At 56.0% G+C, this 115,343-nt stretch carries 86 protein-coding genes, 1 tRNA gene and 1 riboswitch; of the genes, 51 read left to right on the top strand and 36 right to left on the bottom strand.

Going from position 1 to position 115,343, the window contains the following annotated elements; translation table 11 throughout:
* Nucleotides 1-441: 441 nt before the first annotated feature.
* Nucleotides 442-798, top strand: a complete 357-nt coding sequence (locus AC5S26_RS20240) for a hypothetical protein (RefSeq protein ID WP_494186751.1) — start codon at nucleotides 442-444, stop codon at nucleotides 796-798.
* Between the two features lie 1,376 nt (nucleotides 799-2,174).
* Here AC5S26_RS20240 and AC5S26_RS20235 read toward each other — a convergent pair.
* The 6 genes from AC5S26_RS20235 to AC5S26_RS20210 all read right to left on the bottom strand — a co-directional run bounded on the left by AC5S26_RS20235 (nucleotide 2,175) and on the right by AC5S26_RS20210 (nucleotide 5,684).
* On the bottom strand, nucleotides 2,175-2,312 hold the full coding sequence (locus AC5S26_RS20235; protein ID WP_494186750.1) for a hypothetical protein: 138 nt from the start codon (nucleotides 2,310-2,312) through the stop codon (nucleotides 2,175-2,177).
* Between the two features lie 16 nt (nucleotides 2,313-2,328).
* Nucleotides 2,329-3,060 carry a cytochrome c biogenesis protein CcsA gene (ccsA, locus tag AC5S26_RS20230; protein ID WP_494186749.1) on the bottom strand — a complete coding sequence of 244 codons (732 nt, stop codon included), beginning with the start codon at nucleotides 3,058-3,060 and terminating at the stop codon, nucleotides 2,329-2,331.
* A 212-nt stretch (nucleotides 3,061-3,272) separates the two neighbouring features.
* Complete coding sequence (locus AC5S26_RS20225) at nucleotides 3,273-3,962, bottom strand: heme exporter protein CcmB (protein WP_494186748.1); 690 nt, start codon at nucleotides 3,960-3,962, stop codon at nucleotides 3,273-3,275.
* Nucleotides 3,959-4,465 (bottom strand): Cys-tRNA(Pro) deacylase, encoded by a 507-nt coding sequence (ybaK, locus tag AC5S26_RS20220; RefSeq protein WP_494186747.1) that lies wholly within the window; start codon nucleotides 4,463-4,465, stop codon nucleotides 3,959-3,961. Before ybaK ends, AC5S26_RS20225 begins: the two co-directional genes overlap by 4 nt.
* Nucleotides 4,462-5,175 (bottom strand): ABC transporter ATP-binding protein, encoded by a 714-nt coding sequence (locus AC5S26_RS20215; RefSeq protein ID WP_494186746.1) that lies wholly within the window; start codon nucleotides 5,173-5,175, stop codon nucleotides 4,462-4,464. Before AC5S26_RS20215 ends, ybaK begins: the two co-directional genes overlap by 4 nt.
* Before the next feature lie 59 nt (nucleotides 5,176-5,234).
* A complete protein-coding gene (locus tag AC5S26_RS20210) occupies nucleotides 5,235-5,684 on the bottom strand; it encodes a cytochrome c maturation protein CcmE (RefSeq protein ID WP_494186745.1) in 450 nt (149 codons plus the stop codon).
* A gap of 155 nt (nucleotides 5,685-5,839) precedes the next feature.
* On the opposite strand from AC5S26_RS20210, the gene AC5S26_RS20205 reads away from it, so the two are divergent.
* Both AC5S26_RS20205 and AC5S26_RS20200 read left to right on the top strand, forming a co-directional pair.
* Complete coding sequence (locus AC5S26_RS20205) at nucleotides 5,840-6,193, top strand: PadR family transcriptional regulator (RefSeq protein ID WP_494186744.1); 354 nt, start codon at nucleotides 5,840-5,842, stop codon at nucleotides 6,191-6,193.
* Nucleotides 6,190-8,868 (top strand): ABC transporter permease, encoded by a 2,679-nt coding sequence (locus tag AC5S26_RS20200; RefSeq protein WP_494186743.1) that lies wholly within the window; start codon nucleotides 6,190-6,192, stop codon nucleotides 8,866-8,868. Before AC5S26_RS20205 ends, AC5S26_RS20200 begins: the two co-directional genes overlap by 4 nt.
* A gap of 74 nt (nucleotides 8,869-8,942) precedes the next feature.
* On the opposite strand, the gene AC5S26_RS20195 is transcribed toward AC5S26_RS20200, so the two are convergent.
* Entirely contained in the window at nucleotides 8,943-9,449 is a 507-nt protein-coding gene (locus AC5S26_RS20195) for a YciE/YciF ferroxidase family protein (RefSeq protein ID WP_494186742.1), read from the bottom strand.
* A gap of 296 nt (nucleotides 9,450-9,745) precedes the next feature.
* Here AC5S26_RS20195 and thiC point away from each other — a divergent pair, with 296 nt between their 5' ends.
* Nucleotides 9,746-11,227: a phosphomethylpyrimidine synthase ThiC gene (thiC, locus tag AC5S26_RS20190; protein WP_494186741.1), complete on the top strand. Its 1,482-nt coding sequence runs from the start codon at nucleotides 9,746-9,748 to the stop codon at nucleotides 11,225-11,227.
* 132 nt (nucleotides 11,228-11,359) lie between these two features.
* Nucleotides 11,360-11,803 carry a DUF6496 domain-containing protein gene (locus AC5S26_RS20185; protein ID WP_494186740.1) on the top strand — a complete coding sequence of 148 codons (444 nt, stop codon included), beginning with the start codon at nucleotides 11,360-11,362 and terminating at the stop codon, nucleotides 11,801-11,803.
* A 431-nt stretch (nucleotides 11,804-12,234) separates the two neighbouring features.
* On the opposite strand, the gene AC5S26_RS20180 is transcribed toward AC5S26_RS20185, so the two are convergent.
* The 6 genes from AC5S26_RS20180 to pyrE all read right to left on the bottom strand — a co-directional run bounded on the left by AC5S26_RS20180 (nucleotide 12,235) and on the right by pyrE (nucleotide 17,914).
* On the bottom strand, nucleotides 12,235-14,391 hold the full coding sequence (locus AC5S26_RS20180) for a M28 family metallopeptidase (protein WP_494186739.1): 2,157 nt from the start codon (nucleotides 14,389-14,391) through the stop codon (nucleotides 12,235-12,237).
* A 97-nt stretch (nucleotides 14,392-14,488) separates the two neighbouring features.
* Nucleotides 14,489-14,893 (bottom strand): large conductance mechanosensitive channel protein MscL, encoded by a 405-nt coding sequence (gene mscL / locus AC5S26_RS20175; protein ID WP_494186738.1) that lies wholly within the window; start codon nucleotides 14,891-14,893, stop codon nucleotides 14,489-14,491.
* 74 nt (nucleotides 14,894-14,967) lie between these two features.
* Entirely contained in the window at nucleotides 14,968-15,273 is a 306-nt protein-coding gene (locus tag AC5S26_RS20170; protein ID WP_494186737.1) for a permease, read from the bottom strand.
* A gap of 130 nt (nucleotides 15,274-15,403) precedes the next feature.
* Complete coding sequence (gene mtnA / locus AC5S26_RS20165; RefSeq protein ID WP_494186736.1) at nucleotides 15,404-16,477, bottom strand: S-methyl-5-thioribose-1-phosphate isomerase; 1,074 nt, start codon at nucleotides 16,475-16,477, stop codon at nucleotides 15,404-15,406.
* A 5-nt stretch (nucleotides 16,478-16,482) separates the two neighbouring features.
* On the bottom strand, nucleotides 16,483-17,274 hold the full coding sequence (locus tag AC5S26_RS20160) for an MBL fold metallo-hydrolase (RefSeq protein ID WP_494186735.1): 792 nt from the start codon (nucleotides 17,272-17,274) through the stop codon (nucleotides 16,483-16,485).
* 37 nt (nucleotides 17,275-17,311) lie between these two features.
* Nucleotides 17,312-17,914, bottom strand: coding sequence for an orotate phosphoribosyltransferase (gene pyrE / locus AC5S26_RS20155; protein ID WP_494186734.1), 603 nt, complete (start codon nucleotides 17,912-17,914; stop codon nucleotides 17,312-17,314).
* Between the two features lie 724 nt (nucleotides 17,915-18,638).
* Here pyrE and AC5S26_RS20150 point away from each other — a divergent pair.
* From AC5S26_RS20150 to AC5S26_RS20140, 3 genes are read left to right on the top strand one after another with little or no spacing between them, the layout of a single operon-like run.
* Nucleotides 18,639-19,049 (top strand): GntR family transcriptional regulator, encoded by a 411-nt coding sequence (locus tag AC5S26_RS20150; RefSeq protein ID WP_494186733.1) that lies wholly within the window; start codon nucleotides 18,639-18,641, stop codon nucleotides 19,047-19,049.
* Nucleotides 19,046-19,939, top strand: coding sequence for an ABC transporter ATP-binding protein (locus AC5S26_RS20145; protein ID WP_494186732.1), 894 nt, complete (start codon nucleotides 19,046-19,048; stop codon nucleotides 19,937-19,939). Before AC5S26_RS20150 ends, AC5S26_RS20145 begins: the two co-directional genes overlap by 4 nt.
* Nucleotide 19,940: 1 nt before the next feature.
* Nucleotides 19,941-20,648: a hypothetical protein gene (locus AC5S26_RS20140; RefSeq protein WP_494186731.1), complete on the top strand. Its 708-nt coding sequence runs from the start codon at nucleotides 19,941-19,943 to the stop codon at nucleotides 20,646-20,648.
* Nucleotides 20,649-21,073: 425 nt separating this feature from the next.
* Here the strand turns inward: AC5S26_RS20140 and AC5S26_RS20135 are convergent, their stop codons facing one another.
* Nucleotides 21,074-22,561, bottom strand: a complete 1,488-nt coding sequence (locus AC5S26_RS20135) for an RNA polymerase sigma factor (RefSeq protein WP_494186730.1) — start codon at nucleotides 22,559-22,561, stop codon at nucleotides 21,074-21,076.
* Between the two features lie 117 nt (nucleotides 22,562-22,678).
* On the opposite strand from AC5S26_RS20135, the gene AC5S26_RS20130 reads away from it, so the two are divergent.
* Complete coding sequence (locus AC5S26_RS20130; RefSeq protein ID WP_494186729.1) at nucleotides 22,679-25,174, top strand: heavy metal translocating P-type ATPase; 2,496 nt, start codon at nucleotides 22,679-22,681, stop codon at nucleotides 25,172-25,174.
* A gap of 216 nt (nucleotides 25,175-25,390) precedes the next feature.
* On the opposite strand, the gene AC5S26_RS20125 is transcribed toward AC5S26_RS20130, so the two are convergent.
* Together AC5S26_RS20125 and murQ are read right to left on the bottom strand one after the other, a co-directional pair.
* Nucleotides 25,391-26,254 (bottom strand): sugar phosphate isomerase/epimerase family protein, encoded by an 864-nt coding sequence (locus AC5S26_RS20125; protein ID WP_494186728.1) that lies wholly within the window; start codon nucleotides 26,252-26,254, stop codon nucleotides 25,391-25,393.
* A 136-nt stretch (nucleotides 26,255-26,390) separates the two neighbouring features.
* Nucleotides 26,391-27,359: an N-acetylmuramic acid 6-phosphate etherase gene (gene murQ, locus AC5S26_RS20120; protein ID WP_494186727.1), complete on the bottom strand. Its 969-nt coding sequence runs from the start codon at nucleotides 27,357-27,359 to the stop codon at nucleotides 26,391-26,393.
* A 213-nt stretch (nucleotides 27,360-27,572) separates the two neighbouring features.
* Here murQ and AC5S26_RS20115 point away from each other — a divergent pair, with 213 nt between their 5' ends.
* Together AC5S26_RS20115 and lepB are read left to right on the top strand one after the other, a co-directional pair.
* Nucleotides 27,573-28,628: a serine hydrolase gene (locus tag AC5S26_RS20115; protein WP_494186726.1), complete on the top strand. Its 1,056-nt coding sequence runs from the start codon at nucleotides 27,573-27,575 to the stop codon at nucleotides 28,626-28,628.
* Nucleotides 28,629-28,726: 98 nt separating this feature from the next.
* On the top strand, nucleotides 28,727-29,242 hold the full coding sequence (gene lepB, locus AC5S26_RS20110) for a signal peptidase I (RefSeq protein WP_494187165.1): 516 nt from the start codon (nucleotides 28,727-28,729) through the stop codon (nucleotides 29,240-29,242).
* 9 nt (nucleotides 29,243-29,251) lie between these two features.
* Here lepB and AC5S26_RS20105 read toward each other — a convergent pair whose 3' ends face one another.
* The 5 genes from AC5S26_RS20105 to AC5S26_RS20085 form a co-directional block, all read right to left on the bottom strand.
* Nucleotides 29,252-30,196, bottom strand: a complete 945-nt coding sequence (locus tag AC5S26_RS20105; protein ID WP_494186725.1) for a VWA domain-containing protein — start codon at nucleotides 30,194-30,196, stop codon at nucleotides 29,252-29,254.
* Between the two features lie 56 nt (nucleotides 30,197-30,252).
* Nucleotides 30,253-31,017 (bottom strand): triose-phosphate isomerase, encoded by a 765-nt coding sequence (gene tpiA, locus AC5S26_RS20100; protein WP_494186724.1) that lies wholly within the window; start codon nucleotides 31,015-31,017, stop codon nucleotides 30,253-30,255.
* A gap of 112 nt (nucleotides 31,018-31,129) precedes the next feature.
* The gene (locus AC5S26_RS20095; RefSeq protein ID WP_494186723.1) at nucleotides 31,130-32,359 is read right to left on the bottom strand and encodes a phosphoglycerate kinase; all 1,230 of its coding nucleotides are present in this window, start codon (nucleotides 32,357-32,359) and stop codon (nucleotides 31,130-31,132) included.
* A 66-nt stretch (nucleotides 32,360-32,425) separates the two neighbouring features.
* The gene (locus AC5S26_RS20090; protein ID WP_494186722.1) at nucleotides 32,426-32,938 is read right to left on the bottom strand and encodes a hypothetical protein; all 513 of its coding nucleotides are present in this window, start codon (nucleotides 32,936-32,938) and stop codon (nucleotides 32,426-32,428) included.
* A gap of 47 nt (nucleotides 32,939-32,985) precedes the next feature.
* Nucleotides 32,986-33,360, bottom strand: a complete 375-nt coding sequence (locus AC5S26_RS20085; protein ID WP_494186721.1) for a RidA family protein — start codon at nucleotides 33,358-33,360, stop codon at nucleotides 32,986-32,988.
* A gap of 98 nt (nucleotides 33,361-33,458) precedes the next feature.
* On the opposite strand from AC5S26_RS20085, the gene AC5S26_RS20080 reads away from it, so the two are divergent.
* The 7 genes from AC5S26_RS20080 to AC5S26_RS20050 all read left to right on the top strand — a co-directional run bounded on the left by AC5S26_RS20080 (nucleotide 33,459) and on the right by AC5S26_RS20050 (nucleotide 43,383).
* Complete coding sequence (locus AC5S26_RS20080) at nucleotides 33,459-34,415, top strand: formylglycine-generating enzyme family protein (RefSeq protein WP_494187164.1); 957 nt, start codon at nucleotides 33,459-33,461, stop codon at nucleotides 34,413-34,415.
* A 66-nt stretch (nucleotides 34,416-34,481) separates the two neighbouring features.
* Nucleotides 34,482-34,675: riboswitch (cobalamin riboswitch) on the top strand.
* Nucleotides 34,676-34,776: 101 nt separating this feature from the next.
* Nucleotides 34,777-37,176, top strand: coding sequence for a ribonucleoside-diphosphate reductase subunit alpha (locus AC5S26_RS20075; RefSeq protein ID WP_494186720.1), 2,400 nt, complete (start codon nucleotides 34,777-34,779; stop codon nucleotides 37,174-37,176).
* A 12-nt stretch (nucleotides 37,177-37,188) separates the two neighbouring features.
* Nucleotides 37,189-38,205, top strand: a complete 1,017-nt coding sequence (locus AC5S26_RS20070) for a ribonucleotide-diphosphate reductase subunit beta (RefSeq protein WP_494186719.1) — start codon at nucleotides 37,189-37,191, stop codon at nucleotides 38,203-38,205.
* 330 nt (nucleotides 38,206-38,535) lie between these two features.
* The gene (locus tag AC5S26_RS20065) at nucleotides 38,536-39,408 is read left to right on the top strand and encodes a c-type cytochrome (RefSeq protein WP_494186718.1); all 873 of its coding nucleotides are present in this window, start codon (nucleotides 38,536-38,538) and stop codon (nucleotides 39,406-39,408) included.
* Entirely contained in the window at nucleotides 39,405-41,066 is a 1,662-nt protein-coding gene (locus AC5S26_RS20060) for an acido-empty-quinoprotein group A (RefSeq protein ID WP_494186717.1), read from the top strand. Before AC5S26_RS20065 ends, AC5S26_RS20060 begins: the two co-directional genes overlap by 4 nt.
* Nucleotides 41,067-41,151: 85 nt before the next feature.
* Nucleotides 41,152-42,393 carry an MFS transporter gene (locus AC5S26_RS20055; RefSeq protein ID WP_494186716.1) on the top strand — a complete coding sequence of 414 codons (1,242 nt, stop codon included), beginning with the start codon at nucleotides 41,152-41,154 and terminating at the stop codon, nucleotides 42,391-42,393.
* 60 nt (nucleotides 42,394-42,453) lie between these two features.
* Complete coding sequence (locus AC5S26_RS20050; protein ID WP_494186715.1) at nucleotides 42,454-43,383, top strand: sugar phosphate isomerase/epimerase family protein; 930 nt, start codon at nucleotides 42,454-42,456, stop codon at nucleotides 43,381-43,383.
* Between the two features lie 98 nt (nucleotides 43,384-43,481).
* On the opposite strand, the gene AC5S26_RS20045 is transcribed toward AC5S26_RS20050, so the two are convergent.
* Nucleotides 43,482-44,669, bottom strand: a complete 1,188-nt coding sequence (locus AC5S26_RS20045) for a substrate-binding domain-containing protein (RefSeq protein WP_494186714.1) — start codon at nucleotides 44,667-44,669, stop codon at nucleotides 43,482-43,484.
* Nucleotides 44,670-44,928: 259 nt separating this feature from the next.
* Here AC5S26_RS20045 and AC5S26_RS20040 point away from each other — a divergent pair, with 259 nt between their 5' ends.
* From AC5S26_RS20040 to AC5S26_RS20005, 8 genes are all read left to right on the top strand, one after another.
* Nucleotides 44,929-46,368 carry an arabinose isomerase gene (locus tag AC5S26_RS20040; RefSeq protein ID WP_494186713.1) on the top strand — a complete coding sequence of 480 codons (1,440 nt, stop codon included), beginning with the start codon at nucleotides 44,929-44,931 and terminating at the stop codon, nucleotides 46,366-46,368.
* A 285-nt stretch (nucleotides 46,369-46,653) separates the two neighbouring features.
* On the top strand, nucleotides 46,654-48,168 hold the full coding sequence (locus tag AC5S26_RS20035) for a GH39 family glycosyl hydrolase (protein ID WP_494186712.1): 1,515 nt from the start codon (nucleotides 46,654-46,656) through the stop codon (nucleotides 48,166-48,168).
* Nucleotides 48,169-48,460: 292 nt separating this feature from the next.
* Nucleotides 48,461-51,781 (top strand): TonB-dependent receptor, encoded by a 3,321-nt coding sequence (locus tag AC5S26_RS20030; protein WP_494186711.1) that lies wholly within the window; start codon nucleotides 48,461-48,463, stop codon nucleotides 51,779-51,781.
* 419 nt (nucleotides 51,782-52,200) lie between these two features.
* On the top strand, nucleotides 52,201-55,482 hold the full coding sequence (locus AC5S26_RS20025; RefSeq protein WP_494186710.1) for a glycosyl hydrolase: 3,282 nt from the start codon (nucleotides 52,201-52,203) through the stop codon (nucleotides 55,480-55,482).
* Between the two features lie 168 nt (nucleotides 55,483-55,650).
* Nucleotides 55,651-57,255 (top strand): malate synthase A, encoded by a 1,605-nt coding sequence (gene aceB / locus AC5S26_RS20020; RefSeq protein ID WP_494186709.1) that lies wholly within the window; start codon nucleotides 55,651-55,653, stop codon nucleotides 57,253-57,255.
* Nucleotides 57,256-57,290: 35 nt separating this feature from the next.
* Nucleotides 57,291-58,754, top strand: a complete 1,464-nt coding sequence (locus tag AC5S26_RS20015) for an FAD-linked oxidase C-terminal domain-containing protein (RefSeq protein WP_494186708.1) — start codon at nucleotides 57,291-57,293, stop codon at nucleotides 58,752-58,754.
* Nucleotides 58,754-59,983, top strand: coding sequence for an FAD-binding oxidoreductase (locus AC5S26_RS20010; protein ID WP_494186707.1), 1,230 nt, complete (start codon nucleotides 58,754-58,756; stop codon nucleotides 59,981-59,983). The genes AC5S26_RS20015 and AC5S26_RS20010 overlap by 1 nt, the downstream gene beginning before the upstream one ends.
* A gap of 6 nt (nucleotides 59,984-59,989) precedes the next feature.
* Entirely contained in the window at nucleotides 59,990-61,375 is a 1,386-nt protein-coding gene (locus AC5S26_RS20005) for a (Fe-S)-binding protein (protein WP_494186706.1), read from the top strand.
* A 43-nt stretch (nucleotides 61,376-61,418) separates the two neighbouring features.
* Here AC5S26_RS20005 and AC5S26_RS20000 read toward each other — a convergent pair whose 3' ends face one another.
* Entirely contained in the window at nucleotides 61,419-62,633 is a 1,215-nt protein-coding gene (locus AC5S26_RS20000; protein WP_494186705.1) for an MFS transporter, read from the bottom strand.
* Nucleotides 62,634-63,235: 602 nt separating this feature from the next.
* Here AC5S26_RS20000 and AC5S26_RS19995 point away from each other — a divergent pair.
* The 6 genes from AC5S26_RS19995 to AC5S26_RS19970 all read left to right on the top strand — a co-directional run bounded on the left by AC5S26_RS19995 (nucleotide 63,236) and on the right by AC5S26_RS19970 (nucleotide 68,037).
* Nucleotides 63,236-63,886 carry a TetR/AcrR family transcriptional regulator gene (locus AC5S26_RS19995; RefSeq protein WP_494186704.1) on the top strand — a complete coding sequence of 217 codons (651 nt, stop codon included), beginning with the start codon at nucleotides 63,236-63,238 and terminating at the stop codon, nucleotides 63,884-63,886.
* A 3-nt stretch (nucleotides 63,887-63,889) separates the two neighbouring features.
* On the top strand, nucleotides 63,890-65,011 hold the full coding sequence (locus AC5S26_RS19990; protein ID WP_494186703.1) for an ABC transporter permease: 1,122 nt from the start codon (nucleotides 63,890-63,892) through the stop codon (nucleotides 65,009-65,011).
* Nucleotides 65,004-65,753 (top strand): ABC transporter ATP-binding protein, encoded by a 750-nt coding sequence (locus AC5S26_RS19985; RefSeq protein ID WP_494186702.1) that lies wholly within the window; start codon nucleotides 65,004-65,006, stop codon nucleotides 65,751-65,753. Before AC5S26_RS19990 ends, AC5S26_RS19985 begins: the two co-directional genes overlap by 8 nt.
* The gene (locus tag AC5S26_RS19980) at nucleotides 65,750-66,814 is read left to right on the top strand and encodes an HlyD family secretion protein (RefSeq protein WP_494186701.1); all 1,065 of its coding nucleotides are present in this window, start codon (nucleotides 65,750-65,752) and stop codon (nucleotides 66,812-66,814) included. Before AC5S26_RS19985 ends, AC5S26_RS19980 begins: the two co-directional genes overlap by 4 nt.
* Before the next feature lie 79 nt (nucleotides 66,815-66,893).
* The gene (locus tag AC5S26_RS19975) at nucleotides 66,894-67,550 is read left to right on the top strand and encodes an alpha/beta hydrolase family protein (protein ID WP_494186700.1); all 657 of its coding nucleotides are present in this window, start codon (nucleotides 66,894-66,896) and stop codon (nucleotides 67,548-67,550) included.
* 410 nt (nucleotides 67,551-67,960) lie between these two features.
* Nucleotides 67,961-68,037 (top strand) — tRNA-Asp (locus AC5S26_RS19970).
* Between the two features lie 115 nt (nucleotides 68,038-68,152).
* Here the strand turns inward: AC5S26_RS19970 and AC5S26_RS19965 are convergent.
* The 4 genes from AC5S26_RS19965 to AC5S26_RS19950 form a co-directional block, all read right to left on the bottom strand.
* On the bottom strand, nucleotides 68,153-68,371 hold the full coding sequence (locus AC5S26_RS19965; RefSeq protein WP_494187163.1) for a tyrosine-type recombinase/integrase: 219 nt from the start codon (nucleotides 68,369-68,371) through the stop codon (nucleotides 68,153-68,155).
* A 305-nt stretch (nucleotides 68,372-68,676) separates the two neighbouring features.
* Complete coding sequence (locus AC5S26_RS19960) at nucleotides 68,677-70,539, bottom strand: APC family permease (protein WP_494186699.1); 1,863 nt, start codon at nucleotides 70,537-70,539, stop codon at nucleotides 68,677-68,679.
* 359 nt (nucleotides 70,540-70,898) lie between these two features.
* The gene (locus tag AC5S26_RS19955; protein WP_494186698.1) at nucleotides 70,899-71,594 is read right to left on the bottom strand and encodes a response regulator transcription factor; all 696 of its coding nucleotides are present in this window, start codon (nucleotides 71,592-71,594) and stop codon (nucleotides 70,899-70,901) included.
* Between the two features lie 2 nt (nucleotides 71,595-71,596).
* On the bottom strand, nucleotides 71,597-73,039 hold the full coding sequence (locus AC5S26_RS19950; protein WP_494186697.1) for a sensor histidine kinase: 1,443 nt from the start codon (nucleotides 73,037-73,039) through the stop codon (nucleotides 71,597-71,599).
* Nucleotides 73,040-73,294: 255 nt separating this feature from the next.
* On the opposite strand from AC5S26_RS19950, the gene AC5S26_RS19945 reads away from it, so the two are divergent.
* The 5 genes from AC5S26_RS19945 to AC5S26_RS19925 all read left to right on the top strand — a co-directional run bounded on the left by AC5S26_RS19945 (nucleotide 73,295) and on the right by AC5S26_RS19925 (nucleotide 79,245).
* The gene (locus tag AC5S26_RS19945) at nucleotides 73,295-76,654 is read left to right on the top strand and encodes a TonB-dependent receptor (protein ID WP_494186696.1); all 3,360 of its coding nucleotides are present in this window, start codon (nucleotides 73,295-73,297) and stop codon (nucleotides 76,652-76,654) included.
* 584 nt (nucleotides 76,655-77,238) lie between these two features.
* On the top strand, nucleotides 77,239-77,469 hold the full coding sequence (locus AC5S26_RS19940; protein ID WP_494186695.1) for a hypothetical protein: 231 nt from the start codon (nucleotides 77,239-77,241) through the stop codon (nucleotides 77,467-77,469).
* A 289-nt stretch (nucleotides 77,470-77,758) separates the two neighbouring features.
* On the top strand, nucleotides 77,759-77,923 hold the full coding sequence (locus tag AC5S26_RS19935) for an outer membrane beta-barrel protein (protein WP_494186694.1): 165 nt from the start codon (nucleotides 77,759-77,761) through the stop codon (nucleotides 77,921-77,923).
* Nucleotides 77,901-78,299 (top strand): hypothetical protein, encoded by a 399-nt coding sequence (locus tag AC5S26_RS19930; RefSeq protein ID WP_494186693.1) that lies wholly within the window; start codon nucleotides 77,901-77,903, stop codon nucleotides 78,297-78,299. The genes AC5S26_RS19935 and AC5S26_RS19930 overlap by 23 nt, the downstream gene beginning before the upstream one ends.
* A 517-nt stretch (nucleotides 78,300-78,816) precedes the next feature.
* A complete protein-coding gene (locus AC5S26_RS19925) occupies nucleotides 78,817-79,245 on the top strand; it encodes a hypothetical protein (protein WP_494186692.1) in 429 nt (142 codons plus the stop codon).
* A 130-nt stretch (nucleotides 79,246-79,375) separates the two neighbouring features.
* Here the strand turns inward: AC5S26_RS19925 and AC5S26_RS19920 are convergent, their stop codons facing one another.
* Entirely contained in the window at nucleotides 79,376-79,579 is a 204-nt protein-coding gene (locus tag AC5S26_RS19920; RefSeq protein WP_494186691.1) for a hypothetical protein, read from the bottom strand.
* Between the two features lie 14 nt (nucleotides 79,580-79,593).
* On the opposite strand from AC5S26_RS19920, the gene AC5S26_RS19915 reads away from it, so the two are divergent.
* From AC5S26_RS19915 to AC5S26_RS19905, 3 genes are all read left to right on the top strand, one after another.
* Nucleotides 79,594-80,232 (top strand): amino acid permease, encoded by a 639-nt coding sequence (locus AC5S26_RS19915; RefSeq protein ID WP_494186690.1) that lies wholly within the window; start codon nucleotides 79,594-79,596, stop codon nucleotides 80,230-80,232.
* A gap of 29 nt (nucleotides 80,233-80,261) precedes the next feature.
* Complete coding sequence (locus AC5S26_RS19910) at nucleotides 80,262-80,675, top strand: hypothetical protein (protein WP_494187162.1); 414 nt, start codon at nucleotides 80,262-80,264, stop codon at nucleotides 80,673-80,675.
* A 300-nt stretch (nucleotides 80,676-80,975) separates the two neighbouring features.
* On the top strand, nucleotides 80,976-81,317 hold the full coding sequence (locus tag AC5S26_RS19905; RefSeq protein ID WP_494186689.1) for a hypothetical protein: 342 nt from the start codon (nucleotides 80,976-80,978) through the stop codon (nucleotides 81,315-81,317).
* Nucleotides 81,318-82,113: 796 nt separating this feature from the next.
* Here AC5S26_RS19905 and AC5S26_RS19900 read toward each other — a convergent pair.
* Together AC5S26_RS19900 and AC5S26_RS19895 are read right to left on the bottom strand one after the other, a co-directional pair.
* The gene (locus AC5S26_RS19900) at nucleotides 82,114-83,304 is read right to left on the bottom strand and encodes an aspartyl protease family protein (protein ID WP_494186688.1); all 1,191 of its coding nucleotides are present in this window, start codon (nucleotides 83,302-83,304) and stop codon (nucleotides 82,114-82,116) included.
* 181 nt (nucleotides 83,305-83,485) lie between these two features.
* Nucleotides 83,486-83,680, bottom strand: a complete 195-nt coding sequence (locus AC5S26_RS19895; protein WP_494186687.1) for a hypothetical protein — start codon at nucleotides 83,678-83,680, stop codon at nucleotides 83,486-83,488.
* 678 nt (nucleotides 83,681-84,358) lie between these two features.
* Between AC5S26_RS19895 and AC5S26_RS19890 the strand changes: the two genes are divergently transcribed.
* Nucleotides 84,359-87,055 (top strand): UPF0182 family membrane protein, encoded by a 2,697-nt coding sequence (locus tag AC5S26_RS19890; protein WP_494186686.1) that lies wholly within the window; start codon nucleotides 84,359-84,361, stop codon nucleotides 87,053-87,055.
* A gap of 720 nt (nucleotides 87,056-87,775) precedes the next feature.
* Here AC5S26_RS19890 and mgtE read toward each other — a convergent pair.
* The 4 genes from mgtE to AC5S26_RS19870 all read right to left on the bottom strand — a co-directional run bounded on the left by mgtE (nucleotide 87,776) and on the right by AC5S26_RS19870 (nucleotide 90,810).
* Nucleotides 87,776-88,831: a magnesium transporter gene (mgtE, locus tag AC5S26_RS19885; RefSeq protein WP_494186685.1), complete on the bottom strand. Its 1,056-nt coding sequence runs from the start codon at nucleotides 88,829-88,831 to the stop codon at nucleotides 87,776-87,778.
* A 160-nt stretch (nucleotides 88,832-88,991) separates the two neighbouring features.
* The gene (locus tag AC5S26_RS19880; RefSeq protein WP_494186684.1) at nucleotides 88,992-89,840 is read right to left on the bottom strand and encodes a histidine kinase; all 849 of its coding nucleotides are present in this window, start codon (nucleotides 89,838-89,840) and stop codon (nucleotides 88,992-88,994) included.
* Complete coding sequence (locus tag AC5S26_RS19875; protein WP_494186683.1) at nucleotides 89,841-90,521, bottom strand: LysR substrate-binding domain-containing protein; 681 nt, start codon at nucleotides 90,519-90,521, stop codon at nucleotides 89,841-89,843. It abuts the gene before it with no gap.
* A gap of 19 nt (nucleotides 90,522-90,540) precedes the next feature.
* Complete coding sequence (locus tag AC5S26_RS19870; RefSeq protein WP_494186682.1) at nucleotides 90,541-90,810, bottom strand: helix-turn-helix domain-containing protein; 270 nt, start codon at nucleotides 90,808-90,810, stop codon at nucleotides 90,541-90,543.
* A 511-nt stretch (nucleotides 90,811-91,321) separates the two neighbouring features.
* Between AC5S26_RS19870 and AC5S26_RS19865 the strand changes: the two genes are divergently transcribed.
* The gene (locus tag AC5S26_RS19865; RefSeq protein WP_494186681.1) at nucleotides 91,322-91,876 is read left to right on the top strand and encodes a carboxymuconolactone decarboxylase family protein; all 555 of its coding nucleotides are present in this window, start codon (nucleotides 91,322-91,324) and stop codon (nucleotides 91,874-91,876) included.
* 359 nt (nucleotides 91,877-92,235) lie between these two features.
* On the top strand, nucleotides 92,236-93,237 hold the full coding sequence (locus tag AC5S26_RS19860) for a hypothetical protein (protein WP_494186680.1): 1,002 nt from the start codon (nucleotides 92,236-92,238) through the stop codon (nucleotides 93,235-93,237).
* Nucleotides 93,238-93,759: 522 nt separating this feature from the next.
* On the opposite strand, the gene AC5S26_RS19855 is transcribed toward AC5S26_RS19860, so the two are convergent.
* Together AC5S26_RS19855 and AC5S26_RS19850 are read right to left on the bottom strand one after the other, a co-directional pair.
* Entirely contained in the window at nucleotides 93,760-95,649 is a 1,890-nt protein-coding gene (locus AC5S26_RS19855; RefSeq protein ID WP_494186679.1) for a tetratricopeptide repeat protein, read from the bottom strand.
* Nucleotides 95,627-98,140, bottom strand: a complete 2,514-nt coding sequence (locus AC5S26_RS19850; protein WP_494186678.1) for a glycoside hydrolase family 31 protein — start codon at nucleotides 98,138-98,140, stop codon at nucleotides 95,627-95,629. Before AC5S26_RS19850 ends, AC5S26_RS19855 begins: the two co-directional genes overlap by 23 nt.
* A gap of 312 nt (nucleotides 98,141-98,452) precedes the next feature.
* Between AC5S26_RS19850 and AC5S26_RS19845 the strand changes: the two genes are divergently transcribed.
* The 8 genes from AC5S26_RS19845 to AC5S26_RS19810 all read left to right on the top strand — a co-directional run bounded on the left by AC5S26_RS19845 (nucleotide 98,453) and on the right by AC5S26_RS19810 (nucleotide 114,642).
* On the top strand, nucleotides 98,453-99,796 hold the full coding sequence (locus tag AC5S26_RS19845) for a winged helix-turn-helix domain-containing protein (protein ID WP_494186677.1): 1,344 nt from the start codon (nucleotides 98,453-98,455) through the stop codon (nucleotides 99,794-99,796).
* A 263-nt stretch (nucleotides 99,797-100,059) separates the two neighbouring features.
* Nucleotides 100,060-103,644 carry a TonB-dependent receptor gene (locus tag AC5S26_RS19840; RefSeq protein WP_494186676.1) on the top strand — a complete coding sequence of 1,195 codons (3,585 nt, stop codon included), beginning with the start codon at nucleotides 100,060-100,062 and terminating at the stop codon, nucleotides 103,642-103,644.
* A 1,282-nt stretch (nucleotides 103,645-104,926) separates the two neighbouring features.
* Nucleotides 104,927-105,529 (top strand): peptide deformylase, encoded by a 603-nt coding sequence (def, locus tag AC5S26_RS19835; RefSeq protein WP_494186675.1) that lies wholly within the window; start codon nucleotides 104,927-104,929, stop codon nucleotides 105,527-105,529.
* 76 nt (nucleotides 105,530-105,605) lie between these two features.
* Nucleotides 105,606-106,013, top strand: coding sequence for a carboxymuconolactone decarboxylase family protein (locus tag AC5S26_RS19830; RefSeq protein ID WP_494186674.1), 408 nt, complete (start codon nucleotides 105,606-105,608; stop codon nucleotides 106,011-106,013).
* A gap of 123 nt (nucleotides 106,014-106,136) precedes the next feature.
* On the top strand, nucleotides 106,137-106,781 hold the full coding sequence (locus AC5S26_RS19825; RefSeq protein WP_494186673.1) for a GntR family transcriptional regulator: 645 nt from the start codon (nucleotides 106,137-106,139) through the stop codon (nucleotides 106,779-106,781).
* A 221-nt stretch (nucleotides 106,782-107,002) separates the two neighbouring features.
* Complete coding sequence (locus tag AC5S26_RS19820) at nucleotides 107,003-109,582, top strand: M14 family metallopeptidase (RefSeq protein ID WP_494186672.1); 2,580 nt, start codon at nucleotides 107,003-107,005, stop codon at nucleotides 109,580-109,582.
* A 142-nt stretch (nucleotides 109,583-109,724) separates the two neighbouring features.
* The gene (locus AC5S26_RS19815) at nucleotides 109,725-112,634 is read left to right on the top strand and encodes an outer membrane beta-barrel protein (RefSeq protein WP_494186671.1); all 2,910 of its coding nucleotides are present in this window, start codon (nucleotides 109,725-109,727) and stop codon (nucleotides 112,632-112,634) included.
* 28 nt (nucleotides 112,635-112,662) lie between these two features.
* Nucleotides 112,663-114,642, top strand: a complete 1,980-nt coding sequence (locus AC5S26_RS19810; RefSeq protein WP_494186670.1) for an alpha/beta hydrolase family protein — start codon at nucleotides 112,663-112,665, stop codon at nucleotides 114,640-114,642.
* Nucleotides 114,643-115,343 lie beyond the last annotated feature (701 nt).

The raw sequence follows: 115,343 nt of genomic DNA, 5'->3' as shown, positions 1-115,343 counted from the left end.
TTTACTGCGTTCCGCTAAGTAAATAGACGCAACCATCACAACAACCGCACCTATCTGTTTAGACAGGCTCAGAAAACAAATCACACAATCAGCCATCCACCGAGGTGGGGGTTCCTCGTCCTCGCCATGGTGCATCGCTTCCTTGCTGCCCTTACATTCCGCCGCGCCGAACGTTGGCGAAAAGACCAGATCCGACGCTCGGTCTAATTACCCAAAACCCCGTTTCAATGCCGATGAAAATCAACTCCGCTACACTTCTTCCATGAACCGCTTGGACTTCCGAGGGAATATGAGGGATTACAACGGAAACGGCAACTGGTCCGTGGAGGCGGTTCAGAGGCGCTATCGCGAATATTGCGCGGCTCTTCACGTCGAATATGCTGTAGTTCCCTCGATCCCTTGGAAGCACAACAGGGCGACATGTACTGGATCTATCCGATTATGTCAGAGGTTATTCGAGGCATCGAAGTGGGGGATGCGGCGTGTATCGCTTTGGGAGTCGATTTTGTCGAAGAAGATACGCTCTTCCCATTCGGCCCAAAACTCAAATCGAATACAGCCCGAGCCTTGCGCCGATCCTACCTGAATGAGATGCAGAAGTCTCGATTGCGTGCACGTATTTCAGCCATGTTGGCGTCCGGCAACGTCCCTCATGAAATGCGCAAGTACGCCAAGCTACTGCGGACGATTGGACTGGGCGAACACTGGCCTCGCTTGGAGCGCGACATTCCACGGGACAATCCCTACGCGATGCGTTTTTACAAGAGCCTTCGCACTGCCGAAGGGCTGCCAGTCTGAGCTTGAAGTCGTTGACTGAGCCTAATATCCTGCAAAGTTGCGTTTTCGGAAACCTCAGCCTTTCTCAAACCAACCCACCACTACCGATGAATTCGGTATGGACAGACGGCTCCGAGCCATGCTGGAAGACCGATGGTAATGTGGGAAAGTTGCCGTCGGGTAATCAGAGTGTCCTATAACCTCGTTGTCAGGAAACTTCTGGTTCAAGAGGTTCGAACGCTTGATGCAGACCACATGGACTCCCGAGGCGTCTGAGCAGAATTGGGCGTTTCCGTCATGTATGATTTCGAGTGTGGAATCCCCGATCCATCGAAGATCGTTCCGGTCGACACTATGCCATGCCCCATACATAACGGTGTTCACACTAAGGCCATGATGGCTGTAGATAGCTACTCCAGAACCGCCACCGGTCGCCCCTCCATCAACCGTTTCGACCCGTGCCGCTTTGTCTCCTGAGGGCGAGAGAAGTGGCTCGGAGTGTGTATTGCAGCCGGAAACGAGGCCGATGAGTGCCAGAGACATCGCTATAAACGATGCAATGCAGGTCAAGAAGGTCACGATTCGGGTTGATACGCGAATCAGAGGCCGCTTCATCCGGACTCCGTGAAATGCGGCGACACCCAATATGAAGATGCATCCTGCTATCAGCCAAAACCGTAATTCCGGCCAGGAATAAAACACGCGGACTCCTCAGCATGAGTGTAATTCCTGCAAAGTCGGGTTTTGGGAAACTTCAGCCTTTCTCAAAACGGACACACAACTACTAATAAATTCAGTGTGGACAGACGGCTCCGAGACATGCCGGAAGACCGAGAGTAATGTGGGAAAGTTGCCCTCTGGGCAATCAGAGTGTCCGATAGCTCGGTTTCATGGAACCTTGCTCAACAGACTGGTGTCTAACATTGCTAGGTCGGATGTTATGAGTGTAAAGCTCTATAGGACAGCACTGAATTGGAACGTCAGACTCTCTGCTCTACTCACTTTGGCATTGATTGTTTGTGCCGTCACTGGTTGCCGGAGAGGCCCCACTAACAAAAGTCAACAAACCCAAGTGGTCTACACGGCTGTCACGAATCCCGTGAGAGAGCTGTGCACAGACGATAGCGAGTCGAGAACCGAAAGCTTCAGCGTACCTGTCGTTCGTTTTGAGGGATCGAGAATCCTACTAAACAGCGCCGAAGTGTCAGCTAAATCGCTTAGAGAATGGGCACTACAGAAGTATGGGAACCTACCGGAAAAAGTTATCCGGGTGCAGTTTTCAGATGATGACCAGCATGCCGCTAACCAAGCTCTTTTGCCAATCGTTACGGCGTTACCCGACCTTCACGTTCGCCGTGCCCCATTCTCGTTTTCCTGTCACAAACTCTAGGCGCCGGTTAGCGGCCTTTTATGCGGGACCAGCTGCGGGCGATCCAGCCGACGTATGTGAGCTGAACGGCGATTACCCCTGCATACACGAAGACAAGGTGGCGGTGGGCCATGGTGGAGAAGTCGAAGAAGGTCTGCCAGGTCATGCGGTGCGTGGCTCCGTTATTGAGGGGTCTCGAGGGAGGCTTCGAGGGCGAGGAGGGCGGCCTCCTGCTCTGCAAGCTGGCGACGGCGTTCGAGGGCAAAGCGGAAGCCGATGAGGAAGAGTCCCCACATCGCCCACCCGGCGAGGTTCCAGAGGACTGCGGGAACCATGGCGGGATCGATGCCGCCGCCGTCGGAACCGAAGACCGGAGCCGGGTGCTGGGTACGCCACCAATGAATCGACATGTAGACGATGGGGACATCCACTGCGGCGAAAACGGCCAGCACCGCGGAGAGGACTGCCGTCTGTCCGGTGGGTGAGAAGCGGCGGAGCATCAGGTAACTGACGTAGAGCAGCCAGAGGATGAGCTCCGTGGTGAGACGTGCGTCCCAGGCCCACCAGATTCCCCATGCGGGCTTGCCCCAAAGCATGCCGGTAGCGAGAGTGATCCCGACGAAGAGGACGGTGATCTCCGCAGAAGCTACAGCGAGGGCATCGGCTGAAAGAGCCTTGAGGGGGTCTCTGCGGCGCCAGTAGAGATAGGCCAGTGAGGCGGCCAGATTGATGTAGGGAAAGACCAGCCCGAGGATCGCGTGTGCGAGGTGGTAGTAAAAGATGCGCTGCAGATTGCCCATGGTCTCTTCCATGGGGGCCACAAAGATTGCCTGACGAAATCCGACGACGAGGACCGCAAGGGTAGCGGCGAGCCAGAACCAGGCAATGTTGCGGAGAGTGGAGGAGCGCGCCACGATGGGATTATTTTATCGCGAAAATAGACTTAAGATTTTGCGAAGATCAGAAAACCGGTCCTGGTTTCGGGGTGAAGAATCTCTCGCAGGGATGGAAATAGATGCGGTTTCTGCATCCTGCAAAGAAATACTGGGGTTCCTCGACTCGCTGCGCTCGCTCGGAATGACGAGCTGCGTGTGGTGAGTATGACGTGTACGGGTCTCGACCGAGGCTACTCGGCGTTGAGAACTGTTTCGAAGAGGAGGATGCAGACGGTGGTGTAGATGAGGTCATAGCAGGCGAGCTGGGTGATCCAAGAGCGGAGGTAGGCGGGGTCGAGTTCACCGGTGAGGACGCCGGTGGTGGCCTGCACCATCATCAGGAGGGCGGGGAGCGAAAGCGGGAGGAGGATCAGGGGAAGGAGCAGCTCGCGGTTGCGGGCGCGCAGACCGAGGGCGGCGAAGAAGGTTCCGTTGACCACCAGCGCCCAGGTTCCGAGTGGGAGAATGAGCACGAGCAGCCACGCATTGCCGAGGACATGGAGGTTGAAGAAGACGACGAAGATGGGAGCGAGGACCGCTTCGACGACGAGAACGAAGAGCATGTTGGCAAGCGCCTTGCCGACGAAGAGCGCGGAGGCAGGCGAGGGAGCCATGCGCTGGGCTTCGAGGACCTGGTTGCGCTGCTCGCGGGTCCAGGACTGGTTGAGCGCGGTCATGGAGGCGAAGAGGAGACCAACCCAGAGAATGCCTCCGGAGATCTGGCGGGTGACGGTGGGATAGCCCGCGGGATCGAAGGCGATGGAGAAGACGACGACCATCAGGAGCACGAAGAAGAGCATGCCGTTGATGGAGTCGCGGGAGCGCCACTCGAGGCGGAGGTCTTTGCGGAGATGATCGAGGACGTAGTGGAGGTATCTCAACGTGACTCCGCGGAGAGAGATTTCGTCAGGTCGGCGAGGGTGGCCTCGGAGGCGCGGAGGTAGTCGGCGGGGGAGAGGATGAGCTGGAGGCCGCGAAGACCTGCGGAGACGCTGATGATGTCGAAGAGCTCGATGGTCTCGTCGGCGAAGGCGGGGAAGGGCTTGCGCGCGCCCATGACGGTGACTCCGCCGCGAATGTAGCCGGTGAGGGGCTCGACGTCTTTGAGGGAGGCGAGCTCGGCCTTTTTGGCTCCCGCGGTGTGGGCGAGTTTTTTAAGGTCGAGTTCGGAGTCGCCGGGGATGACGGCGAAAAGGTGCTGCCCATCGTTGGTGTGGGAGAGGAGGGTCTTGAAGACCTGCTCGGCGGGAAGGCCGATCTTGCGGGCTACGGAGATGGCGGTGAGATCTTCGGGGTCGACCTCGTAGGCGCGAAGCTCGTAGGCGATGCCTAGGGAGTCGAGGAGGCGGGCTGCGTTGGTCTTTGCGGGTGCGGAGGTCTTCATCCGTTGGTTCCGGTGATTTCGACGATCTGGCCCTGACGCATGGTGAGGGTGCGGTCTGCGAGGGGCTGAGCGAGTGAAGCCTGATGGGTAGTAAGGATGAGGGTGCGGGTACCGCCTCCGCCGGGAACGGGCCAGGTGCGGAAGTCGCTAAGAAGCTCGACCAGGTGGCTCGCGCTAGCGACGTCGAGATTGGAGAAGGGCTCGTCGAGGAGGAGGAGTTCGGGGTCGGTCTGGAGGACGCGGGCGAGGGAGGCGCGCTGACGCATGCCCTGTGAGTACTGGCCGACGGGGCGGGTGAGGGTGGGGTCGAGACCGACGGCACGAAGGGCCATCTCGGGCGAGCCGACGCAGGCGCAGCCTTCGCCGCGGTGCAGGGTGGCGAAGTAGGTGAGGTTCTCCATGGCGGTGAGCTCGTCGTAGAGCATGGTGGAGTGGCTCATGTAGGCGATGCGGTGACGGTGGCGGTGAGGGGAGTCGCCGAAGACGGTTGCGATGCCGCGCGTGGGGGTGATAAGGCCGGCGACCACGCGGAGGAGGGTGGATTTTCCTGCGCCATTTTCACCGAGGATGACGGTCGAGGAACCAGCGGGGAAGGTGGCCGAAACGTTGCGCAGGGCGGCGAAGGAGCCGTAGATTTTGGAGACGGAATCGAGCGTCGCTGTGGCTGTGGCGTGTGTGGCTTCGGCTCGGGTTGGAGCGGTGATGGACATGCGCGTGTCTGCAGGAAGTCTTCTAGCGAGTATAGAGCGAGAGGCTCAGCAAAGAAGATTCAGCGGGCGAGGGGAAGCGCAGTGGCGGTGTTGGTGGGCTTTTGATTGGCTGCAGGAGCGTACTTGGAGGCGCACTTGGCCTGCAACTGGGTGGCGTGGAAGACGCCGTCGTGGCCGTAGGTTCCGATGGCGAGTGCCTGCGCATCGTCCTTGAAGGTGTCGGGCGGAGGCTCGGAGCCGTTATACGCGACGCGCAGGGTACGGCCCTGCTCCAGCAGGGTGAAGGTGGCATTGGTTCCCGCACGCTGGATGCTGCCGGGGGCGACATTGCCGGCAACGCGAAGGTGCCGGACATAGGCCTTGTCGCCCATCTTGTTGAGCTCGCCGATGGTGACGTAGTAACTCTTGTTGTCGCGCACGCCGGTTATCGCCAGGTAGGCGACGGTCCCAAGGATGAGGACGGTGGCGACGATGATCTTCAGCGGGCTCTTCCGGTCAGGGTTCAGCATGGCTTCGTGAATTTATTTTACGCCCGTTGCAGGCTTAAGTGGTTTAAGGCAAGGGCGGAAACAGGATCTGGAAGAAAAAATGACATTCGGCTGAACTTTCCTGTACCTGTGGCGTATCCACAGGTACAAATGTGGTGATGCCACAGGAGAGACACATGGGAGACGCGAAGCTGGACCTTTTGCAGGGGACGCTGGATCTGATGGTGCTGCAGACTTTGGCGGCCATTGGCGATATGCATGGCTATGGAATCGCCCGGCGGATCGAGCAGGTGAGCGGCGATGAAGTCCTGCTGAACCAGGGGACGATCTACGCGGCGCTGGTCAGGCTGCAGCAGCGGGCCTGGATCGACGCGGAGTGGGGAGCGTCGGAGAACAACCGCAAGGCGAAGTTCTACTCGATTACGAAGCGGGGAAGGAAGCAGCTGGCCGAGGATACGGCCTATTGGCAGCGGCTTTCGAGCGTGATGGGGCGAGTGCTGGCGATGGGCGAGGGAGGCGGAGAACGATGAGAGACGAGCGGAAGAAATCGTGGCTGGATTCGCTACGCCGGATGATGGCGCGGGTGGGAGCGTTCTTTCGCAAAGAGCCGCTGGACCGTGAGCTTGAGGAAGAGGTTGCGGCGCATATTGCCATGGCGACCGAGGACAACATTCGCAACGGGATGTCGCCTGAGGAGGCGAGGAGGAAGGCGATGGTTAAGTTCGGTGGCGTGGAGCAGGCGAAGGAGCGGCAGAGGGAGTCGCGCGGATTGCCGTGGCTGGAGACGTTGTTGCAGGATCTGCGTTACACGGTTCGCACGCTGGGACGAGACCGCGGATTTGCCACGATCGCGATTCTGATTCTCGCGCTGGGCATCGGGGCGAACGTGGTGGTGTTCAGCGTGGTGAATACGATTCTGCTGCGACCGCTGCCGTTCTACGATCCCTCGCGGCTGGTGTGGATTGCGCCGGAGAAAGCGAATGGGCTGTCGGGCTCAACTTATTCGGTGGATGCTTACGAAGATCTTCGCGCGATGAACCGTTCGTATGAGGACGTGACGGGCTACTTCGCTTTCTCGACGGAGGACAACTACAAGCTCACGGGGCGCGGGGTTCCGTTGCCGGTTACGGGAATCATGGTGGCGGAGAACTTCTTCCATGTGCTGGGTGTGGAGCCGTTTCTGGGAAGGCAGTTCAGGTCGGAGGAGGCGCTGAAGGGCGGGCCTCCAGCCGTGATGCTGTCCTATCCATTCTGGATGAAACAGTTCGGTGGGGATCGCTCTCTGGTGGGCAAAGCGATCGCCTTGGATGGCAAACCAGCGACGGTGGCGGGAGTGTTGCCGGAAAGCTTCGACTTCGGTGCGGCGTTTTCGCCGGGGGCGAAGGTGGACATACTGACTCCGCTGGTCATGGACGATATTCGCTACGAGGGAAACACGCTCGCGATGATCGGACGCCTGAAGCCTGGGGTGACCCTGGAACAGTCGAGGTCGGAGGCAAAGACGCTATTTCCGCAGTTCTACTGGGGCAAGAAGTATCCGGAATCGAAGGGGAATTACAAGGACGCGGGATACTCGGTCTTTCTGAAGGAGTATGTGAGCGGCAAGCTGCGTCGGTCGCTGGTCGTGCTGTGGTGTGCGGTCGGGCTGATCCTGTTGATCGTCTGCGTGAACCTGTCGAACCTGATGCTGGCTCGGTCGGCCGCACGGAACAAAGAGTTTGCGCTGCGCAGCGCTTTGGGCGCGGGGCGTGCCCGGCTGATACGGCAGTTGCTGACGGAGAGCCTGGTACTGGCGGCTACAGGAGCGGCGCTTGGGCTGGGGCTGGCTTATGCCATGCTGCGGTATCTGGCACATCAGGGTTCGATTGCACTTCCGTTGCTGAGCAGCGTGAAGCTGGATGGCACGGCGCTTGGCTGGAGTCTCCTGATCACAGTCTCGACCGCCGTCCTCTTCGGGCTGATGCCGGGAATCAAGGCTTCGCGTGCCAACGTGCAGGAGGCATTGAAGGACGGAGGCCATGGAACAACCGAGGGGCGGCAGCATGAGAAGATGCGCACCGCGCTGGTCGTCTCCGAGGTGGCACTGGCCTGCATTCTGCTGGTGGGTGCGGGGTTGCTGATGCGTAGTTTTCTGCGCGTGCTGGATGTGGATCTTGGGTTTCAGCCAAGCACGGCCGCGGCAGTGCGTATTGACTATGACGACGGCGGCAAAACAGATAAACGGACTGCGATTCTGGAGAACATCGCGCATCGAGTGGAAGGACTGCCGGGGATTGAGGTGGCAGGCTTCTCGGATAATCTGCCGCTGGATAGGAACCGTTCGTGGGGCTCGCCGTTTATCAAGGGCAAGGCGTACAAGCCGGGGGAGCTTCCCGGGTCGTTCGTCTATATCGTTTCGCCGGGCTACCTGAGGGCGATGGGGATGCGACTGCGCGGACGCGATTTTACCTGGCAGGACAACGACAAGGGCGAAGGCGTGGTTGTGCTGAATCAGACCGCCGCCAAGGGGCTGTGGCCAGGGGAAGACGCTGTTGGGAAGATGGCGGTGATCGGAAAGAAGGATGTTCGCGTGATCGGAGTGATTGCCGATGTTAGCGACACCAACGTCGAGGGCAAGTCGGGCTGGCAGATGTACCTGCCGATGATGCAGAGCGACTGGGGACCGGACGGCGCGGTGCTTGTAGTACGTTCGAAGCTTCCGCCGGAGCAACTGGCGAGCAGTGTGATGCGCACGCTGCGAGAGATCAACCCGAATCAGGCAGCGGTGGAGTTTCGTCCGATGCAGAGGCTAGTGGATCATGCGGTCTCGCCGCGTCAGTTCTTTATGTTGCTGGTGGGTGTGTTTGCGGCGCTTGGGCTGGTGTTGGCGTCGCTGGGGATTTACGGAGTGATCTCGTACTCGGTAACGCGGCGAACGCAGGAGATTGGAGTACGGATGGCTCTGGGCGCATCTCCGGGCAATGTGCAGATGGGGGTGATCTCGAAGACGATGCGGATGGCATCGATTGGGATTGCGGTTGGCGTGGTGGGATCGGTTGCTGTGGCGCACCTGATCGCATCGCTGCTGTTTGGGACAACCCCGACCGATCCAATGACGTTTGTGGCGATGGCCGTTCTACTGGGTGTGGTAGCGGGATTAGCGGGATATCTTCCAGCGCGGCGAGCGTCGCGGATCAACCCGATGGTTGCCCTGCGAAACGAATAGGTCTCTTCACTAAGGCTCTTCACAAGGCCGGCAGGGGATATTTCCTGCCGGCTTCTTTTTTGCATGTGGGCAGGCTAAGCGGCGGCCTGCATATTGACGCCGTCGGAGATGGAGCTGAGCAGCTTGTCGGCTGCCTTCTCTTCATTGAGGATCGACTCGAGGATACGAGCGTCTTCCGTGAGGCCAAGGATGATAGCCCAGTTGCGCAGCGTGCCATAAACAGCCATTTCATGGTGTTCGACCTGCTGTCCTGCAGCAATGAGGGTGATGTCGCGGATGCCTGTATCGTTTTTTGCATCCTTGATGCTGTCTTCGGCCTCGGTGACGAGACCGGAGATTGCCTTACAGGTCTCCGTATCGGCATCACCCGTGGCATTGCGGACCAGCGCCTCTACGTTCGCGACGTGGCCTTCGGTCTGGCGCAGGTGATCTTGGAAAGCTGTCGCAAGCTGCGGGTTGGTGGATTTCTCGATCATCTTGGGAAGAGCGTCCGTAATCTTCTGCTCCATGTCCAGGGCTTTTTTGAGGTTGGTGATATAGAGTGTGCGGAGATCTTCGATGTTGGCTGAGAACATTTTCATGGCTGATGCTCCTTTTGTTTTCGGTGCGCAAGGCCGCCAGCGCCCGGTTGGGCGCATATGCGGCTGATATCGAATCCGGGGTGAGACGGCAACGTGCGCCGGAGTGCTCACGGGTCGTGCGCGTTCTGACTGGTTTGGATGCGAGGCGATGCGTTAGGTTGGCCGCAATGGGAATGGCTGCAGGACTTCACTGTTTCCGTTGCGCGCCGCGCCTGGATACCTTGTCGTGCGCAACAGCGATATACTCGGGATGCGTCCAGCTTGCGGCGCAGCGATTCGTTGAAAAGAGGGTTCCTATGAGCACAAATGGCAATCATCACCCGGGTGGAAATGGCACGAACGGCAATGGATATAAGGTTCCGACCGGCCGGGCGGAGTGGATCGTCAAGCGCAAGGCCGAGGCGGAGCGAACTGGCGACAGCAACATGTCGCAGATGCATTTTGCGCGCAAGGGTCTGATCACGGAAGAGATGGCATTTGTGGCCGAGCGCGAGAAGATCTCCGCGGAGCTGGTGCGCAGCGAAGTCGCCAAAGGCACCATGATTATCCCGGCCAACATCAATCACGTCGAGCTGGAGCCGATGGCGATTGGAGTAGAGTCGCTCTGCAAGATCAACGCGAATATCGGAAACTCGGCGCTGGTGTCGAATGTGGACGAAGAGCTGCGCAAGCTGCATACGGCGGTGCACTTCGGCGCGGACACGGTGATGGATCTTTCGACCGGCGGCGATATCCCGATGATCCGCGAATCGATTCTGCGGCACAGCCCGGTGCCGATCGGGACAGTGCCCCTGTATGAAGCGCTGAGCCGGGTGAAGCGGGTCGAGGATCTGAATATCGATATGTACCTCGAGGTGATCGAGGAGCAGGCACAGCAGGGCGTGGACTACTTCACGATCCATGCGGGCGTGCTGATCCAGTATGTTCCGATGGTCGCCAAGCGTATTACCGGTATCGTCAGCCGCGGCGGCGCGATCATGGCGCAGTGGATGACGCACCACCACAAGCAGAACTTCCTGTACGAAAACTTTGACCGCATTACAAAGATCATGGCGAAGTATGACGTCAGCTATTCACTCGGAGATGGTCTCCGGCCGGGCTGTGTGGCCGATGCCAGTGACGAAGCGCAATTTGCCGAGTTGAAGACTCTGGGCGAGTTGACGCGTCAGGCATGGAAGAGTGATGTGCAGGTGATGATCGAAGGTCCGGGTCACGTGCCGATGGACAAGATCAAGGAGCAGGTGGACAGGGAGGTCGAGCTCTGCGACGGCGCTCCGTTCTATGTGCTTGGACCACTGGTTACGGACATCGCTCCCGGCTACGATCACATCACGTCGGCGATCGGCGCAGCGATGATCGGATGGCATGGCGCGGCGATGCTCTGCTACGTCACCCCGAAGGAGCACCTTGGCCTGCCGAACGAGAAGGATGTGAAGGACGGGATTATCGCGTACAAGATCGCTGCGCATGCGGCTGATATTGCACGGCATCGTCCGGGTGCACGCGACCGCGACGATGCAATCTCGCATGCACGCTACACCTTCGACTGGGATAAGCAGTTCGCGCTCTCGCTCGATCCGGATACGGCTCGCGGCATGCACGATGAGACGCTGCCGGATGACTACTACAAGGAGGCGGCATTCTGCAGCATGTGCGGGCCGAAGTTCTGCTCGATGAACTGGTCGAGCAAGGTGGATCAGTTCAATGAGCGCGAGCACGGACTGAAGAAGCCGGATCTTACCCAGATTGTGACCGAACAGATGGCGCTTCGAGGATAGAAGTTTCATGAAACGCGAAGGCCGCTCCGACTGGGGCGGCCTTCGTGTTTGCGATAGACCACGGTTTTGCAAGGCATGGCATCCGATGTTGCACAGAATGTGTCGCACAGCGCGGCAGAGAGGAGTATGGCCATGCCGGAAAAACGAATCCTAGAGCGGGCAAAAGAAGATTTACGCGAAGGCAAAGCTCCGTCGACGGCGGCGGGAGAGTTTGTCCATGAAGAGATCGAGCATGTGCGTGAGGGCAAACACGGTGTCAGGTCGGCGAAACAGGCGATTGCGATCGGATTGAGTAAGGCACGCCGAGCCGGGATCCCCCTGGCTCCGCCGAAGAGCGGCTCAAAGGCGGTACGCCAGCGGGCTGAGCGGGAGTATGAAGAGGGGCAGGAGCATCCCGGACAGAAACCCTCGGCGAAGCGATCGCACAGTAGTGAAGCGGCGCTGAAGCGTGAGCCAAAGTCGACGGTCTCGAAGAAGGCATTGTCTCAGCAGACGAAGCGCGCGTCTGCGAAGAGGTCGGTGGGCTCCAGATCAGCTTCGGCTTTGAAGGGAGCGAAGAAGCGGGCTTCCCGTTGAGAGAGCTGGGTTTCTGCTCGCGAATGGTGCAGATCCAGCGGGGATATCCACAGCTTCCACAATTTGCACAGGCAAAAATTTTATGGAAGGGACAACGGTTTCGGACGAGGGGAAATCTCATTTTGTAACGGAAGAGCAATCTTCCAGAAGGAGAGAGTAGCCTATGGCCAACCAAAAAATCAGGAGTGATCCTGAAATCAGGAGTGATCCTGATTGGAACATCCGGGAAACCGGAAGGACCAATGGATGGCAAGAAGCAAGTCGACCCAACCAAAGTGACATGAATCGGGGGAGGGAGACTCGGGCAGACCCTGAGGCTTCTGAACCAGAAACGGTTACGCAGGGCGGGAACTGGTAATTCGATCCGGTTCTCCGAAATCGAAAAAACAAAAGGGCGGGCCTTCGGCTCGCCCTTTTGCGTGGGAGCGATCTTATTTTGCGGCAGTCTCGAGAATCGCTGATGCACGGTCGAGCGCTCCTGCGAGCTGGAGAAGTTGAGCTTTCGCACGATTGGCGTCGGGCTCGCCGATGGCTTCGTTGACGCCTGGAATCACAACTGCGGCATAGCCGGTATATTCGCCAGGGGCATAGATGGTGTGTTTGTACCAGGGGCGATGGGGAAGGCCGTCGGGATTCAGGAGAGCGCCTTCCGCTTCACGCAAAGCCTTGTTGAGGGCTACCGGGTTTTCCGGAGGAGAAAGCTGGCGGGTACGGAGCGAAGCGCCGGCCGCCTCAAAGCGATGGGCTGCTGCCAGGGTGGGAGCAAAGTCAAGGTCCAGCTTGCCCGTCGTGGCATGGCGTTGCGCCTCTTCGAGATAGCCGACGATTTCCTTGCCGTAGAGCTGATAGTCGTAGGGCAGCACATCGGAGTCGGCCATGTGCAGAATCTCGAGCCCGAAGATGCGGGCCTGCTGTTGTTCATAGACGAAGGTGGGATCGGCGAATTTGATGAACCAGTTGTAGTTGTCGAAGGCGGAGTGGTACACGCCGTAGGGTCCTTCCGATCCGATGTCGGTCGAGGGCACGCCGAGGTGCTGGATAAAGGGGGTGTAGTCGGAGCCGGAGCCGAGATCGCCCACATGGACGTCTTCTTGTCCCAGGGAGTTATCGCGAGTTGCACCCAGAGTCGAGGCGGTATGATTTTGGGCGTCAGTCTCCTCTTCGAGCCTCCACTGCTGATAGACGGTACCGCCTTTTGGCGAGGGAACCTGTTTCGCGATCTCTCGCACAAAGTGTTTGAGAGAAGGGACGGCAGCGGCCTTGAAATCCGGACCGGAGACTCCGACGTCGGTATTGAAGTAGGCCACAGCACGCGCCAGGTGAGTGGCGTTCTGCTCAGCCCATTCGGTAGAGCCGATCAGGCCTTCCTCCTCAGCGTCCCAGGACCCGATGACGATTGTGCGCTTTGGGCGCCATCCCTGCTTGAGCAGCTCGCCGAGACCGTGAACGGACTCGAGCATCGCGGCGGTGCCGGAGTTGGGATCGACGGCTCCGAAGACCCAGGCGTCACGGTGATTTCCGGCGACGACCCAGTCCTCTTTCTGTGAGGCGTCGGTCCCTTCGATGGTTCCGACAACATCCCAGATAGTGCGCAACGCCGTGTCCTGCTCCAGATGCATATGCACCGTCACGCGACTGGTTCCGCCGACGTGATAGGTGAAGGGAAGTGCTCCCTGCCAGGCGTGGGGAGAGACCGGGCCATCGAGGCACTTGAGGATGGGAGCGGCGTCCTTGTACGAGAGGGGATTTGAGGGAATCGAAGGCTGGTTTCCCTTGAGCTCGGCCAGAGGGATTCGTTTGGAGTCGGGAAGATCGGGCGTGGAGGCGATGCCGGGGGTCTGCGGATCGCCGGGGTAGATGGGAAGAAACTGCACGGAGCCGCGCTGCACGCCTGATTCCGGGCGGAAGGGACCCTTGGGGTAGACGTCGCCGCGAAAGTAGCCGTCGTCAGCAGGGTCGGAGTAGATGAGCACGCCTTTTGCGCCGTACTGCTGGGCCAGGTAGACCTTTACGCCGCGAAAGTTTTGGCCGTAACGGACGAGGACGATCTTGTCTTTAACGCTGATGCCGAGGCTGGCGAGCTTTTTGAAGTCGGCCAGGCTGCCGTAGTTGGCGTAGACGACTTCGCCGGTCACATCCCCGGATGGGGAAGAGCCATTGAAGGCGGGAAAGATCCGCGGGTCGTCCTGGAATGGATCGCCGCCGTTTTTGCTGGGATCGACATGCTCAGGGGAGGGGCCGGACATCAGCTTTTCACCGTTGGCTTTGAAGGCCTCGATGGAGATCTTTACAGGCTTGTTGAGCAGCACCTTGTAGGGAACGATCTGGGTCTTCAGGCCGGCTGCCTTGAATTTGTCGGCGACGTAGACGGCGGTCGCGTAGTCCTCCTCGGAGCTGGCCCAGTGCGGAGAGGCGGTGAGAGTCTTGAGATGTTCGCCCGCAAGTTTTGCGTCGGGTATGGGCAGGAAGGCTGCATCCCACTTTGACTGCTGGGTGAAGTCGCGGTAGCCGAAGACCTGCGGGGTTTGGGCCGAAGCGGCGAGAGCGGCGAGGAGAAAGGGGCAGGCCAGGATTCGGACAGCGCGCAAAGTTAACCTCTAAGGGATCGTTAGAGGTTAGAGTACAGCATTCCGCGTGGCGCGAAGAGAGGGCTCCACGCCACACGGAACGGAGAATGTGGAGAGACTAGGCGGCGACTGGCTGGCCGCAGAACTTGCACCGGTGCGCTGCAAGCGGAATATCGGAGAGGCATTCGCCGCAGGCCTTCGTTGCGGGAGGAGTAGCCACTGGCGGGTGGAATTTCTTCAGCAGGTATTGCGTGGGAAGCACGAGAAAGAAATAGACGACAGCGGCGATCAAGAGAAAGTTGACGATTGCGGTCAAGAACTTGCCGTACTCGATCACGCCGCCATGGATGTGCCCGACCATGTAGTCGAAGTTGGGCTTGGCGAAGATGGCGCCAAGCAATGGATTGATGATGTTTGTAGTCAGCGCGGTGACGATGGCCGTAAAAGCCGCACCAATGATGACAGCGACTGCCAGGTCCATCACATTGCCGCGCAGAATGAAATCGCGAAAGCCCTTAAGCATGAAGATCTCCCTGAATTTTTATAAAGTGACGTACCGGAAATCACCGCGAGTATACGACATGTTCTGATGCAGAACTATGCAGACCGCGTGAGCCAGAGAGCATATGGATAAAGAAACAAGAAGAGGATCATGCCGAGCGCCATCAGGTCCATGTAAATCAGAAGCAGGACGCCACCGTGATAGAAGCTCCATCGGGTTCGCATGCAGCGGATGTGATCGATGGTTCCGGCGATGGCCGTAAAGCAGGGAAGAATGAGCCAAAGAGTGGCGCGGTTGCGGGGGAAGTCAGAGAGCAGAACTGCGGCGCCAAGGCTGAGGAGAACCAGGAGAGCTCCGCGAAGAAGCGATCGGTAATGCGGATTGAGAAAACGGTAGATCACCGGGCTGCCTTCTAGGGTAGAAGGTTTTCTAAACCGTGAGGCGATGGGCAGGCCACTGAATAAGTGTGGATGAATCCTCCTCTTTCACTTCGAACCCGTTTCGCCGTTTTCAGCTCCTGCGCGGGCACTTCTATGCGGAGATGAGATCGGGTTTGGCCGCGGCCTTCTCGAACATCTCTCGGATGGACTGGTCGTACGGAGCCCGCAGGACGCCGTGCTCTGTGATGATGGCGGTGATGTACTTCGCCGGGGTCGCATCGAAGGCGGGGTTCTGGATGGCGGCTCCGTTGGGCGTCATCTGCTTGCCGTTCGAGTGCGTGACCTCGGTGGCGGCTCGCTGCTCGATGGGGATCGCGTCGCCATCGGGCGTGTTGACGTCGATGGTCGAGAGCGGGGCGGCGACGTAGAACGGGATGCCGTGCTCCTTGGCGAGGACCGCGACCGAATAGGTTCCGATCTTGTTGGCGGTATCGCCGTTGGCGGCGATGCGGTCGGCTCCGACGATGACGGCCTGAATGTTGCCCTGGCGCATGAGCGAGCCGGCCATGTTGTCGCAGAGGACGGTGGTGGGGATGTTGTCGTGCAGCAGCTCCCACGCGGTGAGGCGGGCTCCCTGCAGATAGGGGCGAGTCTCGTCGGCGTAGACGTCGATCTTGTGGCCGCGCTCGACGGCGGCGCGGATGACTCCGAGGGCGGTTCCGTAGCCGCAGGTGGCGAGGGCTCCGGCGTTGCAGTGAGTGAGGACGGTGCCTTCCTGCGGGAGCAGCGCGGCTCCGTGAGCTCCCATGGACTTGCAGGCGGCGATGTCTTCGTCGTACATCAGCTGCGCTTCCTTGATGAGGGCGGCCTTGATCTCGGGAATCGAGGTGTTGGCGGCGGCGAGTGCGTCGTATTTATCGCGCATGCGCTGGATGGCCCAGAAGAGATTGACCGCGGTGGGACGCGTGGCGGCGAGGGTGTCGCCGATGGTGGCGACCTCGGCGGAGAGGGTGGAGAGGTCGGCGGCCTTCGACTGGCTGACGCCGAGGGCGACTCCCATGGCGGCGGAGACTCCGATGGCGGGAGCGCCGCGGACGATCATGTCGCGGATGACGGTGGCGACCTGGTTGTAGTCCGTGGCGAGGACGTAGGTCTCCTCGAGGGGAAGCTTGGTTTGATCGAGGAAGTTAACGCCGTTGGGGAGCCATTCGAGGGTGGGAATCATGTCCTCTATAGTTTATCGGAAGAAGGACGAATGGGGTCGACCCAGCGAAGGCGGCTGTCGAGTCCGGCGTTCCAGAAGGCCTCCTGGATGACCTGCTTCGATTCGCTGAAGTGGGTCCAGCCCTCGAAGTGCAGGGGGACGATGGTGGCCTCGGGCATAGCCTTGGCGACTTCAATTCCGTCCTCGGCGGTCATGGTGAGAGGAGCGGGACCTGCGGCCTGGACGCGTGCCGCTCCCATGTTGAGGATAGCGGTCGTCACATTGAACCACCGGGCTACTTCCGCTATGCCTTCGTACCAGACCGTATCTCCCGAGAAGTAGAGAGCGCCTTCGATCCCGCTCTCTGTGGGGCTGACGGCGAAGCCGACCACGGGACCGCTTCTGGCTTCGCACCCGAACGCGCCGTGACGCGCAGGGGTGGCAGTGATCAGAAAAGGCCGGCCTTCCGGATTTTTGACTTCGATGGTCTGCCATGGGGCGAATCCAATCGCGTTTCCGCCGAGCCGGTTTGCACCTTCTGTGGTGGTGAGGACATGCTTCGCCTGCGACAGCATCTTTCTTCCGGCGTGGTCGAGGTTGTCGAAGTGCTGGTCGTGGCTGAGCAGGATGTAGTCGATCGGACCGAGGGTTTCAACGCTTACCTGCGGGGCGCCGGTCTTGTGCAACGTAGCTGGTGCGCTTCCATAATCGCCACCCGCGGGGTCGAAGGTGGGATCGGTGAGGAAGCGCATGCCGTGATAGTGGATGAGTGCGGTCGGGCCTCCGACGTAGGTGATCTCTGGCTGCGTTTCGCTCATGGCTTATTCTCCTTTGCTCATGGCTGCACTCCTTTGCTCAAGGCTGCTCTCCTTTGAGAGACAGGTGCGCGGCCCGGACGTCGGTTGCGGTGAAGAGAGCGTGGAACGGAGCGTGGGGGGCGGCGGCTTCTATGTTGGCTCGGCCGCCTTGTTCGCGGTCGACGAGGCAGAGGACGCCGATGACGTTCATGCCGGATTCCTTCGTGGCTTCGATGGCGGTGATGGTGGAGCCGCCGGTGGTGCAGACATCGTCGACGATGACGACGTGGGCTCCCAGCTTGTGAAAGCCTTCGAGGCGGCGGCCGGTGCCGTGGGTCTTTTCGGCCTTGCGGACGAGGAAGCCGTGGATGAGTGGGTCGTGCTTATGGTGCAGATGGTTCCAGGCGGAGGCGCTGGCGGTGTTCGAGACCAGAGGGTCGGCTCCCATGGTGAGTCCGCCTACGGCGTCGGCGTGGGGGAAGTACTGGCGGATGAGGTCGTACATCAGTAGGCCGGAGAGCCGGCCGCCTTCGGCGTGCAGCGTGGTGGTGCGGCAGTCGATGTAGTAGTCGGATTTCTGGCCGCTGGCGAGGGTGAAGTCGCCTAGACGGAAGGAGTGGGTTGCGATGAGATTGAGGAGGTCGGTTCGGTTGTCGGACATGGCGTGTGATACTCCCCCGGTACCTTATTTTGCGCAAAATCTTGATTACAGGTAACTTACCTGCGGACCTCTTTTGCAAAATATTGACTTCAAATGGGTTATTAGTAAAGCATTGAAAACAAGTATTTTATTGGGCGTTTGGGGCCTTTGGGTCTACTAATACCAGTATAGCGGTTGGGGGCGGTGGAATCGGCAGATGGATGTTGCTGATTTGTTTTGAGTTAGGGTGGTTGCGGGTTGACAGGTTTTGGTGGCTGCGCTGGGAATTGGGTCGCTCCGTCCTTTCCACCCCAGCGAGCTAGCTCGCCGGGGACCCCGGATCTTCGGACTCCGCTCCAGCCTACGGCAGTGCGGTACGCCGCTTTCAGCGGCGGGTCATAAGAGGGCCAAGCCTGAAGGCTTGGCGTACCTAGAAGCAAGGGCCAAGCGGACCCAATGCTAAAGCATACGGCTATCAGGCTTGGCGTGCTTAGAAGCTAGGGCTAAGCGAACCCGATGCTAAAGCATTGGGCTACCAGGCTTGGATTAGCTAGAAGCAGGCCAAAGTAGATTTCGATGCTGCGGCATTGCTACCAGGCTTGGCGTAAGTAGAAGCGGGTCGCGGCTGTGGGCGATTGCCCGCTCATTCGAGGCTGTTACGAAACTTCCTTGAATGGTCTTTCCCGCTGCTTGACGCGTCATCCGTGATGTGTATAGTGTATCGATAGACTAGTACACATTTGTTGTGATCTTTCGACTAAACCCAGCTTCCGGCATACCGCTCTATCTCCAGCTTATGGAGCAGGTGAAACACGCGGTAGAAACAGGTGCGCTACGAGAGGGTGATCAACTCCCTACTATCCGGAAGGTTGCGGAAGACCTGGTCATGAACCCAAACACCGTGGTCCGTGCGTACAGAGAGTTGGAACACGAAGGGGTCATCGCGCTGAAGCACGGTTCTGGTGCGTACATCAAAGGATCGCCAGAAGGCCGAGCCAGCCTGATCCGTAAGGCCCAGGCTGTGGTTGGATCTGCGATTGAACGAATGTTCTCAATGGGACTGACCGAAGAGGAGATACGCAGAGCCTTTGAAAATGAGTTAGGGCAGGCTGGCGCAAGACAGGGATCGGTAGCAGGAAGAGAAAGGAAGCTATGACCGACTTCGTCATCGAAACAAGTCAACTCTGTAAGTCTTACAAGGATAAACAAGCATTACGTGGCTTGGATCTGCGGGTGCCCGCTGGAAGTATTTTTGGTTTCCTCGGCCGCAATGGTGCAGGCAAAACTACCACTATAAAAACTCTCATGGGCCTGTTGCGGGCGGACAGCGGCAGCGCCCTCGTGTTTGGAAGCCCCGTCGCCGACGCGGACCACTCCGTTGAGATCCGCCGCCGCATTGGCTTCGTAACAGAAGACAAGGAGCTCTATCCTTACATGACGGTGGAGGAGATTATTCGCTTCACTCGTCCACTCTTCCCTAAATGGCGGCACGATCTCGAACGACGCTATCTGGAGATATTCGAGCTTCCCCTGAAAGGCAAAATACCGGACTTATCGAAAGGGATGCGGTCGAAGCTGATGCTCCTGCTGGCCTTTTCGCGAGGCGCCGACCTGCTGATCCTGGATGAGCCAACCGATGGACTCGATCCTGCCGTCATCGAGGATGTATTGCGTGAGCTGGTTACCATGGCCGCCACGTCGGGAACAACCATGTTCTTTTCCTCACACCAGCTGGCGGAGGTTGATCTGATCGCCGATCACATCGGCATTATCGATCGGGGTAGGATGATCGTTTCGGGCTCACTGGATGACATCAAGTCTCGCTACCGAAGGATCCGAGTGGTGCTCGAAAACCCTGATGAGTTAGCGCTGCGATGGGAAGACGGGGTTGAGTCGGTTTACCAAGAAGGACGCGTGGTCTCACTTCTTGCAAGCCAGAACGTAGATGGCATCGTGGAACAGGCACAGTCCATACCGGGGGCCGTCGTCGAGCGCTACCCGGTGACTCTCAAAGAAATCTTTCTGGAACACGTGAGGAATAACTGACATGTTTTGGTACAAAGGATGGCTGGAAACCCGTTTTAAGCTGTTGTTCCTGGTCGGTTTCGCGACGTTTCTTCTGTTCTTTCAGCATTCGGTCCGGAATGCAGCGACCCCGTCAGGCGGTAAGAACCCGGCCCTCGGGTTCGTCTTGTTCTCAACCCCTTCGCTTGTCCTGATGCTTTGCGCGATTCTGGGAGGCGCGGGAATCGCCACGCAACCTTCATTCCAGGCATCCAAAGGTCTCCACGGTTCTATGCTTTTCACTCTCTCGCTACCTGTGAGCAGGCTCCGTCTGCTTGCGATCCGAGCCTGCATCGGATGGTTGGAGGTGGTCGGCGTAGTAGTGGCGCTTTGCTGCGGAATGTGGCTGGTATCGCCTGTATTCAGGGCCATGTCAACGTTCGCTGAAATGATGGAGTATGCGGGAACGCTCATCGTTTGTGCTACGACGTTCTATTGCCTTTCTGTGCTGCTGGCTACCTTCCTTGACGACCAGTGGCGTGCATGGGGAACGATGCTAGCTTCGGCAACGTTGTGGTGGGTTTCTGCCCATACTCCTTTGCCGGCCTCCGCCAATATCTTTCGAGCCATGCGAGAGGGTTCGCCTCTCCTCGCACACACGGTCCCGTGGACTGCAATGGCCTTCTCGCTCGGCTTAGCTGCAATTCTGTTCTTCGCCGCGATGAAGGTTGTCCAGACCCGCGAATACTAGGTTGGGTTCTGCACGAGGCACACGAATTGAAGTTCGATACAGAGAAGTTCGATATGCGCCACGCGCTTGGAATACATCCGAGGCGGCGTTGAGCTTGAGTTGTCAGAGATATGGGGCGAATCGGACCAAACCACCATCGGCCCAATCAATATAGAGGTAGCCTGACGGGCGGCTTGGTGCTTCCTGAGTACCCTGAGAGACTATCGTCCGACACCGGGATCGTCGCACTCGACCCTGGAAGCCCGGTGCAGCCCTGATGTGCCAAACCCAACATGGCTGAGACCACGGGTTTTGCTCAAGGGTGAGACGGATTATGCCTTTACGAGTTGTGGCGGCACAGGCGAAATACAGGGATTCTTCGACTCCGCTGCGCTGCGCTCAGAATGACGTGTGGGGAGGGGCTTTCTTGAGGGGACCTTGGCGCGCTAAGAATCGAGATGGCAGGTTCTGGCGCGGTCGAGCAGGAGCGTTCGTTCTCGTGCGTTGCGAGTGAGAGTGGCGGCGCGCTCGAACTCGGTGCGAGCTTCCTGGTGACGCCCGAGCTTGCGAAGAAGGTCTCCGCGAACGCTGGGAAGAAGATGGTAGCCCTTGAGGGTGGGCTCTTCAGTGAGGGCGTCGATGAGGGGAAGGGCGGTGGCGGGGCCGGAGGCCATGGAGATGGCGACGGCGCGGTTGAGCTCGATGATGGGGGATGGCGTGAGCCGGGCGAGCTGGGCGTAGAGGGAGGCGATCTGGTGCCAGTCGGTGGCATCGGGGACGTTGGCGCGGGCGTGGCAGGCGGCGATGGCGGCCTGGAGGGTGTAGGTGCCGGGGTTGGCATCCGTTGGTTCGACTCTTTGCGAGGAGGCACTGGCATCCTGCAAACCCACCTTGGTCTCGCGTCGACTGGCGTCGTCACGAGCCGAAGATGGGACACCCGGTTTGGTGGCGGGATGAGTGTCCTGGTAGAGAAGCGGATCCCTCCGCTTCGCGCTGCGCGCTTCGGTCGGGATGACAATTTGATCAGAAGATGCTGGTTGGGAGAGGAGTCTTTGGGCGTGCTCGAGTGCCGCGAGGCCTCGGCCGATGAGGATCTGGTCCCAGCGGGAGCGGTCCTGGTCGAGGAGAAGGATGGGCTCGCCGGTGGGACCGACGCGGGCGTTGAGGCGGGAGGCCTGAATCTCCATGAGGGCGGCGAGGCCGTGGACCTCGGGCTCGTCGGGGACGAGCTCGGCGAGGATGCGGCCGAGGCGGAGAGCGTCTTCGCAGAGGGCGGGGCGGGTCCAGTCGTCGCCGGCGGTGGCGGAGTAGCCCTCGTTGAAGATGAGATAGATGACCTGGAGGACGGAGGCGAGGCGAGCGGTGAACTCGTCGCCGAGGGGGAGCTCGAAGGGGATGCGGGCTTCGGAGAGGGTGCGTTTGGCGCGGACGATGCGCTGGGCGACGGTGGGCTCGGCGAGGAGGAAGGCGCGGGCGATCTCGTCGGTGGTGAGGCCGCCGAGGAGGCGGAGGGTGAGGGCGACGCGGGCTTCAGGGGAGAGGATGGGGTGGCAGGAGATGAAGATGAGGCGGAGGAGGTCGTCGCCGACGGGGTCGTCGATGGCGGCGTTGATGTCGTCGGGGGTGAGCTGGCGGGAGCCTTCCAGTTCATAACTTAGTTGTTCATGTTTTTTATCTAAAAGCTTGTTGCGACGTAGGTTATCGATGGCGCGATTTTTGGCGGCGGCCATGAGCCAGGCGGCGGGATTGTCGGGGATTCCGGCGTTGGGCCAGCGCTCGAGCGCGGCGACGAGGGCGTCCTGGGCGAGGTCTTCGGCGAGGCCGACGTCGTGGACGATGCGGGTGAGGGAGGCGATGAGCTTTGCCGACTCGATGCGCCAGACGGCCTCGATGGAGCGCTGGATGTCGGAAGCGGGATGGGAGCCGGTGGCCATCAGAAGAGATGACACCATCTTCGAGGGAGGTGTGGCAAGGCGGGAGATGTAAAGAATTGTGTCATGTGTAATGGAAAGACGGGTTGTTCGTCAGCGTAGTTGAAGGAGAGTTTCGGAATGAGCGAGATGGCGAAAGATCCGGTCTGCGGGATGCAGGTAAAGGTCGATACGGCGAAGTGGACGAGCGATTACGGCGGACAGCGGTGGTACTTCTGCTCCGAGGGTTGCAAAAAGAAGTTTGAAGCTGACCCGGCGAAGTATGACGGCACGCGATTGCCGGAAGATTTGGTTGCGCTTGGAGGGATGAGTTCGGCGAAGGCTTCTGCAGGATGTTGCGGCCACGAGGCGCATGCGCATGCGGGTACGGTGAAGCCGGTGGAGCATGGGGCTTCGAGCGGGGAAGGATATACGTGCCCGATGCATCCGGAGGTTGTGTCGGAGAAGATGGCCGCTTGTCCGAAGTGTGGGATGGCGTTGGAGGCGGTCGCACCTGCGATGAACCGCGTGGAGTACACGTGTCCGATGCATCCCGAGATTGTGAGGGATGGGCCGGGAAGCTGCCCGATCTGCGGGATGGCGCTGGAGCCGCGCGAGGTGACGGCGGAGCAGGAGAATCCAGAGCTGAAGAGTATGACGCGGCGGTTCTGGGTGGGAGTGGCTCTGACGCTTCCGCTGCTGGCGGTGATGGTGAGGGAGATGTGGCCGGGGCATCCGTTTGCCGCGATGTTGAACAGCGGATGGATGGGGTTGGCGCAGATGGTTCTGGCGACTCCGGTGGTGCTGTGGTGCGGATGGCCGTTCTTCGAGCGCGGGTGGGCGTCGGTGGTGCATCGCAGCCTGAATATGTTCACGCTGATTGCGATGGGGACGGGCGCAGCGTATCTCTACAGCGTGGTGGCCGTGGTTGCGCCGGGGATCTTTCCGGATTCGTTTCGAGAGCACGGCGGCGGGCTGGGATTGTACTTCGAGGCGGCGGCAGTGATTACGGTGCTGGTGCTGCTGGGCCAAGTGCTGGAGCTCAGGGCGAGGGACAAGACGGGTGGGGCGATTCGCGCGTTGCTGGGGCTGGCTCCAAAAACGGCGCGGAGGATTGCAGCGGACGGGACGGAGAGCGATGTTGCGCTGAGCGAGATTGTTGCCGGTGACAGGCTGCGAATCAGGCCAGGCGAGAAGGTTCCGGTGGACGGCGTGGTGGAGGAAGGCCGGAGCGCGGTGGACGAGTCGATGGTGACGGGCGAGCCGGTTCCGGTGGAGAAGACGGCGGGCGAGTACGTTGTCGGCGGGACGATCAATGGCACCGGGGCGCTGGTGATGCGGGCCGAGCGCGTGGGCGCGGATACGCTTCTGGCGCAGATTGTGAAGATGGTGAGTGCGGCGCAGCGGTCGAGGGCGCCTATCCAGAGGCTGGCGGATAAGGTGGCGGGATACTTCGTTCCGGCGGTACTGGCCGCGGCGGTGCTTGCAGCGCTGGCATGGGCGGTGTGGGGGCCGGAGCCGAGGCTGGCGCATGCGCTGGTGATTGCGGTGTCGGTGCTGCTAATCGCGTGTCCGTGCGCTCTGGGGCTAGCGACGCCGATGTCGGTGATGGTGGCGACGGGACGCGGAGCGCACGAGGGCGTACTGGTGCGGAGTGCCGAGGCGCTGGAGACGCTGGAGAAGGTCGACACGCTGGTGGTGGACAAGACAGGCACGCTGACGGAAGGGAAGCCTCGCTTGACGGAGGTGGTTGTGGCGGAGGGTGTGAGTGAGGCTGATTTGCTGCGGGCGGTGGCGAGCCTGGAACGGGCGAGCGAACATCCGCTGGGTGCTGCGATCGTGGCGGGAGCAGAGGAGCGCGGGATTGCGTTGAACGAGGTGAGGGAGTTTGCCTCGATTACGGGAAAGGGCGTGACAGGCGTAGTGGATGGGCGGCGCGTAGCGGTAGGCAATGCGGCGTTGATGCGTGAGGAGAAGGTGGATGCTGGCGCGATGGAGCAGCGGGCTGAGGTACTGCGCCGGGATGGGCGGACAGCGATGCTGGTTGCGATCGACGGGAGGGCCGCAGGTTTGATTGCGGTGGCCGATCCGGTGAAGGGCTCGTCGCAGGAGGTGATCGATGCTCTCAAGAAGAGCGGCCTGACCGTGATGATGGTCACGGGGGACAATCGCACGACCGCAGAGGCTGTGGCGAAGAGGCTGGGGATTGCCTTCGAGGCCGAGGTGTCGCCGGAGGGGAAGGCAGAGGTGGTGCGGCGGCTGCAGAAGGAAGGAAAGATTGTGGCGATGGCGGGCGATGGAGTGAACGATGCTCCCGCGCTGGCAGCGGCTGAGGTGGGGATTGCGATGGGGACGGGAACGGATGTCGCGATGGCGGCGGGAGGCATCACGCTGGTAAGCGGCGATCTGCGCGGCTTGCTGCGCGCGCGGCGGCTGAGCGAGAAGACGATGCAGAATATTCGGCAGAACTTGTTTTTTGCGTTTGTCTACAATGCTGCGGGGGTGCCACTGGCGGCTGGGGTGGTGTATCCGCTGTTCGGGTGGCTGCTGAGTCCGATGGTGGCCGCTGCGGCGATGAGCTTCAGCTCCGTGTCGGTGATTGCGAATGCTTTGCGGTTGAGGAGGGTGCGGTTGTAAAGGCGGTCGATGGGGCACCCCAGATTTGGTTCAGGTTTGTTCGTTGGTGGTGGAGAAGCAGATCCCTCCACTTCGCTGCGCTTCGGTCGGGATGACACTTCGGAGATTTGAGGTGATGCTTTGAGCGCGGAGAGATATGGATGACGAGGCAAGGACGAGAATGCGGCTCAGAAGGTGAGTTCTGAACCGCATTCTTTCCAGTTCTGATTTGGAGGATCAGGATTTCAAGCCCATGCCGGCAATGACTCCGCGCATGTAGGCGAAGCTCTTGGTGACTCCGGGCATTGGATCGGTGTCATGGATTTCATATTCCAGATCGACGTTGCCTTTGTAGCCAATATCGACGAGGGCGCGGAAGATGCCGGGGACGGGCATGACACCGTCGCCGACTGCAACCTGGCTCTCCTTGACCTTGCCATCGGCGAGATCCTTGATGTGGACGTCAAAGAGGCGGGGACCGACCTTCTTAATAGCCGCGATGGGATCGGTTCCGGTGCGCATGGTGTGGCCGACGTCGATGCAGCAGCCGATACGGGAGTCCATGGATTTGACGGCTGCGAGCACATCGAGAGGGGAAGGCCACTGCTTGTCTTCCGTGCCGTGGTTGTGAATAGCGAGCTTGATGTCGTATTCCTTTACGAATTTCTCGACGCGCGGAAGGACCTGACGGGTGGGAGAGCCGACGATGATGGGAATTCCGGCGGCCTTGACGTATTCGAACTTGGAGCGGATGTCGTTGTCGTCATCCTTGTCGAAGTAGATGGTTCCGGCGGCGGTAAGGGTCATTCCGGCGGCGCGGTACTCCGCTGCGCGCGAGGCGACCTGATCGGCAGGCGTCATGGGGAGATGAACGTCTTTGAGGTTGAGGTAGGGAGTCTTGAGTTCCTTCATGAACTCGATGAGATGAGCCTGATCGAATTTACGGAAGGTGTAGCTGGCGATGCCGAGCCGAATGGGAGAAGAGGAGGAAGCCGGCGCGGCGAAGGAGAAGGCAGAGTTGGAGAGAAGTGAAGAGGCGGCGAGCATAGTTCCGCCACCAAGCAGATTGCGGCGCGAGAGAGTTGGCTTCATGCAGGGCATGGTAGCTTCCCTTGCTAACGATCGTCCAGTTGTAGATAAAAGTACGGTTTTGCTGGTTGCTGCCAGGTGGCTTTATCCAGACAGAAAAGCCCCGCATCACGGATTCGCGATGCGGGCGGCTGGTTTATAAGAGAGATCAGAGCTCGAGGCGGGAGTCGTCGATGGCGAGGCGGACGTTGCCATCGGATTTGGTCAGGCGGCGAACGGCTTCCATCTTGTCTACGTTGGCCTTGAGCATTACAACGGCGATGGGGATGGACTTGCCGGCGGACTTGATGGTCCGGATGGCGGTGTCGCGGTCGATATTGCAGACCTTCATCAGCACGCGAATGCCTCGCTCGACGAGCTTGGCATTCTTCATGTGCACATTCACCATCAGGTTGTCGTAGACGTAGCCGAGCCGGGTCATGGCGCCAGTGGTGATCATGTTGAGGATCATCTTCTGGGCGGTGGCGGACTTCATGCGCGTGGAGCCGGAGAGAGCCTCGGGACCGACTTCGGCGATGATGGTGGTGTCTGCGACCTCGGAGAGGGCCGTACCGAGATTGCAGGTAACGGCAGCGGTTTTGGCTCCGCGAGCGCGCGCATACTCGACGGCGCCCACGACGTACGGTGTGCGGCCAGAGGCGGAGACGCCGATGACGATATCTTTGCGTGTGGGACGGCGGCGGGCGATATCGCGCTGGCCGAGCTCGGGAGAGTCTTCGTTGACGTCGGAGGCTGAAGCAAGGGCTTTAGGGCCACCTGCCATGATGTATTGCACCTGTGCGGGAGCGGTAGAAAACGTGGGGGGGCACTCGGAGGCATCCAGCGAGGCGATGCGGCCTGAGGAGCCAGCTCCTACATAGATGAGGCGTCCACCGTCGCGAAGGGAGCGCGCGACCGTGTCAATGACGATAGCGATTTCGGGAAGCGCTTTTTTAACCGCAGCCGCAACCTTGGCGTCTTCGTGATTGATGATGCGAGCGATTTCAAGCGCGGATTTTGTGTCGAGTCCTTCAGAGGCCGTATTCGAGGTCTCTGTGACTAATCCGAGGAATTCATCGGGGCCATTGGGAACGGATTTTGAGGACTGGGCCGGTTCGAGCATGGTAAGGGATGACATAAGAAAGACCTGCTACGAAAGGGTGCTGCTCTTTTCTACACGATTCTAGTCCTAATCGTGCCTTGATGCGTACACAAAGGTTCCTGATTGATACACCTGTATCAATCAGCGCAAAGATTTTTACAACTGTCATTGCGGGGTTGTGGTATGCGAGCGCAATCTTTTGCGCGAGGTACTCTGGAATTTGCACGCATTCTTTGTAAGATGCAATTCATGACCAACGGTTTTCTTCGTGGCCTCGCGATGGCGGGGGCGCTTTTTCTCGGTCTGGGAAAAGCATCGCTCTCGCTAGCCGAGACTCCTGGTGCCATGCCAGCGGCGGATGCACGCGGAACGATCGATCAGCCGCTGCAGCAGAAGATTGAAGCGTTGGCGGCGGTGCATAAGGGCCGCGTAACCCTATACGCAACGCAGTTGAATACCGGAAAGACGGTGTCGCTGGATGCGGACAGGCCGGTACAGACGGCCTCGGTGATCAAGCTGGCGATTCTTTTTGAGGCGATGGAGCAGGTACGCGCTGGAAAAGCCCGATGGGATGAGAAGTTGACCCTGGCGAAGGGAGATGGCGTGAGCGGATCGGGAGTCCTGACGTTCTTCGATACACCGCTAACCCTGACGCTCAAAGATGTGCTGACGATGATGGTCATCGTCAGCGACAATACGGCGACCAACCTGGCGATCGACCGATTTGGCGTGAGCGCAGTGAATGCGCGGATAGCCTGGCTGGGCCTGAAGGACACCCATCTCTATAAAAAGATCGGCAAGCCAGCGACAGAGCCGATGCCGGCGGACCAGCCAAAGTTTGGCCTGGGGAAGACGACGGCGCATGAGATGGAAACGGTGATGGAGCGGATTGGACGTTGCCAGTTGGCGGGACCGGGCGAATCGGTTGAGACGGGCGACGAGGCGATCTGCCAGACGGCGTTGACGATGCTGCGTAACCAGTTCTACCGCAATACGATACCGCGATACCTGGAAAAGCTGGATTCAAGCGAGACGGGATCGGGGATCGCCAGCAAGACAGGGAGCCTGAATGCGGTGAGAAACGATGTCGCGATCATCGCGGGAAAGAGCGGGCCGATGGTTGTGTCGATCTTTACGGATGAGAACGAAGACAAAAGCTGGACTGCGGACAATGAGGCTGAGATGATGATAGCAAGGCTGGCAAAGGAGATTGTGGAGACATGGTCTCCAGCCGGGCTGGATGGCAAGGCCCTGGTTCCTGGATTGGGGCTAGATGCCGGATCGAGTTCTGGTGCGTCCAAATGACAGGAGAAGAGAGCAAGCCGGTGCAAACTGACGAGCAGACGAGCCAAGCTTCGGCCAGCGGTGGTCACGAACCACCGACCGGGGCGGACCCGTCGAAGATGCGAAAGAGCGGGATCAGTTCGTGGATGCGAGACCTGGTGATCTCGGTGTCCGTGTCGGCGTTCATCATTATCTTTCTGTATCAGCCGGTCCGGGTTGAAGGCACGAGCATGTTGCCTGTGCTCGAGGACCAGGACAGGCTCTTCGTCAACAAGATGGCCTACCGGGTGGGAGAGATCCATCGCGGTGACGTAGTGGTCTTCCTCTATCCCCACGACCATCAGAAGAGCTACATCAAGCGCGTGATTGCGCTTCCCGGAGACGATCTGAAGATCGATCACGGACACGTTTACGTGAATGGAAGAGCGCTCTCGGAGAAGTATGTTCCTCCGCGCTTTGAAGACGTTCGCTCTCTGCCGGAGTCGATCATTCCCGACAACGAATACTTCGTGATGGGAGACCATCGGTCCATCTCAAGCGACAGCCGTGACTTTGGCCCGGTGGAGCGCGACCTGATCTATGGGAAGGCCGCGTTTGTGTACTGGCCGATGGAGCAGGCGGGAGTGGTGCACTAAGCTTCGCGGTCAGCGTGCGACGTAACCGGTTCGCGACCGTACTGTAAGCCCGGAGCGAGTGCTCTGTATGACGACCTTACGGTAGCTTCCGTCGCGAACGCGGTTGGTGGACTGGTAAGCGATCTCATAGAGCGAGCGCAGATCGTCGGATATCTCCGCGAAGGCTTGGTCGAGGCTGACAGCATGTACATCGAACGATCGGCCGCCGGTGCGCCCTGAGAGATGATCGAGCGCGCGCATGCCATAGCGGTTGCGCGCATTCATCCTGCCATGTTCCAGTTCGGTGTAACGCACGGAGTAGATGAGTGTGTTTGCGGTCTGTGCTGCTTCGATGGCATCGATCAGGTCGCGCTCACTGGAGTTATCCTCGCCATCGCTAAAGATGAGGATGATTTTGCGGCGACGCCATCCCACAGCAGAGAGCTTTTCGGTCACCGAATAAAAGACCGCGTCATAGAGAGCGGTGCCCATGTCGCGCTTTTCCTGGGGCCCGATCTCCGGAAAGTCCATCTTTCCTTTGTCGAAGCGATGGATGTTGTCAACGATCGTCGGAGCCGAAGCGGAAAAGTCGCTGATCAGTCGAAGATGGTTGCCAAAGCATACTGCGAAGGCCTGATCCTGGGGTTGGAGAATCTTTCTCAGGAAGGATTCGACATCTCTCTCGTGCTGGCGGATGAACTTCTGCTGGCTCCCGCTGGCGTCGATGATGAGGCCGATGCTGAGAGGCAACTGCTCGGCTGGCGTGAAGAAGCGGATAGTCTGGGGTACACCGTCTTCAACAACCGAGAAATCGTTTCGTGTGAGACCGGAGACGACATTACCGGCGCTGTCGTGAACGCTTACGGTGTTGTCGATCAAGTGAGTCTCCACTTCGATCGTAGGTACGCTTTGCGACCGCAGCAAGACGGGAGCAAACAGCAACGTGGTTGCGAACAGACGCACCAAAAGTGTCATCGTTTTACGGAATACGACGGGAGACTGAAAAAAGTTCTGGCGACTGGACGAAGCTGTCAGTTCGTCTCAGTCGCGTTTTGGATGATCTGTGCGAAGGAGACGGGATCGAGGCTGGCTCCTCCGACGAGCGCGCCGTCGATGTCTTCAAGGCAGCAGAGAGAGCGGGCGTTATCGGGTTTGACGGAGCCTCCGTAAAGGATGCGGGTGGCGTTGGCGACGTCGGAGCCAGCGATGGAGGCGATCTTTGCGCGAATGATCTTATGGGCGTCTCCGGCGATCTCGGGTGTGGCGGTGCGACCGGTGCCGATAGCCCAGACGGGCTCATAGGCGATCACGAGCGGGCCAAGCTCCGTTTTGTCGATGCCTTCGAGGGCGACCGAGATCTGGAGATTGAGGACGTCGGCGGTGAGGTTCTGCTCGCGCTCGTTGAGGTGTTCGCCTACGCAGACGATAGGTGTCAGTGAGTGAGCGAGGGCGGATTTGAGCTTGAGGTTGACGGTGGTATCGGTCTCGTTGAAGTATTGGCGGCGTTCGGAGTGGCCAATGAGGACGTGCGTGGCACCGATCGCCATGAGCATGGTGGGCGAGGTCTCGCCGGTGTAGGCGCCTTCTTCGAGCCAGTGCATGGTCTGGGAGCCGACGAAGACGGACTTGCCGCGTGCGGCGTCGGCGAGTGCGGGCAGGGAGGTCATCGCCGGGCAGAGAACGATCTCCGCGGCTTCGTTGTTCTTGACGAGAGGGAAGAAGCTGGTGAGGAAGGCCGTGGATTCGGCGGGGGTCTTGTACATCTTCCAGTTGGCGGCGATGAGAGGTTTTCGCATGTCGGGGATCAGTATTCCATTTTTCAGTTGAGAAGGCCAAAGAGACTGCTTATCCCGAGCAATCGGAACTACGCAGAACTTGGCTCGAATCGCAAATTTCGAAATGGCCGAATTATTTTTTATCGGTCAAGGCAGCTACACCGGGCAGAGTCTTGCCTTCGAGAAATTCGAGCGAGGCTCCTCCACCGGTGGAGATGTGGCTGATCTTGTCGGCTACCCCGGACTTCTGAACGGCGGCTACGGAGTCGCCCCCACCGACGATACTGGTGGCGTCGCGATTGGCGGCGACGGCCTTGGCGATGGCGTTGGTGCCCTTGGCGAAGGCGGGCATCTCGAAGACTCCCATGGGGCCGTTCCAGACGATGGTGATGGCGTCGGCAATCTCCTTCTTGAAGAGTTCGATGGAGGCGGGGCCGATGTCGAGACCCATCCAGTCGGCAGGGAAGGGACCGTTGGCGGCGAAGATCTGCGTCTTGGCGTCGGCGGCGAACTTGTCCGCAAGGACGTGATCGATGGGAAGCAGGAGATCGACGCCCTTCTTCTTTGCCTTGTCGAGCGCGGCCTTGGCGACATCAATCTTGTCGGTCTCGACGAGCGACTTGCCGGTGGTCTGGCCCTTGGCATTGAGGAAGGTGTAGGCCATGCCTCCGCCGATGATCAGCGACGTGACGCGATCGAGGAGACTGTCGATGACATCAATTTTGTCGGAGACTTTTGCGCCACCGATGATCGCTACGAAGGGCTTGATGGGGTCGCTGACGGCCTTGCTGAGATAGGTCAGCTCTTTTTCCATGAGCAGACCCGCAGCCGAGACAGGAACGTGGTGTGTGATGCCCTCAGTGGAGGCATGGGCGCGGTGCGCGCTGCCGAAGGCGTCGTTGATGTAGACGTCGCAGAGCGAGGCCAGCTGTTTCGCAAAGGCAGGGTCGTTCTTCTCCTCTTCGGCATGAAAGCGCAGATTCTCGAGCAGGAGGGGCTGGCCGGGTTCGAGATTCCCCACCATCTCGGTGGCGATCTCACCAATGCACTCGGGCGAAAAAGCGACATTCTCATCTTCACCAAGAACGTGATCGAGCAGCTCGCGCAGGCGATCGACGACGGGACGAAGGCTCATGGTTAGGACAGGCTTGCCCTTGGGACGACCGAGGTGAGAGCAGAGGATGACGCGGGCTTTGCGACGGAGGGCGTACTCGATGGTCGGGATGGTTTCGCGGATGCGAGTGTCGTCCGTGATGCGCGGTGCGTTGTCAGAGCCGTCGACCGAGAGAGGAACATTGAAGTCGACGCGAATAAGGACGCGTTTGTTGGTGAGATCCAGATCGCGGATTGACAGCTTCGACATTTGATTTCCTTTTCGGTAGATAGGTTGAGCGCAGGTACGAGTGCACCACGCCCCTTCGCTATTTCATCATATCGGTTCTATGTGATCTTCAGCGGGAGAGGACGGCTTGTAGGGGATGTAGTGCCGTGCGAGGAAGGCGAGGGGAATTCCCACACAGAGGATGAGTGCTGCAATCCCATTGATTAAGGGAGCAAGCGGAGGAAGTGGGCGAAGGCCGATGTGGGACAGGGGGAGGACAACGTAGTTCATGACGATGTAAACGGCGATGCCATAAAGGGTTCCATAGAACCATGGATGACGCGAAAGTGGAAGTCTGCGGCTGAGGAGAAGGTAGATGGCCGAGACGGTTGTAGCAATGAAGAAGTGAAGAAGAAGCCCAAGCAGGGCGGAGCGCGTGCCCAGGGAGAAGGCTGTGCGGCCGATCAGTCCGAAGGCGATGCCCTGCAGGATGCGCGTTGGTGAAACGCCACGAAGACCGAAGAAAAGGATGGCATCCGCAATATCAAGCGTGCCTACAAGAAGTCCGGCTCCGGCAATGATCCGGAGAAGACCTGGGCGCGTGACCGTGGCGGCTGTCATGACGTTCCCGATTGTAACGATGCGGGGTCGCGTTGCGAGAAGAATGTCTATTCGGGAATGAACGCGTCGGCTTCGATCTCGATGCGCCAGCGCGGGTCCAGGAGCTCTTTGACGACGACCATGGTGGCTGCAGGGCGGATGAGAGAGAAAAACTTGCCATGGACACGGCCTACGATCTCCCAGTCCTCAGTGCGGGTGAGGAACATGCGGGTGCGGTAGACGTGCTTGAAGGAGGCGCCTGCATTCTTGAGTGCGGCGGCGATGAGGGTGAGGCACTGATCGGTCTGCTCGGCGACGTCGAGATCGTCGGCCCCGACGGGCCCGGTTCCGGAGACATGAACCTGATTGCCGATGCGAACGGCGCGAGAGAAGCCGATGATGGGTTCGTAGGGGCTGGTGCCCGGGATGTTGGTACGGGTCATGGAAGGATTGTAATGGTGCCGAGCAGCGTACCTTGCAGGGTGGCTCGGGATCGTGGCATTTCATGCGAGGCTTGAAGTTGTGTAGCATTGCCTTGACGATGGATGAAGAGAAGAAAAGCTGCTGCACGCCTTCTGCAGACCGCGCAGAAAAGCTCACAAACGAGTCTGCGATTCTGGCCAATCCATTGCAGGAAAGCTCCAGCGCCGGCATGATTGTGCTGCCCGGTGGACGTTTCAAGATGGGCACGGATTATGCCCTCGGCTTTTCTGCGGATGGGGAAGGCCCGGTCCGCTTCGTGGTCCTGCCACCCTTTTCGATCGACATCACGCCCGTTACCAACGCGCAGTACGCAGAGTTCATCCAGGCCACGGGATATATCACCGAGGCGGAGCGATACGACTGGTCCTTCGTCTTCTGGGCACATATTCCCAAAGAGCGTTTCAAGCAGCTTGTCGCAGACACTGTCGCCCAGGCGCAGTGGTGGTGCAAGGTATACAAAGCGAAGTGGGATGCTCCGGAGGGCCCAGGCAGTCATCTTCGCGGCCGTGAGGATCATCCTGTGGTTCATGTCTCCTACTCGGACGCAGAGGCTTATGCCGCGTGGGCGGGCAAACAGCTGCCTACGGAAGCAGAGTGGGAATACGCTGCTCGCGGCGGGTTGGAGCAGAGGCTGTTTCCGTGGGGAGACGAACTTGAACCCGAAGGCAAACACCTTTGCAACGTATGGCAGGGAGAGTTTCCTTCGCAGGATACGGCGGAAGATGGATATGCGGGATCGTGCCCGGTCAGGGCGTTTCCTCCAAACGGATATGGTCTTTACTCCATGGTCGGAAATGTGTGGGAGTGGACCCAGGACTGGTTTGGGGTTAACCATCCAAAGCATGAGACGACTAACCCGAGAGGCCCGGTGCGTGGCACGGAAAAGGTCACCAAGGGAGGCAGCTTTCTTTGCCATGCGAGCTACTGCAATCGCTATCGCGTGGCCGCCAGAACCAGGAATACGCCGGACAGCTCGACCAGCAACATGGGCTTTCGCTGCGTGCGGCGCGGCTAGAGTTTCTTCCTCATTTCCACATGATGGCCCCAATATATAGACGTTGACCCGCCGTATAGCCCTTGTTATAGTGAGTGAACTTCACGGTGTTCTGGCCCTCGTGGTCAGGACTGAAAAGGGAATCCGGTGCGAATCCGGAACTGCCCCGCAGCGGTAAGCAGGAACGAACGCTTCGATATGGCACTGGCTGAAAAGCTGGGAAGCCGAAGCAAGTAGGGAGCCTGCAGAGTCCGAAGACCTGCCGGAAGCGCGTGCCGAAAGGCACGAATTTCACACGCCTTCGAGGGGAAGGTGCGGTGGCCGCGTCCGGTTTGTGCAGACGTCCTCCGCTTCCTCCGCTCTGGGCAAGAGGAGACTCCCCATGGCGGCACAAGCGACGCTGACAGAACTGGACCCGAACTTTCCCTCGGCCGAATCGATTCCACAGATGCAGGTGCGCAAACGAAGTGGCGCGCTTGAGCCAGTGGATGTGAACAAGATTGTGCGAGCCGTGCAGCGATGCTGCCAGGGGCTGGCACATGTGGACGCGATTCGCGTTGCGAGCAAAACGATTGGCGGGTTGTTTGACGGGGCCTCGACTCGTGAGCTGGACTCGATCTCGATCCAGACAGCGGCGGCGTTGATTGCAGAGGAGCCGGAATACTCCCGGCTGGCAGCGCGTCTGTTGCTGGCGACCATTGAGAAGGAGGTTGCGGGGCAGAATATCTATTCGTTCTCGCAGTCGATAGAAGTTGGCCATCGCGAAGGAGTGGTTTCGAAGGATGCGGCGGAGTTTGTCGCAGGCAATGCGCGCAAGCTGAACAGCGCGATTGACGATCGCTTCTCCGATCGATTCGAGTACTTCGGACTTCGCACGGTCTACGATCGCTATCTTCTGCGCCATCCCATCACGCGGCAGGTGATTGAGACGCCTCAGTACTTCTTTATGAGGGTGTCGGCGGGCCTGTCGACGCGGGTGGGAGAGGCAGTGGATTTTTATCGTCTGCTGGCCTCGCACGATTATCTGCCGAGCTCGCCGACCTTGTTCAACAGCGGAACGAAACATTCGCAGATGTCGTCGTGCTATCTGCTGGATTCGCCGAAGGACTCGCTGGAGTCGATCTATGACGCCTACAAGCAGATTGCGCTGCTGTCGAAGTTTTCCGGCGGTATCGGGCTGGCCTTTCACCGGGTACGCTCGGAGGGCTCGCTGATTTGGGCGACGAATGGCCTGTCGAATGGGATTGTGCCGTGGCTGCGCACGCTGGATGCCTCGGTGGCAGCTGTAAACCAGGGCGGCAAGCGCAAGGGGGCCTGCTGCGTCTATCTGGAGCCGTGGCATGCCGATGTGGAGTCGTTCCTCGAGATGCGCGACAACACCGGCGATCAGGCACGAAGGACCTACAACCTGAATCTAGCGAACTGGATTCCCGACTTGTTCATGCGGCGCGTGGATGAGGATGGAGTGTGGTCGTTGTTCGACCCCAAAGTCGTACCACAATTTCCGGATTTGTACGGGGAAGACTTCGACCGGGCGTATGAGCAGGCTGAAGAGCAGAAGAAATATGTGAGGCAGGTGAAGGCGCGTGATCTTTATGCGCGCATGATGCGCACGCTGGCCGAGACTGGAAATGGATGGATGGTCTTCAAAGATGCGTGCAATCGGAAGTGCAATCAGACCGGAAGGCCTGAGAATGTCGTTCACCTTTCGAATCTCTGCACGGAGATCACGGAGGTGACTTCTTCGGCGGAGACAGCGGTGTGCAATCTAGGCTCGATCAATCTCGCCCGGCATGTAAACGAAGGGGTGTTCGATTTCGAGAAGCTGGCTGCTACGGTGCGCCACGCTGTGCCGATGCTGGATCGGGTGATCGACATCAACTACTACCCCGTCTCCCAGGCGGCAGTGGCAAACAGCCGCTGGCGTCCCGTGGGGCTTGGAGTGATGGGCCTGCAGGATGTCTTCTTCCAGCTGCGAATTGCGTTCGATTCGCCGGAGGCGAGAAGACTGTCGGCAAAGATCCAGGAAGAGGTCTACTTCCATGCCCTGACCGTCTCCTGCGAGCTGGCTGAGCAGAACGGACCGCATGCGGCGTTCGCGGAGTCTCGCGCCGCGCAGGGGGAGTTTCAATTCGACCTGTGGGGTGGGACGCCCGAGAACGGTGAGCGCTGGGAGCAGCTGCGGGAGCGCATTCGCAAGACAGGGCTTCGGAACTCGCTGATGATTGCGATTGCTCCAACGGCAACGATCGCCTCCATCGCGGGGTGCTACGAGTGCATCGAGCCTCAGATCTCCAATCTGTTCAAGCGGGAGACGCTTTCGGGGGAGTTCATGCAGATCAACCGCTACCTCGTCCAGGAGCTGAAGCAGCTAGGGATGTGGTCCGAGGCCATGCGAACGCGGATCAAGCTTGCGGAGGGTTCGATCCAGGGAATCGACGAGATCCCTGAGGATGTCCGATCGATCTACCGCACCGTCTGGGAGGTTCCGATGCGATCCCTGATCGATATGGCCGCCGACCGTGGGCTCTTCATCGATCAGAGCCAGTCGCTGAACCTGTTTGCGGAGTCGCCGAATATCGGAAGACTCAGCTCCATGTATATGTACGCGTGGAAGCGTGGCATCAAGACGACCTATTATCTGCGGTCGCGGCCTGCGACGAAGATTGCGAAGACCACGGTGTCGGCGGTTGCGCGCGAGCGGAGCGTACCGGCGATCAACGCCACTGCGAGCGTCGCCTGCTCGCTGGATAACCCTGAGACCTGCGAAGCCTGTCAGTAACGGAGAGCAATTATGTCGACTGCAACACACACCATTCTGGATCCTGGCCTTTCGCTTACGCTGCGGCCGATGCGCTATCCCACCTTCTTCGAGATGTTCAAGGATGGTATTCGCAATACCTGGACCGTCGAAGAGATCGATTTTTCCACCGATCTAGTTGATCTGCGTTCGCGGCTGACGCCGGCTGAGATTCACCTGGTTCAGCGTCTGGTGGCCTTCTTCGCGACCGGGGACTCGATTGTGTCGAACAACCTGGTGCTGAATCTTTACAAGCACATCAACTCGCCGGAGGCTCGGCTTTATCTATCGCGCCAGCTCTTTGAAGAAGCCGTGCACGTGCAGTTCTATCTGACGCTGCTGGACAACTATGTTCCCGACCCGGATGCGCGCGCGGAGGCGTTTGCGGCGGTTGAGAATATTCCTTCGATCACGAAAAAGGCGCAGTTCTGCATGCGCTGGATGGACTCGATTCAAAAGCTGGATGAGCTGCGAACGCCGCAGGAGCGCAAACAATTCCTGTTGAACCTGGTCTGCTTCGCGGGCTGTATCGAGGGTCTCTTTTTCTTTGCCGCATTTGCTTATGTTTACTTTCTGCGGTCTCGTGGCCTGCTGAATGGTCTGGCTGCAGGAACGAACTGGGTCTTTCGCGATGAGAGCTGCCATCTTGAATTCGCCTTCGAGGTGGTCAACGTGGTTCGTTCCGAGGAGCCGGAGCTTTTCGATGACGAGCTGAAGCAACAGATTATCGAGATGATGAAAGAGGCGGTCGATTGCGAGCTGCAGTTTGCCGAGGATCTGCTTTCGGGCGGCGTTGCGGGCCTTTCGGTCCGGGAGATGCGGCTGTATCTGGAGTACGTAGCTGATGCGCGCGTCTCACGCCTGGGGATGGAGCCGATTTTTGGATCGAAGAATCCATTCGCCTTCATGGAGCTGCAGGATGTGCAGGAGTTGACGAACTTTTTTGAAAGGCGGGTGTCTGCCTATCAGGTGGCTGTCGCCGGCGAGGTTGCTTTCCACGAAGATTTCTAGTGCTGGCTCTGAATGATTGCGCCTCAAAACGCGAGGGTGGGGGAGGTTGGCCTTGCCCTGGCGGGATGGTAAGAACTGCCATGCAGATCCGCGATCCCCTGGCAACTTCGTAGAAAGCGCAAATAAAGTAGATGAAAGTCCGGCTTATCCGTGAGGGGCGCCGGGCTTCCTCTCTTTAATGGGGGGCTTGTCGCGTGCTTATAAAAGGCGGTGTGCCGCCGATTGAATTATTTTGCGTCTATGCCGCTTCACGGTACAGTCAGAACGCGCCCATTTTCTAGGTTGTCCTGCGGTGCATGGACAATGATTGGGATCTGCCGGAGGAGATACGTGAAGCGCGAAATTCGGGCCACTTTGTTTTTATTCGCCGCGACGTGGTACGGAATACAGCTACACTCCGTTGTTCAAGCCCAGGCTACTGCTGCGACGCCTCGAGCGCAGCGCCGGCCGCAAGCCTATCCTGACCGCCCCAAAGCTCCGCAAGATGTACTGGACCGTGGCAAGGCAACCTATGGCGTGAGCTGCGGCTTTTGCCATGGATCGGATGCCGCCGGAGGTGAGATAGGGCCGAACCTGCTTCGATCGAGCGTGGTGTTGCAGGATCAATCGGGCGAGCTGATCGCTCCGATTGTGCATGGAGCACGCGCTGACAAGGGTATGCCTCGAGTCGAGTTGACCGACGCACAGATTGGCGATGTGGCCGCTTGGCTGCACAGCCTGAAGGTTGCGAGCCGCACTGATCCCAACGAAAACAATATCGATATCGTACGCGGGGATGCCGGGGCTGGTGAGAAGTACTTCCAGAAGACCTGCGCATCCTGTCACTCGACTACCGGAGACTTGAAGGGTTTTGCCGCGAAGATGCCCACACCCAAGGTGCTTCAGCAGACCTGGCTGTTGCCCGGCGGGTCAGGAGGAAGAGGCGGCTTTGCGCAGGTACAGCCGACGGGAGTCCATGTTCCCCCGGTCACAGTCACGGTGACTTTACCGACCGGCGAGAAGATCGATGGCTTGTTGACGAGAATCGACGACTTCTATGTGGGTCTTACCCAGGCTGATGGAACGCTTCGTGGGTTCAGCCGCATGGGGCAGGTTCCGAAGGTGGAACTGCATGATCCGCTCGCGCCGCATAGAGAGCTTCTGCACAAGTACACGGACAAAGACATCCACGACGTAACGGCCTACCTGGTGACCCTTAAATGACAAGAGTGTTGAAGTGTTTGCTTGCCATCGCATTGTTTGGCGCAGGGAGTGGCCTGGTTGTCGGCCAAAGCCTGGATCCCGCCCAGCTTTTAAAGCCGAATCCTGATTCGTGGCCGACTTATTCCGGCGACTACTCCGGACGCCGATACAGTTCCCTGAACTTGATCAATCATTCCACGGTGAAGAATTTGTCGTTGGCGTTTGTATCCCGGCTGCAGGCCGGGCCGCAGAGCCCCGCCGGTGCGCCTGCGACGATCGTCGCGGGGGAAGGGAAGGCGGAATTCAATACTGCGGCCAACATCAAGGGCGCAATCCTGCAGATCGATGGAGTCTTGTATGTTTCGACTCCAGACAATGCGTGGGCGCTGGATGCGCGGGACGGGCATGAGATCTGGCACTACTACTGGAGAACTAAAGGCGGCACGCACATCGGCAATCGCGGCATGGCGATGTGGAAGAGCTGGGTCTACATGGAGACGCCGGATAACTACCTGATCTGCCTGGATGCGAAGACGGGGAAAGAAAAGTGGCATAAAGAGATTGCGAGTTTTGACGAGCAGTATTTTTCAACGATGGCCCCGATCGTCGTGGGAGATCACCTGCTTGTAGGAACGGGCGACGATCTGGACGAGCCGGGGTTGCTTCAGTCCTTTGATCCCGAGACGGGCGACGTTCAATGGAAGTTCTATACAGTTCCGGTGAAAGCCGGCGATCCGGGCCTGGATACGTGGCGAAACCTGGATGCGGCCTCGCATGGTGGCGGGAACGTCTGGGTTCCTGGTTCGTATGATCCGGAGACCCATCTGTATATCTTCGGCACAGGGAATCCCAGCGCGGCATACACTTCGCAAAAGCGTGGGGATGGCGCCAATCTTTATACCTGCTCGATTGTCGCTGTGAATGTGGATACCGGCAAGATGGTCTGGTACTACCAGAACTCTCCGCATGATACGCATGACTACGATTCAGCCCAGACTCCGATTCTGATCGACGGCATGTTCAATGGGAAGATGCGCAAGCTGGTTCTGAATGGCGCACGAAACGGCTATTACTTCACCCTGGATCGTCTGACGGGTGAACATCTGGTGACGGGCAAGATGTCGAAGACGGTGAACTGGGCGGCGGATACCTATGACAAGAATGGAGCCCCGGTCAGAATCCCGGCGAAAGACTTCGACCTTGCCGGTGCCTTGGTATCTCCAGCGAACCAGGGAATCACCAACTGGATGCCCCCGGCGTACAGTCCGGATTCAGGCTTGATGTACGTTCCCACAACGGACAGCTACGCCATGTATTACCTGACCACCACCGATCCGCGTGGGTCGATGGGGCTGGGTGGCAAGGACGAGCAGAGCCTGGGAAGCATGGGGAGCTACATCACGGCGATCGACTACAAGACCGGCAAAATAGCCTGGCAGCATCGTTATTCCGGGATTACGAACTATGGTGTACAGCCCGGATTACTGACAACCGCAGGCAAGCTTTTGTTCGCCGGGGATCCGGGAGGAAATTTTGTTGCTTATGATGTGGCGACAGGAAATCCCCTATGGCACGCCCGGATTGGCGTTACGAATGCGCCTGAGACCTACATGCTGGATGGCCATCAGTATGTCCTCGTCGGCGCAGGAGACTCCGTCTATGCTTTCCGCCTGAACTGATTTGAAGTAACAATAGTCTTAGACAATCCGGCAGGACTCCAGGGAATGGCCGAACGGTTGGGAAGGATTATTGATGAAGCTGCAGATGAGAAGCCGACTTAGCGCGATGATGTTTCTGGAATATTTTATCTGGGGTGCATGGTATGTCACCCTGGGGACATGGCTCGCGGGACCCTTACACTTTAACGGCCAGCAGATTGGTTTTGCGGCAGGGGCCACGTCGGTGGGCGCGATTCTCGCTCCGTTCTTCGTCGGGCTGATCGCAGACAGGCTCTTCGCGACTCAGAAGGTTCTTGCCTTGTTGCATCTGCTTGGCGCGGCATTGTTGTTCGGTGCCTCTTCCCAGGTTTCTTTTCCGCTGTTCTATTTCTTCCTGCTGTTGTACTGCCTGTGCTTCATGCCGACGCTTGCGCTCACCAACTCTCTCGCGTTCCGACAGATGAGCGACCCGAAGGAGGAGTTCGGGGCCATTCGCGTGCTCGGTTCTTTCGGCTGGATTGTGGCCGGCCTGTTGATCGGTCACTTGAGAGTTGAGGCCACGGCCATGCCGATGCGTCTCGCCGGCCTTTCCTCTCTGATCATGGGGTTGTATTGTCTGACGTTGCCATCGACGCCGCCGCTTGGCCGGGCAGGTCGCCTCTCCATCAGCAGCATCTTCCCTCGTGAGGCAGTTGCTTTGCTGAAAGAGCGATCGATGCTGATCTTCGTCGCGGCCTCTTTCTTCATCTGTATTCCCCTGCAGTTCTACTACGCTTTCACCAATCTCTTCCTGAACCAGGTAGGCGTACAGAATGCGGCCGGCAAGATGACTGGCGGACAGATGTCGGAGCTTCTCTGCATGGTCCTGATCCCATGGTTCTTTCGGCGATTGGGCGTGAAGTATATGCTGGCAGCCGGTATGGGCGCGTGGGTTCTTCGCTATATCTTTTTTGCGTACGGCAACCCGACGGATCACATGTGGATGTTCTGGGGAGGCATTCTTCTCCATGGCATCTGTTACGACTTCTTCTTCGTAACCGGACAGATTTATATCGATTACAAAGCAGATATCGGCTTGCGCGCAGCGGCGCAGGGGCTCATCACGCTGATTACTTATGGATTAGGAATGTTCGTCGGATCGTGGCTCTCGGGTTCTGTCGTAGATCATTACACGCTGGCTGTAGCACAGGGTGCAGTCACTTATGACTGGAAGTCGATATGGCTGTTCTCGACCGTCATCTCCACTCTGGTGTTAGTCTTCTTCCTCTTTGCATTTTCCGAGAAACAAATCCAGAATCGCCCTTCTGAACTCGATGAGACTCAATTCGATAATGCCTTACCGCAATAAACCTGCGATTGCCTGTTGGCAAAAACACCATTTGTACCAATCTTGATAAAGGGAGTAACAATGCGACTTCATACCCGTAGAGAATTCCTGGCAACTTCCCGCAATTTTGGACTGGCCGCTCTGGGCACTGCCGTTCTTCCGCGGTTGGCGCTCGGGGAAGCCATGGGACTTCCGCCCGGAATCCAGCTCTACACTGTTCGCGAAGACCTGCCCAAGGATACGCCGGGTACACTCAAAAAGCTTCACGACATCGGTTTCCGCGAGGTAGAGACAGCGGGATTCGGAAAGTACAGCGTAAAAGAATTTCGGCAGCTGCTGGATGATGCCGGGCTGAAAGCGCCAAGTGCGCATTTGAATTTGAATGCAGCGGATTTGGGGCCCGTCTTTGAGGATGCTCACACCCTGGGCGCTCAGTTTGCGACCAGCTCGAGCCTCGCTACCGGCAACCAGCCACGGCGTCCTGCAGGCGCAACGGGCCCTAGACCGGCGATGGCGCCGCTGGGGCAAGAGGGCTTTACGAAGCTGGCTGCGCAGATGAACGATATCGGCGCCAAGGCCAAAGCAGCCGGCTTGCAGTATGCCTATCACAATCACAACTACGAGTTTGAAAAGATGCCGGATGGCCGCTTTGGCTATGACATCCTCGTCAACAATACCGATCACGAACTGGTGAAGTTTGAAATCGACTGCGGGTGGATGTGTGCAGGTGGCGCGAATCCAATCACCTATTTTCAAAAATATCCGGGACGCTTCAAGATGATCCACGTGAAGGAGTTTCAGCCTCTGGCTCATCCGGTCACCAGCCTGGGAGGAGCAGACAGGCCGCAGGGAACGGATCTTGGCGGTGGATTCATTGACTACAAGCCGATCTTTGCTGCGGGCAAAAAGGCCGGCGTCCAGCATGCCTTTTCCGAACAGGAGAATCCGTTTCCAGTCTCACAGATGGCTTCGGCGAAGGCTGCCTATGCCTTCCTGAGAGCGTCCTCTTAGTTGTTAGCCATCCGCTAACCTTGGAATAGGAACAGCGCTCCCGTAGGTTAAATTCATCATCGTGGATTCAAGCTACGGGAGTTTTCTTTCGTCAAAATTCAACGCCAGCTGTAAAGAAGAGAGTCACTGTCTCCAGCCGCGATTAATTTGTCGTTCGGATAAAACGATAAAACGTTCTCAGAGGTAATCATCTGGTGGCGAACGAAGGTCGCCGGGGGAATCTCCTTGCCTTGCAGCTTGTCGAGGGCAAGAGACAAGACCGCTTCGCCATAACGTTCGGGGAAGTACGCTACCGACCCCATTAAGCACGACCCAGGCCGCTGCATCTCGCGTCTCGCTTCAATGCTGGCATTCTGTCCTACGGCAAGACAGTTCATTGCCCGTCCTGCTTCTTCAAATGCCTGCAGCGCGCCCAGGCAGCTTGGATCGTTCAGTGCGCCGACCAGAACGTGCTTCGCTTTGTTGTGCTGCACATACCGGCGCGTGACCTGCAGGCTGTTCTCAAAGCGTCCATTCCCGTTAATAAAGCGGACTTTTTGATCGGGAATTTTGGGAAGGAATTCGCGAATGCCGGCAAGCACTCCTGTAAGCCTTGAGCGTGGAAGCGGGCCTGCCATGGGAAGTTCCAGCAGCAACACTTCATCCACCTGGCCACCCCAGCGGTGGATTGCCGCCTGCGCGAGGGCATGCCCTGCCAGCAGACCTGCGCGATAGTTGTTTGCGCCATAATAATCGGCGCCAGGATGAGGAATCTCGATCGCGATGAGCGGAATATCCGCTTCGATCAGCTTGGAGGCGACGATGGAGGCGCTTTGCTGATTGGTCTGGAACTCAATAACCAGGTCCACGCGCTCGCGAACGAACATCTCCGCATTGCGGATGGCAACGGTGGGACTGTATCGATTGCTCAACTCCAGCAGTTCGACGCCCGCTTCATAGGCGTAGCTGCGAATGCTGTCGGAGACCAGCCGCGAAAAAGAGAATTCTTCGCTTTGCGATGCGTACCCGATGCGGTAACGGCATCGCCGCCGCTCGCTTATTGCGCGATATTGATTTTTTGCAGAGCGCTCCAGCATGCCTTGTTCGACCAGAGTTGCAAGCAGGCGGAAGGCAGTGGTGCGGCTCAAATTGGTATCGGCGACAACGTCGCTCAGTGTGAGCGGGGACTGCCGTTGCTGGAAACACCTCAGGATGCTGCATGCTCGCTCCACGGCCTGAATGCTGTAAGCAGAGGAGACCTTGGTCTCTTCACCAGATTTCAATTCCACGTTTGAGCGCTTCTTCATGTTCCGTTTCCCTTGCGCTCGTAATCGTACACTGGGCACATTCTGGAATTCCAGCAAGTGAAATTAGCTCGAAAAGCATTAATCGTGGAATTTCCTAAAGGAAATGCATTTTCAGATCGAATTTCAAGCAAAAGCAGAGAGCAGTCCTCCAGGTCATTCCAATCAGTGAAATGTAATCGCACGACAAAAAAACTCCTCGCCTCTCAGCAGAGACCCTCCCTAAGCTGCACTAGCAAAGGGAAGCATCGAGGAGAGGGTCGTGGACAGTTCTTTTAGACAACTTCGAGTAGGCCTGGCGGGTGTGGGCCTTGAGACCTACTGGCCACAATTTGAAAAGCTGGAGGAGCGCCTCCGGGGATATCTCGATGTGGTGCGGGAGAGGGTGGAAGGCAACGACAGAAGAATTGTGATTGACCTGGGATTGATCGATAGCCCTCCGAAGGCGATAAAGGCGGGTCATCTGTGCCGGCTGGAGGATATCGACATCCTGCTTGTCTACGTCACAACCTATGCTCTCTCGTCCACAATTCTTCCCGTGATTCAGCGAGCAAAGGTCCCGGTCGTGCTTCTAAATCTGCAGCCGGAAGCCGCAATTGATTACGCGCGGTTCAATCAAATGACCAGCCGCACCGCGATGACCGGCGAGTGGCTGGCCTATTGCAGCTCATGCCCGGTTCCAGAGATCGCGAACGTCCTGCGGCGCCTGGAAATTCCATTTCAGCAGGTGACGGGAGTCCTGCGCGATGATCCCGCATGCTGGGAAGAACTTGAAGGCTGGCTGACGGCTGCAGAGATCGCGAAGACTCTTAGTCATAGTCGCATGGGGTTGATGGGGCATTATTACAGCGGCATGCTTGACCTGGCCACAGACCTGACGCAGGTTGCGGGACGTTTTGGGACGCATATCGAGATGGTTGAAGTGGATCAGCTGAGCGGCCTTCGACGCGAGGTGACAGAGACGCAAATCGCATTAAAGGTGGAGGAGTTTCATGGTTTCTTTGCAGTGGATGAGGAGTGTTCTCTGGAAGAACTGGAGCGCGCGGCAACGACTGCGGTAGCGCTGGATCGGATGGTCGCCAACAACGCATTCGATATGCTGGCGTATTACTACATGGGGTCGGGCGTGGCGGAGAATGAGAACACCATGAGCTCCATCATCCTGGGAACTTCCATGCTGACCGGCAGCGGTGTGCCGGTAGCGGGCGAGTATGAGATCAAAAATGTGCTCGCCATGAAGATCATGGACGAGCTGGGCGCAGGCGGTTCGTTCACGGAGTATTACGCGATGGACTTCAACGAGGATCTTGTTTTGATGGGGCACGACGGCCCTGGCCACGCGCGCATTGCCCAGGACAAGATTCGTGTGCGTCCGCTCAGTGTTTATCACGGCAAGGTCGGGCACGGCCTCTCCGTCGAGATGGCGGTGAAGTATGGGCCGGTGACGCTCCTGTCCGTCGTAGAGGATAAGGAGAAGGGGTTTTCGCTGCTTGTGGCGGAAGGGGAAAGCGTGGCCGGACCGATCCTCGAGATTGGAAATACGAATAGCCGCTACCGCTTCTCGCTCGGAGCCCGAGGCTTTGTGGAGGCCTGGAGCGCCCGAGGTCCTGCGCATCATTGCGCCATTGGAGTCGGCCGGTGGGGAGATCAGTTGCGCAAGATTGCAACGTTGATGAACCTCGGCTTCCATCAGATCTGCTAACCCAGCGTTGAGAGATCCATATGCAATCTGTTCGGTCGCCTTGAACAACTCGTTTCGTCTGATCGAAGCTGTTCGCCGAATCGTAGAGATATTTTCCACTCTGTGAAATTCCGTCGAGGTGTAAGGGACGTCTCTTTGGGAAGACTTTGCCGAAAGTCATGAACACTCCTCGGTTAGCAGTCCACGATGTGGAACGTCGCTGCCATGAATAAAGTTTGTTGTCACCCTTCGCGTCGACTCTCTAGTCTCCGGCACGTACTCCACTTGAAATGCAAGGGAGCTGTAATGAAGAACTGGTATTCCATCTTTCTGCTGGCGGCGCTTGGATGCGCCCCTCCTCCCCAAGCTACTTCGCCGACTCAGAAACCTGCCAAACCAGATCTGAAGATTGACTGGACGAAGACCGTAGTCGATTCCAGGTCTACACCCACGCTGCAGGTCGTGGTGAACCCACAGCTGCTTCGCGGAGCAAAGATGCATGATGGAAGCTTTGCTGCATTGAAGATGCTGGGTGCGGATTACGTGCGTTACGTTCCATGGTTGCCGTATCCCAAGCAGGCTGTTGCAGAGCTGGAGGCGCCTACCAAAGACAAGACCTCCTGGGATTTCAAGTACATCGATCCGACCCTGGAAGATTTCATGAAGGCGACCGAAGGCCACTCCGTCATCATGAACTTCAGCACGATGCCAGCATGGCTCTTCAAGACGGACAAGCCGGTAACTTATCCGGACGATCCCAACCAGGTTTACTGGGACTACACGCAAGGAACAGAGCTGAAAGACCCCTCCGGAAAAGAAGCCGCGGAGTACTATGCCCGCCTGTTGAGCTGGTATGAAAAGGGCGGATTTACTGACGAGAACGGTAAGCGGCACGAGTCTGGACACCACTACAAGTTTGCGTATTGGGAGGTGCTGAACGAGATCGACTTCGAGCACCACTGGACGCCTGAGGCCTACACCAAGTTCTACGACGCGGTCGCCACGGCGATGCGCAAGGTAGACCCGGACATCAAGTTCGTAGCGATTGCCTCGGCCGCGCCTCGCACCCATGGCCCGATGTACGAATACTTCCTGAACCCGAAGAATCACGCGGCTGGAGTTCCGCTCGATTTTATCTCTTATCACTTCTACGCTTCACCGCCGGAGTCTGAGCCTTTTGAGGCGATGCAGTATACGTTTTTCGATCAGGCGGATGGTTTTCTTGCGCAGACACGCTATATCGAACAGATCAAGCATCGTCTATCGCCTAATACGAAGACGGACCTCGATGAGCTCGGTGTCATTCTTCCGGAGGACGGCAAGAGCAATACCATTCCGGGGTATAAGGCGAAGCCGGAGCCGACTCTCTACTGGAATCTTGCCGGAGCCATGTATGCGTACATTTATATCGAGGCGGCAAAGATGTCGGTCGATGTTGTAGGGGAGTCGCAACTCGTAGGCTATCCCACGCAATTTCCCAGCGTCAGCATGATGAACTACAACACCGCTAAGCCGAACCCCCGCTTCTGGGTGTTGAAGCTGCTGAAGGATAACTTCGGTCCAGGCGATCGCATGATCGAGACGACAGAACACAACAAGGACATTGCTGTGCAGGCCTTCGATACCAGCAAGGGAAAGAAGTTGCTGGTGATCAACAAGCGTTCGACACCGCAAGAGGTCAATCTTCCTGCCGATACTGTCGGGACGTCGGTATCCTTTGTTGCACCCTCCACCGGGGATGGTCCAGTCGGCACAAAACAGATGCAGGGAACCACACTGAAACTCGAACCATTTGAAGTTGCTGTCGTTGGCATCAGGTAAGTGAGGGCTTGTAGGTAGAAGGCAGGTCGGATGGCGTGCTGCTCCATGCTCCTCTCAGGGCATGGCATGGACAGCACGCCTCAGGCTAATGCGGTTTTTGTGATGTGCGAAGAAGAACAAAGCGTAGGGAATAAGAATTTTCCTTGACAGTCTCAGTACAGCATGGGTAGCATTCGTCGCTGAAATGAGACGTCTCAAAATCTCTCTCGTCTAGCACTCTGCAACGTGACACTCAGGCAGTTCAGGATTACACCCGACCACGAAAAGTCGGGTGACTTTGGAGGCTTCACCGATGAATATCTCACCGATCTGGAATCAAGACATGGACCCCGGCCCCTCCGTTTGTGACCGGAAACTAACAGTACAGACGGACGCGAGCCGCAGATTGTTTCGTCTCGCACGTCTGATGTCGTTTGCACTTTCGATAGCAGCAGTCCCTGTCATCACATTGAACCTGGGCTCGCTTCCGGCATACGGTCAGGCAAGCTCCAGCTCCGACGCAGTGGGCAAGGTTACTGACTCGACCGGCGCTACTGTTGCCGGCGCAACTGTGCATCTGACAAACAATGCCACGGGTGCTGAACGTACAACGACAACCAACGACAATGGTGACTGGTCCATTCCAAACCTTCCGCCTGCAAGCTATCGTCTGAGGGTTGAGAAGGAAGGTTTCAAAACCAGCACGATCCCCTCGCTGGGCGTCGAGATCGGCAAGACCGCAAATGGCTCCGTCACGCTGAGCGTCGGCGAAAGGACTGAGACTGTGGAAGTGAGCACGTTGCCTCCGCAGCTGCAGACGACGGAGGCGACAGTCGGCCAGGTTATCGATCAGAAGCAGATCACAGATCTTCCGCTCAATGGCCGTAACGTTCTGCAGCTGGCAACGCTTGCTCCAGGCGTTTCGCCGCCACAGCAGGGGCAGACCGGAAATCCCAATCGCACAGGAAACCGCAACCTATACATCACCGTAGACGGCGGTCGCGGCTCCTCGACGAACTATGTACTGGATGGCACCTACATTCGTTCCGTACGTTTCAATAACATGTCGATCCAGCCGAACGTGGACACGATCCAGGAGTTCAACCTGCTGCGCAACTCCTTCTCCACCGAGTATGGCCAGGGGCAGGCGATCGTTTCCATGGTCACGAAGTCTGGATCGAACCAGATTCACGGCAGCGCCTATGAGTTCGCCCGCAACAGCGTCTTCGATGCCCGCAACTACTTCGCAAGAACAGGAGCAAAGCCGGACTTCACCCGGCATCAGTATGGCGGCACACTAGGATTCCCCATTGTCAAGGACAAGTTGTTCGTCTTCGGCGGATACGAAGGCCTGCGGACAAATCGTTCCACACCGCAATTTGCCAATTTTCCAACCGCTGCTCAGCTTGGAACCCCGGCGTCGACGAACCTAGTTGCACGGATTATCAATCCTACGGTTCCGACTCCAAATATCGATCCTAAGCTCAATAATGGAAATAATTACGTCAACTATCAGACAACTACAGACAACTACGATCAGTACACCATCCGCGCGGACCAGACCTTGTCTCCACGCAATCAGTTATTCGAGCGGTATGTAGACTTCAATTCCGGAGAGTTCATCCCTGCGGTGCAGGGCGGAATCAGCAATAAGCTCATCGGCCGTAATGCTGTTATTGGACACACATTCCTCATCACGCCCAACATCGTGAACGAAGCTCGCTTCGGCTATAACCTCTACTACAACTTTGAGAACGGTGTACCGCTCAACCCTGGTGTCAACTATGCATCGCAGGAAGGTTTGAAGTTCGTCGCCGGCCTCAGCAACCCAACCCAGTATGGCCGTTCCAATATGGCGATTCAAGGTTTTAGCACATTCGGTGACGGCGGGCAGGTCACGGTTCAAGGCGGTAACGAAAATATCCTGAGCTTTGGCGATTCGCTGAGCATCGTGCACGGCAGAAACACCTTCAAGATGGGATTCCAGTATCAGAATCGTCGTGTGAATCTTCTTGCCGACAACAACGTCACGGGTAATTTTTCCTTTGCTGACTGCAGCGCAACCGCGTGCGCTGCTGGGCAAAAGATGAATCTAGCAACGGGTAAATTCTATACGGCCCTGGAAAACTATCAGCGTGGCTATTGCACCTCCAGCTGCAACGGAAACTTCGGAACGACGCTTGGTCACTATCGCGACAACACCTACGGAGCTTTCATCAGCGACGTATGGCAGCTGGGGCACGGTTTGACGGTCAATGCCGGTCTGCGTTGGGAGTACAACTCTCCCTTCGTAGAGCAGAACGGCTTGGAAGGCACCCTCGACCCAACCATCGGTAAGATCAAGTACAGCAAGATTCCTGCGTTCATTCCCACCGCCTTCCTACCGTATGTCGTCACAGATTCCACGTACCAGCCGGGCATCCTTCAGCCGAGAAGAAAGGGCTTTGGTCCTCGGCTTGGCGTAGCTTATGAAGCGCATCCGGGAACTGTCTTCCGCGTCGGCGGTGGAATTTTCTTCGACAATATCAATACCAACGAACTGCAGTTCACCCGCTACGCGGCGCCGCTCTACTATCAGCAGTCTCTCAGCAATATCTTCCTGCAGGATGCGTTTCCCGATCCTACGCTCGGATCCGCAGGCCTGCCTGCGCCCTTCTCCATCAATCCGAATAACTCCATGCCTTACACCTACGAGTGGACGGCAAGCGTGCAGCAGGATCTTGGTCACGGCCTCATCATGGAGATTGCATACACCGCAAGTGCGACCCGTAAGCTCTGGAAGCGTTATGACCAGAACATGGATACCCTGTTTCCGGGTTATACCTCCACTGGAGGCAGCAATCCGACCAACGCAGGCGTCCGGCCCTATCCTCAATTCCAGCACGGCATTCTTACCAGCCGCAATGCCGCGACAGCGAACTTCAATGGCCTCTCCATCAAGGTCGAGAAGCGTGCCCAGAATGGTCTCTACTTCCTTACCAGCTATCAATGGTCCAAGAACCTGGACAACAACTCGGGCGAGGTAGAGGCAAACGATACCTCTTACTCCACTGACTTCGGCTTCGACTACTCATATTCCCGTTTCGACGTGCCCCACCGCGCGGTTATAAGCGGCGGATACGAGCTTCCGTTCGGAAAAGGCCATGCAATGCTGCAGAGCGGAATCGGCAATATCCTGGCGGGTGGATGGTCACTTCAGCCAGCCGTACAACTCCGCAGCGGATATCCGTTCTCACCGTCTCGGTCCGGGGCGACGTTCGGAACCTACACCCCAGGTCGGGTCAACCTTGCTCCTGGTCGGAACGTTGCGAGCGCTGTCGTACGCAATCCTACTCCCACCCACTGGTTTGACGCATCGGCCTTTGCGGATCCGGGCCCAACCCTGCAGGGCAACGTAACTCGCAACGTACTTCGTGGTCCGGGCACAGCACAGGTGGATTTTTCGGCAATCAAGAGCTTCCGGGTCTTCGAGCGGATCAATACGCAGTTCCGCGCCGAGGCTTACAACATCATCAACCATCCTATCTTTGGACAACCGGCGTCGAATATATCGACTCTCAGCACCGTTGGCCAGATCTCGACGACCTCAGGCGACAACCGTAGTATTCAGCTCGCAGTCAAAGTGATGTTCTAACAAGACGTAATTAGCCTCCAGCCTGACGGACTTCTCATGTCCGTCAGGTTTTTTCTTTCCAGTTGCGTATCTCGTTGAAGAACTGCAGACAGCAGGCTGCTTGTTGATCATCCGAAGCTATCCATTCCGTAACGTGAAATATAGCCTCCATGGATGTTTCCAATGCGTTCTGATCTACTACCCTTTCCGGATTCTGCTCCGGGCATTTCTGCTGCAAAAAAAAGGAAAACAGGCTTTCATCAGAACGGTTGCGCTAACGATTTCATTTCGCGATATGAAATGAGTTTGCCGTAGTAATTTCCTTTGCCTGGACACTTGGAGAATCACTAGGATTTCCGCGAATCCCCGGTCGTTCGTAGGTCCTTGCCCGTAAAAGTGCCGTTATCCAATAGCAATCTTCTTTGTGGGGTCGTTGAATCGTGAAGAAATCCTGTGTAAGACTCTCCGTTCTTGGGTTGTTAGCCGCAACGCTGCCAGGTCTCGCGCAGGATGCTTTATTCGAGGGCTTCAGAAGTCCTCCGAACTCGGCTCGGCCACGCGTGTACTGGTATTGGCAAAACGGAAATATCTCGAAAGAGGGTATTACCAAGGATCTGGAGTGGATGCATCGAGCGGGCGTGGGTGGAGTTGAGACCTTCGACGTAGCGGTTGAAACTCCCACCGTGGTGACGCCGCGTTTGATTTATATGCAACCAGAGTGGAAGGACGCTTTTCACCACGCGCTACAACTCACGGACAAGCTGGGGATGGAGGTTACGATTGGGGCGGCGCCGGGTTGGAGCCAGACGGGTGGCCCATGGGTAAAACCTTCGGACGCCATGAAGAAGCTGGTGTGGACGGAGACAAGGGTGCATGGCGGTCGGGCCTTCCGGGGCATGCTGCCGAAGCCGCCGGAGATAAACGGTCCTTTTGCTGATCAGCCGCATTCTGTCCGCCCTGATCGTCCCATACCCGCGATGCCGACGCTCTACAAGGATCAACTGGTGATTGCCTTTCGCCAGCCCGCTGCGGACAAAGACCTCAACAAGGCACACCCCACGGTGACATCAAGCGGCGGTGGTGCCTTCACCTACGCTGAGCTTACGAGCGGAGACTATACAAAGACATTCAGTCTGCCTTCCATGCCAGGAGAGGCATCGTGGGTGCAGATTGCATTCGATTCACCGCAAACCGTGCGCGGCGTTACGATCGCTTCGCCAGAGACGATGCGGGCTGCGGAGGACCCCGTCGGCGCCGAGGTTCTGCAATCGAGCAATGACGGCGTGCACTTTACGCATGTTCTCGATCTGCCGAAGTCGCTGGTGTATCAGCGGACCTATGCGTTTGCTCCAGTCACCGCCAGATTCTTCAGATACCGTCAGATCGCGGCCGGCAAACAGCCGTTGCAGATCTCGCGTTTTGTGCTTCATACAGCCACCCCGGTCAACTCCTTCGAAGAGAAGGATGGTTTCGCAGCCGTCCAAAATTTTTATGATATCGACACTGTCCATGCGGACGAGGCGAGCGTTGTACAAAAGGCAGGAGTGATTGACCTGACGGAAAAGATGAAGCCAGATGGAACGCTGGATTGGGCGCCGCCCCCGGGCGAGTGGATTGTGACGCGCATGGGTTATTCGCTCACCGGGCAAACAAATGCACCAGCGCCTCTCGAAGCGACAGGATTTGAGGTCGACAAGTTGAAGAAAGGCGCCACGAAGACCTTCATGGAAGACTACCTGAAGCTCTACGAGAATGCTTCCGGCGGAATGATGGGTAAGCATGGTGTGAACAATGTCGCGACGGATAGCTGGGAGGCAGGGTTCGCGAACTGGACGGACGGCATTCTGGATGAGTTCAAGCGCCTGCGAGGATACGATCCGCGGCCGTGGCTGCCTGCGCTTACCGGTCGTATTGTGCAGTCGAGCGAGGCGACAGATAAGTTTTTGTGGGACTTCCGTCGTACGATCTCCGATCTGGTTATCACAACCAACTTCGATCAGGTTCGAGGCAGCCTGCACGAACGAGGCCTGGGATACGTGACCGAAGCAATGGCGGCGCGACGTGCCACCATCGGGGATGCCATGGAGATGAAGGCTCGCGCCGATGTTCCCATGGGCGAGCTTTGGCTCTACACTCCAGAGCGCTTTGACAGAAATTACTTTGCAGATATCCGCGATACCGCTTCTGTCGCGAATATTTATGGTAAGAAGATCGCTTCCGCGGAATCAATTACCTCCACCGGCAACCCGTGGGGCTATGGGCCCTGGGATATTAAATATGTTGCCGATCAGGAATTTCTGGACGGCATCAATCAGTTCACCTTGCACGTCTCCGTGCATCAGCCGAACGACAACGCTCCGGGGTTGGCGTTGGGCATCTATGGTCAATGGTTCAACCGGCTTGATACGTGGGCAGAGCAGGCGCGAGCATGGACGGACTATCTTGCGCGCAGCAGCTACATGTTGCAACAAGGGCGCGCCGTGGTGGATGTAGCCTACTTCTACGGACAGGAGGGATCTTCAACCACAATCAACGGATCGCATGCGCCGGAGATTCCGTCGGGTTTCAACTATGACTTCGTCAACAGTGAAGCACTGTTGAATGAGTTTTCCGTGCGCGGCGGCAAGCTCGTGACGAAGTCAGGCATGAAGTACCAGGTGCTCTATCTCGGTGGCACCAGCAATCGGATGACCCTGCCTGTATTGAAGAAGCTGAGTACGTTAGCGAGGGAAGGCGCGGTGATCATCGGGCTGCCGCCGGAGAACTCCCCGACGTTGTCGGACAACCTCGTTGAATGGAAGGCTGTTGTGCGGGAGCTCTGGCCAGATAAGGCTTTTGTGCACAAATCCGGGGTGGGCAAGATCTATCGCGCAACCAATCTCAGCCAGGTCTTCGGAGCGGAGAACATGCGGCCTGATTTCTCCTATGTAAAGAACTTCGAAGACGCAGACGTCAGGTTTTATCATCGCAATGCAAATGGGACAGATATTTACTTTGTTAACAATCGGACGAACGAAGCCGCGACGATCGATGCAGATTTTCGTGTGACTGGTAAAGCTGCTGAAATCTGGATGGCGGATCGAGGCGTCATGAAACCAGCCTCCTTCAGGATTCATGACGGTGTGACCTCCGTGCCGTTGAAGCTTTATCCGCACGATGCACTCTTCGTGGTCTTCCGCGAGCCTGCGCCGACCACAACGCGAGTCTTGCCGGATCCCATCCATACCACCGTAGCGAACGTGAAAGGGCCCTGGGAGGTGGAATTCCAGGCTGGACGTGGAGCTCCGAAGTCCGCGAAGTTCGAAGAATTGTCAGACTGGAGCGATAGTTCCAATACCGGAATCAAATACTTTTCCGGAACGGCAACTTACCTGAATACGATCGAGATTCCGCAGGCTGCACTCAGCAAGGGGTCGAGGATTGAGCTCGATCTTGGCAAGGTACACGAGCTTGCAGAGGTTGCCGTGAACGGAAAAACGGAGGGAATCGCATGGAAACCTCCCTACCGGGTCGATATCACCGATGCTGTGCATGCTGGAAAGAACCAGCTCTCGATTAAGGTAGTCAACCTCTGGCCGAATCGCTTGATCGGCGATATGCAGAAAGGAGCCAAGAAATATGCGTTCGCTCCGAATAGCACCTATACCGAAGGCTCTCCGCTACTTCCATCGGGATTGATCGGCCCCGTCGTCCTTGACAAGGTGACTGAAGATATCCCGTAGCCAGCGGCTTATGGCCCTGCTAGAGGGGGAAGTGGACAGTGCCTTGTACGCTTCCATATATTTGGAGCTCCACCCGGTTCAGTTTGAGCCGGGAGCACAATCGCTCACGCGCAAACGATCGGCAGAACCTGTGAATTTCGATTGTGTCTATATATAAGGAGTCGAGCCGTGTCTGACCTGGTATCTGGTGTTCGCATTAACGCGCCTGTTTCGTCTGTTTATGCCGAAATTCTTTCTCCGGCAGCACTTGAATTCCTGGCTGGCCTGCAGCGCACGTTTGGGGGCCGCCGCAAGGAATTACTGGCAGCGCGTATAGCCCGCCAGGTTCGTCTGGATGCGGGAGAAAAACCGGATTTCCTCCCGGAGACGAATCACATTCGAGAAGGGAATTGGCGTTGCGCGGCGATCCCCGCAGACATTCAGGATCGTCGGGTTGAGATTACGGGGCCTGTCGATCGCAAGATGATCATTAATGCGCTCAACTCTGGCGCCCGCGTGTTCATGGCGGATTTTGAGGACTCCTCCACTCCTCTCTGGAACAATCTTCTGGATGGACAGGTAAACCTGCGCGACGCTATCCGTCGTACGATCTCTTTTGAAGACCAGAAGAGCGGAAAAAGCTATAAGCTCAACGACAAAACTGCCGTCCTTTTCATCCGTCCCAGAGGATGGCACATGCTGGAGCAGCATATCCTGATTGATGGCGAGCCCCTGTCCGCCTCCCTCTTCGACTTCGGCCTTTATTTTTTTCACAATGCGAAGGAGCTGCTTGCGCGCGGCAGCGGTCCTTATTTCTATCTTCCTAAAATGGAGTCGCATCTGGAGGCTCGTCTCTGGAACGAGATCTTTGTGCATGCGCAAAATCAACTTGGTTTGCCGCAAGGAACCATTCGGGCTACCTGTCTGATCGAAACGATCCTGGCGACGTTCGAGATGGATGAGTTCCTCTATGAGCTTCGCGACCATTCTGCGGGACTCAATTGCGGCCGGTGGGACTATATCTTCTCCTTCATCAAAAAGCTGGCTGCGGATCGTTCCATTGTCCTTCCGGACCGTTCCCAGGTCACGATGACCACACACTTCATGCATAGCTATTCAAAGCTGTGTATCAAGACCTGTCACAACCGCGAGATTCATGCCATGGGGGGAATGTCGGCCTTTATTCCCATCAAGTCGGATCCGGTCGCGAACGAGAAGGCTCTTGCTCAAGTCCGGGCTGACAAGGAACGGGAGGCCAGAGATGGTCATGACGGCACATGGGTAGCGCACCCTGGTTTGGTACCGATTGCTCTCGAAGTGTTCGATCGGGTGATGCCGCAGCCAAACCAGATAGAAAAGAAGCTTACAGATTACACCGTAACGGCTGCCGATCTTCTTGAGGTTCCTGCTGGAACCATCACAGAAGCTGGGCTGAGACAAAATATCGCCGTCGGTTTGGGATATGTTGAGGCCTGGTTGCGTGGCATCGGCTGCGTGCCCCTCTTCAATCTCATGGAGGATGCGGCGACGGCGGAGATTAGCCGCGCACAATTGTGGCAATGGATCCATCATGAAGCCAGCCTCGACGATGGACGCAGGATCACTGTGGAGCTCTGCGACCAGCTTATCGACGAAGAACTGGCCAAGGTGAGACCGACTTCCGATGCAGATCGCTATGCGGCCTACGAAAATGCAGCTTCGCTTATGCGCGATCTGATTCGAAGCGATAAGTTTGTCGACTTCCTCACTCTTCCGGCGTACGACCAGATTATGAAGGAAGAGGTCTTCGCCTGATCGCGAAGTTCGATTCGGGGCGCGCGATGAGCAACATGCAGCAATCACTCACACCTGCGATTCTTTCTGAACTGCGCCACATCGTTGGAGAGCGGGGCCTCATCACGGCTCGGAATCAGTTGCAGACGTATGAATGCGATGGCCTCACGGCCTTTCGCATCCCTCCTTCCGCAGTTCTCCTTCCTGAGTCCACGGAGCAGGTGCAGAGTATTCTGCGGCTTTGCCATCGTGAACGCATTCCCTTTGTAGCGCGCGGAGCCGGAACGGGGTTGTCCGGTGGAGCTCTTCCTGCCGAAGGCTCGATCGTGATTGCGCTCTCTCGAATGAACCGGATTCTGAACATCGATCTGCCGAACCAACAGGTCACAGTGCAGCCCGGTGTCATCAATGCAAATGTGACCGCTGCCGTTGCTCCTCAGGGATACTTCTATGCCCCCGACCCAAGCTCCCAGACCGTGTGTTCTATCGGGGGGAACATTGCGGAGAACGCCGGCGGAGCCCACTGCCTGAAGTATGGCTTTACTGTCACCCATGTATTGGAGATGACGGTTGTGCTTCCCAGTGGAGACATCGTTATCCTCGGCGGCAAGACGCCGGATACGTCCGGTTATGACCTTGCCGGAGTCTTTATAGGAAGTGAAGGGACTTTGGGCGTTGCCACGGAGATGACACTTCGGATCATGCGACGGCCCGAGACAATTCAAGTTATTTTGGCGGCCTTCGATGCTATCTCCTCTGCCGCACAGTCTGTCTCGGATGTCATTGCGAGCGGCCAGCTTCCTGCAGCTATGGAGATTATGGATCGGCTCTCGATTGAGGCGGCCGAAATTTCTGTTCACCCGAATTATCCCGTTTGCGAAGCCCTCCTTCTTATCGAACTCGATGGCCCGGAGGCAGAGGTCAACCTCCAGATGGCCTCTGTGATCGAGATCTGCAAGAGGAATGGCGCATGGGAGACCCGGCTTGCAATTGACGAGAGTGCCCGCCTTCTCGTGTGGAAGGGACGTAAGGCAGCCTTTGCCGCTGCCGGCCGGCTTTCGCCGAACTACATCGTTCAGGATGGCGTGATCCCGCGGACGTCGCTGCCCATGGTCCTGGAGAAGTTGAATGCAATGGCGGCGGAAGAGCGGCTAAGAGTCACGAATGTGTTTCATGCCGGTGACGGAAATCTACACCCCATCATTCTTTACAATCGCGAAAATCCCGGCGAAGAAGAGCGGGCAATCGATCTGTCCCTTCGCATCCTTGATGTATGCGTCGAAGCAGGCGGATCGATCACAGGCGAACACGGAGTAGGTCGTGAAAAGCAATGCAGCATGAGCTATATGTTCTCCGATCCTGATTTGGAGACGATGCAGCGCGTGCGCCGCGCCTTCGACACGCTTAATCTTGCCAATCCGGATAAGCTCTTTCCTACACCGCGTCTGTGTGGAGAACGCACCCGGGGCGCTTATGCTCCTCATCCGCTGGAATCCAGCGGTATCGCGGAGATCTTCTAATGGCCTCCTCTTCTACAATATCGATCCACGAAGTTGCGGACCATCTCGCCGGTATTGCGGGCTTCGATCACGTTCGCGTCGAAGACAATGTCATCACCGTCTCACCCTCAGACACGCAGCAGATTTCGGCTGTTCTTGCTTTTGCGGGAAAGAATCGGCTGACGATATGTCCGCTTGGCGGCAGCACCAAACTCCATTGGGGAGGAAGAGTTGTTCCTGATATCTATATCTCCCTTGCACGCCTCAATCGGGTCGTCGAGCATCCCTGGCAGGATCTGACCTGTACTGTGCAGGCAGGCTGCACATGGTCAAAGCTGCAGCAGTCTCTGGCCACGCATGGTCAATTCGTTGCTTTAGATCCGCTCTTTCAAAGCCGCGCCACTGTCGGCGGCATTCTGTCCACGAACGACTCAGGCGTCTTGCGCCAACGATATGGAAGTCTTCGCGATCTGGTCATAGGCATGACTCTGGTCCTCCCTGATGGCACAATTGCCCGCACCGGAGGCAAAGTCGTGAAGAATGTCGCAGGCTACGACCTCTCGAAACTCCTCACGGGCAGTCTCGGTACTCTGGCAATCATCACCGAGGCAAACTTTCGCTTACACTCGCTTCCGCGACATGAGCGAAGCTTCACCGTCCTTGCGCAACGTGCTTTCCCCCTGGAATCGCTCCTTGCCGCGATTCGTGCCAGCCATTTACTCGTGCAGTCTCTTCAACTACGCGCTCTCGGCAAGCAGTTCTCTTTAGACGTAAAGCTCAATGCTCATCCCGAAGCCCACCAGGAAGACATCCTCCTGCAAATGGTGCGGCAGGACGGTCTTCTCCTCGAAGACGCTCCCGAGGAGATCTGGAGTGCCCGCGAAACCCTGTTCAGTTCCGGCTCGACAATTCTTCGCATCTCTACTTTGCCGACACAGCTCTGCGCGTACGCGGATTATCTCCAGACCCGGCATTCGGAGGTAGAGATCACATCCGTCTCCCAGGCAATCGGCTTACATTCCATCGCTCTGCGTGGCTCGCCAGAAGAGATTGCATCTGTCATTCAGAAATTGCGAGCGGATGTAGAGTATCCGGCAGTCACGGTTGCCGTTCTGAACCCTGGTTCCGGAATAGATGTTCCAGCATTCCATATCTCGCCCGCAACACTTTCTTTGATGAAGGCGGTAAAGGATCAGTTCGATCCGGATAACATTCTTAGCCCGGGAAAATATTTTGCGGGGAAACAGTAGAGAGACATGGCTCATCTCACCCAGATTACGGATCATCCTGCGCCGAAACAAAGCAGCTTCGATGCACATCACCCGCCATCGAAAGATTTGCTTTCCGACTGTGTCCACTGTGGATTCTGTCTTCCTGCCTGTCCCACCTACGTACTGTGGGGCGAGGAGATGGACTCTCCTCGCGGGCGCATCTATATGATGGCCAAGGCCAGCCAGGGCGAAGCGCCACTTGATGCGCAATTCGGCAGACACATGGATAACTGCCTGGGATGTATGGCCTGTATGACCGCCTGTCCTTCGGGGGTGCAGTACAACAAGCTCATCGAAGATACGCGTTTTCAGGTGGAGAGAAATCTCTCGCGTTCATCCAGTGATTCCATCTTTCGCAAACTTCTATTCGCAACTTTCCCCCATCCTCGTCGCCTTCGCGCTCTGGCGATTCCGATGCTTATCTATCAGCGCAGCGGCTTGCAAAGGCTTGTGCGCGCGACCGGCATCCTGAAATTTTCTCCTAAACGTCTTGCAGCCATGGAGTCCCTGCTTCCCACTGTTCCCAAAAATCTTCTTCGCCGTCTACCCCATATAACACCCGCAACTGCGCCATCCAATGCGGCAACGAAAGCTCACAGCACCCGAGTAGGCATGCTCACCGGCTGCGTGCAGCAGGTTTTTTTCCAGCACGTCAATGAAGCCACCTTGCGGGTACTCGCTGCCGAAGGCTACGAAGTTGTCATCCCTCAACAGCAGTCCTGTTGCGGAGCCTTGATGGTTCACTGTGGCGCTGAAGAGGATGCCCGCTCGCTGGCTCGCAAAACGATCGCAATGTTCGAAGCGGCGAATGTCGACTACATCGTCATCAATGCTGCCGGTTGCGGTTCCACTATGAAGGAATACGGACATCTCCTTCGCGAAGATGCCGTGTGGTCCGAGCGCGCGAAGATCTTCTCCTCCAGATGTCGAGACATCTCCGAAGTTCTCCTCTCCCATCCGCCTCAACAGCCGCGCAACCCTCTTGCCCTGCGTGTGGCTTACCAGGACGCCTGCCATCTTCGCCATGCCCAAGGCATTCACGCAGAGCCGCGTTCGCTGCTTCACGGAATTCCTCAGCTCGATATCGCAGAAATTGCTGAGCCGAATCTCTGTTGCGGTTCAGCGGGAGTTTATAACCTTCTGCATCCCGAACCTGCAAACGAGCTGGGTGATCGCAAGGTTCAAAACCTGCTGGCGGCAAAGGCCCAGGCCCTGGTGAGTGCAAATCCGGGCTGCCTCTTGCAGCTTCAATCCGGCCTGCGTCGTCGAGGTCTCGCCGTGGTACCAACCTTTCACATGATCGAATTGATCGATGCCAGCATTCGCGGTCTCTCCCCGCAGGAGTTTTTAGAGCACCGCACCCAAAGCTGAAGTAGTTGAATCGTGAAAAGAGCTTGCCTTGGAGTGGGAGCTTTCATGTTGTGCTTTTGATTGTGCGGTGACTTTTCACGAGTGCGATCAAGCCCGCGTTCAAAATTGTAAGCCCAGCCAGAAGGTACAAGCCTGCGTGTTGTGAGCCAAAATACTCATCGGCCCAGACCTTCAAGTTAGGTGCAAGAAATCCGCCCAGATTGCCCATTCCTATTACGGCGATCCCGCCAGCCGCTGCGCGGTCGGCCAGATATTTTGTTGGAAACATCCAGAAAAGAGGTTGCACGGCGATAAAGCCAGATACCGCAAGCGAAAGCGCGACAAGTCCCATGCGCGGTCCGGAGGTAGGAAATGCAAAACTGGCGCAACCCGAAATCACCAGAATCAGTGATGCCAGTTGACGATGCTTGTGGAACTTATCGGCAACGCGCGGCAGGAAATAGACAGCAGTCAGAGTGCAGATCCATGGGATGGACGACACCAGGCCGACTTCCATCCCCACAGGCTTATGCAGAAGGACCGATATCTCGGCAGGGAGATAGAAAACTGCTCCATAGGTACTGATCTGAATGAGGGCATAGATCAACAGGAAGTGCATGACTCGAAGGTCGCGGAACATGGGGAGAAGCTTTGCGGGCCCAACGGAGCGCCGCTCCTCCTCTTCAAGTGCCAATGCATTCGCCAGCGCTTGCTTCTCCTCGTCCGGTAGCCATGTGGCATTCGACGGCCTGTTATCCAGATACCAGAATGCGAATACCCCGAGAACGACTGCAATCAAACCTTCCACAAGAAACATCCACTGCCAGCTTTGAAGTCCGAGCAGCGGGCGTATCTCAAGCAGCAGGCCCGAGAGCGGACCGCCCAGAATGAGCGCAAGCGGAACACCCAGGTAGAACACTCCAAGAACCCGGCCCCGAATGCTGTTGGGAAACCAATAGGTCAGGTAGAGAATTGCGCCTGGAAAAAAACCTGCTTCCAACACGCCGAGCAGCAGCCGCAAGAAGTAAAACGAGGTGGCGCCGCTCACGAACATGTTGGCCATCGACACCACACCCCAGCCCACCATGAGTAACGCAAGCCATTTTTTCGCGCCCACCTTATGAAGGATCAGGTTGCTGGGAAATCCGCATAACGAATAGCTGATGAAAAATAGACCTGCACCTAACGCGTAGACACTTTCGGAGATGCCTACCGATCTCTCCAATGCCTGTTTTGCAAAACCGATATTCGAGCGGTCGAGAAATGAGACGACGTACATGAGCATCAGGAAGGGTGTTAACCGTCTGACAGTTCGTGAGATCGCGCGATTTAAAGCCGGATCATATGTACTGAGAACTACGGGCGAGAAATTCAATACCGGTCTCATCCCTTCTTGTGACTGATTATTTTAGAAATCTGCGACCTGATGCACGTTTTCACCAGTGTGGTTGCGATCTTATATTGACCAGCTTTATGGGGGCTAAACCCTTAGTTAGTTGCGAGAAATGACGGAATCCAATATGGCCCCTCCGGTATGCTTCGCTTGTTTTTTTGCCGTCCTGCTGAACAAGAAATTTTCAGCAAACAAGATACTTTCATAATCGTGCGCAGTTTGTCCGGTGAATCGAGAGGGAACATTCCAGTTTGCGAAATCCGGGCAATCTATCGGCAGAAGCAAGCTTGCATCATCGGAGTGCCGTCCAACGCCAGTACCAATTTGATGGAAATGCATCGGAATCAGAAAGCATTCCTTGCCTCTAATGAGGTGTGAGAGTACTATTCAAACAATTGTTTTAAACGATTGTTTAATTAAAAGATTTTATGAGTGCCACGAAACGGACAGAAAAGTCGGCGCAAGTGGGTCGCTGCAGCAGGAATGAAATGACCGAGCGAGATGATGCCCGGTCGCGGCTGATCGAGGCCGCCATTGAGCTCTTTGCGGATAAAGGCTATGAGGGGACAAGCGTGCGCGATCTGGCCACGGCGGCGGGTGCGAACGTAGCGGCGGTGAGCTATCACTTTGGAAGCAAGGACGCGCTCTATACCGAGACCTTGCGGGCGTGTTTGGCTCCTTGTACCGAGATGCGCGAGCGGATGCAGGCGCATCTCGATGTGGCGAGACGGAAGAAAGGCCGCAAAGCCGCTGAGAATGCTCTGCGCGAGTGCATCCGAGATTTTCTGGCGATACTGATGTCGCCCGCAGCCAGACATAGTCATCTCGTTATGCGGGAGCAGTCAGAAGGAAAGGCTCGGTTCGAGCCGGTGATACGGGAGTTCTTTCAACCTGTCGGAACCATCCTTCGCGAGGTGATTTTGATGTTGGCCCCGGAGCTTCCGCAGTTAACCGTGTTCATGACGATCTCGGGGATCATTGGACAGTGCCTACACATGTATAAGGCGCGCGCGTCGTACCGTGTGCTTGCAGGGGTGGATTCGCATAGTTCGGAGTACATCGAAATTGCGTCAAGGCATATCGCGCATTTGACGGCGCTTGGACTGCTCGGGCTGGAGCGTGAGAAAGGAGCGAGCTAGCATGTGGCGGATTGCGATCAAGATGCTGATGGGAGACCGCAGCAAATATTTCACCTTGGTGAGCAGCCTAGTTGTCGTCTCGTTTCTTTTCCTACAGCAGGGGTCGATCTTCTGCGGATTGATTCTGCGTACGGCGAGGCCTGTCGAGGTAGTTGGTGCGCCGATCTGGGTAGCGATCCGCAATTGCGCAGCGTGGACGAGAACAAGCCGCTGCTCGATACCGATCTGCAACGGGTGCGCAGCGTTCCCGGCGTGAAGTGGGCGGTGCCGTTGCTGCTGCAACTCGTCTCGGCGCACCTGCCGGATGGGAACTTTCAGACGGTGCGCCTCTACGGCCTCGATAACGATACCTTCTTTGGCCGTCCGAGGATGATCTCAGGCAATGGACGATTGCTGACTCAGGATCAGGCGGTGATTATCGGCCGGGCAGAGTCGGAGAAACTCAACAACCCCAAGCCGGGTCAAGTCTTCGAGATGAACGACAACCAGGCGCGTGTGGTGGGAATTGCCGATGTGCCGCGCGATTTCTTTTCCTATCCGTTCGTCTATGCCTCCTATGATCGTGCGCTCCAGTATGCGCCGCAACAGCGCAAGCAGTTGAACTATGTGCTGGCCGCCCCGGCAGATGGATTGCCAGTAGGCGAGGTGACGCGAGGCATTCATGAAGCGACAGGCCTGGCAGCCTATTCCGAGGAGGAATTTCGGTGGCTCACGATGGGCTATTACCTGAAGAACACCGGCATTCCAGTCAGTATCGGGATCTCGCTCCTGATGGTCTTTCTGGTGGGCATGTCGATCGTGGGGCAGACTTTCTATCAGTTCGCATTGCAAAACGAACGCTACTTTGGGGCGCTGAAGGCGATGGGCACCAGTTCCATGACGCTGACGAAGATGATTCTGCTGCAGGCACTCTTAGTAGGACTGGTAGGTTACGGGGTGGGCGCGGGGCTGGGCGGAATTTTTGGGCTGATTGCGGGCGGCCAGGACAGCAAGATTGCGTTTGCCACCCCATGGCCGATGGTCGTAATCAGCTTTGTGGCTGTCATTGCGATTTGTTTGTTGTCGGCGCTGATCAGTATTCGCAAAGTAGTCAAGCTTGAACCAGCGGTGGTGTTCCGTGGCTAATGGATGCGATACAGAGAACGGTACGCATGCAGCCTGCCTACAGCAGGTAACGAGGTCATTCGGCACGGGTACGACAGAAGTGCGTGCACTGAAAGAAGTCGATTTCAATGTGCATACGGGCGAACTACTGCTCCTGGTGGGTCCGTCAGGCTGCGGCAAGACAACGCTGCTTAGCGTGTTAGCTGGAATTCTGGATGCGACTTCGGGTGAAATCGACGTCTTTGGGACGCGTATCGATCAACTGAGCCAGCAGGAAAAGACTGCCTTTCGGCGCGACAACATAGGCTTTATCTTCCAGCAGTACAACCTGCTGCCTACTCTGACAGCGGCGGAGAACGTAGCGATACCGTTGCTGATTCACCGCGTGGATTTTGATGAAGCCGTGACGAAGGCGCGGGTGTATCTCGAAAAAGTGGGACTGGCGGATCGCGCAGATTTTCTGCCATCGCAACTGTCGGGTGGACAGCAGCAGCGTGTGGCGATTGCGCGTGCTCTGATTACCGAGCCGCGACTGATTGTGTGCGACGAACCGACGGCGGCGCTCGACGGCGAGACGGGAAAGATGATTCTTGAGATGTTTCGTTCAACAGCGCTGACAGGAGACCGGGCCATTGTAGTGGTGACGCACGACAGTCGCATCTTTCCATACGGGGACCGCATCGCGGAGATGCTGGACGGGCGGATTCTCTCGATTCACGAAAACGAATTTACACCCGCTCATAGTGAGGAGAAAATCCAATGACAAAGCGGCTAAGTATTATCGTTCCGCTGCTAGGGGTTATTTTGATTGCCGTGTGGGTAACGGCTTCGGCGCGACGCGTGCCGCATGAGAAGCCCCTGGCTGCGCCACCCACGGCTCCCTATGAGAACTCGATTGCTGCAACAGGAATCGTTGAGGCGTCAGACCGCAACTACAATCTCGCGCCTCCGGTATCGGGACAATTGAGCACTCTGTATGTGAAGGAGAACGACATCGTCCATCGTGACGACAAACTCTACACGATCGATGACCGCGAGCAGCGCACTATTGTCGAGCAGGCGGAGGCAAATGTGGTGAAGGCACGTGCGACGGTGCAGACCGCTCAAGCCAATATCCTGACACAGCAGGCTAACATGAACAGCGCTATGGCCGCCGTGGATACAGCAAAGGCTACGTATGACGACGCGGCCCAGATTGCTGCGCGCAATGAAGGTCTGCATCAGGACGGGGTTATCTCTGATCAGGCAAACATCACCAGCGCGAAGACGCGTGATGCCGATCGGGCTCGGTGGCAGCAGACCGCTGCTCAGTTGAAGCAGGCTGAAGCACAATTACATAATGCGGAGGCTGCACTCTCGGAAGAGCAGGCGAACCTGCAGACGATGATCGCCACGCGCAACCAGCAGAAGGTTTTGCTCGATAAGATGACGGTGCGCGCTCCAGCGGACGGGAAAATTCTGCAAGTGAACAATCGCGTCGGTGAGTATCTCGCAAGCACGTCCGGCACGTCACCGGTGCTGTTCGGCGACACGGACTCGCTGATGGTGCGGGTTGATGTGGATGAAATCAACGCCTCACATGTGCTTTCTGGATCGATTGCCACTGCGATGCTCAAGGGCGATTCGACGCGACAGTTCCCCATGCAATTTGTACGCATTGTGCCTTATATGGTGCCCAAACAGAACCTGACCGGCTCGAATTCCGAGCGCGTTGATGTACGTGTGCTTCAGTTAGAGTTTCGCTTTGAGCCACCGCGATTTCCCGTGTATGTGGGACAGCAGGTGGATGTGTTCATCCAAGCACAGGAGCGAGCTGCGAAGTAATCAGTCCTAAGGACTTGAAGAGTGCTCCATGAAATTGGATCAATGATTGCGGAGAGTGTGGCTGCAATAATCTATACGTATGAGCAGTCATCAAGAATTTCTGCACGCTCCACCAAATGAAGTACCCGTCCGTGGGTACTTGCATCTCCCGACTGATTCTGGCGGTGATTGTCTCGTCCTGACGCACGGCGCGGGAGCTAATTGCGATTCTCCGCTTCTCGTAGCGCTGGCGGATGCGTTCTGTGCCTCGGGAGTGGCTGTCCTCCGCTGTGATCTCCCTTTTCGCCAGATGCGAACGCATGGCCCACCACCGCGTGGCAGTGCAGAACGTGATCAGCAGGGACTCCGAGCCGCGATTGTGTCCATGCAGCGACAAGTTTCGGGCCGTATATTTCTGGGTGGTCATTCGTACGGAGGAAGGCAAGCATCGATGCTCTGTGCGGCAGAACCCGGTCTCGTAGATCGGCTCCTGTTGCTCTCGTATCCGCTCCACCCACCGCAACGACCTAGCGAGTTACGCACCGGGCATTTCCCAGATATCAAAACTCCTGCGCTTTTCGTTCACGGAACGCGCGATAAATTCGGTTCTATCGACGAGCTGGTAACGGCGTTGAAGCTTATTCCGGCGCGAACAGAACTGCTTCCGATCACCGGCTCGGGGCACGAGCTGGTGACGAAGAGGAATCGTGATGAGATGCCAAAGATGACGGTGGAGGCGTTCCGGTCATTCACTTAAGGCCTGGTTGCTTGACCCGATCTTCGCTCGACACTATGTTACTCGGTCGATACTAGGGCTCCAGAGAGGACTGCTGTTCTGGCACACTCCCTGATGAAGCGCCCCGGACGCTCAATTGGTGAAGGCGATTTGAGCCCTGACGGAAGGGGGGAATGCAGATTTCTTTCCCAAATGATGGCAGGTGTTGACAAAGCCGAGGTGCAGTAGTGTTACGCAGGGCTCACTTTTTTCTTTGTCTAAGGGGACACTGCCACCAAATCTGATAGACTTTATCTTGTCGTCACGTTGGATTGTTTGGTGTCTAAAAAGAACCGAAATGGAGTCCAAGACGGCGAAATGATAGAAACAAGCGAAAGCTGTGAAGCGCTTGATTCTATGTGACATATATCCAAGTTGTTGAAAAGCATCTTGGGGACGTAGCTCAGTTGGTTAGAGCGCTGCCCTGTCACGGCAGAGGTCGCGGGTTCGAGCCCCGTCGTCCCCGCCATCAATCTAAATATCTTAGAATGATGAGTGACCCCAAAAAGGCAGAGGTCGCGGGTTCAATATGGGTGCAATAAGCTCCCTAACCCGCATCTTGTGGGTGCCCTTTCAACTCCATTTCACCCAGATTTTGGAACCATCATCCGTACAACCTTGCTCTGTGCTGCACGTTTGTTTGACGTGACAGCCTGCGTGTAAACCTCCAGCGTGATTCTGCTGTTGGCGTGTCGCAAAAGCACCTGGACCGTCTTTGCATCCTCCCCGTTCGCTTTGAGCAGCGTGCCGAAGCTATGGCGGAAGGTTCGCTCACCCGAAGCCCTGTTCCAGCATCGAGCAATGCTAGCGTCCGTTCCCGAACGTCTAGCTTACTCAATAGAAGTTGGAGCTCCCGGAGTTCCAGAACATCCGGGATACGCTCCCGTTTCGCGCCCTGACGAACGAGCTCGATCGGGTTTCGATCAATCCACTCGTACCGCATCGCGTGTGTGAAGAGAGCGCTCATGAGATTCCGAATCTTGGCCCGTGTGCCATTTGCCCAGCTTCTCTATAGGCAGCAATTCCTCCAGCGAGGAAGCTCGTGTGTCGGTGCGCCGGTCTGAGGGAACATTGGGCCAGGAGTGAGAAGACTTTTGAGTGGCCTGACTTAGAGATACCAGGGAATATTGATGACCATGATGCGCTGATTCCCGCGTACGAGAAGAAGGAGCTTCAGCAGTTGAGCCCGTTGGTTGTGGAGCGGAGTCTCCCACCAGTGTTTGACGACGAGTTCCGGCACGAGGACGGCGATCTGACGATCAGGATGGTCGCGCTCGACTTTCAGGATGTACTCGACGAGTGGCGCTATAACGAAGCGGTAGGATGAAGACAGAAGTATCAGTTCGGGCACGACCTTTCCTGACTCGAGCAAAGGCGCCGCGACATTCTGTCGCCACATCTGTCGGACCTCGTCGCAGCAATCCTCGGCGTCAACGTGGACAGCTTGCACTTGGTCACTGATCTTCAAAGCGAAGCGCAGACCCTTTTCGGTGATGCGGGACCATCGGTCGAGCGGGACAATGACGAAAGGCTCGACGAGGTTGTCGACACGCATGGGGCAATCGACGGCGATTTGGCGTGCGACTCGGTTGTAATGGCGCTTGACGGCGCTCATCGCAATAATGAGCGCCGGAACAAGGATCGCGGTGATCCATGCGCCTTCGGCAAATTTGGCGACAAGCACAACGGCAAGTGTGATGCCGGTGGCGATGGCGCCCACAGCGTTAACGACCATGCGGCGTACCATGCCCTGACCGCCCTTGCGCTTCCAATGGACAACCATTCCCGCTTGCGAGAGTGTGAAGGCGAGGAAGGCGCCGATGGCGAAGAGCGGGATCAACCGATCGGTGACACCACCGAAGACAATCAGTAGTAGCGCGGTAAAACCTACCAACGCAACGATGCCATGAGAATACAGCAGACGACGCCCGCGAACTTTGAATACGTGTGGCAGATAGTCGCGGAGTGCAATGGCGCGGGTAAGACGTGGGAAGTCGGCGAACGACGTGTTCGCCGAAAGCGCCAGCACTGCGAGAATCGAGCCAATAGTGAGGTAGTAAAACCAACCGCGGCCCATAACGGCTGAAGTTAGTTGGGAGAGGATGCTTTGGTAGCCGGATGATCCAGGATCGGTAGCGCCAATCCCGTATGCGCGGCATAGTAAAGCAATGCCGGCAAGGAAAACCATGAGCAGACCGGTGATGATCGTGAGTGTCCGTTTGGCGTTCTTCTGTGTAGGTTCGCGGAAGGCGTTGACTCCGTTCGAGACAGCCTCGACCCCGGTCATCGCGGTGCATCCGCTGGCGAAGACCTTGGCTAGAAGCCAGAGGGAGAGCATCGATGTGCTGACTGGAAGGTGCGGAGGCTCGACGAGCGGGACAGGATGACCGCTGGCGGCGAAAGCGCGCACCGCTCCTACAAAGATCACGAGCAGGAGCGTGCCGACGAACAGGTAAGTGGGAATGAGGAAGACGGTACCGGTGTCTTTTACTCCGCGCACGTTGATAAGGGTAAGGACGAACAGGATTGAAAGGCAGAGCGCGAGCGTGTGGGGCTGGAGTGCTGGAAAAGCGGAGACCAACGCTCCAACCCCTGCGGAAATACCGACAGCTGCATTGAGGATGTAGTCGATCATCAACGCGGCGGCGGCTAGTAGCCCAGCGTTCGCGCCGAGGTTCTCAGACGCGACTGTATAGCTGCCGCCCCCATGGGGATAGGCGTCGATGGTCTGCAGATAGGAGATGAAGACGATGACGAGTAGGCCGAGGATGGCGAAGCTAATGGGAACGATATGCTGAATGCCCGCCAGGCCAAGCGGGATAAGGAGCGTGAGAGCGGCCTCAGGGCCGTAGGCAGCCGAACTTAGCGCGTCAAGGCCGAAGACGGGAATGCCAGCGATCGGACCGATGTGCTCAGCGCGCTCTTCAGAGGTTGCGAGCGGTTTACCGACAACAAGATCGAAGAACGACATGCGTACGCTTTCGGTTGGTTAGGAAGATGAGGAACTTCAATTTCTCTTGCGCGACTCTCGACACAGACTGACGAAGGCATAGACCGGAAATACGATTCCTGATAAGGCGGTGACGACAAGAACTACATCAACAAGCACGGCTCTTCCGCCGAAGAGTATTCCCTTCAATTAGAACTGATTGTGGGTAAAGATTCCGTAAGAGTGTTAGATAAAGTTCGCGTGGTTTTGCGGTCGCTCGGTCGCAAACTCTTCGGAAACCGCTGCCTTTCTTTCAGCCGTACTTGGCCCCTTCGAAGCCAGATGTCGGCCGAATATCCATACCAGTTGCATCGGGAGGAGAAGAACAGCAGTTAGATGTCTTATGCTTCGCGAAAGCGATAGCCAATATAACTTTCCGTCAATATATAGGACGGTTGTGCCGGGTTGTCTTCAATTTTTTTTCGAAGCTGGTTGATAAGGACGCGTAGATATTCGCGCTCGTTACCATATTCCGGTCCCCATATGGACATCAGTAGACGGTTGTGGGGGATAGGGCGACCTGCGTGTTCCATCAGATAACGCAACATCGCGAATTCTTTCGGAGTAAGGCGAACCTCATGCCCCATCTTCTCGACACGATGACGATCCAGGTCTAGCCGCAAAGCACCAATCACGACAGTAGAGTCGGTTAGAACTGTCGAGGTCTTCGAGCGTCGGATTGCAGAACGCAACTTAGCCGTCAGCTCTCGAATTTGAAAAGGCTTGGTCACATAGTCGTCGGCACCCGCATCGAGCGCTTCCACTTTATCGTCCTCTTCCTCCCGCACGGTGAGCATAATGACAGGGATGTGTGGGTGGCTGCGACGAATTCTGCGGCAGGTTTCGATTCCTCCCATCCCAGGCATATTGATATCAAGCAATACTGCGTCATAGTCAGCCATTCGCAGACGGGCGAGGGCTTGTTCTCCGTTGCTGGCCTCCCCAACCATGAATCCCAATGCAGTCAAAGTCTCAAACAGGCTCTGCCGGATTCCTGCATCGTCCTCAACGATGAGCGCATTCAATCGCGCCGCCACGTCTATATCTCCTTTGCTGTTCGGGGCAACGAAAGGAAGAAAGTAGTTCCCGTTGACTCGTCGCTATTTACCCACGCACGACCCTGATGCGCTTCCGTTATCCGCTTGACTACGGATAAACCGAGGACTGTCCCCGACGCCTTTCGATCTGAACCTGGGCTGCGATAGAAGCGCTTGAAGATCCTTTCTCTTTCGTGAGGCGGGATGAAGGAACCCTCATTCCTGATACTAATAAGCGTCTCGGCCGGATCTTCCTGAACGTCGATCGTGATCGAAGAATCGGATCTTCCATATTTGGCGGCATTATCCAGCAATTGGAAGAGTGCCATCTCCAGGAGCTGCCTATCAGCCCATACCATCCTATGTTGCATCCTGGCCTGAAGATGGACGATATGTGTGCCCAGGTCTTGCCCCGATGTCTCAGTGCTGTTTTGTATGAGTTGAGTGAGGTCGATTTGTTCCCGCTTCAATTTGAGGTCCGCGTTATCGATTCTCGCCGTGCGGAGCAGGCGTGTGGTTAGGTCGTTAAGATGATCGGCATGTTGATCGATCAGTGCCACGAGCCTCTTTTCAGCACCGGACAACGTATCCATTTCGAGCAGGCCGGAACTTGAACTCCTAATCGTTGTCAACGGAGTCTTAAAAGCGTGCGCGAGACCATCCAACACGGCAGAACGAAGTTGCTCGCTTTGCCGCGCAGCTTCAGCACTGCTTTCCGCAGTGAAGGAGCGTGCTCTCTCGATTGCAACAGCCGTCAACGAGGCGGTTGCATTGATCGAAGCATCATCGAGCGAATGGCCGCAGATGATCATCGAGCCGATGGCTCGCGTGCCCGAGCGCAGGACGCGTCGCGAAGTACCTGCTAGGGGGTCATCTTCGTTGCGCTCCGTAAAGTAAGTGGAACGCACTTCATCGTCTGTGACGTCACAGACGCCGCTCAGGCTCAGACGTAGGTCATAACCGTTCCATAGTGCAACCCCTTTCACCTGAAGTGTCGCCAGAATCAAGTCCGCTAGTTGCTGATCGACCGGTTTTTGGTGTTCCAGAAGAAGGACGTTCTGGCTCAGCTCATACAACTTCTGTAGTTGTGTTCGATGTATCTCGGCTTCGCGGGCGTGACGGCTGACTTGATTCGACAGACGACTAACGAGCAAGGCGACACTTTCAAAGGTGACCAGCGCTACCCAGTCATGGGAGTCCGTCATATAAAAATGGAACAACGGTTGGGTGAAAAAGTAATCGAGGCAAGCCACTGACACCAGAGATACGATGCTCGCCTCAAGAAAGCCCCACCGCAATGCAATGGCGGTTACCAGAAAGAGATGAATCGAAGTTGCAGAAGAGAGATTGAAATGAAATCGGTAGGCCAGCCAGGTGATCGACAAGGCCGCCACTATCCCAACCACGATCTTGAGCGCAACCTCGCGAAGTGCTTTTTTAGTCATTCTCTGGGTCCGATGAACAACAATCTTAGCGCTAAACCCATTAAAAACTCATAAGTAACCACTTTATGCGTACCTTACGGATTTCTCGATTCACTAAGTGAGGCCGAAAGATTTTGGCCTCACGAGGTGATTTCAATGATGTACATTCGAGGCCTTTCTCAATCTGCTTCGCTTGCCGTTACAGAACTAGGAATAAATAGAAAACAGTGCGATGCAAGAATTAACGGCACCCTTCAGAAGAATTCCAGACGCGCTTTGATAACACAAAAGTGCACGGGGAACAGGCTCTATCTACTAGCTGTTCTATGTCTCGCGTTCGTGTGCGAAGGTAGCGCTGCTCGCGCTCAATCGACCTTCGGAAGCATCCTCGGGACGGTCGAGGACCCTTCGGGCGCGGTGATTTCCGGCGCTCATGTGCATGTGACGAACCTGAATGACAACTCATCGCGCGATACGACCACGAACGATAGTGGCGAGTACTTGGTGTTGAACCTCAACCCAGGCATCTATGCGGTGACGGCCTCTGCGTCGAACTTTGTGGACAAGACGCTGACCGGAATGGCGCTCGCCGCGCGGCAGCAGCTCCGCGCCGACCTAAAGTTGGCGATCGGCGGATCGCAGGAGGCGGTTTCGGTGGAGGCAGCTGATGCATCGACCGTGAACACGGAGAACGGGACAATCGGCGACACTAAAATATTCGAACAGGTGGTCGAGCTCCCAATGAACTACCGGGGCGGCAACGACAGCCCGCTGACGGCGCTTGCGGCGGTGCCGGGCGTGCAGCAGGACTTGAACGGCAATCTGTCGATCGGCGGTGGAACATCCGCGCAGATCCAATACTCGGTCGACGGCACCTCGACGGTGAATATTCGCCAGAACGGCGCGCTGAACAACATGAACCCTTCATCGGAGCTGATCAGTGAAATGAAGGTAACGCAGTTCAACAACAACGCCGAGTTCTCTCAGATGGCCGACGTGACCATTATCACTAAGAGCGGAGCGAATAATTTTCACGGCAGCGTCTTCGAGTACATGCAGAACAGCGCGTTGGACGCAAAGACATGGGGGTTCGACAGCAAGGCGCACAAGGCCTACAACACCTTCGGCGGAAGCCTCAGCGGGCCGCTGCGTCTTTCGCACGTTAAGCCGGGCGAAGATAAGACGTTCTTCTTCACCGACTATGAAGGCAACCGGCGGCGCTTTACTACTCCTCTCGTGCTGAGCGTGCCTACAGCGGCGATGCGCTCAGGCAACCTGACCAATCTTCCCGGGTCGGCGGCAGTCAATCCCTCAACGGGCCAGCCATTTGCCAACAACCAAATTCCAGCAGGCCAACTGAGCGTGGTTTCACAGTCTCTGCTTAATAAATACGTTCCGCTTCCGAACGTCGACACCGGCACGGACCTAACGGGCAACTATCGCTCGCAGGCGCCTTCTCCGGCCAACATCAATGGCTACGATGTGCGCATCGACCGCACCATCAGCGACAAGCAGCAGATATACGGCCGCTGGAGCTGGAAGGACGTCGATACGACGGCGACCAACAACTTGTTGCCGACCGAGGTGCATCGCGAGACGAACCGCAACCTGATCTTCTCGCACAACTACACAATTCGCCCAACGCTGCTGAACGAGGCGCGCTTCGGGTTGACATTTTACACTGCTAAGGTCGACTTCCCCATCAGCGGTGCGAGCGCGGTGCAGACACTCGGGCTGCAGGGGTTGAACCTGAGCGATGTACCGAACGTGAATGCATTTCCAACCTTTGATTTCAGCGATGGGACAAACTTCACTCCTATCGGCCGCGACAAGACGGGAACGACGCGCTCGCAGACGCTCCAGTTCACCGACAACCTGTCGTGGGTAAAGGGCAACCACACGGTGAAGTTTGGCGTGGACGTTCGCCGCGTGCGCTATACCGATCTGGAGAGTTTCGGCGGATCGAACGACTTCGGCGCCTTCACCTTCAACGCTGCCACCTTCAGCGGCAACGCCTTCTCCGATCTTCTGCTGGGGCTGCCTTCGAAGAGTTATGTTGCGCGCTCCGGGCCTGACACCAAGCTCCACGCTTGGCAGACCGGCATTTACGTGCAGGACGAGTGGCACATGACGCGCTATATCACGCTGAGCGCCGGACTACGCTGGCAGGCGCTGCCTCCATTCATCAGTGAGAACAACAACCTCGGAGCCTTCGATCCCACCAACGGCGGCTTTATCCTGACGAACAACGGCGTTGCACGGCAGGAGATGCTGAATACGATCAACGCCTGCCCGGGCGTGAACCAAAACCTGCCCTGCGCTTCGATCGAGAAGGCTGGCAAGGTCGGCGTAGGCGATGGTCTGCGCATCTTCTATAAGAAAAACTTCCAACCGCGCCTGGGCGTTGCTTATCGTCCCTTTGGCGACAACAAGACGGTGCTGCGTGCGGGCTTCGGCATCTTCACCATGACCAGCCTCGGTCAGCTCTCCTTCAACACGACCAACATCAACGTGGGCGTGGTGCAGACAACCGCGAACCTGCTTGCGAACGGCCACGCAGCGTTTCAGTTCCCCAACGTAGCGGCTCCGCTTACGCCAGCGCAGGTAGCGGGCACCGGTGACTTCTACCAGAACGTCAACCTGAACTTCCGCGACCCGCAGGCGGCACAGTGGAACATGACCGTGGAGCGCCAGCTCACCAACGATCTGAGCCTGCGCGTCAGCTACGTCGGCATGAACTCCTACCGCATGGGCCAGACTGTCGACCTCAACCAGCAGCATGCCAGCGTTACGCCCAACGACTACAACCAGCGGCCGTATCCCAACTGGGGGCGCCTCCTTTCCAGCGAGAACCAGGGAAACGCCAATTACCAGGCCCTGCAGACCGAGTTCAACCAGAGGCTGCGCCACGGCCTGCTCTTCCAGGTAAACCACACCTGGGCGAAGAATCTGAGCAACGCCGCCGGCGACGCACCCTCAGTCTTCGCACCCGAGGTCAACTACGGGACGCCTGTGGCTGATCGGTTCAATCTCCGCGCCAATCGCGGCAACGTCGTCGGCACGCGGCGCCAACGCTTCCTGGTCTCGGCGATCTACCAGTTGCCCTTCGGCAACAATCGCCAGTACTTGAGCAACATGAATCGCCTTGAAGATGCAGTCTTGGGCGGCTGGGAGATCAGCACCGTCTCGTTGTGGCAGACTGGGCCGTACCTTACGCCGACCACCAGCCCAAGCAACGACAGCGCGAACCTCAACCTGGTCTTCCGTGGCGCTGCGCTGCGGCCGGACTGCAGTGGCAATCCCGTACCCGTCAACCGTACGCTCAACAACTACTTCGACGTCAACGCCTACAACGCCACCCCCGCGCCGGGCCGCATCGGCAACTGCGCCGTCGGCAGCCTGGTCGGGCCGGGCACTACCGCGGTAGCAGGAGGTCTGGCAAAGACCTTCCCGCTGCGGGAGTCGCTGAGGCTGCGGTTTGAGGCGACGTTTACCAACCTGCCCAACCACCCGAACTTTGCCTCACCAGCGACGAATGTCTCGGCGCCGGCATCGTTCGGGCAGATCACCTCGGTGCAGACAGCCGACAACGCGGGCAACCGCACAGGACAGCTCGCCCTGCGGCTGGACTTCTAACCTGAGCTGAAAGTTGATGGCCCCGGGATCGTGTTTGCGATCGTCGGGGCCATTGCACATGCACTGCTCCGCATTTCCGCTCTTGGAATGTGCGTCACAATCGCGGTTTTCATGCGATTCGGGACAATCTCGATCTCTATTGAGAGAGGGTCGGAGTTCCGTTCCGGCACCTATCGGCTGTTCCCTGTCTTTTCAGGTTCCCGGGCATGACAAACCACGTGGTGGGCGATTGATATGACGAGAAATTCTTTTTTGAAGCCGATTTTATGGTACGGGAACAACTAGGAACAACGGTTGATTCAGTATTTTGTGAGTGCTTACAAGGGGAAGAGCAAAATACGTCCTCGGAGAATTACAGAAACTCCGTTTTGTGCTGAAACACTGGTGTTCGGATGCGCTGTTCCAGAACGTACTTGAATAGGGTCTCGTATGGAGTGGGACCGTCGGAGGATCTGGGGAAAGATTCGCGATCGGTGGATTTGTCGGTATTTGTGTCATAGCAATGTGTTGCGCCACGGCGCAGCAGGTTCCGACCGCGCCAGCAGCTAGTACCTCGGCGGCGGCGAATAGCACAAGGGAACTTCTTGGGGCGGTGGATAGAGTTTTATCGTAAGGATTGGAAGGGTACTGCGGCGGTCGGGCCGGCAGCGGTGCGGCGGGGGTTGCGTTCGCCGTTGAGTACACCGCCGTTTCCCAATTCCGACTGGTCGTATGGCGGATCGCCGACGATTGGAGAGGCGGATGGAAACGTGTATCCTCTGCAGACCGCGATCAATGGAGCGACGGGACGAACCAAAGGTCTATGGGTGGATTGAACCGACCGCGAACTTGACGACATCGCGCGACAGGAACTATCTATTCGAATCGCATACAGCTAGGGCAGGCAGTGGTGTATGTCGAGCGGCTGCCGGATTCGGTGCAACGGGACCATATCGACTGGGGATTCCATCTGACCGGATTTTTTGGGACGGACTATCGGTCGACGACAAACAAAGGTTACTTCAGCAGCCAGCTGCTAGGTCAAGATAGGCAGTATGGGTTCGACCCAGTGCTGGAGTACGCGGACGTGTACTTTCCGCATGTGGCAAAGGGTATGAATCTGCGGTGGGACGATTCATCTCTATCCCTGGAATTGAAGCGCAGTTGACGCCAAACAATTACATCTTCAGCCACTCGCTACTGTATGCCGTGGACCCGTTTACTGACACAGGCCTGCTCGCGACGACCAGCACAACGATAAGTGTTCGTGCAGGTCGGGGTCTCGGGTAGCCATGATGTGGCGTTATGGACCGAGGATGCCAAGCTTTCATTCATCGGATGCGTAAGTTATACGACCGAGAGCGTGAACGATAATTTGTACCTATGCGCGAACGGAATCAATGACGGTAGGTACGCATTCAATAATCTGCCGATGTATGACGACACCTGGTATCACAAGTTCGGAAGCAGCTGGCATATGGCGACGGAGATGTATGCGATGTACCAGATGGATGTGCCAAGTGTGAACGGATCGATCGCGTCAGAGAAAGGAATAAACGGCGCGAATTGCAGCGTGCCCCGGCAGACATGTCTGACACCTGAGTGGGCGATGGTGAAACTACATCAACAAGCAGCTTTCTCCGCACGATTTTGTTTCGTTTCGTAGTGACTTTCTGAACGACAAGAAGGGCCAACGGACGGGTATGCGACAAAGTATAGCGAGGACACTCTGATGCTCAGCCACTGGTTGGGTCTACTGTACAGATAAGACCAGAGATACAGTTCGATCATGCCTGGAACCGGAGGGCCTATGACAAGGGACGCGAACGAATCAGTTTACATTTTGCAACGGATATGATCTTTCACTTCTGAGGTATGCGCCATTCCTGCACGACAATCTTGATCAACATGTGAAAGCTGGATCTGGGGTGTGCGCACCACAGACGCTGCGCACCAGGGTTTCGCAACTGCGACTATCCAAACTTGGCGCCGCAGTTCTCACAAACCGGGTTTCCGGTAAGCCGGCGATGCGCTGGACGGGGATGTCGTAGACATCGCCATAGTTGAGTGTGCCTTTTACGAATCTTCTATGCGGAAGTAGATACAATTCGATTCGGCGGAGTTGCAGGAGATGAGATCTCAGGAAGTCGCCTTTATGGAACGAGGTAGTAGCAAGTACGGCTATGTCTTTTACCGATGTACTCTTTGGACGACCTTTAGCGACCAGTGAAGAACGTGCCGAGCATATCGGCGTAACTGCCGGAGTACCGATCTTCGGACTGGATGCGTTGAGCAGCGCGGCGTACGGGCCTGAGCTGGCGATGACGCTTCTGATCCCGATGGGAATTGAAGGGCTGAACCACATCCTGCCGGTGATCTCAGCCATTCTGATTCTGCTGGTGATTCTCTACTTCAGCTATCGGCAGACCATCGAGGCGTATCCGCACGGCGGCGGCAGCTACACCGTGGCGACGGAGAACCTGGGTGAGGGCGCGGGCCTGCTGGCGGCAGCGGCGCTGATGATCGACTACATCCTGACGGCCGCGGTGGGTATCTCGGCCGGTGTGACGGCGCTTACCTCGGCGGTGCCGAGCCTGCATCCCTTACGCTGACGATATGCCTGGTGATCCTCGCTGTGATCAACCTGCGTGGAGTGAAGGACACGGGCGCGGCGTTTATCATTCCGACGTTTCTTTTTGTGGCAACGCTGCTGGTGGTGATAGGCGTGGGTGCGTACAGGGCTTACACGGGCGGAGGACATCCGGTTCCGATGGTGCCGGTGCCACCTCCCGCTGTGACGACGGTGAAGTACCTGGGACTATGGCTGTTGCTGAAGACGTTTGCCAGCGGCTGCGCGGCGATGACGGGAGTCGAAGCGGTTTCGAACGGTGTGATGGCCTTCAAAGAGCCGCGGGCAAAGAACGCGCAGCGCACGCTGACGATCATCGTGGCAACGCTGATTGTTCTGCTATTGGGAACCGCGTGGCTGGCGAAGGCCTACGGGGATTACGGCGATGGACCCGGAGGCTCACAACTTCCAGAGCGTGCTGAGCATTCTGACGTCGGCCGTCTTCGGGCGTGGTTGGTTTTATTACACGACGATGGGAAGCGTGTTGCTGGCGACGGCGTTGAGCGCGAATACGGCATTTGCGGACTTTCCGCGGCTGGCGCGGGCGATTTCCATACACGATTATCTGCCGCACGTCTTCACGCTGCGCGGGAGAAGGCTGCTGTACTCGTATGGGGTGTATGCGCTGACAGCCTTTACAGCGATCATCCTGATTCCGTTTGGTGGTGTTACCGATCGCTTGATCCCGCTGTACGCGATCGGCGCTTTTCTTGCGTTTACGCTGTCGCAGGCAGGCATGGTCGTTCACTGGATGAAGATGGAGAAGCATCCGGGCCGGTTGTGGCATATGTTCGTGAACGGTTTTGGAGCGGTGGCGACGGGGATCACGCTGATCGTGGTGCTGGTGGCGAAGTTTATGGCCGGTGCATGGCTGACGGCGCTCCTGATACCAGTGCTGATCGGCTTAATGATGATGGTGAAGCGTCACTATACGCGGGTGAATCGGGCAGTGAAGGACATGACCCGCTGAATCTGACAAATATGGAGCAGCCGTTGGTAGTGATTCCGATGGCACGGTGGGATCGGGTCGCGGAGAAGGGGCTGCGGTTTGGGCTGCTTCTGTCGAAGGAGTTGAAGGTCGTGCACGTTCACTCAGACGATGAACCTGCGCGGCTGGAAGAAGAGTGGAATGACAAGATCATGGCTCCAATCAGAGCCGAAGGGTTACATGAACCGGAGCTTGTAGCGATCTCCTCCAACTATCGCTTCATCATCAACCCGCTGATGGACTACATCCTGGAGCTTGAGCGGAACAACCCAGGCAGGAAGGTGGCGGTATTGCTGCCAGAGCTGGTGGTGAGGCATTGGTGGGAGAATGCTCTGCACAATCAGCGCGTGCAGTTGTTGAAGCTGCTGCTGCTGCTCAAGGGCAATCGTCGAATCGTCGTGGTGAACATTCCGTGGTATCTGTGATCTGCCTGGAACGGCGGCTCGGACAGCACCTTTTTACGGAAGGAAGAGATATGAACTTTGCTGAGCAGACAGATTTCAGGCGGGAACTTCATAGGAGGATCCTGCAAGCCGTAAAGGAATATGAGGAACAGACGGACTGGAAGGTCAAGAGTATTAGTTATGAGCCGCGCATGCCTCATGTTGCCACTGAAGTCACGGAGGCGAGATAGACCGAGATCACTGGCGATGCGTCTCCTTGTTCCGGCGCACGCTCGGTAACGTAACGGATACAGGAGGTTCCTGGAACGAAAGCGGGCTTTGATGTTTACGCAGTTTAGTCAGATCATCTCTACACCGTTGGGAGCGCTTCTTGCTCTCGCTGTTGCCGCTTACCTTGAAGTTCAAGGAGATGCCTGCTTCCAAGCTGGCCTCTATCACTCGTCCGGCGCGAAGCAAATCGGCTGGTTCTTCTCAGGAGCGATCGTCCTCGTCTGCTACAGCTTGTTTTTAAACTTCTCCAAGATTGACTTCGGTAAGCTTCTGGGCATCTACGTCGTGCTCTTCTTCCTCGTTGCCCAGGTGGTGGCTAAGTTGCAGTTTCATCAATCGCCCAGCAAGCCGATTTACCTTGGCGGCCTGATCATGACACTTTGGAAGGGATAGCGGTCACCGACTGGTATCGATAGGTGGGCTTCTCGGTAGTCATACTGACAGACTCCAACCGTTCTTCCCTAAACCTGTGTAGCCTTCGATGCCGATGCGAGCAAAGTTTTGTCTCTCCCAACTGGCAACCAAACCCGCACTGTTGCGGGGAGTCAATGGAACATCTTGCTGTATGATGCCCGGTTGCTCTTGAGCCCGAGTCCAGGTATAAGAAGCAGTCGCCGAACCTCACGCTTTGCGAAAAACGGCCACCGCTTCGACGCCCAAATTGCGAGTTGGTGAAATGAGATTGGTTAGAGTGTACGCATTTTGTTCGTTCTACGTGTAGAGATGATGCACGTTTGAAGCGAAAAGGGGTGGCGGTTGCGGTCAGGAGACTCCAGCTTCTTGTGAGATCGAACGTGAGTCCGCGACCACGTTCCACCTGCAGCGGAAAGGGGATTTTGAGTCGACTCAAGCTTGCCGCTTCAGTCTCTTCAGTTAGTGCGCTCGATGCCGCGAAACCCTGGCTAAGAGCCAGTCGGCTTGGCCAACCATGGCCTCGCAAGAGGGCTGCAAATCGTGGACTGAAGAGTATCCCGTATTGGCTATGATAGTCGATTCGGGCACTAGCCGAGAACGAGAGCCAAGAGGTGGCCCGTAGATCGCTGCACGAGCTTTAGTATTAAGGAGCAGACGAGCTAAAACTTCTTGGACTGTAGAATTCTACCGGTCAAGCAATTTCTTAGTGATAGACCTGGAAATACATCGCATGATTGCTTGAATGCTGAATTTCGTCTATCCCTTGCCTCAGTCGTCATTGGCAAAGAAGTTTCTTTATTGCTAAACGAACGGTATGTCGGCTTCCGTGCGAACTGATATCGACTCGAATCTCACGACCCGGTTCTCCATGCAGTTGGCGCGACAGATCTTCCTGAGTCATCTCGGTTGTGCTTAATCCATTAACAGAAAGAATTTGATCGCCCACATTGAAATTTGCCTCCGACGCAGGAGTCGGACTCCAGACCGCCATAACAGTAAAGAATCCGCTAGGATCTTTCGCAAACTGAATGCCGATTGTGGAGAAACGATCTTGATCAGCCTTGTAGTTAGGATCAGGACTCAAATACAGAGATTTATTTGCCAAATCAAGTGAGACGACAAACCGTCTTAGGAAATCACTACCCAATAAGCCGTTAACCTGGAGATTGGCTAAGACCCCGGCCGACGTCGGCGGTACTAGTCTCATTGGCAGATTTTCATAGGAAGCAGATCCGATCCTCATTTGATGGATGCACACCAATTTAGATGTTGCTGACGTTCCCGAAGAACGAACACCATCAATGGTTAGTAGAGCTTCTTTGTTTTGATTTAGTTTTGACCATCCGCTACTCGATAGAACACTGAAGTTCGTTCCAGTATCAAGCAGAAAAGCAAGTGATACACCATCAGAATTCAAATGAACCAAGTATCGATTTCCAATCTTATATAGTTTGACGGGAAAACCGTGATGTATAGCGGTTATTGGGCCGAACATAACAGACCCTTCGGAAAAGTCGAGGGTGGCAGCAAAATCGCGAAGAATGTCATCTCCTAAGACCCCATCGATAGTTACTCCCAGCGCGTCTGAGCTTGCTGACAAATCATCCGTCATCATTTTTATACTGTTCGCGTGAGCGGATTGAATGTTGAGATCGGTAATGAGCACAACCTCCGTTTGAACCGCCAAATCAAGTGTCTGAATATTAGCGACTCCAACTGGGCGAAGACCGAGTTGCTGTGCGAATCTCCGATCGAGTAGAGAATACTCTGCACCTGTATCGATTACCAGGACGGCGGGGATTCCGTTTATTCGGGCCTCTACCAAAAGAGTACCGTCCACATTGCGTGATTGCGCGTCTGCGGACTGAATCAGAGCGGCACTCAGGATACCGAGGACTACGAAGAGCCATATTCCTCTGGAGCCTCGTGGCGCGGTTTCTGTCGAGCCTATGTGTATTCGGTTCATTAATATCTTGACCCCTTACCGGGTATAAAGCATTTATTAGACACATAACGACAAAAAGCCGGTGACAACTATCAGAGGCTTTTTCTTTAAAGTCACCACTTACAAATCCTTAACTTATGGGTTTTCAGTTTGACTAAGGCACAACTGAATTTGCGGAATAAGTTTGAGCGCCTCTTCGAAGTTAGAGGACGCCTTTAAGAAAGAAGAAGAGCACGACTGCAATCATGGCGGCCGTCAGCAACAGCAGTATTGAAGTGAGAGCAGACCATGCCGGATTCTCTTTGATAGGAAGATGTGCTTCAAATGGATCCGGTCGCTTGCGCATGAACATCAAAAAAAAGCGACTCCCACGACCCGGCTTAATTGTCTTGAGCATCCCCGCCCATCCTCCTATTCATTATCGGATATTAGGCATAAGGAATCCGTAAAGATGAGACGACACCTTTTCAACTTTCTTATGCGATATCCCATAGAGTTAGTTACGGCGTAGTCGCCTAGTCTATGAGCGGAGCTTTCATACGGACGTTGGACCTACTGTTGGTTGTTTGCGGGATTTGTTGCTGGAGGATTTACGGCAGTTTGGCCGTAGGAGCATGTAGGCCAAGGCTCAGCAGGTTCCGGACACGTGGGCGAATTGTATATCGCGACGGCGAACGGTACAGGAAACCTGTTTGGGCGGTGTGTATAGAGTTTTACTGTAACGATTGGAAGGGGACTGCGGCGGGTGAGTCGCCGGCGGCGAGACGGGGACTACCTTCGCCCGTTGAGTTCACCGCCGTTTCCCAATTCGGACTAGTTCTGCGGTAGGACGAATTAATTAACGTTTGCGACGGATATGGTCGTTCACTTCTGAGATCGGCGCCCTTGCTGGACGCGAGCTGGCGTTTGGAAGAAGCCTACAATCAGAATGTTTGTTCAATGACGATCGAGTACGGGGGGGAAGTTGCCGGATTTCATAGGTTCGCCGCAGCACCGGGGTTCAACGTGGGGACGGCGCGCAATCTTTTTCCTCGCTGTTTTAGCGTTAGGCGTCTTTGTCTGTGGGCGGATTGGATTGTCGTATTGGGTTGATCTCCTCTGGTTTCAGTCGCTCGGATACGGCCAGGTGTTCTGGACCTCGGCAGGCCTGCAGATCATGAGCTTCGTGTTCTTTGCAGTCACCACGTTCTTGGTTCTGTTTGGGGCGTTTTCGGCCATCCGACGTTCTCATGAGGCCGATCTGCCGAGGGCTCACGCGATTGTCATCGCCGGCGAGCCGATAAACCTTTCAGTCCTGCCAGTTCTGCGTATCATCTCCTTTGGCATCTCCGTCGCCATTGCGTGCCTGACCGGGTTGGCGATGATGGCGGACTGGCCGACACTAGCGCTGTTCTGGTATGCACCGCATGTAGCGGGCAGCGTTACTGATCCGATCTTTAGCAAGCCATTGAATTTCTTTCTGTTTACCTTGCCTGCGTGGCAGCTTGTCAATAACTGGCTCCTTACGATGGCGATTGCGATCTGTGCAGCCGCGATACTGTTCCTCATCATTTCGGGCGGTGCCCGCTCCCTGGGCAAGCGGCAAATCACCTATGCGCCGTCGCCGTGGCGTGGACTTTCGATTACGGTCTCATTCCTTCTCCTCGTTCTCGCGATGAAAGTGTACGTGGACCGGTTCCAGCTTTTGCTTGAACATCACACGATCTTTGATGGCATTACTTACACCGATGCACACATAGCAATCTATGGGCTTCTGGTCGTCTGCGCTGCCCTTATATTCGGCGCAGCGATTTCGGCCTACAACGCGGTTCGACGTTCACGTGGGCGACTGATTGTCGCTGCAATTCTTCCTGCCTTCGTTTGCTACGGCGCTATGAGTGTAGTTGGCTGGTACGTTGGCAACTTTATCGTCAAGCCCAACGAGCTCGTTCGGGAAGAACCTTTTATCGCCCACAATATTGAGATGACCCGGCAGGCATACGGGCTCAATCACTTCGGACAACGCCAATTTCCCGCAGAAACAACGGTTGAAGCAGCAGAGCCGGCGAACAACCAACCCACTCTCCAGAACATCCGGCTTTGGGACTGGCACGCCTTGCAGGATACGCTGCGTCAGGTGCAGGAGATCCGAACCTACTACGACTTTCCTGATATCGATATCGATCGCTACAAGATCGATGGCACGACGCGCCAAGTGATGCTTGCAGCGCGAGAATTGAACGTCGAAAAGCTCCCGGTGAGTAGTCGTAACTGGATCAACGAGAAGCTGATTTATACCCACGGCTACGGAGTAACGATGAACCCGGTCAATGGATTCACAGCGGAAGGATTGCCGACACTGTTGCTGAGCAATATGCCGGTCCAGAGCACGGTGCGCGGTCTCAATGTAGCGCGCCCGGAGATCTATTTCGGCGAACTGACCGATACCGACGTGTACGTCAAGACAAGGCAGCAGGAGTTCGATTATCCGCAAGGCCAGAACAACAATCTCACGTCTTATCAAGGTGCTGGCGGTATTGAGCTAGGCGGGTTCGTGCGACGCGTCGTCCTGGCCATCGACCGCGGCGATCTTGGGAAGTTGCCGTTCAGCGACGACGTCAATTCGCAGAGCCGGCTCCTGATGCGGCGCAACATCCGCGAACGCGTTGCGATGCTAGCTCCCTTCCTTACCTTCGATCAGGACTCCTATATGGTGGTGGGCGACGATGGCCGGCTGTCGTGGATTACGGACGCCTTCACCGTCTCTAACAACTATCCGTATTCGACACACTACAATCTCGGCGATAGCTCGGTGAACTACATGCGAAACAGCGTCAAGGTAGTTGTGGACGCTTATACCGGTGCTACGACGTTCTACGTCTTCGACTCTGAAGACCCTATCCTCGCTTCTTATCGCCGGATCTTCCCGAGCCTCTTCAAAGACGCTTCTGCGATGCCTGCGGACCTACGCGGGCATGTACGCTACCCCGAAGCACTCTTCAAAGTGCAATCGGAGGTCTATGGTCTCTACCATATGACGAATCCGGCGGTCTTCTTCAATCGAGAAGACCTCTGGACAGTTGCCACCGAGACCAGGACTGATAGTAACGGCCAGCAGACGGTTCAGATGATGCAGCCGAACTACGTGCTGATGAAACTGCCGAGAGGTACCGCAGAAGAGTTCGTAGAGATCCTGCCCTTCACGCCTGCAAACCGGAATAATCTGATTGGGTGGATTGCCGGCCGTTGCGACGGAGCGGAGTATGGGACAGCGGTGGTCTACGACTTCCCTAAGACAAAACTCATTGATGGTCCGCAACAAATAGAGGCCCGCATCGATCAGAATGCACAGCTCTCAGGACAATTGACTCTGTGGAATCAACAGGGTTCCCACGTTCTGCGCGGAAGCCTGCTGGTCATTCCGTCTGGACGAGCACTCTTGTACGCGGAGCCAATCTACCTTCAAGCTCAACAAAGCCCCATGCCGGAGTTGCGGCTGGTCGTGCTTGCGCTGCAGGACAAGCTTGCATACGGCACTACGTTCCAGGCAGCCCTGAGGGCCCTTTTTGGCGGAGAGGCTTCGTCGCTGAATGCGAACGACGCGCAGCAAACCGCACCTTCATCCCAGGGAACGACCCAACCCTCGACAGATATAGACGTACTGATTTCTGAGGCCGCTAAAGACTTCGCCGACTACCAGCGCCTGACTGCCGCCGGTCAGCTGGGAGAAGCTGGTCGGAAGCTGGAGGCGCTCAAAGGGGCACTGGAAAGACTCAACGCACGTAGGAAGTAAATCTGCTCTGACTCAGCAAGTCTGTGAATCGCAAGACCATGGCCAATTCCTTTCCCGCAGCATGATGTCGGATTCGCCAACTGCAGTGGATTAATATGGAAACCTCTTTTTTGTTGCGTTCAAGAGTTTACTAACAGTTAAAGTGGGGATTTGGCCCCAATTTAAACAACGAGGGAAAGACCGATTCACCCCCGGGGGAGGCCATTTCGAATCCGAGTCAAACGGAACCCAAAAGTAGCGCAACCGCCCTGGCAGACAATACTCAAACTCAGACTCCAGAAACCAGATTCCAATGGGCAGTCCGTCTGAAACAGACGGAACCGTCGGTTCAGGTCAACGAGCCTTGCTTGCTGGGCCTGGTCAAACTTTCCGAAAGGCCGCGCCTGTTTTCGTTTTGCGAGTTCGCCGATGTGGCTACACTAGGCCACTCCAAACCCTCTTGACCCGCATACGGCGCCCTTGGCTCGACAAGGGATATGTTTCTTTGCGGAGCGTATGTCGGACACTGGAAGGAATTGAAACGGTGAGCATAATCCGGGAGGAGGAGAAGTGGGTATCCAAAGACGATGTCAAGGCTCAAGTGCGATTCCTAACGAAGGCGTTCGGCATCGCTGCCTAGAACTTTTGTTCCATCCCACTCTAGATCTCTGCTCGCTCAAACTTTGCAACCGAACCCACTCCGCCAGGCTCGCTATAACTTCGAGCTTCTCCAGGACTTGCCTAGAGCCGGTTTCCTCGCAGAATGACGCTCGCAACCGAGAAATAAATGATTAGTCCGGTGACATCAACCAGCGTCGCGACGAAGGGAGCCGATGCACTCGCGGGATCGAGCCCGCAGCGGTGGAGCAAGAAAGGCAACATGGAACCGGCAGTAGTGCCGAACATCACCACTCCGACGAGGCTACAACCGATTGTGAGCGCCACCGCCTGATAGTGTGGCCCATAAGTCCTGCGCAATCCATGCCAAAGAAAGATCCTCGCGATTCCGATGATGCCGAGTATGGTTCCCAATACTAGACCGGCTGCCAACTCCCGCCGAACGACACGCCACCAATCTCGAAGTCGAATTTCACCTAGCGCCATGGCGCGTATGACGAGGGTTGTGGCTTGTGATCCCGAGTTTCCGCCGCTGCTGATAATCAGCGGGATGAATAGAGCGAGCACAACGGCTCGCTCTATTTCTGTGGAAAAGAAACCCATGGCGGTTACCGTTAGCATCTCGCCCACAAAAAGAACAGCGAGCCAACCTGCTCGCTTGCGAACCATTTGTCCAAATGACACTTTCAGATATGGACCGTCCAGCGCCTCCATGCCGCCAATTTTCAGGATGTCTTCGCCTGCCTTCTGTTGCACCAGTCCTGCAACGTCAGCGCTGCTGACAATACCGAGCATCCTCCCTTCCTGGTTGAGTACAGGTACCGCTAGCAGGCGGCGTTTTGCAAGCAACTGTGCAACGGTTTCCTGGTGAGCATCCTCTGAGACAAAAACATAGTCGGTGTGCATCACGTCACAAATTTTTCGGGACCTTTCACCCGAGAGGAGCTCACGGAATGAGAGCACGCCCATCAGGTGTTGCGATCCGTCAAGCGCGTAGGCGTAATAAATCATCTCCACCTGCCCTGCCTGTTGTCTGGTCTCACTGATTGCTTCGTCGACGGTCATCTCCGGTGAGAGACTGACATAGCCGGCGTGCATCAGTGCATCCGCTTCGTCTTCCGGATAAGGAGATGCGGGTCGGCCCTGGCGGCTCCGTTCGGCAACAACTGTCACTTCCATCTCACTTGCCTGCTGGAAGACTTGATCCGTGAAGTCCAACCCCGGAAACCACCGCCTCTGAGATGTTGCGTTGCGACTCAAGAAAAGCTGGGTGACGCCCTTCTTGCGCGCATAGTCCACCAGCGTTTGCGCACGGTCATTGCTTTGAATAACCTCAGTATCAATGTGCAGATTCTCGGCGAAGGGGAGGTGGCGGTCTGCAGTTGGGGCGGCCTTCCGCAGGCAAGGCGGCCGAATCCTCTTTCGAGTAGATGTACACGGCAATACAAATGGCATGCAGATGGTCAGCTACGCGTCTGGCTCGACGTAGCAACATGGCGGTCGATGGTTCAGCTGTGATGTTTACCAATATTGTTTCGGTCCGCGATTCAATCGCCTTCGCCTTTCCCGTCTGCCGCGCTTCCAGCGCCTGGGCTGTCTGGCGGATAGCCAATTCCCGCAAGGAGACCAAAATTGGTTCTTGAAAGTGCTCGGATTCGCTCTTGGCCCTGTCGATCGGATAAATAACACCGCGCTCCAACCGGGGAAGCAGGGCACGTGGGGTGACATCTACAATCACGACCTCCTCTGCCTGCTGGAAAAGCCAGTCGGGCACGGTCTCACGGACGCGCAATCCCGTAAGCTGCCAGATCTGATCGCTCAGGCTTGCCTGGTCCTGGATGTTCATGGTGGAGAGAACGTCGATGCCAGCCTGGAGCAATACTGGCACATCCTGCCAGCGCTTTTGCCGCGTCGAGCCGGGAGCGTTTGAATGCGCTAGTTCGTCCACTGCGCAGACTCGTGGTCTGCGCTGCAAAACCACATCAACGTCGAACCCTTCAGTGGTGCCGTCTCGATGTATGATCTGTTTCCGTGGAATAGTCTGCAGTCCCTCAAGAAGGTCGCGAATGTCATTGCGTCCACGTGGGTCCACAACTCCGATGACTAGATTTACTCCACGAGTCTTCCAGCATCCGGTACGTCTTCCCGGCGCCCGGGGCATAGCCGAGGTAGATTTTGAGACGGTCAACTAGGAGGTATTTATCCCGGCTATTCTTTTGGGTGCCATTTCCATTGCCCGAGAGAGCAAGAACGTCCGGAAGACACCCACGATCCCTGTTGGTTCTGGACCAGCAGGATATGCCATCGAAAAGCGTCTCGACAGCTTCAATCTGTGTACTCTTGCGATCTTTAGCGTTCCAAGAGAGAGATGATTTCGGACTGCCCACTTCGAAACGAAGGTGACTCCGAGACCGGCTTCCACTGCGCTCAGCAGACCTTCGGTTGAGTCAAGCTCCATGCCGATCATCAGATCTTTTCTCTTCACCCCGCTTCGCCAGAGCTTGCTCCGCCACTCTTCTTGAGCCGGAGCCAAATTCGCGCACGAGCAAAGGGTCGCTCTCCAGATCCTCTGACTTAATATCGTGATTGGCCCATCCATGAGTTGCGGTTCGATATGGAGGTCTTTCCGCTGTTCCGGACCTTCGATGAGCGCCAGCTGAATCGCTCGCGCGAGGAGGGCTTCGAGCATCTCGTTTGTACTCCCGCTGCGAGCCGTGACTCTGACCTTAGGATTTGTCCTCCGAAATCCAGCCACGAACGTTGGCAGGAGATATTGACAGATGGTCTGGGAGGCTCCCAGAGCGAGTTCGCCTGCATGTTGTCCAAATGCCTCGGCCACCGCGATCGAATAAGGGTACACCGTACTCATCCTCAAGCGCTTTGATTTGCTAGGTAACTGCGGGTTGGGTGAGCAACAGTTCCTCTACTGCCCGGCTGAAGTTCAGGTGCTGTGCCACGGCTCTAAATACTCGAATGCGGAAATTCTCAATCATAGCTTTATCCTTCTCCGGTTTCCCTTCAAATTCCGACCAGGTAGGGTCTCCTAGATGATCATTAAGCTCAAATGTCGAAATCTTATCTTCCGGTACCGGCTCTAGGCTGGCAATCGGATACAGTAACTTACGTGAAATGGTGCGAGCAATAAGCGAGGCGAGCATATTACATGGCAGAAGGGCCGTCGGAAGGTGCCATTGCCCATCACCTGTTCTGTGCCTCTGATGTCGGTTACTATTGCGTTGTTCATGCCGTACCCAATCTTCGGCTAACTCCCGTATCGCAATTCCCGTAACTGTCACGCAACGGAATTCCCAAATTCTTATGCCATATAAGCAGTGTCCCTGATATCGAGTCGAAAGTTCCTTGCTTATACGGCATCACTTTTTCTGTTTGGACATGGCTGCCTCTGAACAACGAAACTGAAGTTCGAAGAGGAGAAAGACCATGAACAACGCCATCAAATCCACACTGGCACTTGGCTTAGTCAGACCTCATAGCAGCAGCTTTAATATCGACAGCAGAGCTTGAGATCCATTCGAGGTCGAAGGAGTTAGTAATCATGGAGGAACCGTGATGTAGAGCAATGATATGCGATTTCGAATACCTGACTCAATCACGAAAGACCGTCCCGTGGTTTTTCCTCAACCGCTCTAATCACAAAGGAAAAGTTCCATGCCGCGCATCTCACCTGTTTCTGAATCGACCGATGCAGCTGTTACTGCAGTTCTTGAAGACATGAAAGTTCGGAGGGGTAAAGCACCGAATGCTATGGCTACTCTTGCGCAGTCCCCGGCTGCCTTCAACGGCTATCATGCTTTCAAAAAAGCTCTTATGAGGGGGCGCTTGACGATCCGTCAACGAGAGATCGTAGCTTTGGTAACTTCACAGGCAAACTCCTGCCAATATTGCCTCTCAGGTCACACCGAGGCCGCAGCGACTGTTGGCCTAAGTGCCACTGACATCCTAAATGCCCGGGCTGGAAGGGGCGCCAACGCACTGGATAACGCCATCGCAACTTTTGCCATGAGGGTGATTCAGCAAAAAGGCCTGGCGGGCGACGCCGATCTCGTCATTGCACGAGAGGCTGGGGTTGACGACAGCTTAATGGTCGAGATTATTGCGAATGTTGCCCTGAATACCATTACAAACTACAACAACCGTCTTGCTGACACAGAGATCGATTATCCTGTCGTGCAGCTTGAATTAGAAACGGTTGCGGCTCGATAGCTTAGTCAGAACTTTTAACACTCCATAAGTGGACGTGGCTGACCGTCGTAAATCAACTACGTCCGCCGATCCTAATTGCCGTGACCCAACGGTCGAACTCACACTAGATACATTTCATCACTTCGTCTCTGATGAAATGGTGAAGCACTAGACCGCGAAACAACTCGCGGCGCTGGTAACCAAAGTTTTCACAACGAAGATAGCACTATGGCTTCTACGTCGGTATCGTCGCCCAATGACTCAGTTTCATGCATCGCCGCTGTCCGCACGCATGATTAACAGGGACATTCAAATGTCGTCGTCCGATTTCATATCTACCACCGATCCGTTCGTTTGATAGATAGTATGTATGGAGATGTATGCGGGCCGCTCGCAAACAACGCACCACAGTTCTTACTGGCGAAATACTTGCTCTGATCTACATGGGAGCTATCGCTTTTTCAGCGAGAAAGACAGGCTTCTCCCTACTTTTATTCCCCGAGCTTGCGGCGTTGTCTCATGACGTGTTCACGCGACCTCGAGGAAAATGGGCAAGCCAGCCATGGCTGCTCGTTCTGACGCCAGCAATCACTGCGTTCTTTGGCCTATTTGTGGTTCGCCATACAAATTTCAACGCATTAGCGCTTACACTGATCGTGCTGGTCAGCCTTCTCGTTATCAAGCGTCTGAAATCTACGATCGCACCTGCAATCTCCGCGGGCGTGCTTCCCATGGTTCTGGGCGAGCGAAGTTGGATCTATCCCGTAGACATTCTCGCGGGTCTAAGCCTACTTGCATTGGTCTTATCAGTATGGAAACGATACATCCAGATCCCCAAGAAATACATTCTCTCAAGCGAAGAAGCAAGTGATTCGAAGGTAATTGATGATCTAGAGGCACCTCCTCGCGATCGCCTTTGGGGCGCGGGGTTACTGGTGTTCGTACTGGTTTTAGCGACGGTCTCCCGAGCCACTGGCCTTTTCTTTTTGATCTTTCCTCCACTCATCGTCGCGGCTTATGAAATTCTTGGACATCCGGAAGTCCCAGGTTGGATGGCGCACCCTATTTTGTTCCCGTTGGTAAGTTTTCTCACCGCCGCAGTCGGACTTGGGTTCTGTCATGCTTTCCATGCTGGATTCGTTGGTGTAATCGTGACGATGTTCTGTTCGATTGCGATCCTGAAGATATTCAAAGTTCATATGCCCCCGACGCTGACGGTGGGAATACTGCCGTTTGTGATGAAAGCTCCGAATTACCTGTATCCAATATCAGTACTGATGGGAACAATCGCACTCATGTTGTACTTCTTGGGCTACAGCAGGCTCCGGGAAAGCGCATGGTTGAAACGACTCCACTATGCGCCTGATCCGGACAACGGCTAAATTCCTCTAAAGAGAAACTCGCGTGCGGACACGCGACTTGCGGGAGTCAAAAACGGCGATCTGTGAGCTCTTCTAAATCGCCTCATAAGAGGGGAGGGAAGTGATGAGAGTGATTTGCACTGGCGGCGGGTGCGACGTGGAGGGGAAGTGATCCGCAATGAAGACTCGACCCTATTACTGAACATGCGACCTTGATTCTACTTTCACTGTCCGATGCGAATGATGGCGCATTGTTCCACGTACATGGCTGGATAGTTGAGGTTGCGGTAATTGAAGCGCGGCGCGTTATGGTGATGTGAGCGATGAAGAAAGAGCCTACTCAACGTGCGATTTGCTGTCCCTGTGGAAGCGAGAAGATTCTCGCGTTGGGGTTGTGCGCGACCTGCTACACGTTGAAGAGCAAGACAAAGAATACTTCGGCGGTCATCGCGATGGGAAACTCGAACCAATATCTCGAGGACTTGCAATAGCTAACGTCGGCGCCAGCTGTCTTCTTCAATGTACTCACATTCAAATTGGCGATTAGTGCTTATTCTGAAGTCGCTTCGTTTTATCGAATGCTGCCTGCGCGAGCTTCTGCTGACCGACTTTTTGATAGAGCCGTCCTAGTTGAAAATGCACTGACCCATCGTCATCACTTGGAAGTCCCGATCTGAGCTCATCTATAGCTTGTTGATCTTTGCCTTGGCTGGCATAGATGCTACCAAGCAGCGCATGAATCCGCGGCAACAACTCTGTCTTTGAAGAAAGGCCAGTCTTCAAAGGTCCTTCTGCTTCGTCGAATTGGTGCTGATCTACGAGGATTTCGCCAAGAATGTAGTTCGCTTCTGGATCAAATGGCCTCTGTTGTAAGGCGCGGTCTATCATATCCTTGGCGGGCTGTAGCCTGTATTCCTGAAGATAGGTCGCTGCGGCTCCGAGCAGCGTCGCAAAGTCGTTGGCATCGATATCGAGTGCAACGGCATATTCGGACTCCGCAGCGCCATAACGACGCATGTTTCGATAACTCTCGGCCAACAGCTGATGAAGATGAACTGAATTCGGATCGGCCTCGCCCGCGCGGACAAGTGTTTGCACGCCAAGACTCTGATGCGAGCGAATTGACCAGTAAAGTCCCTCATCCTGTGCGCCAGCGAGGCGCCTCAGCTTTTCCCCGGCCGCCAGCGCCGAATTGAATTCCCCGGATGGGTAAGCACACGCGGCCAGAAGCGAGAGGTTCTCTCGAGATAGAGCCGCCAGCGAAGGCATCAATATGTTTGTGCAAGAGGTATATTGACCACGGATATAGCCTGTTCGTGCCTGGGATAGTATTTCCGCCGGTTTTCCCTTGACATCGATGCGCTCTGAATCAACGCTGCGCAGCGCGCGTTTCATGTGTGCAACGTCGTCAGCATTGAGTTCCGCAAAATGTGTTCGGTCAAACGCTTGCTCTAAAAGAGCAAACTCTTCCCCTGTTAAACCAATCGTCATCTGGGACAGGTTGTTTTTCACAAATTCCGGGTCGGTAATCCAAAGACTGCCGAGGACTGCCAGATCGACTCGATCTCTGTCTCTTGCGAACGCAATGCGCAGCAGACCCAGCTGGGCGATGGAACATCCTCCCGTCTGCTTATCCCGCAGGAAGTTGGTGTTCGCCTCTTCCTGTTTTCCCTGACGCAGTTGTACAAAGCCTAACAAAGATCGCACACAGGGAGGTCGCCGCTCGGCCTGCAGTACCTCACCGAGGATCTTTGCGGCGCGTTCAAACGACTCCTGACTAGCAAGTGTGTCTCCTTCCAGAACAAGAAAGTAGGGGGAGTCGTGAAACCGCGCGGCCATTTCTGAAGCATCCATCTCAGCGACTTCGAGATGAGAGAGTCCCAGACGATACCAGGCGTCGCCGTTTTTTGGATCTCGCTGGACTACCTCTGAATAAGCCGCCGCGGCTTGTCTAAATTGCTTCAAGTCCAAATAGGCTTGACCCAAATACATTGGAATATTCGGATCATTATGGTTGATTCGTCTCGCTTCCTCTAAATAGGCTAAAGCCTCCTTCGTCTTACCTGACTTAATATTTTCCAGTCCCAGAAACAGCACCGGGACAAACAGTTTTGGTTTTAGACGATGTGCCTGGGTGAAGCTGGCAATCGCACCGGCTTCATCGCGGATCTGATGTTGCATCAGCCCGAGGTTCGACCACATCTCCGCTACTTGCGGTTGAAGAGAAAGTGCCGCTTTATATGCTGCAATAGCTCCCTGCGTGTCGCCGATACTCTGTGCCTGCGCGGCCTTGGCGGCGTAGCTCTCGAACTCGTCGTTCCCGGACTGTCCCCAGGCATTTGTATTCCCGGTCAGAATCGCTGTTCCCAGGGTTATGGCTGAGATCCAGCTACGCACTTTTATCCGACTACTACTTCCATTCCAGGTGTACATCCGTACCTCTACTATCGTCTGCCAATATAACGGAAGCGACATGATGTGCGCTGTCGAAGAGGGCCTGCAGGTCTGTCCTGTTTTGAAGTGTGACCTGTCGTGGGGCACTCGTCGCTCCATACACCTCGACACGCATTTCCTTCCACCACGACGCATAATGACCCACGTGTTGGCCGATGTGAACCGTCAGGGAATTCTCCTTCACCTCACAAGAAAACTCCATCCGCAGGAACTCTCCGCGACGAAACGCGAAGCTCTTTCCATCGTCGAGGTAGAGTGAACCTTGACAGTCTTGTCCTGGATAGACTCGCAGGGTAAGCGGGCCGTTCGGGACCTCGTTCGTGCTCTGAGTCAGAGGCTGAACAGGCACAATCGATCCTTCACGCACGAATACGGGGAGGATATCCAGTTCCGGATGGACATTTACCGTTATTGGTTCTCCCGCCTTGGTCGTGGATGACCTTACAACTTTCTCTCCGGTCCAGTAGTCGTACCAACCCACAGACGGCAATTTAGCGAGATATCTGTCCGATTTGTCCGGAAGTGGCGAAGGGGCGATCAGAAAGTCTCGCCCGAACAGAAACTCTCCATCTGCGTCGAGATCGATGGGATGAAGGTCCTGTGTTGCACGCGGAAACTCAAGAAACAGCGGGCGTACTATCGGAATGCCGGTGCGCGACATCTCTTCTGCGGCTGTGTAGAGATACAGCATCAGCCGATAACGTTCCTCAATATACCTGCGCCGAATTGCTTCGTGTTCCGGTCCATGTACCCATACCTCCTGTTCTGCGGTGTTCTCGTTTGAATGATCACGGTCGATCGGTTGAAACGTCGCCACCTCGATCCATTTTGTAAGCAGGTCTGGTTGCGGCGAACCGATGAAACCTCCAACATCTGCTCCCGTCATTCCGAATCCGCTCATGCCAAGATTCAGCAGCATCGGGGTCGTCATTCGCAGATGGTTCCACGTCGAGCTGTTGTCTCCTGTCCAGGTGACGGCATAACGTTGTCCGCCAGCATAGGTCGCGCGCGTCAATACAAACGGTCTGACGTCCGGATCAAGTTGCAATAACCCTTCATAGGTAGCGCGCGAGTTTTCGAGTCCGAAGATATTGTGAATCTCAGCATGGGTGGCTGCCCTCTTCCGGAATCCAGGCTCATCGATGCGATGTTGGATATCTTCGGGCATCGTCAGCGTCGGACTATCGAAGATGGACGGTTCATTCATGTCATTCCAGAACCCCGCAATTCCGTCTTTGACCAGGGATGCGTACAGCGTCCCCCACCATTCCCGCGTGCCCTGCTGCGTGAAGTCAGGAAACACGGAAGGACCAGGCCACACGTTGCCCACATAGGTCGTCCCGTCAGGGTTCTTCACAAAGTGGTCCCCCGCAACGCCGCTGTCATACGGTCCATAGTTCTCATGCGGTGCCGACGCAATATGCAGGTCGGTGATCGCCACCACATGAAAGTTCTGCTTCTTCAAATCCGCTATCATCTGCGAGAAGTGGGGGAACTTCACTGTATCCACCGTGAACGGCCTGTGCCGATCCTGAAAATCAATATCCAGATAGATCGCGTCCGAAGGAATTTTATCGCTCCGAAGTCGATCCGCAATCTCCCGCACTCGCGCCTCCGGGACATAGCTGAACCGAGACTGCTGAAATCCGAAGCTCCAGCGCGGCGGCAGAGGGGTAGTTCCAGTCAGCCACGCATAGCCCTCCAGAACCTGCTTCGCCTCCGGACCATAGATCAGGTAGTAGTCCAGGGGGCCATTTTCCGCGCCAAAGGAGTAAGCCGTATGCAACTCTCTGCCGAAGTCGAAACTCGACCTCCAGTGGTTATCAAACAACGTCCCCGATGCCACTCCTTTATTAAGGCTCATGAAAAATGGAATGCTCTTATAGATGGTGTCCGTTGACTCCTGAAATCCGAACCAGTCGGTATTCCACATCGAAAACGTACCCCCTCGCCGATCCAGCGGCCCGGGTTTGTCTCCCAAACCAAAGAAGTGTTCTTCGGGCGGCATCGACTTGTATACGCGGAAGGCGCAGCCGTGAAATTCTACGCGACGCTCGATCATATCCTCTTCCACCACCCTGCCGTTCAGGTCAGTGATCCGTAGTGCTGCGCTTCCGCGGCTGAGTTGCACATGCAACTTATTCGTCGCGAAGCCCACCGTTTCCTTATCTTCCTCCTTCACCACCGCTACTGCGCTGGTCCTCGCCTCGGGAAGCACGGCCCACGATGCATCCTCGGGTAGAACCCCGGCAGCCGCTCCCCGAACCCGGATCACATCGTCCCGAAGGGCCGTCACGCGAAACACCATCTCGCCACTCCGAACCTCGATGCCGTTCTCCAGCCATCGACTGCTCGTAATCTTGCCCGCCACAACCAGGCCAGCCGGCTCCCCCCAGCCGGTCGCTGTTCCAAAAAGAAGGACAAAGCAAGAAGCAAGGATTGCAGCGGAAGGCTTCCAATAGCGATTCATCTTGATGGCGACATGTCCTGATGAGAGGTTGTTCTCAAAGCCGACATTCCTGGCAAACTCGACTTCGAGAGTTTCGGGAGGATGCTAGCAGCGCGTCACAACGAAAGACGTGTTTCATTCCTGAGGTTTTGCCGAGGTTTGCCCGAGGAGCAATCGAGGGATGCTCTGCGGAAAAATAGGCCGTCTCTCCTCATCGGCACGCAGCTATAATTTGTCGTCGTCTCAGTCGAATCTCCGTTACACGCGAACTCCTTCGTGTTTTATGAGGATTTCCCTCACTCAGAGAGCCGACGACTGGTCGAGAGGAACCGCGTGCAGGGTGATTTCTTAATTAATGATTGGCTGGTTCAGCCGCAGATCAACACCGTCGAAAAGGGAGGCAAGCGCTGGCACCTCGAGCCGAAGGTGATGCAAGTCCTCGTCCACCTCGCCCTCCATCCCGGCGAGGTCCTCTCTAAAGAGCGGCTTATCGACGCGATCTGGCGCGACACCTTTGTCGGCGATGACGTCCTCGTCCGTTGCATCTCCGAGATCCGCTATGTCTTCGGTGATGACGCCCGTTCTCCCTACGTCATCCAGACCATCCCTAAAGCTGGCTACCGTCTTATCGCCTCCGTCACCATGGAGCTCGCCACAGCAGCCGAACTTCGCACCACTGCCGACACCGCCGTTCGCTCCTCCGGATCGCACACCATCCCCGAAAGGCGCCGCGACTCCGGCACCAACGCTGTCGATCTCGACGATCTTCCGCGTCCCGGTGACCTCGACGCCGCCCAAGCCGCTGAAGACCCGATCGCTGTCGAACCCGCCCCCTCGGTCTACACCGTCCACGCTCACGAGGAGTCTTCGCACCCCACAGCTCCCGCACGCAGAAATCACCGCACTTTATGGCTCTTGCTCATCGCCGCCGCACTCGGCCTCGTCGCCTGGGGAGCGCCCTGGTACTGGCGATCCCTTCACCCCGATCCGTTCAATATCTTCTGGGCGCCCGTCCTCGCAACTCCCGAGCCCGCTCTCTTCTGCATCGCCGATCAGAACCAGTACTCCTTCATCACCCTTCGCGACGCCGCCGATCCCACCAAGAAGGTCGTATTAAAGGACAACCTTTCCGCCGTCGTCATCGATGACCTCGACACTATCGTCCGCGTCGCCGCTACTCTTCACGCTCACGGCAAGCAGTACCACCTCAAGGGCGAAGAGGCCACTACTCTCAGCGACCTCCGCAACGGTCCCAGCATCTTCATTGGAGCCTTCGACAACGCCTGGACCCTCCGGTTCACCAAGTCCCTCCGCTATCATTTCGCCAACAACGCCGACATGACCCAGTTCCGCATCGTCGACGGCAACAATCCCTCCCACCCCGGCTGGGTCGTCGATCGTAACCAACAGATGACCACCAACAACTATCTGGACTATGGAATCGTCGCCCGCTTCACCGACGCCAACACCGGCAAGCCAAGCATCATCGTCGCCGGCATCGGTCGCGGAGGTACGATCGCCGCCGGGGAATTCCTCACCAATCCCGACGATCTCGCCCAACTCCGCCGCGCCATACAGTCCGCCGATAGCAAAAAGAACCTCGAGATCGTACTCAGCACCCAGATCATCGACGGGCAGCCCGGAACCCCAAAGATGGAAGCCTCCTATTTCTGGTAATTCTCGGTTTCTGTAACGCTCTCGATAAGAGCACCTTACACTGGAGCCTCCCCCTCATCTCGCTGATAAATAGAAGCTTATGCCCTCATGAAATCTTCACCTCCCTCAATCACCCAAACATCGGTAAACATTCGGCTAATTTCCGGGACAGTCCATTCTTTTGCCCTCTAGGGTGGTGACGCTTTCCGGCCAACCAGGAACTGAGTTCTGAAAGCACGGCTGCGCGCACTCCGGGCGCCGTCGTTTTTGGGAGAGGCAGCGACATGCAAACAATCTTTGGGTCGTCCATCTGTCACACGAGACCGCGAACCATCGCGGCCGTGATGGTCGTCTTCATCGCACTTCTTCTGGGCTTGCCCGCAGTCCACGCACAGACCCAGGCCTTCACCGCAACCCTGAGCGGAACCGTCACCGACGCCTCAGGAGCCGTCGTTCCCCACGCCAAGGTCACCCTCGTCTCCGTTGAGAAGGGAATCACCCGAACCTTCACCACCACCGACTCAGGAAACTACACCTTCCCTCTGCTGCCCCCGGCGAACTACGACCTCTCCGTCGAGATCACCGGCTTTGAGATCTACAACCAGAAAGGCATCCCCCTCGCTGCCGGCGCTGCCGTCCATCAGGACATTGCCCTCTCCGTTGGAGGCACCGCCCAGAACGTCGTCGTCACCAGCGAAGCTCCGCTGATCAACGCTGACAACGCCAACATCTCCGCCGACATCTCTCAGAAGCAGGTCGTTGAACTTCCCCTCAATCTCCGCAACGTCTTCGGTCTCGCTACCCTCAACTCCTCGGTCAACAACTCGCAGCAGGCCCAGATGGTCAACGCCAACGGCATCTCGGGGCAGGCCGACCAGGATATCTCTTTCCTCAACTTCGGCGGCACACACTTCGGAACCGCCGCCTACCTCTTCGACGGAACCTGGAACACGGCGCAGGATTGGGGTGGCGTCGTCTACGTTCCTTCAGTCGAGAACGTGCAGGAGTTCAAGATTCAGACCAACGCCTTCACTGCACAGTACGGCTGGTCCAGCGGCAACGTTGTCAACGTCGTCTCCAAATCCGGCACCAACAGATTCCACGGTGATGTCTTCGAGTTCTTCCGCAACAGCGGCCTTGACGCCAACAACTACTTCAACAATCGAAACGGCGTAAAACGTCCCACCTTCCACCGCAACCAGTACGGCGTCTCCGCGGGTGGTCCCGTTTACAAAAACAAGACCTTTATTTTCGGCGTCTTCGAAGGTCTCCGTCAGGGAACTCCCGCCTCGCTCACCGCGACAGTCCCCACCGCCGCCTTCACGAAGGGAGACTTCAGCTCTCTTCTGACGACGCAGGTCCTCGGCACCGACGCTCTCGGCCGTCCCATCTACGCCGGTGCCATCTACGATCCCTACACCGTGCGCGGCATCACCACCGGCCAGGTCGACCCCCGAACCGGCCGTGTGGCTACCCAAACCGGCTACATTCGCGACGCAATCCCCGGCAACAATCTCTCCAGTCGCATCGATCCCGTAGCCGCCAAGATCATCGCCGGCCACTACTGGCCCGACCCCACCAATGGAAACATCAACAACAACTTCTTTGCCTCAGCCTCAGCCACCGCGCAGTCCGACGAGTACTCGATCCGCGTAGACCACAACTTCACCGACGCCACGCGCATGTTCGCGCGCTACTCCCATAAGAACGAGACCAAGACCAACTCGCCCGATTTCTTCGGCTCGACAAACCCCGGCGGCCCCGGCGTCAGCAACCCCAACAATCGCTGGAGCTTCGACATGGGCCTCAGCCACGTCTTCTCTCCAACCCTCATTCTCAGCGCCAACGCCGGTATGAACCGCTGGATCGAGCAGTCAGCAACACAAGGTGACAACTTCGATCCTTCCACGCTCGGCCTGCCCGCCAGCCTCGACGGCATTGCGAACCAGTTTCCCCAAATCAAGATCGACAGCTACTCCGGCCTTGGCCCGGGCGCCATCAACGGTCAGGACTCCTACGCCGTTCCCCGCAACTACATCACCTACTCCGCCGATCTCACCAAGACTCTCAACAAACACACCGTCACGGTTGGCTACATGGGCGTCGTCAACCAGATCCTCGGCGGACACGTCTTCGGCACCAAGTTCAACTTTCCCATCTCCTCCACCGCCGGACCCGATCCTGCCAACACCACTGCGGGCACAGGCTACGGCTTCGCCTCTTATCTCATAGGAGTTCCCGACAACGGCGGCGCCACTGGAGTCAACGCGCAACTCGCCACCCAGAAGAACTACATCGGCGCCTACGTTCAGGATGACTGGAAGGTCGTTCCCCGTCTCACACTCAATTTCGGCTTGCGCTACGAGATCCAGACTCCACTCACCGAGCGACACAACAAGCAGCAGTACTTTGACTTCAACATGACCAATCCCATTGGAGCCGGTACCGGCCTCACCACTCTCGGTGGCCTCGTCTTCAACGGCGGGGGAAACCGTCGCGGTCTCTACGACGCTCCCTACACCAACTTCGGCCCTCGTATTGGACTCAGCTATCAGGTCAAGCCCAAGCTCGTCGTCCGTAGCGGATACGGCATGTTCTTCATCCCGTCCTACACCGGCAATGGTCCCGCCGACGGCTACACCCAGACCACACCAATTCGCGGCACCAATCCTGACAACTCCGTCTTCAACACCCTCAACAATCCCGTTCCCAACGGAATCATTCTTCCCCAGGGTAGCGCTCTCGGCAATCAGCAGGACATCGGTCAAGGAGTCCCCGCGGTTCGCAGCGATCGTGGCTCCGCTTACCTGCACCAGTTCATGCTGGGTTTCCAGTACTCCATCCGCAACAACGATCTCCTCGACATCACCTACGTCGGCAACCGGGGCATCAAGCTCTCCGCCGGAACCTATGAGCGGAATCAGCTCGATCCGAAGTATTTCTCTCTAGGGTTGGCGGCTCTCCAGCAGCTCGTCCCAAATCCCTTCTACGGAAAGATCAACGCCACGGGCTGCGGTTTGCAGAACCCCACCATCCCGCGCCAGCAACTCCTCCGCCCCTACCCGCACTTCTGCAGCGTCGCCGAGCAGGAGGCCCTCGTCGGCAACTCGTACTACGACGCGTTGCAGCTCACCTACACGCACCGCTTCAGCTCAGGCTTCTCCGTCCTCGCCAGCTACACATTCTCGAAGTTCATCGACAACGTAGCCGGCAACAACGGTTGGGCTGCCTCCGGTCCCACCAGCATCCGCAACTACTACAACCTTGCCGCTGAAAAATCGGTTGATGCAAACGACATCCCGCACTCCCTCGTCGTCAGCTACATCTACGAGTTGCCGGTCGGTCGCGGCAAAAAGTTAGCCTCCGGTGTCAGCTGGCCCGTCAACGCCGTCATTGGCGGATGGCAGGTCTCAGGAATCTCAACCTTCAAACAGGGCTTTCCGCTCTCTATCCAGACAGCGAACAACACTCTCGGGCAATTCGGTGGCAATCGTCGTCCCAATGTTGTCGGTGGATATCACATCTCCAACCCTTCCATCGATCGCTGGTTCAACGTCTCTGCCTTCCAGGATCCCTCCAATCCCTTCGACTTTGGCAACGCGCAGCGCTACATCTCGCAGCTCCGCTCTCCCGGATATCAGAACTGGGATCTAGCCATGCAGAAGTACTGGCACTTCACCGAGTCCATGCGTCTGCAGTTCCGCGCCGAGTTGTTCAACGCCTGGAACCATCCCCAGTTCTACGCTCCGAATCAGTTTCTCGGAAATCGCGTGACCAATCCTGACGGAAGTTACGGAGGATCCTTCGGCCAAATCTCCGGCGCCTTCCCCGCACGTGACGTCCAGTTCGCCCTGAAGTTTTATTGGTAGTAGATATCAAGTACTCACAATCGAGATCACGTTGGGAATCGGGGAACTCCACCGCTTCACACGTAAGCTTACCCGATTGCTCGAAGACGCACTCTCGCTCTGTAAAAGACTCCTCGGGAGAAGAAGAAGGAGCATTGGTGATGTCGGTGCCGAGGCACAACAAGGAACATGTAATTTATTTGCTCACTCCTGCTGGTACAACTGGGATTCTACATAGTTGGCCCTCTCGCGCGAGAACGGTCTCGCGATGGCCAACGAAGTATTCTTCGTCCTGCCTCTTCAGGCTTTAGCAAGCCGCGCACAGTCCTAACGCAAGAATCTTCTCGCACCCACGGGGGACAACTAAACGTTACTGTGAAAGCGAGGAAATCGAAAAAAGCAATGATCGGGCCGAGGGAAGGCAAGTGATGCGAGTAATTTGCACTGGCGGCAGGCTCGATGTTACGGGAGAAGTCAACGGCGGTGAGACTTCGATCCGATCATTGGGATGTGTGATCTCGATTCAACTTTCACTATACGCTGCGATGATTGGGCATTGTTCCGGGTCCACGGTTGGATAAGTGGAATCAGGCAAATCTCGCGAGCATGACTCCTTTCGAGCGATACCTTTACGAAAAGGGGTTGTTCGACGTCGTTATCCGGCCTGAGATTACGGCCGACGACGTGGTTCTTGAACCGGTCGATCTTTGCATTGATGTCGGCTGCGAAGAATGTATCAGCTATTGGAAGCGAGATGGGCAGGTTTCCTATTGCACCCACCAAATGCCACAAGAATCCCAAGGTGGCAGAAGTGCCTTATAACCATTGCTACAAGGGCTGTGTAGACTGTCCTGAGATCGTACGCCAGGGTGTAGTGGTGTCGCACTGCGCCTGCGTTCACCATCGCTTCTTGCAGTAAATCTACGTCATGCGCGAGCAACTAAATCTTTGCTTCGTGTGTCTTCACGCGAAAATCGACGTGCGTTGGATGTTTATACGCCGCACGGATGACAGGTCCACCGCAGACAGCGCGGACCATTCGGCCTTCCTTTTCCCAGATGATGACGCGGCCACAGGAAACCTAGCACTGATTTCTGGGTGGAGCGATTCATATAGCACGCTTACTACAACCGCACGAAAACAGCATTGCGAAACAGCCTTAGGACTAATTCTGCGGACTTGCCTTATATGTGTCCTAGGCCACCGTCAAGGCCTGAATGTTCTCGGGAATAAAAGTTCAAGTCCTCGGTTAAAAGAACATGAGGGTTGAACTGAAAGCGGTTCAAATTCTGGAGCTAGCAAAATGTTGCGTTTGAAAATCGTGAGTGTAGGTGAGCCAGTTTTGCGGACGGAAGCGCAGGAACTATCGAAGGAACAGATCCTGAGTTCATCGGTCCAAGGCCTTATCGAGTACATGAGAGAGACCGTTCGTGACGCTCCCGGAGTGGGGCTTGCTGCGCCCCAAGTGGGAGAGTCGTTTCAGCTGGTTGTCATCGAAGACAAAGTGGAGTATCAGGTCAACCTGACGGAAGCAGAACTCATTGAACGCGAGCGTCGGCCGATTCCTTTTCACGTCCTGGTCAACCCTGAGATCCAGTTGCTGGCGCCTTTGGATGCCACTTTTTTCGAGGGATGTCTTAGCTTACCCGGTTTTATGGCAATGGTGCCCCGCGCTCGAAGAGTCTCTGTTAAAGCTCTCGACCACCTTGGGGAGCCGGTAAACATAGAGGCGGAAGGATGGTACGCGCGCATTTTACAGCATGAGATAGATCACCTGAGAGGAACTCTCTATATCGACCGAATGTGGAGTCGAAGTTTTTGCTCACTGGATGGCTACAACCGCCATTGGAAGTCGAAACCCACAGAGGAACTTGTGCGAAAGTTTGGCCCGCCGGGCGACTATTAGCCCTATTCGTTAGGTCAGCAGGCAGTTTGCCTGAGATGAATTTGTTACTGTCGACAAAGTATTTGAAAGGGTTTTTATGAGCACACTAAAGTTATGGACAGATAAGGATGTAGCGAATAATCCCCAGGTAAAGGCAGTCTTCGAGGATATCCGTGGGACCCGCAAGTCAGAATTTGTAAATAATTTCTGGAGAGCCCTTGCCAATCAGCCAGCGCTCCTCGAACGAACATGGTCGAGCATTAAGGAAGTCATGTACAAAGCTAGTGCGCTCGATCCACTGACTAAAGAGTTGATTTATATTGCCGTCTCCGCGACCAATGGCTGTAGTTATTGTGTACATTCCCATACCGCCGCTGCCCGTGCTAAAGGAATTTCCGATGAGCAGTATGCGGAGCTATCTGCCATCATTGGTATGGCAAACGAAACCAACGCGTTGGCAACAACATTACAGGTCCCTGTTGATCTGGAGTTTATGGTCGAATAGAAACCACGAGACTCTCAATAGAGGCTGGAGCGAGACGAACGTGTTCAATCGCTTTGATCATGGAAGAATTAATTTGTGCGAATGACCGAATCGTAGGACACGTGTAGATTTTCGTTATCGACAATGAATAAGCTAACGATCCCACCCAATCTGACTGAACTCGCTTACCAGAACATCAAAAAAGCAATTCTTCAAGGAAAGCTTACAAAACACCGGTTCACAGAAGAATCGCTTTCCTTAGATCTCGGTATTAGCAAGTCGCCAATTCGCGAAGCACTCAATGCGCTCAAGAATGAAGGACTCATCCGTATTGAGCCCAGGCGAGGCGCATATTTGCGCGAGTTTTCAATCGACGAGATAAGTGATCTCTATGGCGTGAGGGAAGCGCTTGAGACCTACGCAGTGAGCAATGCAAAGGTGACTCCACAATTGCTTGACTCGCTTGAGACCAGTATTCAGCGAACGATTACTTATCTAGATGTCGACGATATGGCCCAGCATATCGATGAAGACGCTAATTTTCATCGCATACTCGTTTCTGCAGCGGAGAACAACGAACTAAACCGTATGCTCGGGACTATTCAGAATCAAATATGGCTTTTCCGCAGCCAGACCTATCGGATCTCGTCAGGGACGGCGCCAGAGGCACATAGACGCATCGTGGGAGCATTGCGGGAGCATGATCAAATGGCTGCGGTAGCGGCCGTCCGCGAGCATATTCGACACGTCCGTGATTCGTTGCTGAATCACCGCGAATTTAATTCGTAAGATTTCTTTGACAGGATTCTGATATCTGATATATCTATTGCATGCTTTATCAGTGGCCCCAAGTCGATGCTTTGCGCGTTGCTGCTGATACCTCCGTTTCTCCTTGTCGATGTTTCTAAGCAGAACTTTTCGTTCGCTCCCCTAAATATTCCCTTCGATAGTGTGCAGATTCCATCTGTGCCCCTTAACTAGCTCTTGATTGCAGTTGGGAGATCTTTATCGTGCGTCGTCATAGTATTTCTGCATTCATGCTTGTTTGTCTCATGACCGGCATTGTGTTTGCACAGAACGTCACAACGCCGGAAGAAGCCTTTGGTTTTAAACCGGGGACAGATCGTAAGCTTGCTGACTGGACGCAGCTAACTGGTTACTTTCAGACGGTCTCTCGGCAATCAAACCGAGTCCACTATGAAGAACTTGGAAAGACTACTGAGGGCCGGCCTTTCGTGGCGCTCACCATCTCCTCCCCGAAGAACCTGCAGCACGCGGACGAATACAGAAATATCTTGCACCGTCTAGCGGATTCGCGTCAGACAACTCCGGAGCAAGCGAAAGAATTATCCAGGCAAGGAAAGGCAGTACTCATTGTTACCTGCAACATCCACTCGACGGAGATTGCCAGCTCGCAAAGCGCGGCAGAATTTGTCTATCGCTTGGCGTCCCAGGATACTCCTGAAATAAAACAGATTCTTGATAACACCATCATCGTGCTGGTTCCATCGTTGAATCCCGACGGGCAGCAGCTGGTGGTGGACTGGTACAAGAAGTACCTCGGAACTCCTTACGAAGGCAGTTCTCCTGTTGTTGTTTATCACCACTATGTTGGGCATGACGACAATCGTGACTGGTATGGCTTCACTCAGGTTGAAACCCAGCTCACGGTCGATAAAGTGATCAACCCGTGGCATCCACAAGTGCTCTACGACATTCATCAGATGGGCTCTCGTGGTCCGAGAATCTACCTTCCACCTTGGGTCGACCCCATCGATCCAAACATTGATCCTTTACTCGAAAGCACGATGAATGCCCTTGGCTCTCAAACGGCGCTTGAAATTGCGGGGAACGGGAAGTCAGGTGTTCTTATCCATGGAGTCTATGATCTTTGGTCACCAGCCCGTCACTACATGGCCTATCACGGTACAGCGCGAGTGCTCACTGAGTCAGCAAGCGTCAACATCGCATCACCCATCGATGTTCCTTTCGAGAAGCTTGATCGCGGAATTGGATACGACGCGAAGGTAAGAACCTGGAACTTTCCGGAACCCTGGAAGGGTGGGATGTGGCGGCTGGGCGACATTGTTGCCTATCAACTGGATGCGTTCTTTTCGATCGCTCATAACGTTGCTGCAAATCGCGAGCGGTATCTCCTGAACTACTATCAGATCCTCAAGAATGCGACCGACCAGAAGTATGGTGGTCCCTATGCATATGTCATACCGACAGATCAGCTGGATCCGGCATCAACGACGCGTTTGCTTGATATTTTGCGACGCGGAGAGGTCGAGATCCAGAGAGCGAATTCGGATTTTGATGCTGACAAGCGCCATTTTGCAAAGGGAAGTTACATCATTATCTTGGGGCAACCTTACGGGGCATTCGCAAAGACGTTGCTTGAAGAGCAGGAGTACCCAAGCATCCGAGAGTATCCAGGCGGACCTTTACAGCGTCCCTATGATGTCACCGCTCAAACACTTCCACTCCTGCTCGGTGTGAATGCTGTCGCAATCAAAAACAAGTTTGACGTCACTGCATCTCAGGTCGACACAATCAGCTCTCCAACCGGGACAGTAGAGGCTGGGAAGGCTGAATTCGGTTACATTCTGGATGACAAATCGAATAGTTCACTCTACGCATTGTTTGCTCTCCTAAAGAGCAATCTCCATGCGTACCGATTGACCGGAGGCACTTATTCGCCGGGAACGATTTATCTGCCGGAGCAGCCAGGCTTGCAGGAAGAGATTGCACGTGCTGCTGGTCATTGGCCCATACACTTTGAGGCAGTAAAGACGCCCATTACCGGATCTCGACTCGAGGTTAAGCTGCCGCGCATTGGCCTGTATCAGAGCTGGGTAGCTTCTATGGACGAAGGATGGACACGCTGGATCTTCGATCAGAATGGAATCCCTTATACCCGTCTCGTAGATGACGAGATCCGGAAAGGCAATCTCACCGACAAGTTCGATGTCATTGTTCTCCCTGACAATTCTGCCGCTGCCATCACAAAGGGCTCGATTGGCCGAGGTGAGGGCAATGAAGGCGGTCCTCCCGTCCCTCCCGAGTTCAAGGACGGGCTGGGAGAAAAGGGTACTGCTGCTCTTAACAAGTTCGCCGAGACCGGAGGCACCATCATCACTCTAAATCGTGCCTCCACCGTCTACGCAACGAAAGACTCCACACAGGTAAAGAATGTCCTTGAGGGTGTCACCAATCGTGACTTCTACATCCCGGGTTCGATCCTGGAGGTGAAGGTCGATACCTCTCACCCGATCGGATTTGGAGCTCCAACGACGATACCGATCTTTTTTGAGCAGAGTCCAGCATTCGATGTTCGCGGCGATGCGCGTTCGATCGCCAGCTACGCAAGCGACAATCCGTTGCGGAGTGGTTGGATTCTGGGCGGCAAGTACCTTGTGGGCAATTCCGCCCTTGCGGAAGAGCCGATTGGAAAAGGCAGAGTCATTCTTTTCGGCTTTCGCCCGCAGTATCGTGCGCAATCTGAAGTGACCTACAAGCTCTTCTTCAATTCGCTGTTCTACGCGGCTACCTCCCGTCCTGCGGGAAGCGGAAAGGGGGATAACTAGTGAAACTACCGTTGACCCCTCTGCGTTGTTGTTGCTAATTCGCTAAATTCCCCTCACTCCAAGCAAAATACGCGTTCGCGCCGGCACCAACGTCCCTGCGCGCTCGTGAACTCCTGTCTTTAAAGTTTGCCTCGAGGCCATCATGAATATTGCAAATCATTTCCGCAGAAGGACAATCGCCGTAGCTCGATTCGCAGCTGTTATTGCACTGTCCGTTTTTACGCATCATTCTAGCGAGGCGCAAACCTCCGCAGACGGCACGATCCACGGTCGAGTGACTGACAGCTCAGGCGCGGCGATCGTCGGTGTTTCGCTAACAGCTCGCAGTCCTAGCGTCGGAGGATCTTTCCATGCCACCTCCGACGGAGAAGGGAACTATCGACTCATTCAACTACCTACGGGCGAAGACTATACCGTTGAAGCCGAAAATCCTGGCTTCGAAAAGTCTGTTCGTACCGGACTTATCGTACGCGCGGGCCTGAACGTAACGGTAGACATTGCGCTCAAGATCGGTTCTCAAGCACAAACGGTTGAGGTCTCAGGAGAAGCTCCGCTCATCGACACGCAAAATGCGGAGCAGGCAGTCAATCTTAGTGGAGAGCTACTCCGTAATATCCCAATCACAGGAAGACATGATTGGTCGGATTCTCTGCAACTGACACCGGGCATCGTAAGTGCCTCAGCGGATGCTCAGGGCGGCCAAACATACTTTTTGCGTGGATCGGAGAACGAAAACCATGCCACATTAGTCGATGGTATGGATGTTGGTAGCTTTCAACAGAACTGGCCATCGAATGGCATCAGTATCAGCAACGAATCTTTGGGAGACATCCAAATCAAGACGGGTGCGAATGACGCGTCGTCTCCCGCTGCGATGGGAATGGTTATCAACATGTCCAGTCCCACAGGTAGTGACCAATACCATGGAAGCCTGGTTTGGCTATTTGGCCCGTCAGCTCTAAATGCAAACAATGCGAACGGTGGAACAAGCGCCGTCACATCGACTCAACAACCGGACTTCGCACTCGGTGGGCCGATTAGGAAGGGAAAAGCCTGGTTCTTCGCCTCAGGCCGCTACATCAATCGAGATGATGGTGTCAGTCAGACTGCGTCACAATTGTCCTATTTGAACGGGATCAGCCCTGGATTTCAATCCTTCGCCAATCATTCAAGCGGCTTCATCTTTTTGGGAAACTCATCCGTTCAATTGACGGACCGGCATCGGCTGATGGGCCTGGTTCAGTATGACAGCCGCAAACAGGATGCAAATTATCAGTGGTATGCCTCCAACATCGCTCACAATCAATATGGTGGGGGCGCATACGGCCTACGCCTCATTTCACAATGGAGCCAGAACCTGACAACACGGTTCCTAATCTCCTTCAACAATAAGAGCAGCAATCTGAGTGCTGATTCAATCGGCGGTGTTGGTTCAATGCCTGAGATTGATGTCTATGCGACCAATACCCTTTCCTCTGGCCGCCTTGTCGGCCAGGGCTCTTCATTGGCGACTCTCAATAATCTGTCCTCCATAACGCTCAATCCCGCAAACAAGACGACGATTACTGGCGACCTTACCTACTACATCCCGAAGGCATTTGGCTCCCATGAGATTCAGGGCGGATTTTATCTTGAGCCGAGTGAGCGCAACAAGACAACAACGTTGTACGCCGATGGAGGTAACAACATTCAGCAGGATGCTGTGCTTAATGATCCCAACAACCCTAGCAAGGGATATACGATCTTCCACACTCAGTCTGTCGATCGAGCAAGCCTCGTAAGTCGCTATATCACTGCGAACGACTATGCTTTCTACATCCAAGATAGGTGGCGTCCATTCAGTCGCCTGTCTATCACCGCGGGAGTCCGTCCAGATTGGATATCGGGGCGCGATGCGCTGTTCAGAGTGACGACCCAGCGTTCATGGAACATTGCGCCACGTGTAGGCGGAGCATTTGTGCTGACGAAGAACCAAAAGAATGTTGTTCGTGCGAGCTGGAGCAAGATCACGGATATTACGAATGCAAGCTACCTGGGGGCAGCCGGTTCTAGTACGGTCACCACGACCGATACGTACTTCCTCAACAGTGGCCCCGTCACCTTCGTTACGCCAGGAAGCACGGCACTGAGTGGAGATCGCACCTTCGATCCGGATCGTCACCAGGGATTTGTTCGTGAATGGCTGGTGGGATACCGCACACAGCTTCCGGGAGCTGTGGTGATCGACGCCAGCTATATCCATCGTGAATATCGCGATCGACCAGCATTGGTCGATAGAAATCAAAGCTACATATCCAGCGGTACGGGGGTCATTTGGAGTGGGTTGAACAACCCCGCATTCAATAACTTCTATCTCGTCACCAACAATAAGTGGAACTGGTTTGTCTATCAGGGATATGAGCTGACGGTTACTAAGCAGACGTCAAAGCTTCAGCTCTTCAGCACCTACAGTTACTCTCCCGATCATCTCGGGGGCGTCTACCAGCCCAATGATCCAACAGCCATCCTGGAGCCGACGAAGTTCGCGAATAATGCAGGTTTAGGCTCTGTCCGTGGCAATGTAACCAACGACTACACGGGAGACACGAGAAATCGCATGTGGCAGCGTCAACAATGGAGGACTGGCGTTACCTGGAAAGCTCCGTGGAAGATCCGCTTCTCAAACACTCTCACGGCGCAGTCTGGAACCGCAGGTGGCCCCGTTGTTATTACGCAGCCATATAACGGACAGTATGGCCCAGCGACTCGAGTTATCAACGGACGTACGGTGTCAAATCCGTTGGCTGTAGCCTATCGATTCAAATTTGCGGATCGCGGTACAGGTCAGATCTTCACTCCTTGGCTGGTGCAATGGAACACCTTGTTGGGGCGTGAATTTCCAATCACAGACCGGCAATCGGTCGAGGCTTCCGTCAACATCTACAACGTTACGAATCGTGGCGCGGGTCAACAGTTCGTCAATGGGACCAACGCCAGTTCGAGCACCTTTGGCTCGTTACAGAATCTCCAAACGCCCCGCTCGGCACAGTTCAGCCTCAGGTACCACTTTTAGCCTACCCAGATAGTGGAGTTACATTGATATGAAATTATTTCGTCGCCGATCTATTGTTGTGTCGCAGGTTCTATCGATCGCCTTCCTGATACTCCACGGGGCAGCGTTGGCCCAGGCTCGCCTGACTCTGCAAGACCTATTGTCCGCAGAGCCAATTGGCGAGACAGCCCTCTCTCCTGATGGCAAGACCGTTGCTTTTGTGAGAGCGGGGCAGATTGATCTTTTATCCACCGCTGGTGGATGGCCTGTTCTGCTCACTAGTACTCAAGGAGGCAAAATGGGGCTCTCCTGGTCTCCAGACGGCACGCAGTTGGCCTATGCGAGTCAGGGAAGTATATGGGCAGTTGCAGTTGCCGGAGGAGCTCCAAAGAGACTGACCAACGCTCCTGCTGGCTCTGGGGACCCTCGACAAGCCGCGGATCGGGCTCCTCAGTGGTCACCAAAAGGACGCTGGATTCTATTTCAGAGTGGCCGCTCTGGAACAAACGGCTTGTACGTTGTCAGCGCAGACGGAGCGGTGACTAGCGCTCTAACCGCCCCCAATGAGGAATCGGCAGAAGGAAAGTGGTCTCCTGGGGGAGAGCGGATCGTCTATGTGACCCGCGAGTCGTCCTACTTTAGCGGGCGCCTGCAACTGTTGCACTTTGATCCTCGCTCGGGCCAAGTTGTCGGAAAGCCAAACCGTCTCTATGAGGCTCCCGTAGATCGGGGTGGGGGATGGTCCATTCGTGGAGCAGAGTGGTCGCCTGACGGTCAAACGCTTGTCACTGTGTTGCAGAACTCTGGCTGGAATCACCTCTACCTACTTTCTGCAGATGGCGGTGATCCTAAGCAGATCACGACCGGAGACTTTGAAGATGAGGATCCAGCATTCTCTCCAGATGGACGATTCATCGTGTTCGTCTCGAACAGAGGATTGCTTGAGGCGAATGACCTCTGGCTAATTCCGGGGAAAGGTGGGGCATCGAGACGACTCACCACATTTGAGACGCCCGGCCTCTCTTCTCGGCCGCAATGGTCACCGGACAACACTCATGTGCTGTTCGATCACCAATCTCCCCTTGAAACCACTGATCTCCTGATGCAGGAGGTTCGTTCATCTGCGAAGCCTGTCGCTCTCACACATACCACTCCAATAAACTACGCAGCCGCTGCACAGGTTCCAGAACGCGTCACCTGGAAGAGCAAGGATGGACGCGAGATCGCCGGACTTCTCTATCAACCGCCAAGTAAGGAGAGACGGACAAAACCGGCAATACTTTGGATCCACGGTGGTCCGGAAGGACAAGACGGCTATCGTTCCGATGTGTGGGCACAGTATCTCGCTCAAGCTGGCTATGTTGTACTCGAACCAAACTACCGAGGCAGCAGCGGTTATGGAGAAGCTTTCCGTAACTTGAATGTTGAAGATTCGAATGGCGGTGAGGTTGATGACGTTGCGGCCGGTGCGCAGTACCTCATCACGAGAGGGTTAGCAGACGCAACGAGAATAGGTATTGGGGGAGGAAGCCATGGCGGAACAATGGTGGCCTATGCAGTCACGCGCTACCCCGAAGTGTTTGCGGCGGCTGCCGAATTGTATGGCGTTGTCGACCGCGAACTCTTTGTATACCGAACAAATCATGCTTCGTCGATTCGTTGGATGATGAAGATGGGCGGAACTCCTAGCGAAAAACTTGAACTGTATCAAAAAGCGAATATTCTGCTGGCAATCAATAACGTAAAAGCTCCCATACTGATCATGCATGGCGAGAATGACCCGCAGGTACCTCCGGCCGAGTCAGCCCGGTTCGCGGAAGCCCTTCGCCAGCATCACAAAACGTATTATTACTTTACATATCCAAACGAATTGCACGGCTTTGCGCAGCCGGGCCATCGCCTTGATGCTTGGCAAAAACAACTCGCATTCTTTGATCATTACTTAAATCCACAATTTGGCACGACGACGACCTCCACTGAAGAAGTTGCTTTCCCGGACAGTGATAAGTCGGCTATCCGGCATCCATGACGCCGCCTCAGGCGTGCGGGGATGGCCTCGACAATCGTAGTGAGCAAAGTAAGATAACCTGGCATTGAACAGGCTGGAAGATTAAACAAAAGTCGGATTGTGTATTTTGCCGTCTAAGTAGATGAAGTCGTCTGAAACGTTCATCCAAATCCGCCACAAAGATGGACAGTCGACAATCTTTATGGAAAACCCGAGTACGTCTACTGCACGACGACTATGGACATTTTTACTTTGATAGAGATACGGGCCTCTGATTTGCAGCAACAAATCTCCCGCTGAAATCCTTATTTGTTGGAAGATAGCCAGGGAAAGGTGTGGGTCTCCGCAAGAGTTCGGATTATTTGAAGAGAAGGCACGGCCTGCTTCAGGACCTCGTGCAAAAACACACCGCCGCCGTGAGACCATGGCTACTGGCACCGCAGAGTAGCCATGTGGTGCTTCATCATTTCGGTCTCTGAGAGACGAAATGATGAAGCATATCCAGACTGGGTGCGATCGTCGCGTCACGTTAATTGAGACCAGCGGAAGCGGCTGATTTACGACGCTCAGTTACGTCCACCAAAAATAGTAATCGGTGAGTGTAAATTAGGGTTCAAGGCAGATTATTGATTAGCAAAAGTCTCGAGCTCAAGTTGCACAACAGGATAATCAATCTCTGTATCAGCGAGACGGTTGTTGTAGTTTGTGAGCGTATTCAAGGC

The organism is Edaphobacter sp. FHG110511_03 (assembly GCF_059115365.1).
The sequence above is the reverse complement of the archived record's forward strand: the minus strand, read 5'-3'. Positions and strand labels throughout refer to the sequence as shown.

What these genes read in the sequence shown, in the direction of transcription:
- AC5S26_RS20240 (WP_494186751.1), top strand. Translation starts at nt 442, where the DNA reads ATGTCAGAGGTTATTCGAGGCATCGAAGTGGGGGATGCGGCGTGTATC.
- AC5S26_RS20235 (WP_494186750.1), bottom strand. Translation starts at nt 2,312, where the DNA reads ATGACCTGGCAGACCTTCTTCGACTTCTCCACCATGGCCCACCGCCAC.
- ybaK (WP_494186747.1), bottom strand. Translation starts at nt 4,465, where the DNA reads ATGAAGACCTCCGCACCCGCAAAGACCAACGCAGCCCGCCTCCTCGAC.
- AC5S26_RS20215 (WP_494186746.1), bottom strand. Translation starts at nt 5,175, where the DNA reads ATGTCCATCACCGCTCCAACCCGAGCCGAAGCCACACACGCCACAGCC.
- AC5S26_RS20210 (WP_494186745.1), bottom strand. Translation starts at nt 5,684, where the DNA reads ATGCTGAACCCTGACCGGAAGAGCCCGCTGAAGATCATCGTCGCCACC.
- AC5S26_RS20205 (WP_494186744.1), top strand. Translation starts at nt 5,840, where the DNA reads ATGGGAGACGCGAAGCTGGACCTTTTGCAGGGGACGCTGGATCTGATG.
- AC5S26_RS20200 (WP_494186743.1), top strand. Translation starts at nt 6,190, where the DNA reads ATGAGAGACGAGCGGAAGAAATCGTGGCTGGATTCGCTACGCCGGATG.
- AC5S26_RS20195 (WP_494186742.1), bottom strand. Translation starts at nt 9,449, where the DNA reads ATGAAAATGTTCTCAGCCAACATCGAAGATCTCCGCACACTCTATATC.
- thiC (WP_494186741.1), top strand. Translation starts at nt 9,746, where the DNA reads ATGAGCACAAATGGCAATCATCACCCGGGTGGAAATGGCACGAACGGC.
- AC5S26_RS20185 (WP_494186740.1), top strand. Translation starts at nt 11,360, where the DNA reads ATGCCGGAAAAACGAATCCTAGAGCGGGCAAAAGAAGATTTACGCGAA.
- mscL (WP_494186738.1), bottom strand. Translation starts at nt 14,893, where the DNA reads ATGCTTAAGGGCTTTCGCGATTTCATTCTGCGCGGCAATGTGATGGAC.
- mtnA (WP_494186736.1), bottom strand. Translation starts at nt 16,477, where the DNA reads ATGATTCCCACCCTCGAATGGCTCCCCAACGGCGTTAACTTCCTCGAT.
- AC5S26_RS20160 (WP_494186735.1), bottom strand. Translation starts at nt 17,274, where the DNA reads ATGAGCGAAACGCAGCCAGAGATCACCTACGTCGGAGGCCCGACCGCA.
- pyrE (WP_494186734.1), bottom strand. Translation starts at nt 17,914, where the DNA reads ATGTCCGACAACCGAACCGACCTCCTCAATCTCATCGCAACCCACTCC.
- AC5S26_RS20145 (WP_494186732.1), top strand. Translation starts at nt 19,046, where the DNA reads ATGACCGACTTCGTCATCGAAACAAGTCAACTCTGTAAGTCTTACAAG.
- AC5S26_RS20140 (WP_494186731.1), top strand. Translation starts at nt 19,941, where the DNA reads ATGTTTTGGTACAAAGGATGGCTGGAAACCCGTTTTAAGCTGTTGTTC.
- AC5S26_RS20135 (WP_494186730.1), bottom strand. Translation starts at nt 22,561, where the DNA reads ATGGCCACCGGCTCCCATCCCGCTTCCGACATCCAGCGCTCCATCGAG.
- AC5S26_RS20130 (WP_494186729.1), top strand. Translation starts at nt 22,679, where the DNA reads ATGAGCGAGATGGCGAAAGATCCGGTCTGCGGGATGCAGGTAAAGGTC.
- AC5S26_RS20125 (WP_494186728.1), bottom strand. Translation starts at nt 26,254, where the DNA reads ATGCCCTGCATGAAGCCAACTCTCTCGCGCCGCAATCTGCTTGGTGGC.
- murQ (WP_494186727.1), bottom strand. Translation starts at nt 27,359, where the DNA reads ATGTCATCCCTTACCATGCTCGAACCGGCCCAGTCCTCAAAATCCGTT.
- AC5S26_RS20115 (WP_494186726.1), top strand. Translation starts at nt 27,573, where the DNA reads ATGACCAACGGTTTTCTTCGTGGCCTCGCGATGGCGGGGGCGCTTTTT.
- lepB (WP_494187165.1), top strand. Translation starts at nt 28,727, where the DNA reads ATGCGAAAGAGCGGGATCAGTTCGTGGATGCGAGACCTGGTGATCTCG.
- AC5S26_RS20105 (WP_494186725.1), bottom strand. Translation starts at nt 30,196, where the DNA reads ATGACACTTTTGGTGCGTCTGTTCGCAACCACGTTGCTGTTTGCTCCC.
- tpiA (WP_494186724.1), bottom strand. Translation starts at nt 31,017, where the DNA reads ATGCGAAAACCTCTCATCGCCGCCAACTGGAAGATGTACAAGACCCCC.
- AC5S26_RS20095 (WP_494186723.1), bottom strand. Translation starts at nt 32,359, where the DNA reads ATGTCGAAGCTGTCAATCCGCGATCTGGATCTCACCAACAAACGCGTC.
- AC5S26_RS20090 (WP_494186722.1), bottom strand. Translation starts at nt 32,938, where the DNA reads ATGACAGCCGCCACGGTCACGCGCCCAGGTCTTCTCCGGATCATTGCC.
- AC5S26_RS20085 (WP_494186721.1), bottom strand. Translation starts at nt 33,360, where the DNA reads ATGACCCGTACCAACATCCCGGGCACCAGCCCCTACGAACCCATCATC.
- AC5S26_RS20080 (WP_494187164.1), top strand. Translation starts at nt 33,459, where the DNA reads ATGGATGAAGAGAAGAAAAGCTGCTGCACGCCTTCTGCAGACCGCGCA.
- AC5S26_RS20075 (WP_494186720.1), top strand. Translation starts at nt 34,777, where the DNA reads ATGGCGGCACAAGCGACGCTGACAGAACTGGACCCGAACTTTCCCTCG.
- AC5S26_RS20070 (WP_494186719.1), top strand. Translation starts at nt 37,189, where the DNA reads ATGTCGACTGCAACACACACCATTCTGGATCCTGGCCTTTCGCTTACG.
- AC5S26_RS20060 (WP_494186717.1), top strand. Translation starts at nt 39,405, where the DNA reads ATGACAAGAGTGTTGAAGTGTTTGCTTGCCATCGCATTGTTTGGCGCA.
- AC5S26_RS20055 (WP_494186716.1), top strand. Translation starts at nt 41,152, where the DNA reads ATGAGAAGCCGACTTAGCGCGATGATGTTTCTGGAATATTTTATCTGG.
- AC5S26_RS20050 (WP_494186715.1), top strand. Translation starts at nt 42,454, where the DNA reads ATGCGACTTCATACCCGTAGAGAATTCCTGGCAACTTCCCGCAATTTT.
- AC5S26_RS20045 (WP_494186714.1), bottom strand. Translation starts at nt 44,669, where the DNA reads ATGAAGAAGCGCTCAAACGTGGAATTGAAATCTGGTGAAGAGACCAAG.
- AC5S26_RS20035 (WP_494186712.1), top strand. Translation starts at nt 46,654, where the DNA reads ATGAAGAACTGGTATTCCATCTTTCTGCTGGCGGCGCTTGGATGCGCC.
- AC5S26_RS20030 (WP_494186711.1), top strand. Translation starts at nt 48,461, where the DNA reads ATGAATATCTCACCGATCTGGAATCAAGACATGGACCCCGGCCCCTCC.
- AC5S26_RS20015 (WP_494186708.1), top strand. Translation starts at nt 57,291, where the DNA reads ATGCAGCAATCACTCACACCTGCGATTCTTTCTGAACTGCGCCACATC.
- AC5S26_RS20010 (WP_494186707.1), top strand. Translation starts at nt 58,754, where the DNA reads ATGGCCTCCTCTTCTACAATATCGATCCACGAAGTTGCGGACCATCTC.
- AC5S26_RS20005 (WP_494186706.1), top strand. Translation starts at nt 59,990, where the DNA reads ATGGCTCATCTCACCCAGATTACGGATCATCCTGCGCCGAAACAAAGC.
- AC5S26_RS20000 (WP_494186705.1), bottom strand. Translation starts at nt 62,633, where the DNA reads ATGTACGTCGTCTCATTTCTCGACCGCTCGAATATCGGTTTTGCAAAA.
- AC5S26_RS19995 (WP_494186704.1), top strand. Translation starts at nt 63,236, where the DNA reads ATGACCGAGCGAGATGATGCCCGGTCGCGGCTGATCGAGGCCGCCATT.
- AC5S26_RS19980 (WP_494186701.1), top strand. Translation starts at nt 65,750, where the DNA reads ATGACAAAGCGGCTAAGTATTATCGTTCCGCTGCTAGGGGTTATTTTG.
- AC5S26_RS19975 (WP_494186700.1), top strand. Translation starts at nt 66,894, where the DNA reads ATGAGCAGTCATCAAGAATTTCTGCACGCTCCACCAAATGAAGTACCC.
- AC5S26_RS19960 (WP_494186699.1), bottom strand. Translation starts at nt 70,539, where the DNA reads ATGTCGTTCTTCGATCTTGTTGTCGGTAAACCGCTCGCAACCTCTGAA.
- AC5S26_RS19950 (WP_494186697.1), bottom strand. Translation starts at nt 73,039, where the DNA reads ATGACTAAAAAAGCACTTCGCGAGGTTGCGCTCAAGATCGTGGTTGGG.
- AC5S26_RS19925 (WP_494186692.1), top strand. Translation starts at nt 78,817, where the DNA reads ATGTCTTTTACCGATGTACTCTTTGGACGACCTTTAGCGACCAGTGAA.
- AC5S26_RS19920 (WP_494186691.1), bottom strand. Translation starts at nt 79,579, where the DNA reads ATGATCGTCAGCGTGCGCTGCGCGTTCTTTGCCCGCGGCTCTTTGAAG.
- AC5S26_RS19905 (WP_494186689.1), top strand. Translation starts at nt 80,976, where the DNA reads ATGTTTACGCAGTTTAGTCAGATCATCTCTACACCGTTGGGAGCGCTT.
- AC5S26_RS19900 (WP_494186688.1), bottom strand. Translation starts at nt 83,304, where the DNA reads ATGAACCGAATACACATAGGCTCGACAGAAACCGCGCCACGAGGCTCC.
- AC5S26_RS19895 (WP_494186687.1), bottom strand. Translation starts at nt 83,680, where the DNA reads ATGCTCAAGACAATTAAGCCGGGTCGTGGGAGTCGCTTTTTTTTGATG.
- mgtE (WP_494186685.1), bottom strand. Translation starts at nt 88,831, where the DNA reads ATGGAAGTGACAGTTGTTGCCGAACGGAGCCGCCAGGGCCGACCCGCA.
- AC5S26_RS19875 (WP_494186683.1), bottom strand. Translation starts at nt 90,521, where the DNA reads ATGAGTACGGTGTACCCTTATTCGATCGCGGTGGCCGAGGCATTTGGA.
- AC5S26_RS19870 (WP_494186682.1), bottom strand. Translation starts at nt 90,810, where the DNA reads ATGCTCGCCTCGCTTATTGCTCGCACCATTTCACGTAAGTTACTGTAT.
- AC5S26_RS19865 (WP_494186681.1), top strand. Translation starts at nt 91,322, where the DNA reads ATGCCGCGCATCTCACCTGTTTCTGAATCGACCGATGCAGCTGTTACT.
- AC5S26_RS19860 (WP_494186680.1), top strand. Translation starts at nt 92,236, where the DNA reads ATGCGGGCCGCTCGCAAACAACGCACCACAGTTCTTACTGGCGAAATA.
- AC5S26_RS19855 (WP_494186679.1), bottom strand. Translation starts at nt 95,649, where the DNA reads ATGTACACCTGGAATGGAAGTAGTAGTCGGATAAAAGTGCGTAGCTGG.
- AC5S26_RS19850 (WP_494186678.1), bottom strand. Translation starts at nt 98,140, where the DNA reads ATGAATCGCTATTGGAAGCCTTCCGCTGCAATCCTTGCTTCTTGCTTT.
- AC5S26_RS19840 (WP_494186676.1), top strand. Translation starts at nt 100,060, where the DNA reads ATGCAAACAATCTTTGGGTCGTCCATCTGTCACACGAGACCGCGAACC.
- def (WP_494186675.1), top strand. Translation starts at nt 104,927, where the DNA reads ATGTTGCGTTTGAAAATCGTGAGTGTAGGTGAGCCAGTTTTGCGGACG.
- AC5S26_RS19830 (WP_494186674.1), top strand. Translation starts at nt 105,606, where the DNA reads ATGAGCACACTAAAGTTATGGACAGATAAGGATGTAGCGAATAATCCC.
- AC5S26_RS19825 (WP_494186673.1), top strand. Translation starts at nt 106,137, where the DNA reads ATGAATAAGCTAACGATCCCACCCAATCTGACTGAACTCGCTTACCAG.
- AC5S26_RS19815 (WP_494186671.1), top strand. Translation starts at nt 109,725, where the DNA reads ATGAATATTGCAAATCATTTCCGCAGAAGGACAATCGCCGTAGCTCGA.
- AC5S26_RS19810 (WP_494186670.1), top strand. Translation starts at nt 112,663, where the DNA reads ATGAAATTATTTCGTCGCCGATCTATTGTTGTGTCGCAGGTTCTATCG.